We start from the raw sequence: 113,034 nt of genomic DNA on the forward strand, positions 1-113,034 counted from the left end.
GCCTGGGCATGGATGACGAGCTCGACGGCACGAGCCTTGAGTTCGTCGGTGTATTTCACTGGCAAGAGAGAATCTCCTTCTTCCAATCTCCCTGCCTCTATTATCCCCGGGGCGATTCACCCGCCGCAACGACCGCCGCCTACGGGCCGGCAAGGACTGGGTGCGTAACGGTGACACCTGGACCATCACCGGCGTCCGCGACGACGGCTCGGTCACCATCCGCAAGACCGGCCGCCGGTTCGGCGGCTCCATCGTCCTCCCCGCCTCCTATGTGGCCGATCACGTCGATCTGGGCTACGCGGTCACCGCACATAGGGCGCAGGGCCTCACTGTCGATACCGCCCACGTCCTGGTGGAACCGACCACCACGCGGGAGAACCTCTACGTCGCGATGACCCGCGGCAAGCACGCCAACCGGGCCTACGTGATCCTCGACCGGGCCGACGAGCACGCCCACCCGCATCCAGGTGACAACCCCGACGCCACCGGTAGGTCCGTGCTGCTCGGTGTTCTCCAGCACGTCGGGGCCGAGCTATCCGCGCACGAGACCATCACCGCCGAACAAGAACACTGGGGCTCAATCGCTCAGCTCGCCGCCGAGTACGAGACCATCGCCGCGGCAGCACAACACGACCGCTGGGCCACCCTCGTACGGTCCTCCGGACTCACCTCTGAGCAAGCCGACGCCGCGATCGAGTCCGAGGCGTTCGGCGCGCTCACCGCCGAACTCCGCCGCTCGGAGGCGAACCACCATGACGTGGATCGCCTGTTCCCGCGGCTGGTCGCCGCGCGCGGGTTCACCGATGCCGACGACATCGCCTCCGTCCTGCACTACCGGGTCGCGCGTGCCACCGCGCGCCCGGCCGGCTCGGGTCGCACCCGTAAGGCGCCACGGCTGATCGCCGGACTCATTCCAGCCGCCGACGGTCCAATGGCCGACGACATGCGCCACGCGCTCGATGAGCGACAGGGACTGATCGAGACCCGCGCTGACGCCGTGCTCGACACCGCCCGCGATGCCGGCGAGACCTGGACCAAACCACTTGGCCAGCGACCCAGCGACCCGCGCAAGGCAGCGGCATGGCGACGGCACGCCCGCACCGTCGCCGCCTACCGCGACCGGTACGGCATCACCGAGGACACGCCCATCGGCACCACACCAGAGACGACGGCGCAGCAGGTCGACGCCTCTCGTGCTCGCACTGCACTGGAACACGCACGCGCTCTCGTTGTGCGCGCCGAAGATGTCCCGAGCCCCGCACGACAATCCGATTCGATCGTCCGGCATCTCTAGGATGGGTCCTCACGCGTCAGTCGCGTGACGCCCCCCGCCACGGGTTATGAGGCTGGCCGCCCGTGTCGGACGCGGATGCTGACCTCCTGAGCCGCGGCAGCGTCACATGAGATCCTTGGTATGAGGTTGTTCACGGAGGAGTGAGGCTATGGCCAGTGGGTTCAAGATCAACAAGCAGGGGATTCGCAAGATGACCCGTGAGATCGAACGTGAGTTCGCGAAGAACCCTGTCAAGGTTCCGCTTGAGGCTGACCCCCGGGCGGTCTCGCTACCGGCAGCGACCACCGTGCACAACTACCACGGTCCTGTGGTGACCGTCAGCGGTGACCACGCGCAGATTGCGTGGGGCGACGGGGAGGTGCATCAGACGCAGAATCGGGTCGAGCAAGTTGCGCCGGGGTATGAGGAGTTGGCTCGGCTCGTGACCGATCTGCTGGCCAACCTGCCCACCTTCAGTCTCGACGAAGCCGACGAAGCTGAGATCCGTTCCAACGCGGAGACCGTGCTCAACGAGGTCACCAAGGTCGAGCCAGATCAGGGCGTCATCAAGCGTGGATTGACGATGCTCAAGGGCATCCTTGCTCCGGTAGGCGCTGGCCTAGGTAGGGCAGTGACAGAGGAGTCAGCAGAGGCCGCTCGTGAGGTCATTGAGGGCCTGGGTGACGCCCTGCCGTTTTGAAGCGGCAGACCTGGCTGGAGGTGCTTACGGATGACTGATCTCGCGGAGGCGCAGGGGTCGATCTGGCGGCGGTGGGATCCGCATATCCATACCCCTGGCACTGTTCTGAACAACCAGTTCGGACAAGATGACTGGGGCGCGTACCTGACTCGAATCGAGACGAGCGAGCCGCCTATCGAAGTTCTTGGGGTAACCGACTATTGCAGTCTGGATAGGTACGAGGAGTTGCTCGGCCATGTCGAGGGGGGTCGGCTCCCGGGAGTTCCGTTCATCTTCCCGAACGTCGAGTTGCGTCTACCGGTCGAGACTGCTAGCAAGAAGCCGGTCAATATCCACCTGCTGATCTCGCCTGAGGACGCTGAACACATTGATCGGGCGCGAGGATTTCTGCGGGGTCTCAAGTTTGACTATCAGGGCGAGCAGTACGCATGTGATCGGACTGATCTCATTCGACTTGGTAAGAAGCACAAACCAGAAATCGCCGACGACCATGCGGCCCTCGAAGCTGGCACGAACCAGTTCAAGGTGACGCCAGAAGCGCTGAAGACTGCCCTGAAATCAAGCACTTGGGCGCAAGAGAACATCATCATCGCGGTTGCTGGCGGTAGTAACGACGGGACGTCCGGTCTTCGAAGCGATGATGCGTCGATGGAGGCGACACGGGTCGAGATTGAGCGAATGTCCAGCGTCATCTTCTCTAGTCAACCGAACCAGAGAAAATTCTGGCTGGGAGAAGGAGCCGCAAGCGAAGAACAGCTTGAAAGCAAGTGGGGCGGTAGAAAAGCCTGTTTGCACGGCAGTGATGCCCATGAGCTTTCGAAGGTTGGAGCGCCCGCCGAACTCCGCTACACCTGGATCAAGGGTGACCCGACTTTCGAATCGCTACGCCAAGCGTGCATCGAACCTGGCGAGCGAGTGTTCGTCGGCGAAACGCCACCAGACGGGGCGCTCGATTATCGAACGATCCAGTCGATCACCGTGGCCGACGCGGATTGGCTCGCAACTCCGAGGCTCCCGCTGAACCGCGGCCTTGTAGCCATCATCGGGGCGCGAGGATCAGGAAAGACTGCCCTCGCCGATCTGATCGCTGCTGCCTCTGACGCCTCAACTGCTGAACGAACCAGCAACCAGTCATTTCTGCATCGCGCTGAAAGCCATATTCGGGGCTCCACCGTGACGCTCGGATGGGCGGACGGTGTCGACACGCAAGCGGCTCTTCCGCCTGCGGCTGTGTCCGATGACTTGCCGAAGGTTCAGTACCTCTCGCAACAGTTCGTTGAGCAGCTCTGCTCCTCAGAGGGAATCACCGACGAGCTTCTGGCCGAAGTCGAACGCGTGATCTTCGAGGCCCACCCGCACGAGTCACGTCTTGGCGCCTCCAGTTTCCGTGAACTACTTGACCTCAAGGCCGCGCCAGGTCGACTCAAACGGCAACGCGCTAACGAGGACATGGACAGCATCGCCCGTCGAATCGAAGAAGAGCGGGAGTCGGTGGCGGGTCTAGCCGGCCTCAAGACCAAGCTCGGACAACTTGAGACATCGGTCAAGGCCGACAAAGATGCCCGACAGGGCCTGCTTCGTCGCGGTGGCGAGGAGCGCTCACAGCGTCTCACTGAGATCAACACGGCCCTCGCAACAGCTCAATCCAAGGTCGACGCGCTTAGCCGAAAGCAACAGGCCCTTGACTCCTTGAAGGCCGAGGTCGACAACCTCAAGAATCGTCGTCTTCCCACTATCAAGAGCGAACTACTGGCGAACCACGTCAACGCAGGTATTGATGACAGTGAGTGGGTCGAGTTTGACTTGCAGTTCAAGGGGAACCCGGACAGTGTTCTTGAACGCCACACCACGTCCACGAAAGCCGAAATCGACAAGCTCAACGGTCCTGCGATCGCGAGACCGACAGTACCTGTCCAGGAAGTCCCGGCATTCCTCGACGACAAAGTGACTCTGTCGGAGGCGACACTTCACGCCCTAAGAGCTGAGGCCTGGAGGCTTGGAGAGCTTATAGGCCTGGATGCTGCGCGAGCCCGACAGCTCAATGATCTGAACGGCAAGATCACGCAGGCCGAAGGCCAGATCGAGAGCCTTAAGAAAGCCATCGCCGCCGCAGAGGGGGCATCCGGCCGAATCAAGTTGCTGATGGAACAGCGCAAGAACGCCTACGCATCACTCTTCGACGGGTTCGCCGAAGAACAGGCCAACCTGGCTGAACTGTATGCGCCTCTGAGCAAGATTCTTAGCGAGCAAGAGGGCGCGCTGGGGAAACTGGCGTTCACAGTGCGGCGAGTCGTCGACGCCGACTCCTGGGCTCGCCGTGGAGAGAACCTGCTCGATCTTCGAACAGCCGGCCGGTTCCGCGGACACGGCGAACTCTTGAAAGTTGTCCAAGACAAGCTACTCGAAGCATGGACGACCGGAAGCAGCACGGACGTTGCATCAGCAATGACGGCGTTCCGAGATGCCCATGATGGTGACATCGTCCAACACGCGCGTGCTCCCAGGAGTGATCAGGCTGCGTACCGCTCATGGGGTGCAGAGGTTGCCGCGTGGCTCAACAGCACCGATCACGTCAGTATCCAGTACGGCGTTCAGTACGACAGCGTTGACATCGAGCAACTGTCGCCCGGCACCCGCGGTATCGTCCTGCTCCTGCTCTACCTGTCAGTCGATGCTCTCGATGATCGACCTTTGATCATCGACCAGCCCGAGGAGAACCTCGACCCGAAGTCGATCTTCGATGAACTCGTACACAGATTCCGGTCCGCGAGACTCCGCCGCCAAATCATTATCGTGACCCACAATGCAAACCTCGTCGTAAACACCGACGCCGATCAAGTCATCGTGGCCAACGCTGGCGCCCACCGACCAGGACAACTACCCGAGATTACCTACAAGACTGGCGGCCTAGAGAATCAGCAGATCCGCGAGCAGGTCTGCGAAATTCTTGAAGGTGGTAAGCGCGCCTTCGAGGAGCGCGCCCGACGGCTACGATTCAAGCTCTGATACGGGTCGGGTGTTGTACTCGAGGCAGTGAGGCGCGGCTGTTCCTTGGGAGGATGCCCGGAACTCTTCAGGTGACGGGTCGCTGTACTGGTCGCGAAAGTAGCGGCGTCCGTCAGTGATCGAGGGGTCATGTTCGAGCGCATGTGTCATGAAGGCGAGGCGTCGCTTCTTACCGGGGGGCTGCGCTCGCGTGCGGAGGACGGGAGCATGCTGTCGAGCGCAGCGAGTCACTCCCGGTGTCCTTCCCAAGATCGGGTGTCGGGCGTAGACTTGGCCCTGAGGCGGATTTCTCCTCTGTAGCGCGCCGCTCGCGGCAGACCCTCGGGTCACTCTCCAACGCACTGCCTCACCAGATGCACTGTGCGATGGAGAGGAACAAGTGCCATGATCCGTTTGATCTGGGTCGCCAGCGTCCACACCCGCTGCTTCCTGCGGCGCTACATGCCCACCAATATCCTGCTGGATGTGATCCGCACCCGCCGTGGTTTGAAGTGGGGCATCCCGGCGATGCTACTTGCGATCCCGTACCTGCTGATCGCGAATGTCTGTGTCCAACTCGTCGAGGATGGTGCCCCCGGATGGCTCCACCTCGTAGTGCTGTGGGCGACCTGGAACATGCTCAAGATGCTCTGGATCGGGCCGGTCAGCGCTGTGCTCCTGATCCGCACCCGTGTCCGCGAGTCCGTCACCGCCCGTCGTGAGCGCGCCAGCTCGCCCGCCGAAGAGCGGGCCGTAGTGGACGCGATAGGTATCCGGTGAGGTGTGAGAACTCAGGCACCGACCCGGCGACGACCGCCAGGACGGATCGTCCCGCCGCACGCGATCGCCGCCGAGCGCACGGCCTCATTGCTGACTCCGAGTCGCGCGGCGACCTGAGCGAGCGCCATCCCACCCGCATAGAGCTGCGCGGCGTCCTGTCGGATGGCGTCCGGCAACTCCGGGCGACGCGCTGCCAAGCCCGCCTGCCGAGCTATCTCCCGCACGGTGCCACGATGCACGTTGAACCGCGTCGCCAGCTCCCGCACGGGCACGCCATCGGCGTACTCGGCGATCAGCTCGGCTCGATTGGAGACGCTCAAACGGGTTTGAGACTGACGCGAATTCTCACGCACGGGACCGCGCTCATCGGCGATCTGAGTGCCCCGAGTGCGCGGGCGACGAGCCCGAGAACCCCGTAGAACGCGGGAAATCAGCGATCCGAGCGGCTTCCGGGGGTTTGAGAAGCTGCTACGGAGGTCCACAGGACGAACGCCCTCCTTCGGGAGGGCGTTTTCGCATTCTCCTGCGCTCCAGAGCCGGGTGTACAGTCCTCAGAGTTCCGCGCTACGCGCCTGCGACGTCCGTGCGGATCGTCAGTATGGATGCCGCATCGCTGAGCGCCGTCACCGAGTGTCGCTGGGACGGGATCGCGATGAGATCGCCTTCGCTCAGCTCCCAGGAGTCGTCTGCGGTCGCCAATCGCACCTCTCCCCTGAGCACCTGAAGGGTCGCTTCGGGCGGAGAATCATGATCGGCGAGTTCTGAGCCCGCGGACAGCGTGAGCAGTGCCTGCCGCAGGTAGGCGCCGACGAAGATGCCCTTCGCTGCGCGGCCGCTGTGTGAGGCTCGCGCCTTGTCCAGCAGCTCCGTGCTCAGTGCTGTGAGGTTCAGTACGGTCTGGTCGTCTGTCATCGGTGCCCTCTTTCCTGAGTGTCTGCCTCATCGTTGCCGCAGGTGGGCGCGGCAGGTCGTCGCTGTGGCAAAGGGCACGAGTGAGTCGACGGTGCACGGAGACCGCGCGGCGTCGAGGAATCCGGTCATCAGTCCTCTATGGACGGCACACACCAACCGCCCGTAAGGGGCGAGGAATTCGCGCAGCGGGCAGTTGTGCAGATCGATCGCGGCGCCTTCGCCCGCACTCGGAGCGAAGCCTGACGATTCGAGTACAGCGAGCAGACCGGCAACGGCGTCGGTGCCCGTTCGGCCCGACCGCACGGCCTCGTCACTCCCCCACTGATGGCCCGCCTCCTCGGCCTCGGACTCCGGATCATCGCCCGCGGCGATGCGGGTCAGCAGTATCCGGGCGAGCAGATCTGCGCGGACACCCGTGGAGGTCTGCGTCGACGGCAGCCTGAAGCGCAGTTCTGGTCGACCCGGCGTCTGCGTCACCGACTGTTCGCGGACGACCGCGCCGCTGCGCTCGAGGACACCGAGGTGGAAGCGGATGGTGTTCGGATGGACGCCGAGGAGGTCGGCCAGTTCGACCGCAGATGCGCTGGTGCGTCCGCGCAGCGTTCGCACGATCTCCGAACGGCGCTCATGCCGCGGCGCCGTCCGGCTCCGTCTGGCAGCTGTCTCCGCAGCGTGGCCTCGATGCCAACGTCATCGCTCTCGGACCGGGCGGCGAGATCCGGGAGCATGTCGGCCCGAACCTCGACGTCCTCATCCACGTCCTCGCCGGCGCCGGCGCACTCGAGACGGAGACCGGCTCGATCGAACTGACTCCCGGTCGGATCGTGTGGCTGCCGTGTCGGTCACGCCGCCGCTTCATCGCCGACAGCGAGGAGGGGTTGCGGTATTTCTCCGTCCACCAGCGCAAACAGGGGCTGACGATCACCGCTCGCCCTTGAGCTGAATCGACGAACCCCACAGCACCGGCTCGTATCCGGTGACCTCGCGGAAGATCGCATCGAGGGCGAATCCGTCTTCGCGACGCTTCTCAGGTGTCACCGCTGCCATGAACGCATCGACATCGGCGTCGGTCGGCTGCGTCTTGTTCTCTGCCATGCGTCGAGTATGACACGTCTCACTCCCCCGCGGGGATCCACGCCGAACCGTCCTCGACGCGGTAGATGAGGTTCGTGCGGGTGTGCGCGACAGCCGGGTAGCGCGTGAGGTAGTCGAGAACGAAGGACTGCACGGCCTCGGTGTCGGTGGCGACGATGTGGAGCAGATAGTCGTCGGCCCCGGCCATGTGATACATCCGCACCACTCCGGGAAACTGCGGAGCCGCCGCGGTGAAGGCATCGATCTCCGCACGGTCGTGCTTGGCCAGACGGATCGAGATGAGCGCCTGCAGACCGACCCCCAGCGCTGCGGGGTCGACGTCGAGGTGGAACCCGCGGATAACGCCGAGGGACTTCAGACGCTTGAGTCGCAGCGAGACCGTCGACTCGGATATGCCCACTGCCGCAGCCAACGCCGCACCCGAGGCTCGCGCATCGGCGTTGAACTCACTCAGGAGGCTGAGGTCGGTGGCATCCATTGAGACGTTCTGCGACATGGCTCACAGTCTCCCATAGTCGATCGAAGATTCTCCATCTCGGCGATCGATGACTGCAGATCGTTGACATCTTCTTGCCGCGGTTCGGAGAACTGGATTGAATGTCGGTATGAACTCCCAGCATCCCGAAACCCGCATGGTCCACGGCGGAATGGACGGCCTCACCGAGGCGGGCGTCCACGTTCCCTCCATCGACCTGTCCACCACCAACCCGGTCAACGACATCCTCACGGGCGGCGATTCATATGAGAGCCTCGCCTCGGGACACCCGCTGGCCGACGGTGACTCAGCGGTGTACCAGCGACTCTGGCAGCCCGGTGTCGCCCGATTCGAGACCGCGCTTGCCGGCCTCGAGGGCGCCGAGGAGGCCGTGGCGTTCGCCACCGGTATGGCGGCTCTGACTGCGGCGCTGCTCGCGGCCGTGGATGCCGGCACACCGCACATCGTCGCGGTCCGCCCGCTCTACGGCGGCAGCGATCATCTCCTCGAATCCGGCCTTCTCGGCACCTCGGTGACGTAGGCCGCCGAGGACGACGTCGCCGATGCCGTCCAGCCAGACACAGGAATGGTCATCATCGAGACTCCGGCGAACCCGAGCCTCGATCTCGTCGACATCTCGGCCGTGGTCGCCGCGACCGGGAGCGTTCCGGTCCTCGTCGACAACACCTTCTGCACTCCGATGCTGCAACGTCCCCTCGCCCACGGGGCCGCCCTCGTCCTCCACAGCGCCACCAAGTACCTCGGCGGTCACGGCGATGCCATGGGCGGAATCATCGCGACGAACTCACAATGGGCGGCGCGGCTGCGCCGGGTCCGTGCGATCACGGGCGCGCTGCTCCACCCGATGGGCGCCTACCTGCTTCACCGCGGACTGCGGACACTGTCCGTGCGCATGCGCGCAGCCCAAGACACCGCCGCAGAACTCGCCCGGCGACTCCGCTCGAGGCCGGAGGTCGCGGCCGTGCACTACCCCGGCCTGTCCGGATCCGACACCCGCAGCCTCGTCGGCCGCCAGATGGACGGCGGCGGGGCGATGATCGGGATCGAACTCGCGGGCGGCTTCGCGGCGGCGACCACCTTCGTCGAACACTGCGAACTCATCGTCCACGCCGTCTCCCTCGGTGGGGTCGACACCCTCATCCAGCATCCAGCCTCACTGACCCACCGCCCGGTGGCCGCGACTGCGAAGCCCGGCGACTCTCTGGTCCGTCTCTCGGTCGGACTCGAACACGTCGACGACCTCGCCGGGGACCTGTTCGCCGCTCTCGACGCCATCGGCGCAGCGCCTTGAGAAACCGACCCTTGACCTTGACGCTGCGTCAACCTCTAGTGTTCTCGTCATGGACTGGTCCATTCAGGAAAAAGCACGGCTGACGGGAACGACGAGCCGAACTCTGCGTCACTACGACGCAATCGGCCTGCTGCCGGCGACATACATCGCCGCCAACGGCTATCGCTGCTACGACGAAGCTGCCCTGATGCGCCTGCAGCGCATCATGCTCTTCAAGGAGCTGGGGCTGCCGTTGGCTCGGATCGCCGAGGTGCTCGATCGCAGTGAGGACCCGATCGCAGCGCTCGAGCAGCACGTGCTCTCACTCGGACGCGAACGAGAGCGCATCGATCGGCAGATCGCCGCCGTCACCGCGACCATCACACGTTTGAAAGCAGGTGAGCCGCTCATGGCGGGAGAGATGTTCGATGGGTTCGACCATCGAGAGCACGAACAGGAAGTGACCGAAAGGTGGGGTGCCGAGGCGTATCGGCGCTCCGATGAGTGGTGGTCAGCGCTGAGCAATGAGCAGAAGACGGGCTGGAAGTCCCGCGTCGAGGCTCTGTCCCGCGATTGGATCGCCGCCGCCGAGGCGGGGGCCGGCCCCGAATCGGACCGGTGCCAGGACCTGGCCCGACGCCATATCGAATGGCTCAGCGCCGTGCCGGGCACTCCGGCGCATGACCCGAAAGGCGATCTCGCTGGTTATGTCCGCGGGCTCGGCCGGATGTACGTCGACGACCCCCGGTTCGGGGCGAACTACGGCGGGAGCGCCGGGGCCGAACTGGTCAGGGACTCACTCGACCATTACCTCGAGACCCACGGGCTCTGAGGCGACTCCTCTCGGATCTCCACGGCCTCAGGACAGCTCGGCCAGTGCCTGCCGGATCTTCTCGGCCGGTCCCTCCAGCTGTTCCGGGGTCTGCATCGGGGCGCGATCATTGATGTCGAAGTCATCCATCGAGTTCGTCGGCAGGGCGTGGATGTGCAGGTGAGGGACCTCGTAGCCGACAACGAGGAGTCCGATCCTCTCGCAGTCGAAGGCGTTCTTCTGTGCCTCGCCGATCCTCTTCGCCACGGCCATGAGATGGTCTAGCAGATCCTGATCGGCGTCGATCCAGTGGGAGATCTCCTCGCGCGGGACGACCATGACGTGACCCTCGGTCATCGGGGCGACGTCGAGGAAGGCGACGCACACATCGTCCTGGTGAACGAAGGTGCCGGGGATCTCACCGTCGATGATCTTCGTGAACAGCGTAGCCATGTGGGTCCTCCTGAACTCTCAGCGCAGAACCGTGATCCGAGCCCTGCGCGCTGGGGTCTGATGTCAGAGGCTGGAGAGTGCCGCGTCGAAGTCCGCGGAGAAGTTCCGAGTCTCGGTGCGGGCGACCTGCCTGCCACTGACGATCGTACCTGCCGGAGAGATGACGAAGACCCCGCGTTCGGCCACACCGTGGTGTGGGTCGAAGACGCCGAACGCTCGGGCAGCGGCGCCGTGCGGCCAGAAGTCCGACCCGAGCAGGACATCGGTGCCGGTCTGCTGAGACCACGCCGCAAGTGTGTATTTCGAATCCACGGACACGACGAGGACGCTGACGGCTTCCTCGGCCCGTCGCATCCGTGCCTGCCACTCATCGAGGGCGGCGAGTTCGTCGCCGCAGATCGGCGAGAAGGCGAACGGGACGAATGCGAGCACGAGTGCGGACCTTTCGGTCGCCTCGGCGAGGGTGATCACCGATCCGTGCTGATCGGGAAGTGAGAGATCCGGGGCCCGGTCACCGGGCCGGAGGATCATGAATAGTTCTTCTTGCCCACGAGCCGGAACCCGGCCCAGTCGTCGGCGGCGCTGACGGTCGAAGTCACATGCATGCCGGCAGTGGGCGCCGCCTCGGAGATATCGGCCGGGGTGATATGACCGGGGCGATTGGCCTTCGGGCTGAGCAGCCAGACGACTCCGCCCTCCTTGAGGGTGGCCTGGGCATCGACGAGGCCGTCGATGAGGTCATCGTCGTCCGATCTCCACCACATGAGGATCACGTCGTAGACATCGTCCTCTTCGCCGTCTGCGATCTTATCGCCGATGATGGTCTCGATCGCCTCACAGAGCGCCTGGTCGACATCGTCGTCATAGCCGATCTCTTGCACATAGTCGCCCTTGCTCAGCCCGAGGTTGTGTCCCAGCTCGGCTGCAAGGGTCGAAGTGGAGGATGTCCTTTCAGAAGCGGAGTTGCTCATGCCTGTATTGTTCCGCCAACTGAGGTCAAGGTGCAAATGTCGGCGCGTCTGCCGATCGCAATCACGACCAAACCGCATCGAAGCACGCGATTGCGTCAGGCAGATCACAAGAGATCGGCAGAGCGAACTCTGCCCGCGCGTACTAGGCTGATGGCAGTATCGGGTGGACCCTGGGCTCAGACATCCTGCGAACCACACTCCATCTGATCGACATGATCTCTACACCAACGAAGATCGTGGAGCTGAAGAGAGGACCACATCGTGGACAATCGGAATCAGGGCGGACCCATCCTCAACGGGCTGCCCAGCCAGGTGCCTGACGTCGACCCGGAGGAGACCGAGGAATGGCTGGCCTCCCTCGACGGCCTCATCGACGAGAACGGTCGCTCCCGGGCCCGCTACGTCATGCTGCGCCTGCTCGAGCGCTCGCGCCAGAAGCAGATCGGGGTTCCCAGCCTCACCGCCACCGACTATGTCAACACCATCGGTCCGGAGAACGAACCCTGGTTCCCCGGTGACGAAGAGGTCGAACGTCGCTACCGTCGCTGGAACCGCTGGAACGCCGCCATGCTCGTCCATCGCGCCCAGCGACCGGGCGTCGAGGTCGGGGGCCACATCTCGACCTATGCCTCCTCGGCCACCCTGTACGAAGTCGGCCTCAACCACTTCTTCCGCGGCAAGGATCATCCAGGCGGCGGCGACCACATCTTCTATCAGGGCCATGCCTCCCCCGGCATGTACGCTCGCGCCTTCCTCGAGGGGCGGATGACCGCCGATCAGCTCGACGGCTTCCGCCAGCAGCAGTCGCACTTCATCGACGGCAAGCCCCAGGGCCTGCCCTCCTACCCGCATCCGCATCAGCTGCCGGACTTCTGGGAGCACCCGACCGTATCAATGGGTCTGGGGCCCATGAATGCGATCTCCCAGGCCCAGTTCGACAAGTACCTGCACAACCGCGGTATCAAGGACACCTCTCAGCAGCAGACGTGGGCCTTCCTCGGCGACGGTGAGCTCGATGAACCCGAGAGCCGCGGTATGCTCCACGTCGCCGCGTTCGAGGAGCTCGACAACCTCAACTTCGTCATCAACTGCAACCTGCAGCGTCTCGACGGGCCCGTCCGCGGCAACGGCAAGATCATGCAGGAACTCGAGTCCTACTTCCGCGGCGCCGGGTGGAACGTCATCAAGGTCGTCTGGGGCCGCGAATGGGATGCCCTGCTGGCCAAGGACCGCGACGGCGCTCTGGTCAACCTCATGAACGTCACACCCGACGGCGACTACCAGACCTACAAGGGCGAGTCCGGCGGATTCGTCCGTGACAACTTCTTCGGCCGCGACCCGCGGACGAAGGCGATGGTCGAGAACTACAGCGACGAGCAGATCTGGAACCTCAAGCGCGGCGGACATGACTACCGCAAGGTCTATGCCGCGTACAGGGCCGCCATGGAGCACACCGGACAGCCGACCGTGATCCTCGTCAAGACGGTCAAGGGCTACTCGCTCGGACCGCATTTCGAGGCTCGCAACGCGACCCACCAGATGAAGAAGATGACGGTCGAGGACCTCAAGCTCGCCCGCGACCACTTCCAGATCCCGATCTCGGATAAGGATCTCGAGGAGAACCCGAAGCTTCCCCCGTACTACCACCCGGGAGTCGACGCTCCGGAGATCAAGTACATGCAGGAGCGTCGCGCGGCCCTCGGCGGGTACTCCCCCGAGCGTCGCAGCACTCACATCGATCTCAAGATGCCCTCCGAGAAGGCGTTCGAGGCCGGTCGTCGCGGCTCGGGCAAACAGCAGATCGCGACCACGATGGGCTTCGTGCGCATCCTCAAGGACCTCATGCGGGAGAAGGAGTTCGGTCACCGGATCGTCCCGATCATCCCGGACGAGGCCCGCACCTTCGGCATGGACTCGTTCTTCCCGACGGCGAAGATCTACAACCCGCACGGTCAGAACTACATCTCCGTGGACCGGGACCTGTTCCTCGCCTATAAAGAGGCCACGGACGGTCAGCTGCTGCACGTGGGCATCAACGAGGCCGGTGCGACCGCCGCGCTGACGGCCGTGGGCACGTCCTACGCCACCCACGGCGAGCCGATGATCCCGTTCTACATCTTCTACTCGATGTTCGGCTTCCAGCGCACGGGAGACTTCTTCTGGGCCGCCGGCGATCAGATGGCCCGCGGCTTCGTCCTCGGGGCGACGGCCGGACGCACCACCCTTGTGGCCGAGGGGCTGCAGCACGGTGACGGACACTCGCACCTGCTCGCCTCGACGTACCCGTCGGTCGTCTCCTACGACCCGGCGTACAGCTACGAGATCGCCCATATCGTCAAGGACGGCATCCACCGGATGTACGATCCCGCCGATGAGCGCGACCCGAACGTGCTCTACTACATCACGATGTACAACGAGCCGATGGTGCAGCCGACCGAACCGGAGGACTTCGACGTCGACGGTGTCCTCAAGGGTCTCTACCTGCTCAAGAAGGGACCCGACAACGGCGGACCGAAGGTCCAGCTGATGGCTTCGGGCGTCGGTGTGCCGTGGGTCCTCGAGGCCCAGGAGCTGCTGGATCAGGACTGGGGAGTCTCTGCCGATGTGTGGTCGGTGACCTCGTGGACCGAGCTCCGTCGCGACGGACTGGATGCGGAGAACGACCGGCTGAAGAACCCCGAGGCCGAACCGCGCGTGCCCTATGTCACGGCGAAGATGGCCGAGGCCGAAGGCCCCGTCATCGCGACCTCGGACTACATGCGCGCCGTTCCCGACCAGATCCGCCAGTACGTGCCCAGCCACTTCACCTCTCTGGGCACCGACGGCTATGCGATCTCGGATACCCGTCCGGCCGCCCGCCGCTACTACCTCGTCGATGGGCCGTCGGTGGTCACCCAGGCCCTCCTCTCTTTGGCCGACACCGGTGCGGTGCCGAAGGAGAAGGCCGCCGAGGCGGCGCAGAAGTATCAGCTCGACGACGTCCGCGCGGGCTCCTCGGGGTCGACCGAGGGGGCAGGGGCCTGATCCCCTGACAGTTCTCGAGAGCTGAGCTCGACCAGGGCCGGAGAATATGGCCGGAGCCTCAAAAGCTCCGGCCATATTTGTACCAAAGTAGAAGAGTTTGTATGTCGCTGACAACCAACTTGTGACAGTTCGTCTAAGGTGGTGGCCATGATGTCCGATTCCGAGACCCTGCGCCGTCGCGCCGAAACCGCCCGCCGACTGCGCGCCGGAGTAGGAGTCCTGTCCTCGGTGACCCTGCAGCGCCTCGAGACCCAGCTGCCCTGGTACCGCACGATGTCCTCCTCCGACCGATCGTGGGTGGGAGTCCTCGCCCAGTCGGGAATCTCCTCGTTCATCGACTGGTACCGCAAGCCCGATACGAACCTGCGAGTGGTCTCCGACATCTTCAAGAACGCACCCCGGGACCTCATCCGCGCCATCAGTCTCCAGCAGACGCTGCAGCTGCTCAAGACCGTCGTCGAGGTTGTCGAGGAACGCGTGCCCGACATCGCCCGACCGGCCGAACAGTCCGCTCTGCGCGAGGCCGTGCTCATCTACTCCCGCGAGGTCGCCTTCGCCGCAGCTGACGTCTACGCCCGGGCCGCTGAGGCTCGCGGGAGTTGGGATGCGCGGCTGGAAGCCATGGTCATCGACGCCCTCGTACGCGGAGACTCCGTCGATGAGCTCGCCAGCCGCACCGCAGCCTTCGGCTGGCAGTCCGACGGTCCGGTCTGCGTCATCGTCGGCCGAGCTCCCCAGCGATCGGCGAAGAAAGGCCTCGAAGCCGTCAGACGCAAGTGCCGCCGCTGGGCCGATGACGCCCTCGTCGGAATCCACGACAATCGGCTGCTCATCGTCCTCGGCGGGGTCACCGAACTCGACGCCGCCGTCGAGGACCTCTCCGACTGCTTCGGCCCTTCCGAGGTCATCGTCGGACCGACGGTTCCGGCCCTCGCCGAGGCGGCCACCTCGGCGAAGGCCGCGATCCGGGCGCTCAAGGCCGCAACCGCACGTCCTGACTCCCCACGGCCGGTCAAGGCCGATGATCTGCTGCCCGAACGCGCCCTGTCCGGTGACTCGATGGCGCTGAGCGAGCTCATCGCCCGCTACTACGAGCCGCTCACCTCGGGGACGGGACAGCTGCTCAAGACCGTCAGCGCCTACGTCGAGTTCGGCGCCTCCCTCGAAGCCACGGCGAAGGCCCTGTCCGTACATCCGAACACCGTGCGCTACCGCCTGCGGAAGATCACGGACGCGATCGGGCTCGATCCGACGACGTCGCGCGATGCCTTCGTCATCCACATCGCATTGGTGTACGGACGACTGTCAGAGGACGGCCTATTGTCGAACACCGACAAAACTCCTTGACCCCGCCGCTGTGTCCACTAGATTGATCTGCGAAACCCAACGAAAAGAGAACTGAGTGCTAGCAATCACCTGCCCGGGCCAGGGCGCCCAGAAATCCGGATTCTTAAGCTCCTTCCTCGAACTCGAGACCTTCTCCGCCCAGATCGACGAACTCGAGGCCGCCTCGGGGATCGATCTGCGTCTGCACGGAACGGAATCCGATGACGAGACCATCAAGGACACCGCGCTGGCTCAGCCTCTCCTCGTCGCCTCGGCGATCGCCTGCGCCGCTGAACTCGGTGTGACACCCGCCGTCGTCGCCGGACATTCGGTCGGCGAGATCGCCGCGGCACAGCTCGCCGGAATCTTCACCTCGGCCGACGCCATGTCCTTCGTGTCGGTGCGTGCGAACGGAATGGCCTCGGCCGCCGCTGCCACCCCCACCGGCATGTCCGCCGTCGTCGGCGGAGTGCCCGAGGATGTGCTCGCCGCCATCGAGGCCGCCGGGGCCAGCCCCGCCAACGTCAACGGCGGAGGGCAGACCGTCGCCGCCGGTTCCCGCGAAGCCCTGGATGCGCTGGCGGAGAATGCACCGGAACGAGCACGAGTCATCCCGCTGCCCGTCGCCGGGGCCTTCCACACCGAGTACATGGCTCCGGCCACCGAAGCACTCGCGGCCACCGCCGAAGCGCTCGAAGTCTCCGACCCGCAGGTGCGCATCCTCACCAACTCGGACGGCTCGGCCGTTGCCGCCGGCCGTGACTACGTCGATCTGCTCGTCAAACAGGTCACCAACCCAGTGCGCTGGGACCTGTGCCAGGAGACCCTCCTGGCACAGGGCGTGACCGGAATGATCGAACTCGTTCCCGGGGGCACACTGACCGGAATCGCTCGCCGCGCCATGAAGGGCGTGGAGACATTCGCCATCAAATCAGCCGCCGACCTCGACGGCGCGCGTGAGTTCGCGGCAGCCCACGCCTGAGCATCGAAGGACACCAGTCATGCCAACACTGAAGACAGCCGAGCCCGCACGGTTCTCCCGCATCGCGGGAATCGGTGCCTATCGCGCCGAGAACCTCGTCACGAACGACGACATCGCCGGGCCGATCAACTCCTCCGACGAATGGATCCGCCAGCGCACCGGAATCGTCACGCGTCGCCGTGCGAGCAAAGACGTCGGCGTGCTCGACATGTGCGAGGAGGCGGCTCTCGAGGCCATCGCCTCCTCCGGCCTCAAGCCCGAGGACATCGGCGGGATCATCATCTCCACCGTCACCTTCCCGTACTTCACCCCGTCAGCGGCCGCCGCGCTCACCGACCGCCTCGGCACAGGCCCGGTTCCCGCTTGGGACATCAGCGCCGCCTGCGCGGGATACTGCTACGGAATCTCTCAGGCCGATGCGCTGGTGCGTGCCGGGACGATGGACAACGTGCTCGTCATCGGTGCGGAGAAGCTCTCGGACGTCATCGATCCCGAGGACCGTTCGATCTCGTTCATCCTCGGTGACGGTGCGGGCGCCGTGGTGGTCACCTCATCGGACGAACCGGGCATCTCGAAGACCGTCTGGGGATCGAAGGGTGAGAACTGGTCGACGATCCGCATGACCGACTCCCTGATGGACATCCGCGACAACCGGGAGCTGCCGTTCCCCACTCTGCGTCAGGACGGACCGACCGTCTTCCGCTGGGCCGTCTGGGACGGCGCCGAGGTGGCCAAGGAAGCGCTCGCGGCCTCCGGCGTCGAAGCGAGCGATCTCGCCGCCTTCATCCCCCACCAGGCGAACATGCGCATCATCGACGAACTCGCCAAGCAGCTGAAACTGCCCGAGTCCGTCGTCATCGCACGTGATATCGCCGACAACGGGAACACCTCGGCGGCGTCGATTCCGCTCGCCACCGAGCGGCTCCTGCGCGAGCAGCCCGAACTCAGCGGGGGCTTGGCACTGCAGATGGGCTTCGGAGCGGGACTCGTCTACGGTGCACAGGTCGTGCGCCTGCCCTGAGACACACCATTCACGGAAAACTCTCCGTGAATGTCTTAAGATATTCGGCGGGACACTCGTCGAATAGTTCCTCAAGCGGCCGAAAGACCCTCGGCCGGAATCAGAAAGTAGGAAAGAAATGGCATTCACCGAAGCTGAAGTCCTCGCTGGGCTCGCAGAGATCGTCAACGAAGAGACCGGCCTGGCTGTCGAGGCAGTCGAAGCCAACAAGTCGTTCACCGACGACCTCGACATCGACTCCATCTCGATGATGACCATCGTCGTCAACGCCGAGAAGAAGTTCGGAGTCAAGATCCCCGATGACGACGTCAAGGACCTCGTCACCGTTCAGGACGCTGTTGACTACATCAACAAGGCTCAGGAAGCCTGAACCACGCACCCGAACACGGCCCGTCCACAGACGGGCCGTGTCCACTCTATCGACGAGGTTTGTACCATGACATCTAAAGTTGTCGTCACCGGCATCGGTGCGGTAACCCCCTTGGGCGCGACTGTCGATGCCACTTGGGAAGCCATTCTGGCCGGCACGTCCGGCGTCCACACGATGGACAACGATTGGTCCGAGAAGTACGGCCTCGCCGTCGACTTCGCCGCTCAGGTCGACCCACAGGTCGTCGAAGACAATCTCAAACGCGTTCAGGCCAAGCGACTCGACCCTTCGAGCCAGTTCGCGCTCATCTCCGCCCGTGAGGCCATGGCGGATGCCGGCCTCGAGGAGACCGATCCGGAACGCACCGCAGTCTCCTGGGCGACCGGCATCGGCGGAGTCTGGACCCTGCTCGACGCCTGGGACACCCTGCAGGAGGAGGGCCCGCGCCGGGTCATGCCCCTGACTGTTCCCATGCTCATGCCCAATGGACCGGCAGCGGCCATCGGCATGGAGTTCAAGGCTCGTGCCGGAGTGCAGACGCTCGTCTCGGCGTGCGCCTCGTCGACCGAGAGCCTCGGCCATGCCTACGACGTGCTGGCCTCGGGCCGCGCCGACGTCATCATCGCCGGCGGCTCCGAAGCGGCGATCCACCCGATCACCCTGGCGGCGTTCAACTCGATGCAGGCGCTGTCACGCCGTACGGACTCTCCGGAGACGGCATCGCGCCCCTATGACGTCGACCGTGACGGATTCGTCATGGGTGAGGGCGCCGGTGCGCTGATCCTCGAGACCGAGGATCATGCGAAGGCCCGTGGTGCGAAGATCTACGCCGAGGTGGCCAGCTGGGGCATCTCGAACGACGCTTACCACATCACCGGTGGTGAGCCGGAGGGCAAGCACGCCCTGGCTGCCATGCAGCAGGCCCTCGACGCAGGCGATCTGTCCGCGTCCGAAATCAAGCACGTCAACGCCCACGCCACATCGACTCCCGTCGGGGACATCCCTGAATCGCTGGCGATCAGCGAACTCCTCGGCGACAACGTCGGCGAGACACTCGTCTCGGCCACGAAGTCGATGACCGGCCACCTCCTCGGTGGCACGGGCGCTGTCGAGGCGATCCTCACGGTCAAGGCGCTGCAGACCCGCACCGCTCCCCCGACGATCAACATCGACGAGGTCGATCCGAAGGTCGTCGGCATCAACATCGTGCGGGACACTCCTGCGGAGCTTCCTTCGGGAGACATCGCGGCGATCACGAACTCGTTCGGCTTCGGCGGTCACAACGCCGTCGTCGCGTTCCGCTCCGTCTGAGCCTCTGCGCGGCCTCTTCAGAGTTCAGCACACTCTGGGTACGGCTAGTAGAGTTTCGGCACACTTCAGGGTGGAGAGCCCAGTTTCAAACTTGGGCTCTCCACCCTGAAGTGTGCCGCTTCCATTTGTGCCCCTCTTCGGCACCGCATCGATACATCGACTCGGCAGCAACATCCGTCGATCATAGGATGGGCGCGGCTTGTTTCCCGCGTGGAGACTGCGTGGCTCTCGGCACCAATACCTCCTGTGGATAGGCGAAATGGGCACACCCGAGGTAGGAAGGTGTGCCCATCAGGCATACTGGGCGCCCGAACGGTCGCGCAGTGAAGCCGTTCGGATGCGAACGAGTCTTTCTCAGCCGACCTTGGTCAGCCAGCGGACGGGCGCGCCCTCGCCGGCGTGACGGAAGGCGTCGAGTTCTTCGTCCCAGGCTTCACCGAGTGCGGTGGCCATCTCTGCGGAGAATTTCGCAGGGTCACCTGCCGCACGTTCCATGACGGAACGGATGCGGTCTTCGGGGACGAGGATGTTGCCGGCAGTGTCGGTGACAGCGTGGTAGATGCCGAGATCCGGGGTGTGGCTCCAGCGGCCGCCGTCGACACCTGCTGAGGGTTCCTCGGTGACCTCATAGCGGAGCGAGTCCCAGCCGCGCAGCGCCGACGCGATACGGGCTCCGGAGCCTGCAGGCGCACGCCAGCAGACTTCGGCACGCACGAGTCCGGGTGCCGCCGGCTGGGGTGTCCAGTCGAAGCGTGCTTGTGCACCGATCGCCCCGCCCGCGGCCCATTCGATGTGAGGGCACAGCGCACGAGGTGCTGAGTGGACGAAGAGTACGCCCTGTGTCATATCCATTTCTGCCTCCTACCTCGGATACGTCTTCCCCTACGATCCGAAAGGAGGTGCTGACCACATGATAGTCCATGTTCGGCCAGCGGCCAAGCATCAAAGACGCTGGTGATGTCGGGTGTCTGTGGTGGGCATTCAGTGAGCGTTAGGCTGGTGGCATGTCCGATGAGGCCGCAGTCGACGCCGCACAGTACGAGACCATCCGGATGTTTCCTGATTACGTGCGCACAGTGCTCTGGCTCGACCAGCCGATCCATTACGACAGAACTGGCCTGTCCTCCGAACTCGTCAAGGAGCTCGAAGTATGGGAGCAGTCGTACTACGACTCGCTGACGGATGACATCGCGTGGAAGTCGGCAGGGCACGCCCACGCGTACACGGTCGAGGGTGCGCGTCTCGCTGCTTGTGTCGCCGCCGAGGCGGGACCGCGCTTCGTCGTTGAGTTCGATTCGTACGAAGATGGTGCTGAGACCGTCTACGCGCGAACGAAGTCTCCGGCACTGAATGCCGCCGCTGAGGCGTCGTTCATTCGCCTGCAGGAGGAGTGGATCGCCGAGGATCAGAGGGTGGCCGACCTCCTTGCCGAAAGCAACGGGTCGTGGACGGCCTATGCGCCCCTGTCGGGGCGCACCTTCACACCGGACTTACGATCAGAGCACTCAGAAGAGCACAACTGACAGCGGACGTAAAAGGCCCGACTGAACTCTGTGGTGCCCCCGGCCGGACTTGAACCGGCGACCAAAGAATTATGAGTTCCCTGCTCTGACCAGCTGAGCTACGGGGGCCGACCGAGACAAGATTAGCACCAACGATGCACCCGGTCCCATTCGGACGACACAGTCTCTGCTGTCGGCCCGGCAGCCGCCTCGGCGAGGCTCAGGCGCGCTGTGCCGCCGCACCGTTGAGCGGTGCGACTCGCGTGAGGACGCTGCGGGCGGCGTCGACGCAGGTGTACCGGTCGGTGGTGATGTAGACGTCGTACTCCGTCTGGCCATCGCTGCCGGGATCGTTCCGCTTCGACGCGGCGACCATGCCCGACCAGTCGGGTCCGACTACGACGACACCATGCTCATTGCGCATCGGATCGGAGGCGTCGACGAGTCCGGTGCGCACTCCCGGGATCGGCGGTCCGTCGAACCCTCCGGAGAACATAGCGGTGAGGCCGACGGTGTCGCGGATCTTCTCATAACGGATACGGGTCGGCTCGGAGAACGCCTCGTCCTCGCCGAAGACACCCAATGCGATCGTCGCCGTACCCGACGCCAGCGCCCGTTCTTCGAGCGCAGCGATCTGAGCGATGAGCATCTCACGATTCATCACCAGCGGTTCACGACGCAGGCCCTGAGAGATCGAGTACGGAGTTCCCAACGCCGGCAGGTTGCGCGAGTAGTGCGAGACGAGAGCATCCTCTTTCGGCTCCTCGAACGGGTGCGGTTCCTGTGTCGCCTCGCCGAAGTAGGGGCCGGACATGAAGCGGGCCCCAAGCGCGCGAACCCGGTCGAGATCGTCCTCGCTCTCGACCCCCTCGGCGAGGATGACCGCTCCGGTGCGTTCGATGTGGGCGTGGAGCAGACGGTTGAGTTCGGCCAGATGCGAATCCGAATCGATGCGCAGCACGTCCGGATGAAGACCGACGACCGACGGGTTGACGAGGGGAACGAAGGAGGCGCTGCGCAGATCGGCCCCGACCGCCGACATGCCCACTCCCCAACCGAGGGTTCGGGCGGAGCGGACGGACCGCAGCACCGAAGCGGGAGAGTTCGCGACACGGTTGGCGTCGAGTTGGAGGATGACCGATCGGTCCGGTTCGCCCGTGCGGTCCTCGAGGGTGGCGAACGACTCCGCCTCGGCGTGAAGGAACAGCCGGTTCGACTTCGGCAGTCCGGCGCCTTCGGCGGTCCGCAGTGCGGTGTCGCGCAGGGAGGCGTCGATGTCACCGATCATCGACGAGGTGTGCATCGCCGATCGAAGATTCTCGGACTCCGCGCGGCCCAGCTCCGGATCGCCGATGGGAGCCTGCAGTATCTGATGTCCGACGCGATGGAAGGTGAAGGCGTCGACGACCGGAGCGAAATAGGTTTCGATCCCGCCCGAGCGCACGAGATCCTCGAGCGCCAGGTCATCTTCGGGTACAGCCTCGACCACTGTGCTTCCTTCCGTGGGCTGATGTGCGTTCACAGTCTTCCACATTCGGACACACCGGATTGTCTAAAATCTGTAACATTATTGCGCTGACAGCTGAGGGATTGTGACGACTCCGTCGGGAGCCTCAGCGCGGGGAATTCACCCGCGGCGGCGGCCGCCTCGGCGAACTTCGATGAGTCCGACTGCACCGGCGAGGGTGACGACCACGGCGATCGCAGCGAAGGCTCCGACCATTCCCATATGCCAGCTGCTCACGGCGGTGATCGAGAAGGCCAGGGCGGTCATGATCGCCAAGCCCATCGATGTGCCGATGCGCTGCCCGGTCTGGAGCACTCCGCCGGAGGAGCCCGCATACTTCAGCGGCACCTCCTGCAGCGTCAGCGTCTGATTGGGACTGATCACCATGCCCTGCGCTGTCCCGATGAACGCGAGCGTGAGCAGCATCCACCATTCGCTGCCGATCCCCTGGGACAGCAGCAGAACGACGGCGATGGTTGCGATGAGGCCGACGAGACAGGTCACGATCCCCCACACGACGAGGCGACGCCCGATCTGGAAGACGAATCGACCGGATACATCGGCGGAGACTGCGGACAGCAGCGCGGCGGGCAGTCCGATCATGCCCGCCGCCAGTGCCGAGTGCCCCAGCCCCTGCTGCATGTACATCGCCACGAGGACCCAGACGCTGGTCACTCCGAGGAAGTAGAGGGTGATGATGATCGAACCGTTGCTGAAGCTGCGGATCCGGAACAGGTCGAGGTCGACCATCGGCGGGCGGCCGAGACGCGCATATCGGCGCTCCCACCTCGTCCACACCCAGATCATTGCCGGAGGGCAAGCCACACGAACCAGCCGACCGACGATTCGACGAAGGACAGTGCATAGCCGGTGAGCACCCACTGCAGTGCCGAGGTCGACGCATGGACGTCCGAGGAGATCGACGGGAGGACGACGTTGATGCTCGAGACCGACAGCAGCGACATGAAGAGGGGAACGAGACCGATGAAGAGGATCCGCTTCTGGGTCTGCGTCATCTTCGTCTCGCTCACGCGTTCTCTCCTGTGTCACCTGGCGAGGGAACTGTCGGCGAGCGAAGCGCTCGCCGCCTGTGTGTCCGCTCGATCTCTGCCATCCTACGTCCGTGTCCGCAGTCGAACTCGTCTGTCCACCCGAGACTGGGCACCGAGTCCGCGGGCGCAGTCGCACTGAAGAGGCGGGACGTCAGGAGCCGGCCCGCTCCGTGTCCGCACTGGCCGGCACCCAGCCGAGTGCGGGTGCGACGTGTTCGGCGAAGGACTCGAGGATGTGGAGGTTGTAGTCGACTCCCAACTGACTCGGGATCGTCAGCATGAGAGTGTCGGCCGCCTCGACGGCAGCATCGGCCTTGAGCTCCTCGATCAGTTGATCGGGTTCACCGGCGTAGGTGCGCCCGAAGGTCGACCGGGTGTCGTCGATGATGCCGATCTGGTCTCCCTGTCCTCCACCCCTGCGACCGAAGTACAGGTCGTCGAGGTCGGTGGTGATCGGGAAGATGCTGCGGCTGACGGATACCCTGGGCGTCCAGTCGTGTCCGGCCTCGCCCCACGCTGTCCGGTAGCGGTCGATCTGCTCTGCCTGCAGGTCCCCGAATGCTGCCCCTGTCGCCTCGGTGAGCAGGGTGGAGCTCATGAGGTTCACGCCCTGCCGTGCCGCCCATTCGGCGGTCGACGCCGACCCTGCTCCCCACCAGATGCGACGGTCGAGGCCCGGTGAGTGCGGTTCGATCCGCAGGCTGACGCCGGGGCCGAACTGCTGCGGATCGGCAGGAGACACATGTTCACCGCGGATGGCGCGGAGGAAGAGGTCGAGCTTCTCCCTGGCCATGGTCGCCGCCTTCGGTTCGCTCGGGTCCTCATATCCGAAGGCCTCCCACCCGCGCAGAGCCGGTTCCGGTGATCCTCGGCTGATGCCCAGGGCCACGCGCTGATCGGAGAGCAGATCGAGGGCGGCAGACTCCTCGGCGAGGTAGAGGGGATTCTCGTACCGCATGTCGATCACACCGGTGCCGACCTCGATGCGCAGGGTGCGTGCGGCGATCGTTGACAGCAGCGGAATCGGCGAGGCGGCCTGCGTGGCGAAGTGGTGAACGCGGAAGTAAGCGCCGTTGACGCCGATGTCGTCGGCACCGACCGAGATCTCCACGGCGTCGCGGAGCATCTGTCCGGCGTCCAGTTCGCCTTCGGCGTCATAGTGTCCGAAGCTCAAGAATCCGAAAGACTTCATGCCGGGTCAACCGGGCGTCGAGACCGTCTATTCCCCCGGGTACGACGAAGGCCCCGTCCGATGTGGACGAGGCCTTGACTGCTCCCCCGGCTGGGCTCGAACCAGCGACCCTTCGATTAACAGTCGAATGCTCTGCCAACTGAGCTACGGAGGAATGCCGCAGTCACCTGCGGACGTGCTGTCCAGCTTAGCAAACACCTGAGCGACCAGACAAAACGGGCTCGAGTGCTTTACCTCACAGACCCGAGACACAGACCTGAGGCAAACCCCACCGGCTGCCGTCGGGTAGCCGTACAGTCAGGACAGACACAGCTGAGCTCCCTCCCCTGTGTGCAGGCAGACGGTAAACTCGAATCGGCCCCACCCCGTCTCAGCGCCCTTCGACCCGGAAGATTCACCGTGACCACAGTGGCAATCGCACTCGCCGTCCTGGCCGCAGTCGCCCTCGCCTATGGTGCCCTGTACCAGCACGACGCCGTCACCGGTCAGGACGATTCACACAACGGGCTGAGTTGGGCGCATTTCGTCGAGCTGCTGAGCAACCGGCGCTGGCTGCTCGGACTCTTCATTCTCGGCCTCGGCACGGCCGGCAACTTCGTCGCCCTCGCGCTCGCCCCGGTCATGGTCGTCCAGCCGATCGGGGCCTTCTCCCTCATCGTCTCCGTGCTCCTGGGTGTCCGTCACCGCGGCCTCCGAGTCAACCGCCGGCTCGTCCAGGCCGTCGTGTGGTGCACGATCGGGGTGACGGTCTTCGTCGCACTCTCGGCGACCATCGCCCGCTCGGAAGTCCACCTCGGCGCGGATGCGCTGCCTCTGTTCTGGATCACCGCCGTCGTCGTCGCTGGCGGCCTGATCATCATGCTCGCGTTCCGGCACGCACCGCAGCTCGTGCTCATCGTCTCGGCCGGGCTGCTCTTCGCATGCGTCGCCACGAACGCCCACCTCGTCAGCGTCCAATTCCTGCAGGCGGGTCTCGACCAGGTCACGTGGCTGAATGCGGGTGCGCTGCTGGCGGCGGTGGCGCTGGGCTCCTGGTTCGTCCAGAACGCCTACGTCGCGGGCCCACCCGAGATGGTCATCGCCGGCCTGACCGTCATCGATCCGATCGGCGCCGTCATTCTCGGCACGGTGGTGCTCGGCGAGGCGGCCGATGCCCCCGTATGGCTGATCCTCATCATCGCGCTCACAGGATTGGTCGCGTGCGCCGGAGTCGTTGTATTGTCGCGGTATCATCCCGATGTCAGAGATCGAGAAGCTCAGCGCAGGGACGCCCGCCGTTCCGACACCATGACCGACACCGAGGAGAGCTGAATCCTGTCTGCGCACCGTCCCACTCCAGCCCGCCGAATCCTCATTCCGGCCGAGACGTACGCCCCGGAAGTCAATGGTGCCGCAAAGTTCGCCGAACGCCTGGCTGCCGGGCTCGCCGCCCGCGGCAACGATGTCCACGTCGCCTGCCCCTCGGCCACTGGGAAGCCTTCGGTCAGCGTCGAGGACGGAGTGACCGTCCACCGACTCACCGCCCACCGGTGGCCGCTGCATCCGACGTGGATGATCTGCATGCCCTGGGAGACGAAGCCCGAACTCTCGAGACTGCTCGACAGCCTGCAACCGGATGTCGTGCACACGCAGGCGCACTTCGTCATCGGCCGCTACGCGTTCTCCGAATCGATCCGTCGCAGCATCCCCGTCGTGGCCACCAACCATTTCATGCCCGACAATGTGCGCCCCTATCTCAAGGCGCCGAAGGCCGTCCTCGACGGCGGCACGGCCATCGCCTGGTGGGATCTGCGCCGGAAGTTCCAATCGGCCGACTTCATCACGGTGCCCACCCAGCTCGCCGCTGACCTGCTCACGCAGAACGGGTTCTCCTCCCCCATCCGCGCGGTCTCCTGTGGGATCGATCTCGAACGCTTCGCCCATCTGCGTGAGACCGAGGCCCCCGCGCCGAGGTCGGGTCCGCCGCGGGTGCTCTTCGTCGGGCGTCTCTCCTCGGAGAAGCACGCCTCCGACATCGTCGAAGCGGTCGCGAAGACCGACCCTGCACTCGGTCTCGAAGCCGATATCGTCGGCGGTGGTGACCAGGAGACACCGCTCAAGGAGCTCGCCGCGGAGCTGGGCATCGCCGACCGCGTCCACGTCCTCGGCAAGATCAGCGATCGAGAACTCATGGACGCCTACCAGCGCTGCACATTCTTCTGCATGCCCTCGACGGCCGAACTGCAGTCGATCGCCACGCTCGAGGCGCTGGCCTCCCGCAAACCCGTCGTGCTCGCCGATGCAGTGGCCCTGCCGCACCTCGTCCGCGACGGCGTCAACGGGTATCTCTTCCCGCCTCGCGACGTCGATGCCCTCGCCGACCGGTTCGCCCGCCTGTGCACGGCCTCGGATGCCGCATACGAAGCGATGTCGAGCGCCTCGCTGGATGTCGTGGCCAAACACGATATCGAATACACGCTCGATACCTTCGAGTCGATCTATGACGAGGTCATCACCGAAGCACTGGGGTCCTCGGCGGCCTGAACTCCGTCGAAGTGCACTGACACACAATGCTCTGGGCTCAGTCCCCCGCCGGTGGAACGAAGACGGTCGGCTCCGCGTTGAGACGGTCGAAGTCGAGCTGATTGACCATGTCGTCGATGCCTGCCCAGCGCGGACCGGCGTCGTCGACACCCAGTGAACCCTGCATCCAGGCGAACACATCGGCGACGGTCCAGCCGAGGCCGCGCAGCTGCTGATAGGTCACCGCACCATCGCGTTTGGCCAATCGTCTGCCGTCGCTGTTGAGCACCAACGGCACGTGGAGCCAACCCATCGAAGCGGCCCCGAGCAGACCGGCCAGATAGGCCTGTCGCGGCGCCGAGGAGGCGAGATCGTCACCGCGGAGCACTTCGTCCACGCCGCTGGCGGAATCATCGACGACGACGGTGAGGTTGTAGGCGAAGACGCCGTCACCGCGTCGCAGCACGAGATCGTCGACGGTGGCCGTGACCTCTCCGAGCAGCTCGTCATGGATCGAATGAGCGGCGTTGTCGGTGCGCAGCCGCAGCGCCGGCTGCCTCCCCTTCTCCGCCAGTTCGCCTCGACGGGCCGCGCGTTCGGCATCGCCGAGGTTGCGGCAGGTTCCCGGATAGGCTCCGGGCGGTGTGTGCGGGGCACTCGGGGCCTGGGCGATGTCTTTGCGGGAGCAGTAGCATTCGTAGACCAGCCCGGCCGCATCGAGCCGGTCGATCGCCGCCGCATAGTGGTCCCGACGTGTCGACTGGACAAGCGGCTCTTCGTCCGGAGTGACGCCGAGCTCGGTGAACACGGCCAGTTGGGACTCGGCTGCACCTGTCTTCACGCGGTCGAGGTCTTCGATGCGCCAGAGGAAGCGCCTGCCTGTCTGTCGCGCGCGGACATAGGCCATGAGTCCGGAACGGATGTTTCCGATGTGCAGGTCGCCGCTCGGACTCGGTGCGAAGCGTCCTGCACCGAGCCTGGCATCAATGCCCGCACCGCGGCCGGCACCGGCACCGTCAGCGGCCGCCTCTGCGGTCACCGATCAGCCACGAGATCGCGGTACTGCGGGAAGCGCTCGAGGTAGTCCACGACGTAGGAGCAGGTAGCGACGATGGCTCCGCCGTCGGCACGGATGATGTCGAGGGCTTTCGTCACCAAAGTGCGCGCGAAGCCGCGTCGGGAGTAGCCCTCCGAGATGATCGTGTGCTGGAGTTCGAGTGTCCGGGGATCGATGACTCGATAACCGAGGAATCCGATGAACTCCCCTGGAGTGTCATCGGTGAACAGCTCGAATCGTTCCCGGTCGACGTTCTTGACGACTTTGACCGGTGTGGAGCTGAGTTCGGGCTGCGGCATCTGCGACTCCTTGTCACGGGCGTCGGTGACGGAGGACACCGACGGCTCTGTCTCATGAGGATCGGCCGCGCTCGACGGATATCGACCGGTGTGCACCGACCCTCTCAGTGAACGATACAGGGTGACGGCGTGCCGGGTCAGCCACTGCCCGGCTCGCCGCCACCATGGGCGCTCAGTCGACGATATTCGCGGACAGTCCCTCCGCCTCGGTGTTGGCTGTCGTCTTGCGCTGAAGCCTGGATTCGAGCCACCGGGCGAAGGCTGCGACGATCATGTTGATGATGATGAACAGGACCGCACCGACGATGAACGTCGGCAGCAGGTTGTTGTACTCGCGGCCGATGAGGTTCACCTGGTAGAGCAGATCCTGGTAGGTGACGATGAAGCCCAGTGCGGAGTCCTTGAGGAGGACGACGATCTGGGCGATGATCGTCGGCATCATCGCACGCAGAGCCTGCGGCATGAGCACGAGGCTCATCACCTGGCCGGGCCGCAGTCCGATGGCCATCGCCGCTTCCCGCTGACCGGTCGGGACGGCGAGGATGCCTGCCCTGATGATCTCCGCCAGCACCATGCCGTTGTAGAGGGTGAGACCGAAGACGACCGACCAGAACGGGCCGATGTCGTTGCCGAACATCAGGAACATCGCGAAGATGAGCAGCAGGACGGGTACGCCGCGGAAGAACTCGAGGACGATCGTGCCGGGGACGGAGATGACCTTCTTACTGGACAGGCGCAGCAGTGCGAACACGATGCCGACGACCATCGCGAGCACCGAGGCCACGACGGCGACCTTGAGGGTCGCGAGCATGCCCTGGAGCAGCACCATCTGGATCTGCGCGAACGTGAACGGGTACCACTTATCGGGTTCCAGCTGACCGGCATCGGCGAACTTCCAGATGACGAATGCCACGATCGCCAGCAGCACGAGGGCCGAGACGATGGAGAGTATGACGTTGTTCCGACGGGACTTCGGGCCGGGTTCGTCGAACAGCACTTGAGTGGGTGCGCTCATCGCATGATCACCAGCTTCTTCTCCAGGTAGTCGAAGACGCGCCCGAGCACCAGGGCCAGAATGAGATAGGCCAGAGCGGTCCCGAACAGCAGCGGGATGACGAGGTCACCGCGGACTTCGATGGCATTGCGCATCGCCGAGATCAGCTCCCGGTTGTTGAACGCCGAGGCGATCGAGGTGTTCTTGAGCATCGCGATGATCACGCTGCCCAGCGGCGGGATGACGGTGCGGAAGGCCTGCGGCAGGATCACCTGGCCCAAGGTCTGACCGAAGCTCAGTCCCACGGCACGTGCGGCTTCGGCCTGGCCGACCGGGATCGTGGCGATGCCGGACTTGAGGGTCTCCGCGACGAAGCACGCGGTGTAGGCGGTCAGCGCGATCGTCGCGTAGACGAAGGAGTTGAACGAGCTCGTCGATCCGAAGCGGATGTCGAGGAACGGCAGGCCGAAGGCGCAGAAGAACATCACCAGCGTCAGTGGAGTGTTCCGCACGATGTTGATGTAGGTCGAGGCGGCCGCCCGCAGCACCGGGGTCGGTGATACGCGCATGGCGGCGAGGATCGTTCCCAACACCATCGACCCGACGAGGGCGACGGTGAAGAGCTTGATCGTTCCCCACGCGCCGGAGAGGAACATCTGGAGAAGCTCCAGGAAATCCATGGCAGATTCCTTAATCGATGCGAGGGCGCCGGGTTCGGCGCCCTCGCATCATGTCAATCTGTGGACGAGGTCAGTAGCGGTCGACTTTGGGCATATCGACACCGTCGGTGGATCCGAGGGTGTATTCGAAGGCCTTCTTCCAGTCTCCGTTGTCCATGCCCTCCTCGAGGGCGTCGTTGACGGCGTCGCGCAGCGCGTCGTCACCCTTGGGCAGTCCGACGCCGTAGGGCTCTTCGGTGAAGGGTTTGCCGACGACTTTGAACTCACCTTCGTACTGCTTGGCATAGCCGCGCAGAATCGCATCGTCCGTGGTCACTGCGTCCACGGATCCCGACTGGAGGTCGGTCACACACTTCGAGTACGCGTCGTAGGTGACGAGTTCGGCCTTCGTGTACTTGTCTTCGATGTTCTGAGCCGGGGTCGATCCGTCGACGGAGCAGACCTTCTTGCCGTCGAGGTCGTCGGGTCCGGCGATGTCGGAGTCCTCGGCCACGAGCAGATCCTGACCGGCGACGTAGTACGGTCCGGCGAAGTCGACGACCTTCTTGCGCTCATCGTTGATCGTGTAGGTGGCCACGACCATGTCGACGTTGCCCTGCTGGAGGAAGGGCTCGCGGTTGGCCGAGACGGTCTCGGTGTACTTGATCTGATCGGGTTCGAAGCCGAGGTGCGCGGCGACCATCTTCGCGATCTCGATGTCGAAGCCCTCCGGCTCCTTGGAACCGGCCGAGACGTTGCCGAGTCCCGGCTGGTCCTTCTTCACGCCGATGGTGATCTCCCCGGCGTCCTTGGCCTTCTGCCAGGTCTTCGAATCCTTGAGGTCGACCCCGGTGGCCACGGAGTACTCCGGTGCCTCGGCCTTGTCCCCGTCTCCGGAGGATTCCGGGGTTCCGCCCTGGCCGCAGCCGCTGAGGGCCAGCATTCCGATTGCCACCGAGGCGACTGTCAGTCTGAGCTTCTTCATTGTCTCTCCTTGTGAGTGAGGTGATGCGGTAGGAAAAGGGTGGTGTCAGTTCGTCAGGATCTTCGACAGGAAGTCCTTGGCTCGACCGCTCTGGGGGTTGGTGAAGAATTCCTCGGGCTCGGCGACTTCGACGATCTCACCGTCGGCCATGAACACCACCCGGTGTGCCGCCTTGCGGGCGAAGCCCATCTCGTGAGTGACGACGACCATCGTCATGCCCTCTTCCGCGAGTCCGACCATGACGTCGAGGACTTCGTTGATCATCTCCGGGTCCAGCGCAGAGGTGGGCTCGTCGAAGAGCATCACCTTCGGCTTCATCGCCAGCGCCCGGGCGATGGCGACACGCTGCTGCTGTCCGCCGGAGAGCTGCGCGGGATACTTGTCGGCCTGATGAGCGACCCCGACGCGTTCGAGCAGCGCCATGGCCTGCTTGTCCGCCTCGGACTTCGAGAGCTTGCGGACTTTGATCGGTCCCAGAGTGACGTTCTCGAGGATCGTCTTGTGGGCGAAGAGATTGAACGCCTGGAAGACCATGCCGACGTCCGAACGCAGCTGCGCCAGTGCGGCGCCCTCGGCCGGCAGCTCCTTGCCGTCGATGGTGATGCTGCCCGAGGTGATGGTCTCCAGACGGTTGATCGTCCGGCACAGTGTCGACTTGCCCGATCCCGAAGGGCCGATGACGACGACGACCTCGCGCTCGGCGATGTCGAGGTTGACGTTCTTCAGGGCGTGGAATTCGCCGTAGTGCTTCTCGACGTTCGTCACCGACACCAGCGGTCGTGATTCATCTCTCATGTGAAGTGATCCTAGTGAACCAGAGCACACAAGAAAAACTCAGGCCCCTACCAGAAAGAACTGCAACCGACTTGTGACCTCGAACTCGATCCGGCCGCGTCCGCGGCCGGATCGTGCCCACAGCCCGTCGATATCGTGCTCTCCGGCCTTACGCGGAGGCGCCGTGGGCGATCTTCTCGCCTTCCTCACGCAGCTCGATCTTGCGGATCTTGCCCGAGACCGTCATCGGGAAGGACTCGCGCACCTCGACGTAACGGGGAATCTTGAAGTGGGCGAGCTTGCCCGTACAGAACTCACGCACCTCCTCGGCGCTGAGTGAGTCGAATCCGTCCTTGAGGATCACCCAGGCCATGAGCTCTTCGCCGTACTTCTCGTCGGAGACGCCGATGACCTGGACGTCGCGGATGGCCGGGTGGTGGTAGAGGAACTCCTCGACCTCGCGCGGGTAGACGTTCTCGCCGCCGCGGATGACCATGTCCTTGATGCGCCCGGAGATGTCGACGTAGCCGTCATCGTCCATGATCGCCAGGTCCCCGGTGTGGATCCAGCGGGCGGCATCGATCGTCTCGGCGGTCTTGTCCGGCTGCTGCCAGTATCCGAGCATGACCGCGTATCCCCGCGTGCAGAACTCTCCCTTCTGTCCGCGCGGAACCGTCTGCCCGGTGACCGGGTCGGCGATCTTGATCTCGAGGTGGGGCATCACCCGGCCGACCGTCTGCGTCCGCTTCTCGAGCGAATCGTCGACCCGGGTCATCATCGACACCGGAGCAGTCTCGGTCATGCCGTAGCAGATCGCGACCTCGGACATATTCATGTCCTCGATGACACGACGCATTGTGTTGACCGGGCACGGCGAGCCGGCCATGACACCGGTGCGCAGAGTGGAGAAGTCGAATTCGGAGAACTGAGGATGTTCGAGTTCAGCGATGAACATCGTCGGCACCCCATACAGCGAGGTCGCCTTCTCCTCGGTCACGGCGGCCATGGTCTTCACCGGATCGAACCCCGGAGAGGGCAGGACGATGGCCGCGCCATGGCTGAGTGCGGCGAGGTTTCCGATGACCATCCCGAAGCAGTGATAGTAGGGAACGGGGACGACGACGGCATCGACGGGGGTGTAGGCGAGCATCTCACCGATGAAGAATCCGTTGTTGAGGATGTTGTGGTGGCTGAGCGTCACGCCTTTGGGGAACCCAGTGGTGCCCGAGGTGTACTGGATGTTGATGGGCTCGTCGGCCGAGAGGTCGTCGATGACCTGCTGCAGCCGCACCGCGTACTTCGCGCCCTCGTCGTCGAGCAGCCTCCTGCCCTGTCCGATGAGGTGGCCGAAGGATTCGTGCTCGCCGATCGCCGCTCCCCCGGTGAGATCCTCGGGCACCGTGTCGAGGAAGACGAGGTCGAGGGACGGGACCTTCGCAGCCACCTCGGTGGCGATCGCGCGAAAATCCGAATGCGGGGGCGCCACGATCTGCGAGATCATCAGCGTCATGCCCGACTGTCCGACCACGTATTCGAGTTCGTGGCTGCGGTAGGCCGGGTTGACGTTGACGAGGATCGCCCCCATCTTCGCTGTCGCGTACTGGACGAGCGCCCATTCGGCCACGTTCTGCGCCCAGATCCCCACTCGGTCGCCCTTCTTCACTCCGCGTTCGAGGAGGCCGATGGCCAGGGCGTCGGTGTCCCGATCGAACTCGGCGTAGGTCCAGCGCCGCCCCGAGTGCCGGTCGACCAGCGCCAGGGCCTCGGGGTGCGCCGTCGCGGTGCGTTTGAAGTGTTCGGCGATCGTGATCCCCAGCAGGGGTTCAGTCGATGTTCCCGAGGAATAGGAGAGTTCTGCCATGTCGTGTTGCTCCCTTGCTTCGATACGCAGGACTACTGTGATCTACTGCACAGTATTCCTTCTCTGTCCTCAGCGCAAAAGCTTGCCAGGAAGTCACCGCCGGCGACCTGTGTCGTCGTGTCGACGGCCCCCACACGGGACACGTAAGTGGCGCGTCCGGAGTCGATGAGCACGAGCGAGGAGGCCAACTCGATGACGTCTTCGACGTCGTGGGTGACGAGCAGCGCGGTGCGTCCTTCGAGCACGCGGCGCATCACCCGTCTGGTCTCGATCCGCACGTCGACATCGAGTGCGGCGAGCGGCTCGTCGAGCAGCAGCAGGGTGGGATCGATGACGAGGGCACGGGCCAGCGCGATCCGTGCCGCCTGTCCCCCGGACACTGCGGTCGGCCGGCGTTCGGAGGTGCTGCCGACACCGAGGCGATCGAGCATCTCCTGGCCGCGTCGGCGCGCCTCCTGTTTCCCGACGCCGCGACAGCGGAGACCGAAGGCGACGTTGTCGATGACGTTGAGGTGCGGGAACAGCAGCGGGTTCTGGGCGAGGTGGACGATGCCGCGCGCGTGGATGGGCGGCCAGACCCCTGCGTCGACGTCGAAGATCACGTCGCCGCCGATCAGCAGGCTGCCGGTGTCGGCGGCCAGGGCACCGGTGAGGATCTGGAAGAGCGTGGACTTCCCGGCCCCATTGCGACCGATGATCGCCGTCGTCGCTCCGCTCGGCACGGTGATGTCGAGTTCGGAGCCGCGTTCGGCCAGGGAGGCCTGCAGGCTGAGGTCGGGGTGGGACTCCGGGAACACCCGCCGAGGCGGCCGCGGGGTCATTGCCGGCTGTGCGGTGGAGCCAGCGGGGATGGTGGAGCCGGCGGGAGCGGAGTCGGATCGGCGGTCGTCTTCGAGGTTCGCCGGTGACAGCGGAGTGGGACGGCGCACACGCGGCGCGTGCGGCGAACGGTAGGCCAGGACGATGATGACGAGCGCTGCGAGGACGAGCAGGAGCGAGAGCGCGATGGCCGACTGCGGATCGGATTCGCGCACGAGGTAGATCTGCAGCGGCATCGTCCGCGTGACACCCTCGAGCGATCCGGCGAAGGTGAGCGTGGCGCCGAACTCGCCGAGCGAACGGGCGAAGCAGAGCACGGCGCCGGTGATGATGCCGGGGCGCAGCAGCGGCAGACTGACGGTGAAGAACACTCTGGCCGGGGTGGCGCCGAGTTCGGCAGCGGCGAGTTCGAAGCGCGATCCCTGCGCCGCCACCGCGGTCTCGACCGACATCACCATGAACGGCATGGATACGAAGATCTGGGCGACGACGACGGCAGCCGTCGTGTAGGCCAGCCCCAGCCCTGCCTCGGTGAGGGCGGAGCCGAGCGGAGCCGAACGGCCCCAGGTGTAGAGCAGGGCGAGACCGCTGACGACCGGCGGCAGGACGAGCGGCAGCAGGATGAGGGTGCGCACGACGCGCTGTCCGTCGAATCGCTTCGTCGCCAGCAGGTACCCGAGCGGGAACCCGATGGCGACGGAGACGATCGCAGAGACGGCCGAGGTCAGCAGCGACAGACCCATCGCGATTCGCGACTCGGGTGCCTGCACGACTGCGGAGAGGGTGTCCGGTTCAATCCTCGAGATCATCCCGATGTTCGGCAGCAGCAGGAAGGCGATGCCGAATGCCGCCGGAATCCACAGCCAAGCCGGTGCTGCGGAGTGACTGCGGGTGCGTCTGCTCATCAGGGTGTGGCGAACCCGGCGTCCTCGAGCATCTTCACCGCGGTGTCGGACTGCAGGTAGTCGACGAAGGCGTCGGCTTCCTTCTGGTGTTCGCTGGCCTTGACCGTGGCAGCCGGGTACTGGTTGACGACCTTGTCGGCGCCTTCGAGGTCGACCATCTCGACCTCACCGTCGCCGCGCGGAATGTCGGTGACGTAGACGATTCCGGCGTCGGCCTGACCGGAGCTGACCTTGCCGAGCACATCGGTGACCGAGTTCTCTTCGCTCTTGGGATCGAGTTCGACGTCGTTCTGGTCGGCCCACTTCTCCGTGGCCGAGCCGCAGGGCACCTGCGGAGCGCAGATGACGAGGTCCTTGCCCGCGAAGTCCTTGGGCGTCTTGATGTTCTCCGGGTTGCCCTTGCCGACGGCCAGGGCGAGAGTGTTCGAGGCGAAGATCTGCGGGTCGCCGGCGAGCAGATCGTCGCCTTCCAGCGTGTCCATGTTCTTCTCGTCTGCGGTGGCGATGACGTCGGCGGGAGCGCCCTCGGAGACCTGGGAGACGAGATCGGAGGATCCGGCGAAGGAGAACTTCACGTCCGAGACCTCGGGGTTCTCTGTCTTGAACTCGTCGGCGATGTCGGCGAAGACGTCGGTTAGCGAGGCGGCGGCGAAGACGGTGATCTCGGTCTTCTCTGCCGAATCACCACCCGAATCGTTCGAGGAGCCGGATGAGCAGGCGGTCAGTGTCAGGGCTGCGACGGCGCAGAGCCCGATAAGGGTCTTCTTCATACTCCCATTGAACCCGCAGATGCGCCCCATTGTCGATTTCAGTCCCCGATTTGAGACTCCAACTGTGGTCGAGTTCCGAATTCACGGCACAGAGATCAGTCCGCGGGCACCGTATCGACCGTGACCATCGTCGCCTTCACCGAGGCGGTGGCAAGGCTGCCCGGCCGCAGATCGAGTTCGCGGCAGGCTTCGGCAGACATCAGCGAGACCACTCGGAAGGGCCCGCACTGCATGCTCACCTGGGCCATGACACCGTCCACGGCGACATCGGTGACGAGGCCGGCGAAGCGGTTGCGCGAGGAGCTCTTGACGCCACTCGGATCGGCGAGTGAGGCCGCTGATGCTTGGGCGAGTTCTGCGAGTTCCCTGCCTTCGACGACCGCACGGTTCGACGAGTCCTTGAGGGCGGTGAGGCGGCCGTCGCTGATCCAGCGCCGGACGGTGTCGTCGCTGACGCCGAGGAATCGCGCGGCGTCACTGATGCGCAACTGGGTCATTCGAGAGCTCCCACCCATTCGTCGGTGCCGTCGGTGAAATGCTGGTGCTTCCAGATCGCCACACGCGCCTTGACCTCGTCGATGAGTTCGGCGCAGGCGAGGAAGGAGTCTGTCCGATGGGCGGAAGCCACGACGGCGGCTAGGGCGACATCACCGATCTCGAGGTCTCCGACACGATGGACGACTGAGAGCCGGACTTCGGAATGGCGAGAAGCGATGTCGGCGGCCACCTCGGCGATCTGCTGGGCGGCCAGCGGATGGGACTCGTAGTGCAGGCCCCGGACTCCCCGGCCGTCGTCGTGATCGCGGATGACCCCGGAGAAGCTGACGACGGCACCGCAGACATCGGTGAGGACATCGGGTTCGAGTGCGGTGGTCGAGATCTCGGTCTCGACGACTCCGGTGGTGATGACGGTGCCGCCAGTCTCACCGGCGATCGCCGTGGTCAAACCTGGCGTGTCCAATCTCGGCTCCTCCCTCCGGATTTCTCGGTGACCTTGATATCGCCGATCACGGCCTGATTGTCGACGGCTTTGATCATGTCGAAGATCGTCAGCGCGGCCGTGGTCACGGCGGTCAGTGCCTCCATCTCGACTCCGGTCTTCGACACGGTCTTCACCGCGGCGGTGATGGTCACCGCATCGGTGGTCAGTTCGAAGTCGACGTCGATGCCGGTCAACGGCAGCGGATGGCACAGCGGGATGAGGTCGCTGGTGCGTTTGGCGCCCATCACCGCGGCGATGCGGGCCACGGGCAGGGCATCGCCCTTGGGCAGTCCGGCTTGCGCGATCATGTCGATGACCTCGGCGCGCGTGGTGATGGTCCCGGAGGCCACTGCGCGTCGTTTCGTCACGTCCTTGTCGCCGACGTCGACCATCTGGGCGGTTCCGGTCTCATCGACGTGGCTGAGTTTCATGCGATCTTCCACGTCATCAGCCTATCGCCCGCGGCTGAGAACGGATCGTCCGGTCCCGGCGTCTCAGGTGAGACGAACACGAGGTGGGTGGCCTCGGCATAGCTGTGGAGCAGGTGCGAGCGGGAGCCGCCGATGAACTGTAGGCCCTGGTCGGTGAGTCTGGCCCGGCGGATCTGGAGTTTGCCGGTCGGCGGGGTTTCGTCGAAGCCGTGGGCCAGACGGTGGTATCCGACTTCGCGTGCGGGTTCATCGCCGGGGATTCCCAGCAGCGCGGGCCGGATGAACATCTCGAAGCTGATGAGCGTGCTCACCGGGTTGCCGGGAAGCGCGACCCAGGGATGGTCGGCGAGCCGACCGCAGCCCTGAGGTCCTCCTGGCTGCATGGCGATCGGTTCGAAGACCATTGCCGCGCTCGGGTCGGCTTCGGCGGCGAGTTTGACGACCTCGTGCGCGCCCTTGGAGATGCCGCCGGTGGAGATGACGAGGTCGGCGGTGCTGCCTCGCACAGTGTCGAGCAGCGCCTGGGGGTCGTCGGGGACGAACGCCACCTCGGTCTCCGCGCCGAGGCGGCGCAGCCCGGCCGAGAGTGTCACGGAGTTCGCGTCGTTGATCCCGGCGGCCGCCTCGGCGGTGATCTCGTCTCCGGTGCTGATGATGAGGATCCGCGGCAGGGATCGCACGGGGAGTTCGGTGATGCCGCAGGCCGCAGCCACGCCGAGGTGGGCAGGTCGCAGCTGTGTGCCCGCGCTCAGCACAGTCTGACCGGCTCTGACATCGCTGCCGAGAGGACGGACGAAGTTCCCGACCTGGGGATTCTTGGTACCGGTGGGAAGGTCGAGGGTGATCGACTCCGCCCCGAAGGCACCGGGCGCGGTGTCCTCGATGCGGATGATCGTGTCGGTTCCCGGCGGCAGCGGGGCTCCGGTCATGATCTCGACCGCGGTGCCGGGGGCGACGGTGTCGCCTCGGGCCCCGGCGGCGACCTGTCCGCGCACTGGGATCGGAGCGGGTTCCCCGGCACCTGAGCGGGCCTCCAGTGTGGCTGCGGCCAGGGCGTAGCCGTCCATGCTGGAGTTGTCGAACCCGGGAACGTCGATCGGTGAGACCACGTCGGCATCAAGTCTGCGGGGGCAGTCGAGCAGGCCCGTGAGTGGGAGGCTGCGTGTCCCGGTCAGTGGATCGATCGTCTCGTATATCCGTGCTCGATGCATCTTCGCCGTAGTCATGGGACGATGATACGAGAGGTTCTGTAAGGAGGATGCCGCCATGTCGACGATCGGACTGCCGATGCCGGTGCTGAGGACTCCGACGCTCGACCCGGGCGACGGGTTCACCGCGCACGATGAGAACTCCCTCCTCGATCAATACGACCGCCGAGCACGGGATCTGCGGATCTCGCTGACGGACTTCTGCAATCTGCGCTGCACGTACTGCATGCCCGCCGAAGGCGTCGAGTTCATGTCCCGGGATGCCGCGATGACTCGTGAGGAGATCGTGCGCTTCGTGCGCATCGCGGTCGAGAAGTTCGGAGTCGATCAGGTGCGGTTCACCGGTGGTGAGCCCCTGACCCGCAAGGACATCAACGAGATCATCTCCGGTGTCGCTGCGCTCGAACCCCGACCGAACATCGCCCTGACGACGAACGCGATCGGCTTGGACAAGCGTGCGGCGAAGCTCAAGGCGGCCGGGCTCGACCGGATCAACGTGTCTCTGGACACCGTCGACCCGGAGACCTTCGAGACCATGGCCAGACGGCCGTTCCTCCACCGTGTGCTCGAGGGCATCGACGGGGCGCAGGAGGCCGGACTCGATCCGGTGAAGATCAACGCGGTCCTGCTGCCCGGCGTCAACGACCACCAGGCCCCGGATCTGCTGCAGTGGTGCCTCGACCGGGGTCTGAGCCTGCGCTTCATCGAACAGATGCCCCTCGACGCCGGTCACTCATGGGATCGCGGTGAGATGATCACCGCCGCCGACATCTTCGCCCTGCTCGAACCCCGCTTCGTGCTCACCCCCGATTCGGCGCCGCGCAACGGCGCCCCGGCGGAGAAGTTCCTCGTCGCCGATCGCCGTGATCCCGGAACCGTCCTCGGGACGGTCGGCATCATCGCCTCGGTGACCAGACCGTTCTGCGCCGACTGCACCCGCACGCGTCTGACCGCCGAGGGTCGCGTGCGCACCTGCCTGTTCTCTCACACAGAAGTCGACCTGCTCACGGCGATGCGGCGGGGCGCCGATGATGAGGCGATCGCCGATCTGTGGAAGGGCGCGCACTGGAAGAAGCTCGCCGGGCACGGGATGGACACCGACGACTTCGTGCAGCCACAACGTCCCATGAGTGCCATCGGAGGATAAGTGCCCACCATCACCGTCCGCTTCTTCGCCGCCGCCCGTGAGGCCTTCGGCGCCCGGGAGACCCGACTCAGCGCAGGATCCGTCGACGACCTCGTCGACACTCTCGCCGAGGCGGCCGATGAGCAGGCTGCGACCGTGCTGTCCCGGTCGAGCTTCCTCGTCAATTCCGTGGCCGCGACCGATCGCAGTGCCGCTCTTGCCGAGGGGGACACCGTCGACGTCCTGCCGCCGTTCGCCGGCGGCTGAAGAGGGCCCGCCTCTCAGCGCGCCTGAACGCGCCTCGATGCGCCGGAGCTGCGCGAAGACAGTCGGGCGGGTCCGCACGGTCGCATCAGAATGACCCCTCCGTTCAGGAGAGTTCAGTCGTTCGGTCTCAGCTGTTCTGGTGCACCGGTTGGGAGAGGTAGGCGAGGTATCCCCCGCTGACCGAACTCACGGCGATCCCATGGGAACGGAGTGCCGCCGCGGCACGAGCCGAACGCACCCCGGAACGACAGTAGAGGGCGACAGCGCGTCCGCCGGTGCCGTCCTCCTGATCGCGCTCGTCGGCCTTGTCGAGCAGCTGCTGCGGGTCATCGAGCAGTTCGTCCATCGGAATATGGATCGCGCCGGGCACCATCCCGGCGGCCACCTCATCGTCCTCACGGATGTCGACGAGCAGCCGGTCCGCGTCCAGATCGAGCCAGCGCTGCTCGGCCGGACCGAGGCCATGCGTGGCCTCACCGTCGTCAGGCGGCGCCCCGACGGTGCCGGCCGACGCCTCGTTACCGCCGGCCGTTCGCTCTGCACTGAATGATGCTGTTTCCGTGCTGCCGGTCGGTGCATTCGCATTGTCAGGTGTCGACTGCTGCCCATAGTCGCCGAGGTGGCCCCGCAAGTCTGTCACGCGTGTGCGGTCGGGCCGCCTGGACACCGGAACTCTCTCCCAGCTCGCGTCGAGGCTGTTATGGATCGCGACCGCGTTCGTCAGGGGCTGTCCGATGCCGGTGAGCATTTTGACCGCTTCCATCGCCATGGCCGAGCCGATGCTTCCGCACAGGGGGCCGAGCACTCCGGCGGTCGCGCAGTCGGGGACGGAGCCGGGTGCCGGAACGTCCGGGTAGAGGTCGCGCAGCGTGGCGCCGGCGCGTGCGTCGAAGACCGCGACCTGGCCGTCGAAGCCGAGGATGGTGCCCCAGACGAGGGGGATGCCGAGGATCTCACAGGCATCGTTGGCCAGGTACCGGGTGGCGAAGTTGTCACTGCCGTCGATGACGATGTCGACACCGTCGAGCACCTCGAACACGTTCTCGGGGGTGAGCAGGACCGGCAGGGTGCGGATCTCGATGTCCGAGTTGATTCCGCTCATCCGCTCCCTGGCTGAATCGATCTTGCGGGACCCGACGGCCGCCTCGGTGTGGATGACCTGTCGGTGGAGGTTGCTCAGCTCGACGATGTCGGGGTCGATGACCGTGATCGTCCCGATTCCCACGGCGGCAAGGTAGCTGAGCACCGGGGCGCCGAGGCCGCCGGCGCCGATGACGAAGGCGTGCGCTTCCAGCAGCGCCTGCTGCGCGGTCTCACCGAATCCGGGCAGACGGATCTGGCGGGCGTAGCGGGCCCGCTCGGCGGAATCGAGACGAGGTTCTGTCATGACTCCATCCTAGTTCGGAGTGTACGAGCCCGTTTCGGACAGTAGGCGATCAATTCGGGCAGGCCGGGATCAGATGTCCAGACACTCGATGATCGATCCGGCGGCGATTGTCCCCGTGCCGCGGGGAATGCGGACGATGACGTCGGCGATCGCGAAGTTCGTCAGACGAGAGCGCCCGAGATCGCGGACCTCTCCCCCGCCGGTGAAGGCACCGGGACCGAAGGTCACGGCTCGAGGGTGCTCGGCGAGGTCGGGGCCCTGGTAGACTCGCTTCGTCCATCGTTCGCGCAGCGAGTGCCCCGTCAGCAGGGACTGAGCGAACAGGTGGAAGGACAGGAACGCGCCCTGCGGGGTGCCGGGGAAATGGAGCAGCGGAAGCGAACCGAACCGTCCGAACCCCTGCGGGGCGCCCGGTCGCATGCCGAGGCGGACGAACCGGGATCGTCGGCCCTCAAGAGTCTGGCGCACGACTTCGAAGGCTCCCGCGCTGATGCCTCCCGTGGTGAGTACGAGGTCGACCATGTCTTCCATTCCGCGCAGCAGCGTCAGGAACTCGCTGGTGTCGTCCCCACATGTCGCTTCCACCGGTTGACAGCCGAGTGCGGAGATCGCAGAAGAGAGCATCGGCAGATTCGAATTGCGAATGGTCGGACCGGCCGCCTCTGTCTCGGGTGGCGGCACGTCGGTCGGTTCTGTGTCGGTCGCCTCCGCACCGGGCGCTGGCGTCGCCGACCCGAGGGTGCGCAGTTCGTCTCCGGTGACGATGACTCCCACACGCGGTCGCCTGAGGACCTCGACCTCGTCGAGCCCGAGCATGGCGAGAGTGCCGACTCCGGCCGCCGTCAGTCGTGATCCGCTCGGCACGACGAGGGCGCCGGTCGCGATGTCCTCGCCAACCGAACGAATGTTCCACCCTCGGCCGGCCGTGGGCGGCAGGGAGGCGACACGGATCGACTCCGGAGCCGGGCCCGTCGGCCGGGCATCGGTGAATTCGACGGGAACGACCGCCTCGGCGCCGGTGGGGACCGGGGAACCAGTCATCACCCGCACGGCCGAGCATCGACGCAGCGGGACGGAATCGTGACCGGCGGGAACGTCGCCGATGACGGGAACTCCGTCTCCCTCCCGAACCGCTGTCCACGCCTCCCGGCCGAGGGCGAATCCGTCCATCGCCGAGGTGGGGAACGCGGGAACGGCGTGCGCGGCCGCGACATCTCCCGCGGTGGTGCGGCCGATCGCCTCGTGTGCCGACACGATCTCGGTGCCGAGTGGGGGCGCGAGATCGGCGAGGAGATCGCTGTAGTCCTCTGGATCCACTGAAGTCCTTTCGATACCCCGATCCTACGTGTCGGATCGAGTCGGTTCGCCGTCGGGCGGTCTCCGCTCGTCTACAGTGTGGACCGTGGAGAACAATCACGCGCCCGATCTCGTCTCGCCTCGACTCGGGCTGCTCAGCTGGGAGGCCTGCGCCACTGCGCTCATCGCGATCTCAGCGATCGGCCTTTTCGGGGTCGGGACCACGTTTCCGCAGGTGAGGGTATTCGGCTACGCGCCGATGCTGGCGGGACTTGTTGTGGCCTGGAGTGCGAACCGAGGTTTCGCCCGCGACCTCAGCGTCATCACCGCGTGCCTGGCACTCATCTCAGCGATCTCGGTCGAAGCCGACATCTCCTGGACGAACATCGCCCGCATGGCAGTGGTGCTCTCGGCCGTCGTCGTCGGCCCGTGGCTGGTCACCCGATACCTGTTCAACGACCGGACGATCGTGTTCCCGCTCAGGCGGGGTCAGCCGTGGTCGCGGCTGGAGTGGGGATGGCTGGCCTTCGTCGTCGTGGTCGCGTGGGCGGTGCTGCCGCAGTACTTCCTGCGCACCGGGGTCTACCTCAACTGGCCGCCGCTGACGAACTGGTCGGAGATCATCCGCCTCTTCTTCGGGGTGAACGCGGTGGGGATCTGGGACGAACTGTTCTTCATCTGCACGGTCTTCGCCCTGCTGCGCAAACACTTCTCGTTCTGGACGGCGAACGTGTTCACCTCGATCATCTTCGTCTCGTTCCTGTGGGAACTCGGCTACCGCTCGATCGGGCCGCTGCTGACGATTCCCTTCGCCCTCGTCCAGGCGTTCATCTTCACCCGCACGAAATCGCTGCCGTATACCGTCACGGTGCATCTGCTCTTCGATGCCCTCGTGTTCCTCACGATCGTCCACGCCCATCACCCGCAGGCCCTGCCGATCTTCATCGGCGTCTGAGCCTCTACGCCGAAGGCCCCTCGCACCTCATAGGTCGAAGGGGCCTTCGCGTAGTCGTTCGACCGGCAGACTGTGGTCAGCGGACGCTGGCCGTCAGGTGCCGGTCATCAGCTGCAGACGGGGTCAGCGGATGCCGCGGAGCAGCTTGAGCATCGGCTTCGTCAGGGTCAGCGCCAACAGGCCGATCACAATCGAAGCTCCGCCGATCGACGTCCAGTACGGCGCCTGGTTGGCAGTGTCGAAGTATCCGCCGAGCACGCCGGACAGTGCGGTGCCCACGCCCGAGGCGAGGAAGAAGACGGCGATCATCTGCGACTGGAACACCTTCGGTGCCACCTTCGTCGAGAACGACAGGCCCACCGGCGAAATGAGCAGCTCGCCGAAGACGAACACCGCAAGTGTGAGCACGACCCACAGCAGCGGGGTGGCGTTGGTACCGGCACCCGAGAACGGCAGGAACATGAGGAAGCCAACTCCGATCAGGATCAGCGACAGTCCGGCCTTGACCGGTGTGGAGATCTGCTTCGGTCCGAGCTTCATCCACATGGTCGCGAACAGTGGCGCGAAGACGATGACGAAGAACGCGGGGATCAGCTGGATCCAGTTGATCGGCATCTCCCAGCCGAAGATCGACCGGTTGAGCTGGGTATCGGAGTAGATGGTGAGCACTCCGAAGATCTGCTGGTACATCGACCAGAACACGACGACCGTCAGGAAGAACGGGATGTAGGCGAGAACGCGGGAACGCTCCTCGGAGTTCGTCTTCGGCGAGGTGCCCATGACGATGAAGTAGCATGCTGCGGCGCCGGCGGAGATGCCCGCGATCCACCAATCGAGATTCTCGGGGTTGACGATCTTCGTCATCCACAGCAGGGTGGCGGCCAGCACGACGACGAGGACTTCGACGATGAAGAGGTAGAGCTTGTTCTTCGGCAGCGGGTTGACCACGATCCGGGACTCCGGAGGCAGGTTCTTCCGGCCGGTGAGGTAGATGACGAGGCCCAGTGCCATGCCGACGGCGGCGGCACCGAAGCCGTAGTGGAATCCGATGTTCTGCTGCAGGAGGCCGGTGAGCAGCGGTCCGATGAGGGCGCCGATGTTCACACCCATATAGAAGATCGTGAAGCCGGCGTCACGGCGCGGGTCCTTCTCCTCATAGAGTTCGCCGACGAGCGCCGAGGCGTTCGCTTTCAGCCCGCCCGAGCCCAGTGCGACGAGGATGAGTCCGACCGCCACTCCCCCGAAGCCGGGGATGAGTGCCAAGCAGATGTGGCCGATCATGATGATGATCGCCGAGTAGAAGAGGACCTTCTCCGCTCCCGCCAGCCGGTCGGCGACCCAGGCACCGAGGATCGTGGCGAGGAAGACCGCACCGCCGTACGCTCCGACGATGCCCACGGCCGTGCCCTGCTCCATCCCCATGCCGCCGTCGGTGACGCTGAAATAGAGATAGAGGGCGAGGATGCCGTTCATCCCGTAGTAGGAGAAGCGCTCCCACAGTTCCAGGCTGAACAGCTGCATGAGCGGCAGGGGGTGTCCGAAGAACCGGGTATCGGCGCGGACGGCCTCGGTCGTCGAGGTGCTTGATGACATGATGTGCTTTCCGTAGTGGTGTGAGAACACACGTTTCGTGGCGTGTTTCACGATGGACCAGCGGACATCCTACTCTCCGGTCGGACCGCGGTCACACCGCGCGAACACTGGGACACAGCGTCCCAGAAAGCGGTCGATCAGAGTGATTCAGATCTCGTTCTTATCGTCTCGAGCGCGGGCGTCATCACCGGAACCGATGCCACCGCGTCCGGCAACGGTGCGACGGCCGGTGGGGCCGCCTCGGCGCCGGGAGATGGAGGAGAACAGATTGAGCACACCTGCCAGGAGGACGATCGCCGAGGCGGCCACCGGCACGGCCATCGCCGTGGCCGTTCCCCGGTCCTCGGCGAGGATCCCGTTGATCGCTGAGGCCACGGACTGACCGACGATGATCGCCGACCCGGCCATCGACATGACCGTCGCCGAGCGTCCCCGCGGGGACCGTTCGGCCGCGAGGCTGAAGAGCGTGACGAGGCTAGGGCCGATGGCCGTACCCATGAGCAGCAGGGCGATGACGATGACCGGCATCGATTCGGTCGCGGCGAGCACGACGGCTCCGGTCAGCAGGACGGGGGCGAAGCACAGCAGCCGTGCCCAGAGCGCGAACCCGGCGGGGAAGAGCGCAACGGAGATCGCGAGGATCGCGGATCCGATGCCCATGACGCCATAGACGAGCCCGGCCTCTTCGGGGCGGCCGATGTCGTTGGTCAGTGCGGTCAGGGCCGTCAGGGTCGAGCCGAAGACCATGCCGATTCCGAACACCCCGAGGATGACGACGAAGACACCGGGGGTGAACATGTCCTTCGCCGGGGCACGCTCGGCCACAGCAGCGATGCTGCCGGCGGAGCGGGTCCGTCCTGTAGGGTGCAGCGCAAAGGCGTAGACGAAGACGAGGGTCATGACGATGGCGCCAATGATCGGCGCGACCGGATCGAACAGGGTCGCGAGCAGGCCGACGATGAACGGACCGAAGACGAAGATGACCTCGTCGGCGGCGGATTCGTAGGCCATCGCGCCGTTGAGCACCTTCGGCCGACGCGCCTGGGGCAGCACGGTCAGCACGATGTCGACGATTCTCGAACGGGACATCGGTGCGACCTGCGGTGAGGTGGCGCCGATCGCGAACGCCGCGATGAAGACCACGACGTCGGGCAGCGGGCTGAAGACGACCCAGGCCATGAATGTCAGTGCCGCACAGTTGAGAACGCCGACGATGAGCAGCACATAGCGCTGGCCCCAGCGGTCCGCGGCGGCACCGATGAATGAGCCGAAGACCGCCGTGCCCAGGCCGACCATCGCGGAGTTGATCCCGCCGAGGCTGAGCGATCCGCGGCCGGCGACGACGAGGGTGAGCACACCGACGACGATCATGGCGAAGGGCATCCGAGCGACGAACGCGATCGGGAAGTAGCTGCGGCCGACGGCTGAGAACAGGGTCGGTTCGCTTGCCGAGGCGACCGTTCCCTGTGGTCGAGATTCTGCTTCTGTGGGGAGGTTGCTGTCAGTCATACCAATCCAGTTTCTGCGCCCGCCTGTGCGGGGTCTGTGCCGCCGTGGTGACCTGGATCAAATCACTCGGTAGATGCACGCCGTCGTCGGGACCGTCCGGTCCGTCTTTCAGGCTACTGGTTCTGCGCGCCGGATTGAAGCGCGAGACGGCGACTTCGGATTGAGTTTGGTCACCATCCCGGCGACGGTCGGCACGGTCCTCTCGTGCCGGTCGGCACGGACCTCTCGCGACGGTCGGCACGGACCTCTCGCGACGGTCGGCACGGACCTCATTCCCATCCTCGACTCAGAAAGAACGCAGATCGGTCTGCGAGGATGGCGAGCATGAACTTCTTCGCTCGAGTCGTCGTCAACGCATGTGCGATCTGGGTGGCCGCCTGGATCCTGCCGGGCGTGACGATCACGGGTAATCATGTCGTCGAGGAGCAGGCCGGACCGATCCCGGCGATGATCATCTCCTACCTCGTCATCGGGCTCATCTTCGGATTGGCCAATGCCTTCATCAAACCGATCCTCAGCTTCGTCTCCGCACCGATCACGTGCCTGACCCTCGGGCTGTTCTCGATCGTGATCAATGCGCTGATGCTCGCACTCACGAGCTGGCTCAGCGGCTTCACTCCGTTCGTGTTCACCATCGACTCGTTCTTCTTCTCCGCCATCCTCGCCGCGATCATCGTCTCGATCGTCTCCGCCCTGCTCGGATGGCTCGTTCCGGAGCGAAGCGCCGAACGCGACCGAAGATGAGCAAAGTTCTCTACGCGATGTAGACTGGCCGGTGAGTGTCAACGTGACCACTAGAAACATCTGCCGGAGGAACCATGTCCAATACTGTCGCCGCGAAGCGGACCCGCAACTCGGCATCCTTTGCCGACGTCATCGTCTTCATCATTGCGTTCGCTCTCTTCGTGTTCGGCCTCTACCTCTTCGGCGCGGCCTTCTCCTCGCCCGAGGGAACCGAATTCTGGGTGTTCTGGGGCGGCCTGCTCGCCGCGTGCTTCGCCTTCCTCCTGCCCATCCTCTACCGCTGGGCTCGCGACTCCCGTCGCTGAATGACTCAGCCTGTGAATAGGCGAGGGGCCGTTGCGCATCAGCGCAACGGCCCCCCGCCTATTCACGCTCCGATCAGTCGCGTTCTGCGGCGAAATCCATGATCGCCGAGGCGGCCTCCTCGGACCGCTCGTAGTGCACCAGGTGCCCGACCCCGGCCAATTCGACGACGCGGACAGCAGGAAGCGCAGAGACGAACTCCCGGGTCGGTCCGATGGGGGCGATCGCGTCACGATCCCCCGCGATGACGAGGGTGGGCATGGTCAAGGAGGGTGCCACCTCGGTGACGGTGTGAGCGACGGATGTCGCGTACGCCTCCGCCAGCGAGTCCCGATCGGCAAATGACGAGAAGTAGCGTGCATGCTGATCGTGGATGTAGCGTCGCAGCCCCCGATCGCGGGTCGTCGCCATCATCTCACTCATGGCCCGCAGGATGATCCGGCTGTCCAGCAGTGCACGGCCGGCACGCTCGGGCAGGCGCGCGCCGAGATCGTAGTAGGCGCGGGTGAGGGCGGTGAGGAATCGTGCCGAGCCCTCGAGCGCCGGAGACGTGATCGGGTTGATGAGGACGAGCTCGGGGACCGAATCGGGGTGCGCGGCGGCGAGGTGGCTGACGAGGATCGATCCGAAGGAGTGCCCGACGAGGATCGGTTCGGTCTCCCACCGGCGAGCCACCTCGGCGCGCAGAGAGGACAGATACTCGATGTACGAGTCCAGGCCGGACCCAGCCTCCAATGGCCGAGTGTCACCGAATCCGGGCAGATCGGGCACGATGACCTCACGGTCGTCGATGCTGCCGGCGATGAGGTCCATCCCATGATGATCGCCGCGGAATCCGTGCACCATGAGCAGGGGCCGTCTCGCGGAGCTGCCCGGGTGGACCCATGCCGCAGTGGCGTGAGCACCCAGTCGAAGTTCGATCCGGTGCGAGTCTCGTGTCCTCACGAAGTTGCGGACCCTCAGTTCGCGTCGGACGGTCGGTCCGGACTCACCGCTCGCCGGGGGACGACGACGACCGGAACGGGCAGCACCCGCAGCAGTCGCCTGGCCCGGGCGCCGATGGCCACCTTGCCGCCGCGTCCCAGGCGACTCGAGCCGATGAATGCGAGATCGCCCGGCTGCCAGTCGATCCTTTCGGCGGCCTCTTCGATGTCGGCGCCGACATGGGAGGTGACAGCGGCATGTCCTGATTCGAGCATCTCCGACGCGCGTTCGGCCAGGACCGCTCCGCCGTACTGTTCGGCGAACTCGGTGACCTCCGCGACGTCGTCGTCATAGAGACCTTCGTACTCGATCAGCGAGAGCAGACGCAGATCGACACCGAGGCCCGCTGCCGAGGCCACGGCAGCACCGATGAGGGTATTCGCTCCGGGACGCGCCCCGAAGAGAGCGGTGACACGAGAGATCGGACCGATGTCGGATCTGCCGGGAGGGGCGAGGACGACCGGCACCTCCGAGGAGTGCAGCAGCGCCGAGGCCACCGTCCCGATCCGCAGCTGACGCATCAGGCTCGCCGCGCGTGCGCCGATGACGATACCCAGGGCACCTTCGGTCTCGGCGACCTCCATGAGCCCCTTCGATTCGTTCGCCGCGATGTGGATGACTCCCTTCGCGGGGATGTCGTCGGGGATGAGGGCCAGTGCCTCGTCGAGCCAGTCGTCGATCTGCTGAGCTACGATTCCCGAACCGTCCTGGGGCACGGCGCTGCCGGCGATGACGGTCGACGACTCCGGCCGGACGATGGTCACGACGAGTTCGATGTCGATGGAGCGGGCGATCGATATGGCGAGTGCGATCGCATCGCGACCACGATCGGTGGCGATGTATCCGACGACAAGACGTCGGGCTGCGGCGGTCTCTGACATTCTGGGCTCCCCTGTAGATGCACGTCTGTATCGATTCTACGTCGTGGTCCGGACATGGGTCGCGGTCCGGACATGGTCGGTCCCATGCGCACAGAATCAGGCACACAGAACGTGGCTCACCTCGTCCGCCGGGGCGACGAAATCCGATGGCCCGGCGAATTGTCGAATCGATTTGAGAAAATAATGAACAAAACTTCCGCACACAATCAATACTGTGCTAAATTCGACAGTGCAATTACGGATTCGCAGATAAAACCTCCAATTGCATCCTGACCATTGTGGACGCTGACGCCGTTCACGCGAGATCCACGACCATGAGAGGAGCGCAGCTTCGATGATGAATATTCCTTTTTCAGGGCCCGACCTTCGAACGCCCGAGCATGGACTTGCTGCCTGCCTGCATGGCGGACTGGGACTCGTCGGCTGATCACCAGCCGTCATTCGCGTCTTTCTCCGCCGGTAGGCTTCCGGCCGAATTTCGGCTCAATGCCGATCATCGCCCGGATTCCGGCTGTCTTCCACCGGCCACTTGACCCTCGGTCCGGCCACACCCTATTCGGATAAAGCGTCCCAGGCAGCGAGTCTGCCGATGTGAACTGTCGAATCGTCACCTCTTCGCCACCTGCGGCTTCGATCCGTTGGCGCTTGCAGTGCTGTGAAGAGGAGTCCCATTTTCGACAGAGACATTCCTTTTCGCATCACCCGATTCGGGTTCATCACAACATTCTGATTCAGCGCACCTTGATTTGTGATGCGCATTGTCGGAATTGTTTCGCTCATTGCCATTCCGGGATATCTCCTGCCCAATTGCAGATATCCCCTGCCTTGAACCATGAAGGAATCATTGTGTCGACCACATTCCCATTCACCTACCCACGCCGGTGGGCCCTGAGCACCGGGATCAAGCTGATCCGGTGGGCCCGCCGCCCGGCCACGACCTCCGACGACCGCCGCCGGAAGTCGGAGCGCAGACGCGAGGCACAGCTGCGCGCTTATGAGCGGGACCAGCGCCTCCGTGAGCTGCGGGAGCGCGACATCGTCCGCTACCTCAGTCAGGTCAGGCCGTACGTCTAGCCACAGGCGGCCCGAGTCAGCCGACTTCGGGCCGCCTGCGCACCCCTGTGGCGAGCGTCACCTTCGCCCGATTTGGCCTGACACCCACACCTGGGTAATATTGATCAGGCACAAGGGGGTATGGCGCAGTTGGTAGCGCGTCTCCATGGCATGGAGAAGGTCAGGGGTTCGAATCCCCTTACCTCCACCGCAGAAGGGCCGAGATCCGAAAAGGATCTCGGCCCTTCCTCGTTATCCATCCCCATTTACTACCTGACGGCGGCCCAGCAACCTTGCGCGAGGTTGCTGGGCCGCCGTCAGGTAGTAAGAGGGGTCACTTGGGGTGGGATTCTAAGGTGAGCAGGCGGCGCTTCTTGTCCTCTCCCCAGGCGTAGCCGGTCAGTGAGCCGTTGGCTCCGATGACCCTGTGGCAGGGCACGATGATGCTGATCGGGTTCTTGCCGTTTGCGGCACCCACGGCCCGGGCCGCCGTGGGCCGACCCACGGCTTCGGCCAGTTCGCCGTAGTTCGCCGTGTGCCCGTAGGGAATCTCGAGCAGACCCTGCCAGACGCTGCGCTGAAACTCGGTGCCCTGTGGTGCCAACGGCAGGTCGAATCCGCGTCGGTGACCGGCGAAGTACTCCCCCAGCTGCGCCGCGGTGTCGGCGAAGATCGTCAGATCATCGTTGGTCTCCGGTTCTGCACCGAAGACGGTCGTGACCCTCGCCAGAACCGCATCCGAGACCTCGAGATACAGCCCGGTCAGGTGTGTGCCGTCGGAGGTCAGCATGATCGGACCCAATGGTGAGTCGATCACTGTCCGGTGCTGGCGGGCGGTCATATCCGGGACCGCGAACTCGGTCGGTCGGGTCGGCACGTGATGTGTCGGAGGGGTCGGTGACGATGTGGGCAGTGTCGTCGGTCCGCTCTGTGTCGGCAACTTCTGTGTCGGGGTTGTCGTCCTCATGAGTCTGTCCTCTCGGCAATGTGTGTTCGGGCGTGTTCGGCCCACAGCAGGTGAGTGAGATAGGACCCCCACGGGCTCGACCGTTTCGCGAGCGTCTCGACCTCGTCGACGAGATCGAGACTCGCCAGGGCCTTCTTCACTCCCAGATCGGTGTGGAGGAAGACGTCGGGATCCCCGAGGGCACGCATCCGAATGTATCCGAGGCTCCACGGCCCGATGCCCGGCAGAGCGAGGAGCAGACGGCCGGCCTCCTCACGGTCACAGCCGGCACCGAGGTCGATGCCCCCGACCGCGAGTGCGCGAGCCAGCGCGCGGATGGTCGCGATCCTTCGTTTCGGCAGGGACCATTGATCACCTGGGATCTCCGCGATCACCTCGGCGGTGGGGAAGAGCGAATCGACCCCGTCCACGTGCAGCTCCGACGGAAGCGTCTCCCCCGCCCCGGCGACGAGGCGGCCCAGATGGGTTCCGGCGGCGGCCAGCGAGATCTGCTGCCCGAGGACAGTCCGAATAGCCAGCTCCACCGCATCGGAATGCCCGGGCGAGCGGATGCCGGGATGCCGGTCGACGAGATCACGGAAGCCTGCCGTGCGCAATGTGGCGGCGACCGCTGTGGGATCGGCATCGAGGTCGAGGATCCGACGGGACCGCGCGACGGCGCTTCCCAGATCGCGAGTGTCGGCCAGGCGGAGTCGGCAGTCGACGTAGTCACCTGCACCCTGCCTCAGGGTGACGACCGCCGGACCGTGGGCCAGTCGCATCGACCGCGTGTAGGCTCCGTGTGCGACGGATTCGATTCCGGGCACCGCGCGCACGCTGAGGTAGTCGAGGAGGTGGTCGAGATCGAACGGCGGGCGATAAGCCAGCCGAAGCATGAGCTCCGACGTTCCGGCACCGGACGCTCCTGCGCCCCGCAGCTGCCGGGGGCTGGCCGAGTACACCTCCCGGACGGTGTCGTTGAACTGGCGGATGCTGGAGAAGCCCGCGGCGAAGGCGATCTCGCTCATCGGCATCGCCGTGGATTCGATAAGGGTCCGCGCCGTGCGCACACGTTCGGTCCGCGCCAACGCCAACGGTCCGGCTCCGAGCTCGTCGCGCATAAGCCGGCCGAGCTGGCGGGCACTGTATCCGAGTTCAGCGGCGAGGCCGTCGACTCCGACCCGGTCAATGCAGCCGTCACGGATCAGTCGCACCGCGCGGGCGACGACATCGCCGCGCGTGTCCCATTCGGGCGAGTTCGGGCTGGCGTCGGGCAGGCAGCGCCGGCAGGCGCGGAAGCCCGCTTCGGCGGCGGCCGCTGCGCTTCTGAAGAAGTCGACGTTCTCCCGCCGTGGGGTCCTGGCGGGACAGGACGGGCGGCAGAAGATGCCGGTCGTGCGCACCGCCGTGAAGAACATTCCGTCGAAGCGCCTGTCACGGGAAGTGACCGCCTGATAGCACTGATCGGTGGTGAGCATGTTTCCATTCTGGTCGCCGCCGACTGCGAATACTAGCGGTTTTCGGACACCGCAGTATTCGGGAGGATCTTCGGCAGGAACCGGGTGAGGACGAGGAGGAAGAGGACCTCGACCAGCGTCTGAGTGACCACCGTGGCCGGGCCGATGCCGGCGCCGGTCACCGCCCGCACGATCGGCAGTACGACGAGAGAATTCCTCGTCACCGCCGACAGCACCACGGCCCGTGATGAACCGGGTTCGAGACCGAACCAACGGGTCACCGTCCATCCGAGGCCGACCATGACCACGGCGAAGACCGCGAAGAGGACGGCAACGCCGCCGAGGTGGCGGATCGAACCGCCGATCAGTGGAGCCACCGAGGCGGCGATGATCAGCAGGGTCAGTGTCATCACGGGGTCCATCAGGGATGCTGCTGCCTGCGCGCCACGCTGCAGACGTCCCGACCGTCGTGCTGCCACACGCACGATGACCGCGGCGAGGAGCGGGACGATGATGAAGAGCACGAGCGCTGAGATCAGCGGGCGCGGCGGCAGTGTTGCGCTCAGTCTGCCTCCGGTGATCGCCCAGATGCTCACCGGCAGGAGGAGGAGCTGGGCGATCATGAGGATTGGGGTGAGGCCCAGAAGCTTCTCGGCGCTGCCGTCGACGGCACGAATGAAGACGATGACGTAGTCGATGCAGGGGCACAGCAGCACGACGAGCACGGCCAGCAGCATCGGTTCGGCGAGATCGACGAACTCGGTGAGATCGACGACGGCGACGAGGCCCGCCACTATGAGAGGGACGATGAGGAAGTTCATGCCCGCCACCGCCGCCAGGAAACGCAGATCCCCGAACGCTCTCACTGCCCCTTCGAACGGGAGGTCGAGGAAGGTGAGGAAGAGCAGCACGATGAGGCAGGGCGTCAGTGCCCATTCGGCTGCCTGCCCGATCCCGGGAATGACCGACCCTGCCAGCAGACCGAGGGCGAGGCCGACGACCCACCAGATGACCTTTGACGATGTGGCCACCGCGCGGCGGGCCCTCAGCCGTTCTCCGGCCAATAGTGCGAATCGGGCAGGGAGCGTCTGCCGAAGATCGCCTGTCCGACCCGCACGCAGTTCGCGCCCTCTTCGATGGCGACCTCGAAGTCCCCGGACATGCCCATCGACAGTCGAGCGGGTCCGAGGAGTGAGGGGTCGGTCTCTCGGGTCCTGTCGCGCAGTTCCCGCAGCTGCTGAAAACACGGTCGCACACGCTCGATGTCCGAGGAGAAGACGGCCAGGGTCATCAGGCCCTGAATGTTGAGCCTGTCGAATTCGCGCACCTGCCTGAGGAAGCCGGTGAGCTCCTCGGGCGGCATTCCGAACTTCGAGTCCTCGGCAGAGGTGTTGACCTGCACGTAGACGTCGAGGCTGCGCCCCTCGGCTTCGAGGCGGCGATCGAGCGCACGGGCGACCTTGATCCGGTCAAGCGCCTGGAATTCGCTGGCGAACTTCGCGACGTCCTTGGCCTTGTTCGACTGCAGATGACCGATCACGGCCCAATCGATGTCGAGGTCGGCCATCTCCTCGGACTTGCGATGGGCTTCCTGGACCTTGTTCTCCCCCAGCTTGTGGCACCCGGCTGCGACCGCTGCACGGATGCGTTCCTGGGGCACGGTCTTGCTCACGGGCAGCAGTTCGATCTCCTGCCGGTCGCGACCGGCCCGCTCCGCCGCAGCCGAAATGCGTCGTTCCACCTCGGCGAGGTTGTCGCGGAAGTCCTCGACGGTCACGGCCGTCGAGAACTGCTCATCGTGATTGAGTGCGTTGTTCTCTGCCATGTCCTCATCGTACGCAGACTCGTCACGTTCACCTTCAGCGACCGGCCCGCGGACGGCAGCTGCAGACCGAGTCGGACCGCCCCCGCAGACCGCGCGAACCCCGCGAACCAATTCCGGAAACCGGGCGGGCCTCAGGCGACGATGCGGGCGCGCTCCTGCCGCTGCGGTGCACGGCGGTCGAGAGCATCCTGCCAGGCGGCGGCCAGTCGCGGCGCCACCTGGTCGAGTTCGGCCTGGGCGACCGTATAGGGCAGCCGGATCCACCCATCGAGCCCTCCGGCCGGAGCGAAGTTCGGCCCCGAGACCAGCGCGAGCCCGTGCCGAGCGGCCGCCGCTGTGAGCGCGCCCGACCGCTCTTCTGGCAGACGCACCCACAGTGCCATACCGCCGGATGGGACGACGACCTGCCAGTCCGGGCAGTGGGCGCGCACGGCCGCTGCGAGCCCGTCGCGCGCTTCCCGCAGACGCCGTCGGAAGTCGCCGATGATCGCATCGTGATCGCGCAGCAGTTCGATGGCGGCAAGCTGTTCGAGGACGGGAGCACCCAGGTCGAGCGCAAGCCGCGCCGAGGCCACCGCGTCGAAACGGTGCCGCGGAATCCGCATCCACCCGATCCGCAACCCGCCCCAGAAGATCTTGCTCGTGCTGCCGACGGTGATCGAGTCGGGCACGAGCGCCGCCATCGGCGTCGGCGCCGGGTGGTCGTCGAGGCCGAGTTCGACGAGTGACTCGTCGAACACCGGGACAACGGCGCTGCGCTCGAGCTCCTCGGCCAGGGCGGGCCGCTGTGCCTCGGGCAGGAGTGCTCCGGTGGGATTGTGGAAGTCGGGGATGAGATAGGCCGAACGCACACGATTGCTCCGCATCACCTCCCCCATCGCCGAGGTGTCCCAGAAGTGCCGTCCGGCACTGTCGATCTCGAGCGGATAGGACACACCACGGCCGCCGGCGGCCTCGATCGTCGCGATCGCATTCGGGTAGCTCGGGCTCTCGATGAGCACGCGGGCGGGCGGGGTCAGCAGCGCCCGCAGTCCCACGGCTGCGCCGCCGAGGGCACCGGCGGTGATGAGGATCTCGTCGGGGTGCGTCGGTGCACCCCGCGCGGTGAAACGGTCGGCGACGAGCTCCCGCAGCGCGGGGATGCCCGAGGGGTAGTATCCGGTTCCCGGCAGATAGGCTGGCAGTGCGTCCAGGGCCGCGGCGAAGGCCTCACGCACCCGGGCAGGGGCGGTCGTCGCCGTGCACGTGAGATCGATGAGACCCTCGCCGGGACCCACCGGTGAGAGCAGGTGGTCGATCCGGCCGCCGGGCACCGCGGGGATCTCCACGACGCTGCCGGAACCGCGGCGGGTGCGGATGAAGCCGTGCTCACGCAACCGCGCGTACACGCGAGCGGTCGTCGTCCTCGACACGCCGATGCCGGCGGCGAGCTCGCGTTCGCTGGGCAGCCGGATGCCTACAGGCACCCGGCCGTCGCTGATGGCGCGGACGACCGCCTCGGCGACGGATTCATTGGCGGGAGACGCCCACGGTCCGGTCCCGATGATTCCTGCCAGCCGCCGTGCGCTCATCGTCGTCATGGGACCACTTTGTGACAATTGGCTATTCTTTGCAAGGCCAATCGAGGTGAGAATGGGATCGACAGACTTTTGCCGACGAAAGAGAACCATGCCACGGTCCCACTCTCCGCGCCGGGAACTCGCCAATGTCGGGCCGATCAGCCAGCTCAGGGGCGGACGGCTCGCACGGCGACTCCCCCAGCTGATCATCGGCCTCTACCTCTACGGCGCGTCGATGGCGATGGTCGTCCTCGCCGGTCTCGGCATGATTCCGTGGGATGTCCTTCACTCCGGGATCCTTGCACATGTGCCGCTGAGCTTCGGCACGATCGTCACGATCACTTCGGTGCTCGTCCTGCTCGCGTGGATTCCGCTCAAGCAGATGCCGGGGCTGGGCACCGTCCTCAACGCGCTGAGCATCGGACCCGCGCTCGACCTCACGCTCCTCGTCCTCCCGCATCCGGAGGGTCTCGGCTGGCAGATCGCGTACATGGTCGCAGGCGTCGGCCTCAACGGCGTCGCCTCGGCGATGTACATCGGCTCCCAGTTCGGACCGGGACCGCGTGACGGCCTGATGACCGGACTCTCCCGGGTCACCGGACGGTCGATCCGACTCGTGCGCACCGTCATCGAGGTCAGCGTCGTCGCCGTCGGGTGGGCCCTCGGCGGCGTCATCGGCGTCGGCACGGCGCTCTACGCGCTGAGCATCGGACCGGTCACGCAGGCGCTCCTGCCGTTCTTCACCGTCGCCCTGTGCTCGCGGTCGGACGAGACATCGGGCCAGGGCAGCTGAGCCGGGCGCTCACTCCATGGTGTCGAGGATGTCGACGAGGTCGTCGAACGTCGTCAGCGGGTTGACGATGGCGAACCGTGCGTTCGGCCGTCCCGCATGCGAGCTCGGCACGACGAACGCCCGCTGATCATTCAGCAGTCGGTCCGACCAGGCCTCATAGTCCGCACGCGTCCATCCGTCGCGTTCGAAGACGACGACGGAGAGCTCGGGTTCGCGCACGAGGCGCAGGTGCTCGCGCCTGCGGATCTCCGTGGCGATCTGCATCGCCAGATCGATCGAGTGTCCGATCGCCTCACGGTACGTCTCGGCACCATAGCTGGCCAGCGAATACCACAGGGGCAGTCCGCGCGGACGACGGGTGAGCTGGATGGCGAAATCCGAGGGGCTCCATTCCTGGGCCTCGGTGAGCGTATCGAGATACTCGGCCTTCTGCGTGTGCGCTCGCCGTCCCGTATTCGGGTCACGGTAGATGAGCGCACACGCGTCGAAGGGGGCGAAGAGCCATTTGTGGGGATCGACGATGAGCGAATCGGCCGCCTCGACGCCGGTGAATTTGTGCCGGGCCTGGGGAGCCAGCATCGCGGCCAGTCCGTAGGCGCCGTCGATGTGCAGCCAGAAGTCGAACTCGTCCTTGAGCGCCGCGATCCCGGCGATGTCGTCGATCGTGCCGAAATTCGTCGTCCCCGAGGTGGCCACCACTGCGATCACCGCGTCGCCGTGCTCCTGCAGTGCCTCGCGCACCCCGTCGGGGCGCAGGATCCCGTCCTCTCCTGTGGGAACGGGCGCGACGTCGACGTCCATGACCTCCGCCGCCGAGGCGACCGATGAGTGGGCCTCGGCACTGCACACGATCACCCACCGCCCCGGTCGGGCCTCGCCGAGCTTCTCCTTCTGCGCGTTGCGCGCGGCCACGAGCGCGGAGAGGTTGCCGATCGTTCCGCCTTGGACGAAGACGCCGCCGGCGGTCTCGGGCAGCCCGAACTCACCTGCCAGCCAGCGCAGCACCTCGTTCTCCGCATGGACGACTCCGGCACCTTCGAGCCACGACCCGCCGTAGAGGGCGCTGGCGGAGACGACGAGGTCGAAGGCGACGGCGGCCTTCGTCGGCGCGCTGGGGATGAACGACAGGTACTTCGGGTGATCGGTCGAGATGCACGCGGGGGCGAAGATGTGTTCGAAGATCGCCAGCGCCCGCGCGGACCCTAGTCCCTCCTCGGTGACGGTCGGGCCGGCCAGTCTGCGCAGCTCGGCTTCCGAGGTCGGATGATCGAGTGGAGTGTCCTCGGCCAGGGTGCGCCGTCGGGAGTATTCGAGGACCAGATTGACCAGGTTGCGGGTCTCGTCGGAGACGACGTGCATGCGGGAATGAAGACTGTCGGTCATGGGAGCTCCTCGAAGGCGGTCGATGGCGATGGGGTCGCCCACCGACTACGAGACTAACCGCATCCGAGGAAATTGTGAGGATCACCCCAGCCAATCGCAAGTTCTGATTTTCAGTCACAAGTACTTGCGATCCGCCGTTGCGCTCGGGTACATTCGCCCTATGAGCGCCGACCACCCACCCGGGTCGACACCGAGCCGGGCCAAGGAAGCCATCACCGGAGCGGGACTCTCCCAGCGCCGCGTCGCCGAGGCGATCGGCATCGATGAGACGAAGCTGTCGAAGGCGCTGTCGGGGCGGCGCCGGTTCACCGCCGAGGAGCTGCTGGGCCTGGCCACCGCGACCGGAGTGACCGTGCGGTGGCTCCTCGGCGATGAATCCCGGGTCTCGGCCCCGCCGCCGCGACGCGCCGCCGACGAATCCGATCACGAGGCCGCACCGAAACGCGACATCGCGCAGGCCGCCTGGACGCTGTTCGGCCGCCACGGCTTCGATGCCGTGCGCATCTCCGACATCGCCGAGGCCTCGGGAGTCTCGGCGCCGAGCATCCACTACCACTTCGCCACGAAGTCCGATCTCTTCGAGGCGGCCCTCGACCATTCGGTCAAACTCGCCTTCGACCGGCAGATCGCGTGGCTCGACGGCATCGACGATCCCGCGCACCGCCTGGCCCGTCTGCTCGAGCTGCAGTCGCCGCTCGGTCGGGAATCCCGCGGCGAATGGTCGATCTGGCTGCAGACCTGGGCCCGCCTGTCCCTGGAGGACACCGCCCTATCGGACTATCCCCGCAGCTACGAGCGGTGGTCGCAGACCGTGCAGACCACCCTCGAGGAGGGCCAGCGACTCGGGTGCTTCCGTTCCGGCGACGCCCGCGCCATGGCCGATGAGCTGACCTCATTGCTCGACGGGCTCGGCATCAAGGTCCTCACCGGCGTCATGGACACCGCGACCTTCACCACCCGGCTGCAGTCCTACCTCGACCGCGCCGTCATCAGCACCTCACGACCAGATACACAGACAACAGAGCCACAGACACCACCAGAGCCACAACCAGAGGAGCCATCATGAACCGCACAGTCATTCTCACCTGCGCCGTCACGGGCGCCGGCGACACGACCGGCAAGAGCGAACACGTTCCGGTCACCCCTGAGCAGATCGCCGATGATGCGATCGCCGCAGCCCGGGCCGGTGCCTCGGTCGTCCACATCCACGTCCGCGACATCGAGACCAAGCAGGGCTCGCGCGAGGTCGCGTACTACCGGGAGGTCGTCCGGCGCATCCGCGCCTCCGATGTCGACCCGGTCATCAACCTCACCGCCGGGATGGGCGGCGACCTCGTCGTCGACCCGCAGGATCCGCTGACGACGATGCCGGGCACCGACCTCATCAACGCCCTCGACCGGCTCCCCCACGTCGAGGAGCTGCTGCCCGAGATCTGCACGATCGACTGCGGCTCCCTCAACTTCGGTGAGGGCTCGAACATCTATGTCTCCACCCCCGACATGCTCCGCGAAGGATCAAAACGGATCCAGACCCTCGGGGTGCGTCCGGAGCTCGAGATCTTCGACACCGGCAACCTGTGGTTCGCCAACGTCCTCGTCGAGGAGGGACTCATCGACGCTCCGCCGCTCTACCAGCTGTGCATGGGCATCCCCTACGGCGCCCCCGCTGACCCCGGTCTGCTCGCAGCCATGGTCGATATGCTTCCGAGGGGCGCCCAGTTCACCTCCTTCGCCATCGGTGCCAACCAACTGCCGTGGGTCGCCAGGTCGGTGCTTGCCGGCGGGCACGCCCGCGTCGGACTCGAGGACAACCTCTACCTGTCCAAAGGGCTCAAGGCCACGAACGCCGACCTCACGGCCCGGGCCGTCGAGATCATCACGAGCCTCGGCGCATCCGTGGCCACACCTGATGAAGCGCGCGAAATCCTCGATCTGCGCGTGCAGACCCCCACGTTCACGGGAGCCGATCTGTGACCGAATCCACCCCAACCGACGTGCCCACCGCACCCCACGTGCCCGTTACCACCGGCTCCGCAGCCTTTCCGGACTTCGCCGCGGTCGCCACCGTCACCTGCGTCGGGGCCGGCACGATCGGCGGCGGATGGGCCGCGTACTTCCTCGCCCAGGGCTACCGGGTGAAGATCTGGGATCCGGCCCCCGACGCTGCAGAGAAGTTCTCCCGACTGCTTGACGCTGCCTGGCCGGCGCTGGCCGAACTCGACATGGTCGCTGGTGCCGACCCCACCGCCTGGTCGATCCACACCGACCTCGCCGAGGCGGTCGCGGGGACCGGCTTCGTCCAGGAGTCCGCACCGGAGGACCTGGCGCTCAAGCGCGGGCTGCTGGCCCAGATCGACGCCGCGTGCGATCCGAATGTCGTCATCGGCTCGTCCACCTCGGGCTACAGCATGACCGAGATGGCCACCGAGGCGGTCCACCCGGAGCGTCTCGTCGTTGGTCACCCGTTCAACCCGCCCTACCTCATTCCCCTCGTCGAGGTCGTCGGCGGAGGGCAGAGTTCGACGACGGCCGTCGATTGGGCCGCCGGGTTCTATTCGCACATCGGCAAGTCAGTCATCCGCATGGACCGGGAGGTTCCGGGCTTCATCGCCAACCGCCTCCAGGAGGCGCAGTGGCGCGAAGCGCTGCACATGGTCGAACAGGGAGAGGCCACCGTCGAACAGATCGACCGCTCGATCACCGACGGTCCTGGCCTGCGCTGGCCCTTCCAGGGACCGATGCTCACCTTCCATCTTGCCGGAGGCGAAGGCGGGATGGCGCATATGCTCGACCATTTCGGCCCCTCGTTGAAGTCACCGTGGACACGGCTGACGGCGCCGGAGCTCAGTCAGCGGCTGCGCGACGACGTCGTGGCCGGATGCGATGTGGCAGCCGGTGCGCGGACCATTCCCGAACTCGTGGCGCAGCGCGACACCGGGATCATCGCACTGCGCCGGCTCACCGCCCAACTCGCTGAGACCGGGAACACGGAGGACACTGAGGCCAGGGACACAAGAGCGGCCGACACGAGCGAGTCGGCGGACGCTCCACCGTCGTCGGCGTCGGATATGGGGAGGTCCGACAGCCTCGGTGACTACACCACCGAGGTGGTGCCCGAGTGGATCGACTATAACGGGCACATGTCCGAGGCCTTCTACGTCCTCGTCTTCGGATTCGCCACCGATCAGGTGATGGACCAGTTCGGCCTCGACACTGCGTACAGGGCGGCGACGCAGGCTTCCCTCTACACCGTCGAATCGCATATCCGCTATCTCGACGAGGTGGCACTCGGCTCCCGCCTCACCGTCACCCCACACCTCGTTGCCGCGGGTGAGAAGAAGCTGCACCTGGCGTATGAGATGTCGGTGGGTGATCGGCTCGTCGCCACAGAGGAGATCATGGCTCTCCACGTCGACCAGGGTGCTGATCGGGTGGTTCCGTTCCCGACCGCCGTCGCCGAGAGCATCGAGGCGATCACACCATCCCGCCCCGACTGGGTGGGCCGCTCCATCGGCTGACGTCTGAGTGCACCGGCGGCTACCTCCCCCTGCCAGACAGGAAAACTGTCGGTCAGAAGTCCGGTCGGTCAGGAATCGAGAAGTCGGTCGGAGCTCGTACCGCTATTCTGAATACGTTGCTCCGACCGACAGACCTGCGGGCGACCGCGGATCACCGCTCTCTTCCGAAGGATCACTCATGTCTCCCACTGCTGCTCCGGCAAAGACGATCAGCTTCTCGGCGACCACCGAGGTACTCGGCGATCGCCCGATTCTGCGCCTGCCGCAGGAGGCCAGCGATCAGCTGCCCTCTCGCGGACAGGTCGCCGTCAGCGGCCAGGTCGCGGGGGCCGACTTCACCACGGTCCTCGAACCCGACGGACGGAAGGGCCACTGGATCAGCCTCGACGATACCCTGTGGTCCCACCTCGGCGAGGCCGAGGGCACAGCCGGCGACGTCACCGTCACCCCGAGCAAGGAATGGCCGGAGGTCACGGTCCCCGACGACCTCGCCTCCGCGCTCGAAGCGGCCGGCGACCTCGACGAGGTGTGGCAGAGCCTGACCCCCATGGCCCGCTGGGAATGGGTGCGGTGGATCACGGCGACGAGAAGCGCAGACACGCGCGCCCGTCGCGTGGACGTCGCGATCTCGAAGTTGGAGAACGGCAAGCGCCGTCCGTGCTGCTTCGATCTGTCCTCGTGCACGGACCCGGAGCTGTCGAAGAGCGGGAAACTCATCGGGCTCACCTGAGCCGACAGACATCCCCAGCCAGTCACTGCCCCGCAGGCGCTGCGATGCTCGCTCGTCGTGGATGTACCGTCAATGTGAGCCCGGCGCCGAGGATCGACACGAGAGTTGCTGCGAGGAACAGCAGCCAGAACCCTCCGACCAAGGCGACGAGACCTGCCCCCAGCAACGGTCCGATCAGCTGTCCGAGGTTGGCGGCGCTGTTGACGAGGCTGAGATCGCGGGCGTGGTCGTCCGGATCGAGCAGCAGATCCGTGGCCAGGGCCAGACTGACAGCCATATAGGCCCCGTACCCGGCACCCATCACGCCGGCCGCGACCGCCGTCGCGGTGAAGTTCGGGCTGATGAGGATGATCACCCCCGAGGCGGCCTGCACGAGAGCCGAGACCACCGTCCACATTCGCCTGTCGCCCGATCGGTCGGTGATCATGCCGACGACGATCGAGGCGAGGACGACGAAGACCGTGTAGATGACGATGAGGACGAGCAGACGATCCTCAGCCTCGGCGGCGGGGATCATGATCCCGTAGAGCAGGAAGAACAGCAGCAGAGACGTGCCGAAGGCGTTGCCGACATTGACGATGAACCTGCTGACCAGCAGCCGCGTGAAGCTGGGGTCGACGAGTGAGGAGATGCGGGCGCGGGTGAGCTCTCGCCGCTCCCGCAGGGCGATGACCGCCTGGTGCGGCGGACGCGGGTCCGGCAGCAGCACGGCCGTGGCAGTGCCGACGACGAGGATGAAGCCCGCCAGCACCGCATACGATGCGCCTGTGCTCAGCCCGAGCAGGACGATCGCTCCGACCCCGACGACTATGCCGACCGCCTGCGCCGAACTCGCAGCCGCCGAGGCTGCTCCGCGTTGGTCATCGAGCTGATCGGCGATGAGGGCGGTCAGCGCCGCCGAGGCCACTGACACACCCACCGAGGTGACCACCCAGGCCGCTCCGACGAGCACGGGTCCGTCCGCGGTGCCGGTGAGCAGTAGGCCGATCGCGGCGAGGACCGATCCGCCGATCGCCCAGGGTCGGCGCCTGCCGAACCGTGAGCGCGTCCGGTCAGAGAATCGGCCGGCCAGCGGGGCGACGACGATCCCGGCCAGCCCGCCGACCGAGAGCACCAGCCCCGACCACACGACCCCGTCGATCCAATGCCCGCTCTGGGTGTCGAGCTGCAGCGGCAGCAGCAGCTGCACCGGGGTGAGCTGCACCGTCCAGATTGCCAGCCACGCGAGGGTGAACCACACCATCCACATCCGGGGCACGCGCACCCGCGCTGCGGAGCCGCCTCGGCGGAGATGGTCGCTCATGCGTTCGCCGCGGCGATGAGATCCCGATACCAGCGGTAGGAGGCCTTCGGGGTGCGGGTCCCGGTGTTCATATCGACGTGGACGAGGCCGAACCGCTGGGGCCATCCCTCAGCCCATTCGAAGTTGTCCAGCAGTGACCACACCGTGTATCCGTCGATGCGCACTCCGGCGGCCTTCGCCTCGAGGACGGCGGAGAGATGGGAGGACAGGTAGTCGATGCGTTCGGTGTCAACGATCTCGGTCGTGGTGGTCTCAGGTTCGGGGAACGCTGCCCCGTTCTCGCTGATGATGATCGGCGGCAGCTGGGCACCGTAACGCTCGTGGAGATCGATGAGGAAGTCGCGCATCGTATCGGGTCGGATCGGCCACATCGGACCGAAACCGGTGGTCGCGGCTCCTGGGGTGGGCACCATCTCGAAGGGCAGTTCTCCGTCTGCCGAGCGCACTGTGATCGGGTTGTAGTAGTTGAATCCGTAGACCTCGTTCGGGGCGGCAATGAGTTCCATATCGCCGTCAGCGAAGGGCATCTGGACGCCGAAGGCACTGAGGTCGGGATACTCGCCGACGAGCAGCGGGTCGGTGAAGAGCCGGTTCATGATCGCGTCGAGCAGACCGGCCGCGGCGAGGTCGGTTTCCGTCTCAGTTGCGGGGAGGATGAGACTGTGGTTGAGCGTCGGTGCAGCCTGCAGTGCACCGTGTTCGCGCAGCATCGGAGCGGCGAGCCCGTGTGCGAGGAGCTGATGGTGGACTGTGGGCAGGGCGTCGAAGAGGAGCGCCCGGCCCGGGGCCAGCTCCCCCAGTGCGTAGCCCTGCAGAGAGGTCGAGGCCGGTTCGTTGATCGTGTACCAGTGACGAACACGATCGCCGAGGCGGCCGGCCACGACCGAGGCATAGTCGGCGAAGTGGTGGGCTGTGTCCCGGTTCAGCCAGCCGCCGACAGCTTCGAGAGCGACCGGCAGGTCCCAGTGATAGAGGGTCGGCTCGGGCGTGATGTCGGCGGCCAGGAGGACGTCGACGAGGCGGTCATAGTAGTCGAGGCCAGTCTCGTTGATCGATTGACTCGCGCCGATGTCGGGGATGACGCGGGTCCAGGAGATCGAGAAGCGGTAGCGATCGACCCCGAGGCCCGACAGCAGTGCGATATCCTCATCGACGCGGTGATAGCTGTCGGGCCCCGGCTCGGCGGTGCTGCCGTCGCTGACATTCCCCGGGGTGTCGACGAAGTCATCCCAGATGGTGCGACCGCGGCCGTCTGCTGTGCGGGCACCCTCGACCTGAAAGGCGGCAGTTGCCGCTGAGAAGCGGAGTCCCGACAGTGCCCGGCCGTCGTGCGGAGAAGTCCCGTCCATGAAACGAATATGTCACGGAAGACCCACCCCTGCAAGAGAATGACGGCAGCCGACCCAGAACCGACCGGAGAGCGTCCGATCCGGAGGTCAGTCCTCCGAGGCCGCACTCACCGACATCCACACCAGCGGAATCTGCAGCGGCAGCCGAGCGATGGCGATGGCCCGGGCCCGGGGTTCGTGCCAGTGCTTGACCACGGTGTAGACATTGGCAGGGAACACCCCGACCATCAGCGCGGCTGAAGCCTTGCCTCCGAACCTTCGGGTGGCAGGCACCGCCAGCAGCGCAGCGCAGCCGACTTCGGCGACTCCACTGGCGTAGGTCCAGAACCGGGGGTTGCCCAGTCGCGGTGGGACGATCGAGTCGAAGTGCTTGGGCCGAACCAAATGGGTGATCCCGGCAGCTCCGAGGAGTCCGGCCATGACACCGGTCTGAATCTTCATCGCTGGTCCACCTCCGCAGCTGACGCGGCCACCTCTGTCGATGACGTGAATTCGTGCCGCATCCACGGAGGCACCCCGCCGGTCAGACCGGCGACGCCCGTTGCGGCTGGGACATCTGTGGAGCTTAGGGGAATCGAACCCCTGACCTTTTCATTGCGAACGAAACGCTCTACCAACTGAGCTAAAGCCCCTTGCGGAACATAAGCTTACGCCTTCACCCGGGCGCTGACCAAAACGCCGCGCGCGCCCATCGACGCACACTCCCACCTGGGGCCGAACCCGTTCGGACTCCCTGGTCACTGTTCGTTTCCCCGAGTACAGTCGGGACTGACTCCCCTCAACGAAAGGACGTGTTATGGCAGAGGAATTCGGAACCGTCATCATCGGTGCGGGCATCGGCGGCGGAACCGCCGTCGAATCGCTGCGGGACGCAGGCTACGCCGGTTCGATCGCACTGGTCGGTGCCGATCCCGCCGCGCCGTATTACCGGCCCGATCTGTCGAAGAAGGTCATGCTCGAGAATTCGAACCCCGCCGACTCGGCGCTGCGTGGCGAGGACTGGTACTCGGCCCACGATGTGACCACGTTCTTCGGCACCGCGGTCACCGCGATCGATCCTGCCGCACAGACGGTGACGCTCGATGACGATCGACAGCTCACCTACGGACAGGCGATCCTCGCCACCGGTTCCACTCCCCGCTCGCTCGACGTGCCCGGCGCGCAGCTGGGCAACATCCACACTCTCCGCGATGCCCGCGACGCCGTGGCCATCCGCTCGCAGTTCGGCGACGGCAAGAAGGTCGCCGTCATCGGAGGCGGCTGGATCGGACTCGAAGTGGCCGCGGCGGCGAAGACCCAGGGCTGTGACGTCACAGTCATCCTGCGCACCGACGCTCCCCCGCTGGCTTCCGTGCTCGGTGATGAACTCGGCGAGTACTTCGAGCAGCTGCATTCGTCGAACGGCGTGAACTTCCTCAAGCAGGCGGATACGACCTCCTTCACCGGGACCGACGCCGTCGAATCCGTCGAGACCAGTGCCGGGAGTGTCCCTGCCGATCTCGTCGTCGTCGGCATCGGAGCGGACCCTGCCGTCGATCTCGCCGCCTCGGCGGGGCTGACCGTCGACAACGGGCTGATCGTCGACGAGCAGATGCGCACCTCGGACGGCAGCATCCTGGCCATCGGCGACATCGCGAACGCACATTACGTCCTCCGCGACGAACGGCTTCGAGTCGAGCACTGGGACAACGCCGTGCGCCAGGCCGAGGTCGCCGCCTCGACGATCAGCGGAGGTGCGAAGGTCGAGGACTGGCAGCCGTACTTCTACACCGACCAGTTCGACCTCGGCATGGAGTACGTCGGCCGCGGCAGCGCCGACGACGAGGTCGTCATCCGCGGCGACAAGTCCAGTGGCGAGTTCATCGTGTTCTGGCAGCACGGAGGCCGGGTGTCTGCGGCGATGAACGTCAACGTCTGGGACTACGGCGATGAGCTGCGCGCCCTCATCGGCAAGGAGGTCGCCGCCGAGCGCCTGGCCGATGAGCAGGTGGCCGTCGGCGACCTCTGATGTGATTATCAGGTGAGACCGAGTCGGGGTCGGTGACCACTGGTCACCGGCCCCGAGTGCTCTGTTGTGCGACGTACGGTCTGAGTCAAGGACGAGCAGCGCGTCAGGGCCGGCTTGCCTGTGGGAGAGCCGCGTTGAGGAATTCGCGCAGATGCGCGGGGATGGCTGCGGTGCCTATCGTGTCCCATACCGGGAACGAAGCGGAGTTCGGCCCCGCAGATTCCTTCGGCCAGCTGCCTGGCCGCAGCCGTATTGGCAGTATCGCGGGTTCTGCACCACACAGCACACGGGATGGAGATCTCGCCGAGGCGGCTCTGCGCGAGCAGCTGCGACGGTCGCGACCATCGCCCCCAGGGACAGCCCGCACAGGACGGTCGTGGCAGTGGGATCGACATCCCGGAGGACGACCTGCGCCGCGGTGTCGATCTCGAAGCGACCGGTTTCCCCGAATCCGATGTCGGCGAGTTCGACTGCGTCTGCGGTCATCGCGTCTCCTTCGCTCTGCCCACCATCTTCGAACCCGCTCTGGCATCCTGGTAGACATGGATTTGCTCTTCGCCGATGAGGCATTCGACCGCCGCCCGCAGATCGTCGCTCCGGGAGCAGTCTGGATCCCCGGGTTCCTCTCCCCCGAGGCACAGACCTGGATCGTCGGCCGCTATGCCGAATGGCAGTCGGGCCCGGTCCCGCCGCATGCGACGACGATCGCCGGGCACCCGATGAGCGTGAGAACGATCGGACTCGGATGGCATTGGCGACCCGGCCGCTACGACCGGCGAGCCGCCGACGTCAACGATCGCTTAGTGCTGCCGTTCCCCGATTGGATGACCCGATTGGGACGACAGGTCCTTGGGGCCGCGAGCACGGTCGTCGACGATGATGCCGAGTTCCCACAGGGTACGGCCGCCGGCTGGGGATTCGAACCCGGCGCCTACCACCCTGACGTCGCGCTGGTGAACTACTACGACGAACGCGCGAAGATGGGCATGCATCAGGACAAGGACGAATTCGATCCCGCACCGGTCGTCTCACTCTCCCTCGGTGATACGTGCCTGTTCAGGTTCGGCAACACCGACAACCGCAACCGCCCCTTCGACGACCTGAGGCTCGCGTCCGGGGACGCCTTCGTCTTCGGCGGTCCCGCCCGCTTCGCCTATCACGGGGTGAGATCGATCCTGCCGGGAACAGCACCTGAGCACGGACGGCTCGACCACCTCGGCGGGGGCAGGATCAACATCACCATGCGCACCACCGGCCGGGACTGAGCCGGCGCGATCAGCCTTCGTCGACGTCCGGGTCGACATCGACGTCCGGGTCGACATCGACGACGCCGGCCGGCGGGTGAGCCAACCGGTTCGGGTTCGTCTTGCGGTAGACGGGCTGGCCGGAGAGCACGGTCGAGCGGGCGAGCGTGTTGCTGGCCACCGAGGACACGATGATCAGGCACAGCACGGCGACGACGGCCATGAGCAGCGACGACCACGAGAAGCCCGCCGAGTGCAGGTCGAAGACATAGGCGGCCGCCACGATGAGCGGCATACCCAGGCCGGTGGCGGGAGAGAACACGTTGATCCGTGACAGGGCATCACGGACCCGGAACATCGCCAGTGCGGAGGCGAGCAGCAACAGCGAACCGGTGATCCCGAAGATCCCGACGAGGACGGTGGCCAGTGTCTCGTTCATCAGCGGTGCCCCCTCGTGAGGATGCGCGCGAGAGCGATCGTGGCCAGGATGCCCACCATCGAGGCGAGGAACACGACGTCGATGACGATCGAGGAGGACACTGCGATGCCGAGCATCGTCACGATCGCGATCGACGAGAAGTAGATGAGATCTGAGACCACGGCCCGTGAGCCTTGGTCACGAGCCGTGAGGACCCGGATGAGGCCGATGACGATGGCGGCGGCGAGGATGATCGCACAGATGCTGACGACGATGGTCACGAGCGGTCTCCTTCGTTCTCGGGCTGCGCTCCCGGGGCCCGTCCCCGGGTCATAGCGAGCAGACGCGACTCCATGTCGATGAGTCCGGCGAGGGCGGATTCCTCGGAGTCCTCGAACAGAGCGTGGACGAAGATCACCGGCGGGCTCGCCGAGTTGCCCGCGGCGATCGCCGCGACGAGGGTGCCGGGCGTGATGGTGATCGACGAGGCGAAGAGAGTGACCTCAAGGTCGGTGGCGCACCGCATCGGCAGCTCGACGATCATCGGCTCGGCATAGTCGGTGCGGAAGAGTCTGGTGACGATGGTGAACGAGCCGGTGAGGATCGCCCAGAGGATGTACGCCACGTAGCCGATTCCGTGGATGATGCGCATCATGGTGTCATCACCGCCTCGATGTAGTCACTGTGGTCGAGCAGCCCGTCGGCGGCCCGGTGGGTGATGTCGAGCAGCGGCTCGGGGAAGCAGAACAGTGCCACGGAGATCGCGATCATGATCGTGGCGGGCACGAGCAGGCGGGCCGGAATGCGCACGCTGCGCATGATGGGTTCGGCAGGTGCGCGGCCCGTCTCGGCCGAATCGGGGCGGTAGGTCTGCATCGGCGGACCCCAGAACGTATTGCGCCAGGTCCGCTGCAGAGCCAGCAGGCTGATGAGCGCGCCGAGGACGATGGCCGCCACGAGGCTCCAGCCGAGACCGCCGCCGTTGGCCGTGGCGGCGGTGATGAGTCCGACCTTGCCCCACAGCCCCGAGGTGGGCGGAAGTCCGATGAGGGAGAAGAGTCCGAGGATCATCAGAACGCTCGCCCACCGTTCGCGTGAGGCCAGCCCGGAGAGCTTTCCGAACGAACCCGAGCCGTAGGTCTGCTCGACCGCGCCCATGATGAGCAGGAGTCCTGACATCGTGATCATGTGGTGGATCATGTAGAACGCGCCGGCGCCCAGTGCCGCCGAGGTGAGCAGAGTGACACCGAGGAGGATGTGCCCGACGCCGGCGGTCATCTGGAAACCGAGGACGTTGCGCACGCGGTTCTGCCCGAAGCCGGAGGTCGCGCCGATGAGGATGCTGGCCACGGCGACGAGGAGCAGAACGCTCACCCACGGCGCCGGTTCGCCGTAGATCGTGGTGCAGATGCGGTAGATCGCGTACAGGCCGACCTTCGAGTGCAGCCCGGAGAACAGCGACATCATGCCCGCCGAGGTGTTCGGGTAGCTGCGGACGAGCCAACCGTGGAAGGGTGCGCCTCCCGCCTTGATGAACAGAGAGAGCAGTACGACGCCCAACGCCAGTCCCGCCTGTCCGGACGGCGTGCCGAGACCGGCGAGCACGGCGAGGTTGACGGTGCCGGTGGCGCCGTAGACGAAGCCGACTCCGATGAGCAGCATCGTCGAGGTGAGCAGGTTGACCATGACGTAGATGCGGCCGATGCCGAGTCTGCGCCACGTGCCGGTGACGGCGATGAGCGCGTAGGCGGGCAGCATCATGACTTCGACGAAGACGAACAGGTTGAACAGATCGCCGGTCAGCAGGGCGCCGTAGACCCCGGTGAGCATCATCAGGATGAGCGCGGGGACGAAACGGTACTGGTCCTCACCGGTGGTGATGAGGAACAGGCAGCTGATGAGGGCGACGAGCGAGGTGAGCACGAGCATGAGGGCGGTGAATGTGTCCGACACGAACACGATCGCCAGTCCTGGCACGTAGTCGCCGACCGAATGGGCGATGACCGGGGTGTGGCGGTGGAGACCGAGGAGCCCGATTCCGCTGGCGCCGACGAAGAGGGGAACGCCGAGCAGCAGCGCGCGGTCAAAGGTGCGTGAGGTGATGAGCACACTCAGCGCCGAGGACAGCAGCGGTACGCCGATGAGCAGGAGGAGCAGCGCCGGGTTCATGAGTCTCGCTCCTCTCCGGTTTCGGGATTGCGCTTCTGGTCGTCGTCATGGCCGAGGACGGCCAGGGCCAGCATGAAGATCGTCACCGCAAGGGTGATGACGATGGCGGTGAGCACGAAGGCCTGCGGCAGCGGGTCGGCGGCATCGTCGAGGCCGCCGCGCCCGGCCAGGGGTTCGCCCCTCCAGGCTCCGACGCCGGCCGAGAGGAGGATGAAGTTCGCTGCGTGTGAGATGAGGGTGAGCCCGAAGACTCCCCTGACCATCGACCGCTGCATCATCAGGTACACGCCGCCAGTCGTGAGGACGCCGATTGTGAGCGCGAGGATCATGGTGTCTCCTCCCCGTCGGCGGGCGGGTCCCCGCGGAGGATGTGCCGTGAGGTCGCGCGCACCTTGTGCTCGGTCGAGGCTTCTGCTTTCCGTCGGCTGCGGTCGGGGCGTTCCCCGCGGATCGCGTCCATCGGACCGGCGAGCTCACCGTAGAGCAGTTCATCGGCGCGTTCGCGGGTGCGTTCGACGTCGCGGCGGATGATGCCGTTGGTGAGCACGTCATCACCGGCCGGCGTCGCGGCGGAATCCGAGACGCCGAGGATGTTGAACGACAGCAGCATGAGTCCGAGCACCGCAAGATAGACGCCGACATCGAAGAGCATCGAGGTCGTCCAGTGCTGGCCCGCGAACTCGGCGTGCAGCGGCTGGAGGAACGACCCGGCGAAGACGAGACCGATGATTCCGGTGACCACAGCAGTGGCCACGCCGGAGCCGATGAGGTAGAGGGGTGCGCGCGGAGGACCGATCGCGCGGTCCTTGGCCGTCGACAGGTAGGCCAGGCCGATGACGGCCGAACCGACGAGTGCGGCGATGAATCCGCCGCCGGGTGAATTGTGTCCGCGCCAGAAGATGACCAGGGAGGTCACGGCCAGCAGCGGACCGAGGATCTTGATGGTCAGCTGCACTGGGATGACGTTCGGCCAGGCCTCATGCACAGCGCGATAGGCCGTTGTGCCCTTCGGGCGGATCGACACCCAGGGCGGTCGCGGAGGTTCGGGGATGTTCTCCGCCGGAGGGTCGATGAACTTGTCCTTGACCGTCGACATCACCGCGACGATGGCGATTCCGGCCATGCCGAGCACGGTGAGTTCGCCGAGGGTGTCGAGAGCACGGAATTCGACCAGGATGGTGTTGACGATGTTGTGACCGCCGCTGATCTCCGGTGCCCGATCGAGATAGTACCGGCCCAGGTCCGAGCGTTCCCGCCGACCGTTGAGCACGAGCGTCAGTCCGGTGACCGAGGCTCCGACGAGGATCGCGAAGATGAGCCGGGGGCTCTGCTGCCTCTTCGGGTAGCGCCAGAACGAACGCGGCAGCTTCTGCAGCACGAGCATGATGACGATGATCGTCATCGCCTCCACGAGCAGCTGGGTCAGTGTGACATCTGGGGCACCGAGGGCGAGGATCTGGACTGTGGCGAGGATTCCGACCGCAGACAGCGCCACGACCGTGGTCAGGCGCGAATGCGAAGTGCACAGGACGAGCACGGCGACCGTGATGAGGATGAGGAGGATGACGTCCACCGGACGGCTCAGTCCCTCCTGGAGCTGCGGCAGACCCGCGTACACAGCCGGGATCGCTCCGAGGGCGAGCACGCTCAGCCCGGCCAGTGATGTTGCGAGATACGGTCCGGAGTTCGCCGGCCGCACGAACGCCGAGAGTCCGTGTCCGAGGCGGCGCAGTCCGGCGTTGATCCCGTCGATGACGTCGGCGCCGTCGAAGGGCGGGGTGGCACGGTGGAAGAACGCGAACACCCGGGACCGGCGGACGATGATGACCACACCGATCGCGATGATGAGCACAGAGGCGAGCAGTTCGATGTTCACACCGTGCCACAGAGCCAGGTGCACAGTGGAATCCGCGGTCGGAATCGCCGCGGTGACCACCTGATCCAGAGGGTTGTCGAAGACGAAGAGCACGAAGCTCAGTGGGATCGACGCCAGGATCGGGACGGCTGCCGCACCGAGCATGACGGGCGATCCGCTGTGGATCTGCCGCGGTTCCGGCTCACGCCCGTCGATGAAGCTGCCCCACACCGTCTTCGCGCAGTACGCGAAGGTCAGCACCGAGGCGCCGACGGCGACGAGGAGCGCGATCCATCCGCTCCAGGCACCTCCGGGGGCGTCGCGCAGCGCCGTGAACAGGGACTCCTTCGAGACGAAACCGAGCAGCGGCGGGATGCCGGCCATCGACGCGCAGCCGATGATCATCACCGTGAGCGACACGGGAGCCTTGCGCATGAGTTGCGGAATCCGCGCGAGGTCGCGGGTGCCCGCGAGGTGGTCGACGACGCCGACCATCATGAACAGTCCTGATTTGAACAGGGCGTGGGCGATGACGTGGAGGGTCGCTGCGGCGATGGCCGCCTCGGTGCCGACTCCGATGACGGCGGTGATCAGCCCGAGCTGTGAGACCGTCGAATAGGCCATCAGCTTCTTCACATCGTGCTGGTTGAGCGCGAACCATCCGCCCAGGCACGCAGTGATGAGGCCGGCGACGATGAGCAGTCCGTTCCAAGCAGGTGTGGCGTGGAACGTCGGAGAGAACCGCAGCATAAGGAAGATTCCGGCCTTGACCACAGCGGCGGCGTGCAGATATGCCGAGACCGGCGTGGCCGCGGCCATCGCATCGGGCAGCCATGGGTGGAACGGGAACTGGGCAGACTTCGTCATCGCGGCGATCCCCACGAGCAGGGCGACGAGCGTCGTCACGGCCGGCTGTCCGGCCCACACGGGAGAGCCGATGGCGTCGCTGAGATCGGTCGTGCCGGTGACGGCGATGACGACCCCGGTCGCCACCAGCAGACTCAGTCCCCCGATGAAGGTGAAGAGCATGGTCCGCAGTGAGGGGGCCTGCCCGGGTGAGCCGGAACGTGCGATGAGGAAGAACGAGGCGAGCGAGGTCAGCTCCCAGCACACGAAGAGCATGAGGATGTCATCGCTGAGCACGAGTGCGACCATCGAGAAGGTGAAGATCACCATCAGCCAGTAGAAGCTCGTATTCCGCCCGTGCGGCAGGTAGCTCGTCGAATAGACGAAGACGACGGCCCCGATGATCAGAGCGATATAGGTGAAGACCACGCCGATGCCGTCGGCGCGCAGCGCCAGATCCACACCGAAGCTCGGAATCCACGGATAGGAGACTTCCGGCGTGTTCCCGGCCATCACCTCGGCGGCGGTGGGAGTGAACAGCGCGGCCACCGCAAGGTAGGCGGCGGCCAACGGCCATCCGCTGGCACGCCCCGCAACGCGGGTGAGGAAGGGAGTGAGGACGACGAGCGCCGCGAGTGCGATAATGGTGAGGATCATGACCGGGCCTCAGCGGCCGCGGGCACAGGTGATGATTCCTTCACTCACTGATCCTTCTTCGCGATGTGCGCAGACAGACTTTCGAAGACTCAGACTATCGACTCGGAGTTCCATGAGCAAAAGCACAATGAGCCCGCCATCGGCGCGACGGCTGTCGGTCTTCTTCGATGCCCGCTTCACGCGCACGACTCACCACGACGGGATCTCCCGTTACGGATCGTGTCTGCTGGCGGCTCTCCTCGAGGCCGTCGAGGGCACGGAGATCGATGTCACCGCCATCATCTGCGATGAGGCGCAGCTGGCGCTCCTGCCCGACTGCCGATGGGTCAGGCTGGGCGATCCCACCTCCCCCGCCGAGGTGGCGATCGCCGGCCGTCTCAATGCCCTGGGTGCCGACGTCGTATTCTCCACCATGCAGACGATGGGCTCGGCCGGACGCCGGTACGGTCTCATCCTCACCATCCACGACCTCATCTACTATTCCCATCCGCAGCCGCCGGGCGACCTGCCGCTGCCGATCCGGCTGCTGTGGCGGGCCTACCATCTCAGCTATGCCCCGCAGCGCCTGCTGCTCGATCGTGCCGATGCCGTCGCCGCCGTGTCCGAGACGACGAAGGACCTCATCGAGACCCACCGACTGACGAAGCGCCCCGTGCAGGTGGTGTCGAATGCCGCCGAGGTGACGGCCGCGCAGCCGCGGACCGTGTCCCGTCATGATGCGAAGACGCTCATCTACATGGGGGCGTTCCTGCCGTATAAGAACGTCGAGTCCCTCATCCGCGCGCTCGAGCACCTGCCGGGGTGGACCCTGCACATCGCCAGCCGGATCGAGGGCAGGCGGGAAGCGCAGCTGCGGGCGCTGATCCCCGATCGGGCGCGGGTGGTCTTCCACCGCGGGATCAGCGATGACGACTATGCGTCGCTGCTCGCTGAGGCGACGGCGCTGGTGACGGCGTCGAAGGAGGAGGGCTTCGGTCTCCCGGTGATCGAGGCGATGTCCCGCGGAGTGCCCGTCGCGGTCTCGGACATTCCGATCTTCCGCGAGATCGCTGCCGATGCGGCCGTGTACTTCGAGCCCGACGATCCGAGTTCCATCGCCGAGGCGGTGCGTGCCCTCACGGACGAACAGGTGTGGGCACGGCATTCTGCGGACGGGCGTGAACGTTCACAGGCGTTCGACTGGGCGTCCTCCGCTCACTCCCTCATCAACCTCATCCGCTCGGTCGCGCGGCAGCGAGAGCTGCGGGACTGACCGCATGCGGTGGCGATAGTCGTTGCCGTGGTGGGGCCCACCGAAGCTCGGCCCTGGGGCTCAGCGCAGTGTGGTGCCCCAGCTGCGCAGCACCCAGCCGCGCTCCGAGCAGCCGAACTCGCCGTGCCCGCAGTTGCCGAGCACTCCGAGGCGGCCCGTGCCGGTGAGCCCGAGAAGGATCTCGGCGGCTCCTCGCAGCACCGCCCCGTGGGCGACGATGACGATCGTGTCGACGGTTGCTGTGTCGACGATGTCGGTGATGGCGGCCGCGACCCGTTGCCCGGATTCAGACCGCGATTCGCCGCCGGGCGGTGCGACATCAGCTCCGGACACCCATTCGGCCAGCTCATCGGGCCAGGTTTCGGCCACCTCGGCGCGGATCGATCCTTCCCACTCACCGAACGCTGCTTCGCGCAGTCGTGCGTCGTGGACCGTCTCGACACCGACGATGCGGGCCAGCTTCTCGGCGGTCTCCGCGGCGCGGGAGAGATCGGAGGCGACGATGAGTTCGGGACTGAGGCCGGAGAGGAGGCGCGCGGCCTCCTCGGCCTGTCTGCGACCGGTGTCATTGAGCGGGACATCGGTCTGTCCCTGGAATCGTCCCTCAACGTTGAAGTCGGTCTGACCGTGGCGCCAGAACAGGACCGTCTTCGCGGTCATCGTGGTGCGTCGGAGCCAGGCTCGTCGGAATCGTGTTCGCCGGGATCCGGCAGCTGCAGATCGATGACGGGCACGTCCTTCCACAGCCGCTCGAGGGCATAGTATTCGCGCTGCTCGGCGGAGAAGACGTGGACGACGATCTCACCGAAGTCGAGGAGCACCCAGTCGCCGCCGCGGCCTTCGCGCCGCAGCGGCGTGCGGTCGTGTCCGCGCTGGACGGCCTCTTCGACGGCGTCGATGATCGCGCCGATTTGGCGTTCGTTGTCGGCGGAGACGATGAGGAACGCATCGGTGATGTAGAGCGTCGAGCTCACATCGAGTCCGATGATGTCGGTGCCGAGCTTGTCGTCCGCGGCTTTCGCTGCGGTTCTCAGCAGTTGTGTGGAATCGGCGATCTCGCTCACAAGATCCTTTCGCATGGATGCGGCAGTGGAGGTGATGTCAGAGGAACATGACGAGGGCGATGACGATGAGTGCCAGGGCGAAGAAGGCAGCGACGCCGAGGACGATGTACGGCATCTTCGAGGGCTCTTCACCCATCAGGATCTGCCCGTCTTGGCCGGTCACGGAGCTCGCCCTGATGCGGGCCCCGGGAGGGTTCTCGGCCTCTTCGTCCTCATAGTCGGAGTTCGGCAGCGCCCAGGCTTCGGGCACGGCGTCCATGGGACGGGTCTCGGGATTCGCTGCGAGGGCGCGGGCGGCATCGTCGGAGCCGGTCTCGTTCGCAGACCGGTCTTTCGCCTCTCCGGCCCCGGTGGTCGGGGCCGACGGAGCCGAGTCCGCGTTCCGGCTCGATGCCGAGTCCGACGCGGCGCTGCGATTCTCGTCGACCTCGGGAATCTGCGCAGACGCGGCGGTGACGACTCGCACGCCGGACGTCGAAGGGGGTTGGACGATCGGCATCCGTCGTGACCGGGAGGTCGGTTCGGCGTCGTCGGCGCTCGGCGTCTGAGTGGGAGCGGGTGAAGGCTGCTGTGCCGACGGTGTTGAAGCGTCGACGGGACCACCGCTGATATCGGCCGAATCTGAACCGCTGGTTCCGGCAGTCTCAGAACCGTCGGAGTCGGCAGGTGCTGAACCGCTCTCGTCGGCAGCGGCCTGCGCCGACGCATCGGCTTCCGCAGCAGTCGAATCCGCCGCTGGATCCTGCGGATCGGTGCCGTCCAGGGCCGAGTACGGCATCGACAGCGCATCATAGGGTTCGTCGTCGAGAGTCGTCGGGCGGGGCGCCGAGGCGGCAGTCACCGGTGCTTCGAAGTCGCGCGCGGCGACCTCCTCGGAGGCACCGCCGAAGCCGGCGGCATCATAGGATTCGTGTTCGGCCTGCGGGGAGTCGCCCGTCGGTGCGGCGGGATCCGCCTTCGTCCCGGACAACGGCTCATCCGAGGACGCCGTGGCCGTCTTGCTCTCGGACGCCTTCTTCGACGGCTTCTCACTCGCCGACGACTTCGCCGCAGTCGTTTCGGCAGCGGAGGTCTGGTGCGCAGCGGCGGCGGACGAATCGACAGGCGCATCGTCTTCGCCGGTGGCTTCGGCGACTTCGGGCACGGGCCCGGTGAGTCGTCCTTCCGCGGCGGCCTGGCGCTCTGCGAGCTCCTGTTCGTCAGCGACGACGGGCATCGCTCCGGTGGACAGATCACCGTTGAGTGAGAGTCCGTGCTCTTTGAGGTAGCGCTTCTTCTCCGCCCGCGACTGGAAGTGCGGCAGGGGTGTGCGCTGCGGGTCGAGACGATCCTCTGCATGAACAGGCGGACGCGTTTCAACGGGGTGGTCGGAGGCCAGCGCTCCGCGTTCGTGATTCGTAGGCGGTGCGGGGCTGGGATCGATGCGCGAACTCCGATCGTCCCCGGATGTTTCCGACTCGTCCCCGAAAGCCTCCGAACGGGGCGCCGCATCCGGTTTCTTCGGAGGCAGCGGAGAGAGGAGGTCGGCTCGGGAGTTCGGCGCCTCGGTCGGCTGCTCAGGAACCTCTCGTGCCTCGAACGCCTGTTCCGCCGCCAACCGTTCGGCTTCTCGCCGCGCTCGACGTGACGTGAACTGCTCCTCAGCCATTCTCACTCCTGTACAACTCGTATTTCGCGATGTACTGCACGACTCCGTCCGGTACGAGGTACCAGACGGGCGCACCATCCATCACCCGTTGTCTGCAATCCGTGGACGATATCGCCAGTGCCGGAATCTGCACGAGACTCAGCCGATCAACCGGAAGCCCCTCTCCGCGGAGTTCGTGCCCCGGACGACTGACCCCGACGAAGTGCGCCAAGGAAAACAGCTCATCCACATTCTTCCACGTCAGGATCTGAGCCAAAGCGTCCGCGCCGGTGATGAAGAACAACTCCGTGTCCGGACCGTAGCTGCGGGCGAGGTCGCGCAGCGTATCGATCGTGTAGGTCGGACCGGGCCGATCGACATCGGCCCGGGAGACCGTGAACCTCGGGTTCGACGCGGTTGCGATCACCGTCATCAGATACCGGTGTTCGGCACTCGTGACCTCCTCGACGTCCTTCTGGTAGGGCCGTCCGGTGGGAACGAACACCACCTCGTCGAGGTCGAAGGTCGCTTGGACCTCACTGGCCGCAACGAGGTGGCCGTGGTGGATGGGGTCGAAGGTGCCGCCCATGACACCGACTCTGCGTTTGTGCTCAGCCATATCAGTGGCGGTGCGAAATGCCCTTCCACGACCGAGTCACAATGCCCATCGTGAGGAAGATCGCCAGGGCGGTGAGTCCGAACCAGATCGGATCCATCGGCAACTCGTGATGAGCGGCATGCTCCGCACCTTCGGCCGCGGCGGCCATAATGGCTGCGTTCACGTCATAACTCCTTCTGCTTGCTTCCGACGCCGCCCGCGCGACGTCGATCTCATTGCCTTCTCAGTTTCTCATGAACGACCCGCGAATCCGGCATCGACATGAATTCGTCGGTCACCGTGGAGCGAGAACCGGACCCGATCGGCCCGGGCTGCCCGTGTCGGCGCCGGAGGAGGCTCACGAACGGATCTGTCCGTTGCCCATCATCACCCACTTCGTGGTCGTGAGCTGCTCGAGCCCCATGGGACCGCGGGCGTGGAGTTTCTGAGTCGAGATGCCGACCTCGGCACCGAAGCCGAGCTCACCACCGTCGGTGAAGCGGGTCGAGACATTCACGCCCACCGCCGCGGCGTCGATGGCGGCGACGAAGGTGTCGGCGTTGTCGAGGTCCTTCGTCACGATCACCTCGGTGTGTCCGGAGCTGTACGCGCGGATGTGGTCGATGGCCTCCTCGATGCCCGAGACCAGTTTGACCGCGATCTCGAGCCCGAGGTATTCCTTGGCCCAGTCCCGCCGGGACACGCGCTTGATCTTCATCGTCGTCGGGGCATGGGCTGCGACGTCGGAATCCGCGTGGACGACGACCCCTTCGCCATCGAGTCGGTCGAGGATCTTCGGGAGCACACGCTTCGCCGCCTTCTCGTGGACGAGCAGGGTCTCGAGCGAATTGCACACGCTGGGTCGCTGGGTCTTCGAATTGAGCACGAGGTCGACGGCGGTCTTCACCGTCGCCGTCGAGTCGATGAACATGTGCACATTGCCCACCCCGGTCTCGATGACCGGAACGATCGACTCCTGGACGACCATGTTGATCAGTTCGGTTCCGCCGCGGGGAATGAGGAGGTCGACGAAGTCGCGGGCGTGCATGAGCACATTGGCCCCGTCTCGCCCGAACTGGTCGATGCCGTTGATCGCATCGGCCGGCAGTCCCGCCGAGGCGACCGCGTTGCGCAGGACGGTGATGATCTCCGCGTTCGAGTTCTGCGCTGCCGATCCTCCGCGCAGCACCGAGGCATTGCCGGACTTCAGGGCGAGGACGGCGATGTCCACGGTGACATTCGGACGAGCTTCGTAGATCGCTCCGATGACGCCCATGGGCACGCGGGTCTGGGTCAGGCGGATGCCGTTGGGCAGGGTGCGGCCGAGCACGACGTCTCCGACGGGATCGGCAAGGTCGACGACGGCATCGACGGAGTCGGCGATCGCTGCGATGCGATCGGCGTCGAGGCGCAGCCGGTCGAGCAGCGCCTCGCTCATGCCGTCGTCGATGCCGGCGGCGATGTCGGCTTCGTTGGCGGCGACGATTCGGTCGGTGTTCGCCCGCAGGGCATCGGCGACAGCGGTCAGTGCTGTGTTCTTCTCCGCCGTCGAGGTCGTTGCCAGCTGGCTCGCGGCGGCCTTCGCATTGCGGGCGATCCGGGTCACGCCGCGCACGGTCTTCGGGTGGATCTCGGATGCTGCTGTCATGGGCTATCTCCCCCCGCTCACATGTGTGAGAACGAGATCGTTTCGATGGATGACCTCTTTACGGTAGTCACTTCCCAGACGGGTGCCAAGTTCCTCTGTCGTGGCTCCGAACATGCTCGGCAGCTCGTCCGAGGAGAAGTTGGTCATTCCGCGCGCGATGACATCGCCGTCGAGATTGTGGATCTCGACCGGATCTCCCGCTTCGAAGTCGCCGTCGGCTCCGGTCACTCCCGCTGCCAGCAGCGAGGTTCCCCGGGAGCACACAGCCTGTTCGGCACCCCTGTCGATGGTCACAGACCCGAACGTCCGTGCCAGGTGGCGCAGCCACAGCAGCCGCGTGCCGCGGCGACGGTGGGTGACCGCGAAGTAGGTCCCGACCTCGTCCCCTGCCAGCGCCGAGGCGGCGTGCGGTGCCGAGGTCAGCACGGCGGGGATCCCTGAGTCGGCGACCATGATCGCCGCATCGACCTTCGTGGCCATCCCGCCGGTTCCCGTCCCCGCGGTGCCGACTCCGCCGATCGCGATGTCGGTGAGATCGTCGAGACCGTGCACCCGGCCGATGAGTCGTGAGTCGGGACGGTCGGGTGGTCCCGAATAGAGGGCGTCGACGTCGGAGAGGAGGATCAGGGCGTCGGCGTGGGACAGGTGGGCGACGAGAGCCGCGAGACGATCGTTGTCGCCGAACCGGATCTCCTCGGTGGCCACGGCGTCGTTCTCGTTGACGATGGGAAGCGTGCCCAGGGCCAGAAGCTTGTCGATGGCGCGCTGGGCGTTCTTGTACTGGGTGCGCCGGATCAGGTCGTCGGCGCTCAGCAGCACCTGGCCGGGGACGAGGTCGTAGCGGCCGAGTGCCCGGGTGTAGGCGGCCATGAGCAGTCCCTGCCCGACGCCGGCCGCCGCCTGCTGCGTGGCGAGGTCTCGGGGGCGTCGGCTGAGGCCCATGGGCTCGAGACCTGCCGCGATCGCGCCCGAGGAGACGAGGATGACCTCATGGCCGGCCGCGCGGTGGGCGCCGATGACGTCGGTGAGCGCGATGAGCTTGGCTTCGTCCAGCCCGCCGTCGATGGTCGTCAGCGAGGACGAGCCGACCTTGACGACGATACGGCGGGCCGCGGCGACATCCGCACGGGCACGCTGCGCGGAGCCGTGTCCGCCGTCTGCGGCGCTCACGCCTCGTCGGTCCGGGCCGCAGCCTCGGATTCGGTCTCGGACGCCGATCGGCTTTCGCGCTGTCCGCGTTCGGCCAGCCGTTCCTTCTCGAACTCGGCACGCACCGCGGCCTTCGCGTCCATCCGCTCGTGGTAGGCAGCCTTGCGCTCCTTGCGGGTGGCGCGGGCCTCTTCTTCGAGCCGGGTGTCGGACCCGCGGGATCCCAGCAGCTCGGCACCCCCGACGGTCGTCGGGTCCCAGTCGAAGACCACTCCGTCGTCACCGCCGATGACGATCGTGTCGCCCGGTTTCGCGCCGGCCTTGAACAGCGCCTCTTCGACTCCGAGGTGGTCGAGTCGGTCGGCGAGGTACCCGACGGCTTCGTCGTTGCCGAAGTCGGTCTGACGCACCCAGCGGGCCGGCTTGTCGCCGAGCACGCGGAACACCGGGCCCTCGGCGTCACGTTCGGCACGGACCTCGAAGCCGCGGTCGTCGACGGCCTTCGGGCGGAGGACCACACGCTGCGGTGTCGCTTCGACTGCTTCCCGTCGAGCACGTTCGGCGAGCACGAGTTCGGCCATGGCGAAGGAGAGTTCGCGCAGGCCGGAGTGACTGACCGCGGAGATCTCGAAGACGCGGTAGCCTGCCGCTTCGAGGTCGGGGCGGACGATGTCGGCGAGGTCGCGTCCGTCAGGGATGTCGACCTTGTTCAGCGCCACCAGCTTCGGCCGCTCCGAGAGCGGCAGCAATCCGCTGCCATCGTCGAGGTCGACGGCATAGGCGGCGAGTTCGGATTCGATGATCGCGAGATCGGACACGGGATCTCGACCGGGTTCCCACGTGGCCATGTCGATGACGTGGACGAGTCCCGCGCATCGTTCGACGTGACGGAGGAATTCCAGGCCCAGCCCCTTGCCTTCCGACGCCCCTGGGATGAGCCCGGGCACGTCGGCGACGGTGTAGCGGGTATCCCCTGCCTGCACGACGCCGAGGTTGGGCACAAGAGTGGTGAAGGGGTAGTCGGCGATCTTCGGCTTCGCGGCCGAGAGCGCGGCGATGAGACTCGACTTTCCTGCCGACGGGTAGCCGACGAGTGCGATGTCGGCGATCGTCTTGAGCTCGAGGACGAGGCTGAGGCTCTCCCCGGGCTCGCCGAGCAGGGCGAAGCCGGGAGCCTTGCGCTTCGTCGAGGCCAGCGCGGCATTGCCGAGACCACCGCGGCCTCCGGCGGCTGCAGTGAGTTCGGTGCCGTCTTCGACGAGATCGGCGACGACCGAACCGTCGAGTGTCTTGACGACGGTCCCTTCGGGCACGGGGACGACGAGGTTCTGCCCGTCGGCCCCGTGGCGCAGGTCGCCCTTGCCGATTCCGCCGCCGTCGGCACGCAGATGCGGGCGGTGGTGCAGGGGCAGCAGGGTGGTGGTCTGCCGATCGACGCGGAAGATTATGTTTCCGCCGTTGCCGCCGTCTGCACCGTCGGGTCCGCCGAGCGGTTTGAACTTCTCGCGTCTGATCGAGGCACAGCCGTTCCCACCGTCGCCGGCGGCGAGGTGAACGGTGACGCGGTCTACGAACTCGGTGGCCATAGTGTCCTTATATCAGATGAAGGGTGAGTCTCGTGACTCACCCTTCATGGTCCCCGTGAGGGGAGAAATCATAATGCGATCGGTCAGATCCCGCTGAGGATCAGGCTCCGACGATGTTGACGATCTTGCGACCGTTGCGCTTGCCGAACTCCACGGCGCCAGCGGTCAGAGCGAAGAGGGTATCGTCTCCGCCGCGACCGACATTGGCTCCCGGGTGAAACTTGGTTCCGCGCTGGCGGACGATGATCTCGCCGGCCTTGACGACCTGACCGCCGAAGCGCTTCACGCCGAGGTACTGTGGGTTCGAGTCGCGACCGTTGCGGGTCGAGCTGACTCCCTTTTTGCTTGACATGTGAGAAATCTCCTCTTACTTGATGTTCGTGATCTTCAGGCGGGTGAGGTCCTGGCGGTGGCCCTGACGCTTCTTGTACCCGGTCTTGTTCTTGTACTTCTGGATCACAATCTTGGGACCGCGGAGCTCACCGGCGACCTCAGCGGTGACCGAGACCTTCGACAGAGCGTCGGCGTCGGTCGTGACCGTCTCACCGTCGACGAGAAGCACGGCATCGAGTTCGACGCTGTCTCCAGCCTTCGCCTTCATGCGGTTGACTGTGATGATGTCGCCGACGCTCACCTTTTCCTGGTGGCCTCCGGCACGGACGATGGCATAGACCATGGTCGAACTCTCTTCCTGTTGAAACTCAGACGAACAGCGGTTATCCCTTGGCCGCAGCGAGGTCACCCTCGCCAGCGTCCCATTGAGAGGAATCACCAGCCGTGATGCGACATGCGCACCGACGCTCAATATTAGTCGAAGCCGCAGGCGAACGGCAAACCCGCAGGCACTCCGCCAGGCCCGGAACCGAAGGCTGTGAGGCAACTCTCATGCTGCGCCCGCCCTCGGCAGAGCAGGGGACCAGGATGGAGATCAGCGTTCCCGTGATTCAGCGATGCGTTCATGGCGGCGAATGACCTCGGCGACGGTGAAGGCGAGGAATTTCTCCGCGAATTCGGGGTCGAGGTGTGATTCCTCGGCCAGCACCCGCAGGCGAGCGACCTGACGGGCTTCTCGTGATTCGTCGGCAGGCGGCAGACCATGGTCGGCCTTGAGCTCGCCGACCTTCTCGGTGAGCTTGAACCTCTCAGCGAGGAGGTGGATGAGGCTGGCATCGATGTTGTCGATGCTGTCGCGAAGCTCCAGCAGGCGCTGCTGGGCACGTGTCTTGTCGTCAGTTTTGGAGTCCACGGTCTCATTCTAACGATGACGGACACGGCGGTGCGCCGCAGTCTCATCGGGACTACGGCGCACCATTGAGAACCGTCGGGATCGGCCGACGACCGGACTCAGGCCGGTTCTTCGACGGGCACCGCATCCTTCGTCTCGGGGTCGTTGAGGATACCGGCCTTGCGGTCGGCCAGGTATTTCTTCATCTCCTTCTTGACGACCGGCATGAGCAAGTAGAGGCCGAGGATGTTGATGAAGGCGCACATGAACAGTGCAGCATCGGCGAACTCGACGACCTTCGAGAAAGTGGCCACACAGCCGACGACGACGAACAGGCAGACGAGGGTGCGGAAGACCGTCACGCTCGCCTTGGCCCCGCCGAACAGGTAGCTCCACGCCTGCTCCCCGTAGTAGGCCCAGGTGATCAGGGTGGAGAAGGCGAAGAGCGCAACAGCGATCGCCAGCAGGATGGGGTACCAGGAAGCCACGGTGGAGAAGGCGTCGGACGCCAGCGCCACTCCCCCGATCTCTCCGGCGCCCAAGTCCTCCCGGTACGAGGCCTGGTTCGCGACGATGATGGTCAACGCGGTCATGGTACAGACGATGACGGTGTCGATGAAGGGCTCGAGGAGGGCGACGAAGCCCTCGGAGATCGGGCGGCGCGTCTTGACCGCGGAGTGCGCGATCGGTGCGGAGCCGATGCCCGCTTCGTTGGAGAACGCCGAGCGCTGGAACCCGATGATCATCACGCCGACGATGCCGCCGGCGATGCCCTGCGGATTGAAGGCGCCGACGAAGATCTCGGAGATCGCATTCGGGATGTTCGAGAAGTTGAGGCCGAGGACGAGCAGGCAGGAGACGACGTAGAAGATGGCCATGCCCGGAACCAGCTTGTCGGTGACCTTCGCAATCGAACGGATGCCTCCGAGGATGACCAAGGCGACGAGGGCTGCGAAGATGATGCCGAAGACGAGCGAGGCGAAGGGTCCGGCGAGGAATCCGTCATCGCCGCCGGTTGCGGTGCGCACCTGTGCGAAGGTCTGGTTGGCCTGGAACATACCGCCGCCGACGACGCCGAAGACGAGGATGGCGACCGCGAAGAGGCCGGTGAGGACGGTGGCCACGGGCTTCGAGAAGCGGCGGAAAGCGACCGGCAGGTACTTGAACGGACCGCCGTGGACGACTCCGTTCTCGTCGATCTCGCGGTACTTCACCCCGAGGGTGCATTCGACGAACTTCGTGCACATACCGAGCAGGCCGGCCACGATCATCCAGAATGTCGCGCCGGGTCCACCGAGTGCGATGGCCACACCGACACCGGCGATATTGCCCAGGCCGACCGTTCCCGACAGGGCGGAAGCGAGAGCCTGGAAGTGGGTGACCTCACCCGGATCGGACTTCGAGGAGAACCTGCCGCGGATGATCTCCAGCGACAGCTTCGCTCCGCGGGCCTGGATGAACCCGAAGTAGACCGTGAAGACCGCGGCCGCGAAGATCAGCCACAGAACGACGAAGGGAAATGAAATGCTCCCGAGGGTGATCGGGAAGAAGATGATGTTGCCGAACCACGTCGCGATCGGGTCGAACCAGGAGTTGATGGCATCGTCGACCGGCGAGACCGGCTCTGCTGTGAATTCTAAGGTGTTCATGGTCAGTTAAACTCCCTGAGATCTATGTCACATTCAAGCGATCTGTGAAAACACGTCGGTTCAGTTATGGAACCGTTATCCAAGCCTGCCGATCCGCCGGCTTTGAGACCCGCGTCTCATTCCGTGGCCTAGACTGAGACCATGACTCAGAACCCGCAGCAACACGGTCCACCGCCGAATCAGCCCCAGAATCCCAGCCCTGCTTCAGCCGTGAACCAGACCCCGCACTCACAGGACGGCCATGCCCAGCCCGCCGCGTATCCGGGCGCCGAACCTGTGTCGAATCCCAACGGTCACTTCGGGTCGCAGGGCTCTCACGCCGGTTCCTCGACATCCGCGAACTCGCCTCATGCGTACGGACCCCCTGGCGGCGGTCAGACGCATCCCGGGGGATCTCAGGGCACGGTCGGACAGCCGGGTGCCGATCCGCAGCGCCCGAACAGCAGCGGCCCCCGTCGATCGGCCCAGCCCGGCCCCACCTCGGCGCCGGGACCGCACGGATCTGCTCCTCCGCGCATCGTCTCTGCCGACGGTGAACGCGTGCGGGAGAAGCCGGCAGGCGGCGTCTCCGGCTACTTTGCGATCATCGGCGCCATCGCGCTGCTTCTTCTGGCTGTGCTCCTCGGCGTCGTCGGCTTCGTGCTGACATTTGCGCAGGCCGCGCTCGGAGTCATCCTCATTGTGCTCGGGGTCTTCAGCTTCGTCGCGTCGATGTTCCTGTTCAAGGGATGCACCTCGGTGGCACCCGGTCATGCTGTCGTGCTCCAGCTCTACGGCAAGTATGTCGGCACGGTCAGACAGTCGGGCCTGCGCTTCGTCAACCCCTTCTATACGAAGGACCAGGTCTCGACCCGCATCCGCAACCACGAGACGTCGACACTCAAGGTCAACGACCTCGACGGCAATCCGATCGAGATCGGCGCCGTCGTCGTCTGGCAGGTCAAGGACACCGCACAGGCGATGTTCGAGGTCGACGACTTCGAGGAGTTCGTCGCCATCCAGGCAGAGACAGCAGTCCGGCACATTGCGAACTCCTACGCCTACGACTCTTCGGACCCCCGTCGGATGTCCCTGCGCGACAACGCCGATGAGATCACGTCCCGACTCTCCGATGAAGTGGCCGCGCGCGTGATGGCCGCGGGGGTCACGATCATCGAATCTCGCATCACACAGTTGGCCTATGCGCCCGAGATCGCCCGGGCAATGCTCCAGCGGCAGCAGGCCACGGCGGTGGTCGCGGCTCGGCAGCTCATCGTCGAAGGGGCTGTGGGAATGGTCGAGACCGCCATCGAAGAGATCGAGGGCCGACAGATCGTCAGGCTCGGTCAGGCCGAGCGCAGCGATCTCGTGTCGAACCTCATGATCGTCCTCTGCGGAGATCAGGCGGCACAGCCGACGATCAGCACCACACGCAATCAGCAGTCGGCCGGCTGAGCAGCAGAGCAGCGCCCCGCGACGGAAGTTCCGTCGCGGGGCGCTGCTCTGTCATCGGCCAGGCGCCGGGTTTCAGCTCTCTGGCTCAGTCCCGGGCCCGGGTGGGATCGGACTCAGTCTTCGCCGATGATGACGAACGAGGTGGGCAGCTGCTCCTGTTGGGGTTCGGCTGTCTGCTTCGGCGCATCACTCGGCTTCCTGGCCGGAGCCCGCTTCACCGGAGCGGCGGCAACCCTCGTCGCGGTGTCCGCGCCGATCATCAGCGGCAGGTCCTTCGGCTCCTCAGGGGCCTGCTTCGCTGCGGTCTCGGGCTCGCTGTCGCTGCTTCCGGACCTGTGGTCGGTTCGGACCTTCGCTTCGGCGCGAGCCTGGTCGACCGTCGCGGCCTTATCGCCGTCGACGGCCTTCGCCTCGGTGCCGGCATTCGTTTCGGAGGCACTGCTGGTCTCGGTTTCCGATGCGGTCTCCGAGTTCCGGGAGTTCGAACGACGACGACCGCTGCGCGAACGCGAACGACTCTTGCCGTTGGCTTCGGCGCCCGGCTTCTCTTCACCGTTTCCGCTGTCGGCTTCGTCCTTCTTCAGGGTGGCCTTCGCGATCGCTGCGACAGCTGATCGTGACGCGTCCGAGGACACGGAGTCCTCATGCGATTCGGCTTCGTTCTGCTTCGACTTCGATCCGGAGTCGCCGCGGCGCTTCCGATCCCGACGGCTGTCGTTGTTCGACGAACGGTTTCCGCGGTGAGACTTCGAGCCGTCCTCTTCGGAGCCGGGCAGCAGCAGTCCGCGACCGCTGAGGTCGGCGCCCGCACTGACCATCGACTCGGCCAGGCCGGTACCGATGCGCTTGCGCGTCATCTGCACGAGTCCCAGCGAGGTCACCTCTGCGACCTGATGCTTCGTCCGGTCACGGCCCAGGCATTCGACGAGGCGGCGCACCACGAGGTCACGGTTCGACTCGAGCACCATATCGATGAAGTCGACGACGATGATGCCGCCGATGTCGCGCAGACGAACCTGACGGATGACCTCTTCGGCCGCTTCGAGATTGTTGCGGGTCACGGTCTCTTCGAGGTTGCCCCCGGAACCGGTGAACTTACCGGTGTTGACGTCGACGACGGTCATCGCTTCGGTTCGGTCGATGACGAGCGAACCGCCCGAGGGCAGGTTGACCGTGCGCTGCAGGGCCTTCTGGATCTGCTCTTCGATGCGGTAGTGATCGAAGACGTCCTCGTCCTCGTTGTAGCTGTGGACTCGGTCGAGCAGGTCCGGTGCCACGGATTCGACGTATTCGTGGATGGTGTTCCAGGCTCCGTCGCCGTCGATGACGAGCGAGTTGAAGTCCTCGTTGAAGACGTCGCGGATGATGCGCACGATCATGTCCGGCTCGCTGTAGAGCAGCTGAGGGGCGAGCACCTTCGTCGACTTCGACTTCTTCTCGATCGTCTCCCAGCGCTTGGCGAGGCGTTCGACGTCGCGAGAGAGGTCAGTGTCCGCTGCGCCTTCGGCGGCGGTGCGAACGATGACGCCGTTCGAATCGCCGACGAGTTCCTTGAGCAGCTTCTTCAGCCGTGCCCGTTCGTTGTCAGGAAGCTTGCGGGAGATTCCGGTCATGGAGTTGCCGGGAACATAGACGAGGAACCGTCCCGGCAGTGAGATCTGGCTGGTCAGGCGCGCACCCTTGTGCCCGATCGGATCCTTCGTCACCTGGACGAGAACCGAGTCGCCGGGGCTCAGAGCGGTTTCGATGCGGCGGGCCTTGCCGTCCATCCCGAGGGCGTCCCAGTTGACCTCACCGGCGTAGAGCACGGCGTTGCGCCCCTTGCCGATGTCGATGAAGGCCGCCTCCATGCTCGGCAGCACGTTCTGGACCTTGCCCAGGTACACGTTGCCGATGAGGGAGGACTGCTGGCGGTTCTCCTTGAGGTAGTGCTCGACGGCGATGCCGTCTTCGACGACGACGAGCTGGGTCTGGTCGCCGCTTTCGCGCACGAGCATCGTGCGTTCGACGGATTCCCGGCGAGCGAGGAATTCCGCCTCGGTGATGATGGGGCGACGGCGACCGGCCTCACGGCCTTCCTTGCGACGCTGGCGCTTGGCCTCCAGACGCGTCGAGCCCTTCAGCGAGGTGACCTCGTCACGATCGGTTCCACGAGTGCGGGACCGACGACGGCGGCGACGACGCGATCCGCCGTCGGAGTCATCGTCATCATCACCGTCATCGGACTGCGGTTCGTCATTCTTGGACTGATCGGACTTCTCGTTCTCCGCTTTGGAATGAGTATCCTGCGAGTCGGAATCAGAGTCCGACTTATGCTTCGAGCCGCGCGAATTCGAGCGTGAACCCCGTCGGGAGGAACGCGATCCCTCCTTCTGAGAGTCGTCATCGTCCTGGGATTCCTCCGAAGAGTCCTCGGACTGACCGTCCGCACCGTCGTTAGAGTCATCACGGCTGCGCGATCGGCGTCCGCGCCCTCCACGGCGGCGACGCGGACCGTTCGAGCTCTCGTCGTCGTCCTGATCGTCCCGCCGATCGGTCGCGGTGTCGTCGGTGTCCTCGGAGTCATCCCAGTCGTCGTCGGACTCGTCATCGATCTGCACGACCTCGGCGTGTTCGGCTTTCGGAACCTGGAAGATCAGGCCGCCGGCCGGGGGCACCGACGGGGTCGCCCGCGGTTCCGTCGGCGCGGCTGCGGCGGGTGCGGCTGGGGGCGCCGCGAAGGGATTGCGCGGATCGAAGCTCACCGAGGTCGGTCCTGCCGCCGAGTCGTCGGCTTCGTCACCGCTCTCGTCGTCCTCGTCCGCATCGGCCTCATCGTTCTCCGATTCTCCGCGGACGAAGGATTCGAAGACGAGTCCGCGGTTGGCGACGGCGTCGCGTGCGGGTTTCGGGCCCCTGCTGCGCGGGGTCGGCTCATCCGGTTCGTCATCGTCATCGTCGTCATCGCCGGTACGCAGCGATTCGGCCGCCTCGGCGATGTCATCGAGGCGCGCACGCACATTGTCGTTGACGTCCTCATGGGCGCTGCCCTTGTCACTGACCGACTGCTGCAGATTCGCCAGATCGGCGAGGATGCCTTCGGTCGGATCTGTCGACTCTGTGCCGTCGTTCGACGTATCATTCATCGTTACTCCCAGTCCGAAGACTCCGTCCACACCGTACGGATCTTCGGATCCTTGCATGGTCCTCGGGCGGACCGAAACTTGTGGATGGCACGTCCGGCTCGCGCTCTGCGCGTAGGCCTTCGGTGCTGCCTCATCTTGTTGTCGACCTACGAGGTCATACCCTCGACTCGGTGGAGGCACTTCTCCCGTTCGGTGTGGGAACAGGTATCCGTCATGCCATTATGTCACACATGTCCGCTTCCGCTGAGGTTTCGTCGGCACAGGGTTTGCCGCTCAGGTCGTGGGCAGGCATTCTTGAGGGGTGAACAGTGAACAGACTCTCTGCGCCGACGTCGACACCGAACCGGCCGCCTCGGCGTGGGTGCTCAGACGCGCTCCCTTCGGGATCTTCCTCATCATCGCCTCTGTGATCGGCTTCCTCGCGTCGTTCTCGCTCTCGGCGGAGAAGTACGACAAACTCGCTCATCCCGACGTCGTCCTCTCCTGCGACCTCAACCCGTTCTTCTCGTGCGGTTCGGTCATGGAGCATCCGGAGTCGGAGCTGTTCGGCTTCCCGAATCAGCTGCTCGGCATCGCCGCCTTCGTCTTCCCGCTCCTGCTCGGGGTCCTCATCCTCGCCGGGACGAAGCTTCCTGGATGGGTGATGATCGGGCTGAATATCGGACTGGCCCTCGGCGTGGTCCTCGTGATGTTCCTCTTCTACACCTCGATCTACAAGATCGGCGTCGGCTGCCCCTGGTGCATCATCGTGTGGACGATGACGATCCCGATGTTCGTCGCGGTCACCGGGCACAACGTGCTCGCCGGGCGGTTCGGCCAGAGGCTCGCACAGAGTCCGATCGTGCGCGTGCTGGCCAAGGAGAACGTCGCGCTGTCGGTGTTGTGGATGCTCATCATCTTCGCGTGCATCGTCGTCCAGTTCTGGGCGTTCTTCACCACCCTGTTCTGAGGTCTGGGCCGGTCCGCAGCTGGAGATCCAGGCCGGACCGGCATCACGACGTGCAGATCTGCAGACGTGCAGAAGGGCGCCCCACTGCGTGGTGGGGCGCCCTTCTGCATTCCGGCCTGTCTGAGGCGAAAGCGCTCCGACTGCGTCTGAGCCGCATGCCTCTGCTCGTCTCAGGCGGGGTACCAGATCCCGATCTCCCGTTCGGCGGACTCTACGGAGTCGGAACCGTGGACGAGATTCTTCTGCGCCTTCTCTCCCCAATCGCGGCCGAGGTCGCCGCGGATCGTGCCGGGTGCCGCGGACGTCGGGTCGGTGGCACCGGCAAGCGAGCGGAACCCGGGGATGACTCCCTGTCCCGAGGCGATGATGGAGACGATCGGGCCTTCCGACATGAAGTCGACCAACGGCTGGTAGAACGGCTTGCCTTCGTGTTCGGCGTAGTGGGCGGCCAGCTCCTCGACCGTGGCCATGCGCAGATTCAGCGCGTCGATCCGGTAACCCTTGGCCTCGATGCGGGCGACGATCTGCCCGACGAGTCCGCGGGCGACCCCGTCGGGCTTGATGAGAATGAGAGTGCGTTCCATTCCGGTCCTTCCAAGTTCGAGTGGACGTCGGTCCACAGTTTACCCGGGCGCCGAGGCGGCTCAGACCGGGTGTGGGCATGCGTCATTCGCGTGCGGCGACCTCGCGGTCGATCCGCGCCGACCAGTACACCGCCACCGCCCACAGGGCGATGAAGAGGGCGGCGACGAAGAACATCGATGTGACGACGAAGCCCGAGGCCAGCAACAGTACCTGCACGATCCAGCCGATGACCACGCCCGGCCGTCGCTGACCGATGCGACGAGGCAGCATGGCCACGCCGACGATCGCGAGCACCGCGATGACCGAGGCCCCGATGAGCAGCTGGCCGAGGGTGAGAGTCTGCGCTGATTTCACCTGCAGCCCGAAGGCCGTGAGCACCGCGAAATAGACCACGAAGAGTTCGCAGATGAGGATCGATCCGCACAGGACGGGATACTTCGACTTCACTGGTCCTCTTCCTTGCCCAGGAGCAGGCGGGCTTCGGCGACGGTGTAGAGCGACCCGGTCACGACGATTCCCGGGCTCTTCGCATCGACGGAGTTCGCGAGGTCGATGGCCTTCATGAGGGCGGCGTTGAGGTCGGGGGTGACGATGACGGAATCCTCATCGACCCACTCCCGGGCCGCCTCGGCGAGGTCCTCCGCAGGCAGCGCACGAGCGCTGAGCGTCTCGCTGACGACGAACACGTCGGCGCTGCGGTGGAGCTCTTCGAGCACCCCGTCGACGTCCTTATCGCCCAGCATCGCCATGACCATGACGACGTAGTCGAAGTCGAACGCCTCGTCGAGGGTGTCGGCCAGCACGTGCGCAGCATCGGGGTTGTGTGCGCCGTCGACGACGACGCTCGGTCCGGTGCGCACGAGCTCGGCCCGACCCGGGGACGTCACACGCGTCAGGCCCTCGGCCACGGTTTCGGCGTCGAGGGGTTTGTCCTCGGTGCCGAGGAATGCTTCGGCGGCGACGATCGCGACCGTGGCATTGTGCGCCTGGTGGATGCCGTGCAGCGGCACGAACAGGTCGGAGTAGACGTCCCGACGCCCCTGCACCGTGATGAGCTGGCCGTCGACGGCCCGCTGCCGGTCGAGGAGTCGGAAGTCCCGGTCCTCGCTCAGCAGCGGCACCTCTCGTCGGGCCGCCTCGGCGTCGAGCACGGTCTGTGCCGCTTCGTCCTGCACAGCGCTCACCGCGACCGGGGCCGGTGCCGGGGAGGGATCGACGCTGCGGTCGAGGATGCCGGCCTTGGTGGCGGCGATCTCCTCGATCGTGTCGCCGAGGAACGCCTGGTGGTCGAGCCCGATCTTCGTGAACACGCACACCTGAGCGTCGGCGACGTTCGTCGAGTCCCACGCTCCGCCCATCCCCACCTCGGTGACGACGACGTCGACGGGGGCGTCGGCGAAGACCGCGAAGGCGAGGACGGTGAGGGCCTCGAAGTATGTGAGCTTCGCTCGTCCTTCGGATTCCAGCTGCTCATCGACGATGCCGAGGTAGGGCGCGATCTCGTCATAGATCCGCACGAACGTCGCTTCCGACACCGGTGCGCCGTCGACGGAGATCCGCTCGGTCACCGAATGCAGGTGGGGGCTGGTGAACCGGCCGACCCGCAGGTCGTGGGCTGTGATGAGCGAGTCGAGCATCCGTGCCGTCGACGTCTTCCCGTTCGTTCCCGTGACAGTGATGGTCGGGGTCGCCGTGTGGATGTCGCCGAGGACCTCGCACGCGCGACGGGTGGCGTCGAGGCGCAGTTCGACCTGAGTCTCTCCTGCCCGGGCCAACAGCAGGGCGTAGACCCGGGCGAGTTCGGCGCGGGTGGCCTCGTCCTCGCTCATGCCCGAGCCACCGCCAGACGGGTTCCCGCGGGCAGCTCTTCGGGGACGAAGAGATCCCCGGCGCCCTCGGCCGAACCGAACGTCAGTGACGTGGTCAGGGTCTCCCCCGCGATGAGGTCGGCATGGGTTTCGAGGGCCGTAGCCACCTCGGGGGTGGCTTCGATGGTCACGGAGATCCGGTCGGAGATGTGCAGGTCGAGCTGCTTGCGGATGCCCTGGATGGCACGCACCGCATCCCGGGCCATGCCTTCGGCCTCGAGTTCCGCGGTGACCCTGGTGTCGAGCGCGAGGAATCCCGAGTCGAGCGCGGCGAGTTCCATTCCGTCGGTGCCGGATTCGGCGACGGCCTCCAGGGTGTACTCCCCGTCGAGGAGTTCGATTCCGCCGCTGGACACGGTGCCGTCGGTGACGGTCCAGTCTCCCGTCTTCGAGGCCTTGATGACCTGCTGGACCTGTTTGCCAAGGCGGGGTCCGGCGGCGCGGGCGTTGACGACGAGATTCTGCGACAGTGAGAATCCCGCGGCTTCGGCCTCGGCGACGTCGAGGACATCGACAGTGCGGACGTTGAGCTCATCGGCGATGATCGTCGTGAAGTCCTCTCCGAGGTCGGTGTCCGTGGCCACGGTCAGGCTGTTAAGCGGCAGGCGCACGCGCAGCTGGTTGGCCTTGCGCACCGAGGACGCCGTCGAGCAGATGTCGCGGGTGAGGTCCATGGCCGCGACGAGGTCGGCGTCGGCGGGGAAGGCCTCGGCGTCGGGGTAGTCGGCGAGGTGGACGGAACGCTGCCCGGTCAGCCCGCGGTAGATCTCTTCGATCGTGAACGGCAGCAGCGGGGCAGCGACGCGGCAGAACGCCTCGAGGCAGGTGTAGAAGACGTCGAAGGATTCGTGCGTGTCCTCTGTCCCGTCCCAGAACCGGCGACGCGAGCGGCGCACATACCAGTTCGTGAGCATGTCGAGGTAGCTGCGGACGAGTTCGCAGGCGGCCCAGATGTCCAGGCCCTCCATCGCTTCGGCGAATTCGGCGATGAGGTCGTGGGTCTTCGCCAGCAGGTACCGGTCGAGGACCTGTGTGGAGTCGTACCGGGTCTGTGCCTGGTAGCCGGACTGCTCCCCGTCGGGGCCGTCGGCGGCGTTCGAGTAGGTCGCGAAGAACTGCCACGTGTTCCACAGGGGCAGCACGACCTGCCTGACTCCGTCGCGGATGCCCTGTTCGGTGACGACGAGGTTGCCGCCGCGCAGGATCGACGAGGCCATGAGGAACCACCGCATCGCGTCCGAGCCGTCGCGGTTGAACACCTCGTTGACGTCGGGGTAGTTGCGCAGCGACTTCGACATCTTCTGCCCGTCGGAACCGAGGACGATGCCGTGGGAGATGCAGTTCGTGAACGCCGGGCGGTCGAAGATCGCCGTGGCGAGCACGTGGAGCAGGTAGAACCAGCCGCGGGTCTGGCCCACGTATTCGACGATGAAGTCGGCCGGGAAGTGGTTGTCGAACCATTCGGAGTTCTCGAACGGATAGTGCACCTGGGCGTAGCTCATCGACCCCGAGTCGAACCAGACGTCGAAGATCTCCGGGATGCGGCGCATCACGGACTTGCCCGTCGGGTCGTCCGGGTTCGGTCGGGTGAGATCGTCGACCCACGGGCGGTGCAGGTCGACCTCGCCCGAGTCATTGAGCGGAAGGCGACCGAAGTCGGCTTCGATCTCGGCCAGGGAGCCGTAGACGTCGGTGCGGGGGTATGACGGGTCGTCGGAGGTCCACACCGGAATGGGCGAGCCCCAGAAGCGGTTGCGGGAGATCGACCAGTCGCGGGCGTTCTCGAGCCATTTGCCGAACTGGCCGTGCTTGACGTTGTCGGGCACCCAGTTGATCTGCTCGTTGAGTTCGACCATCCGGTCCTTGAACTCCGTGACGCGGACGAACCAGGACGACACCGCACGGTAGATCAGCGGGTTCCGGCAGCGCCAGCAGTGCGGGTAGGAGTGCTCGTAGGATTCGTGGCGGACGAGCAGAGCGCTGCGGCCGGTCATCGGTCCTGTGTGGTTGCGCAGGTCCTTGATGATCGCCTTGTTCGCGTCGAAGACCTGCTCACCGGCGTAGTCGGGAACGGTCGAGTCGAAGCGTCCTGCGTCGTCGACGGGTCGCGCGGCGGTGATCCCGTAGGAGTCGGTGAGCTCCTTGTCCTCCTCACCGAAGGCTGGTGACTGGTGGACGATGCCGGTGCCGTCCTCGACGGTGACGAAGTCCGCGGCGAGGATCGTGTGCATCCGCTCACCGAACTCATCCTGACGGCCTTCGAGGTATCCGAACGGAGGTTCGTAGGAGCGGCCGACGAGTTCGCTGCCGGGGAAGGTGCGCAGGACCTGCGGGTTCTCGCCGACTTCGCGAGCGTAGGCGCCGAGGCGGGCCTGCGCGAGGATGAGGGTACTGCCCTGCAGCTCCTCGGCACCGTCCTCGCCGGGGACGACCGCGACGAGCGGGATGTCCGGGTTGACGGCCACGGCCTGGTTGGAGGGCACGGTCCACGGAGTCGTCGTCCAGATGAGGACCCATTCATCGGCGTCGGTGAGCTTGTAGCCGATCGTCACGGCCGGGTCCTGACGCATCTTGTAGACATCGTCGTCCATGCGCAGCTCGTGGTTCGACAGCGGCGTCTCGTCCTTCCAGCAGTAGGGCAGGACGCGGTATCCCTCGTACACCAGCCCCTTGTCCCAGAGCTGTTTGAAGGCCCAGATGACGCTTTCCATGTATTCGACATTGAGCGTCTTGTAGTCGTTGTCGAAGTCGACCCAACGGCCCTGACGGGTGACGTATTTCTCCCATTCCTTCGTGTAGCGAAGAACGGAGGAGCGGCAGGCGTCGTTGAAGGCGGCCAGACCCATACGGCCGATCTCGGACTTGTCGGTGATGCCCAGTTGACGTTCGGCTTCGAGTTCGGCGGGCAGTCCGTGGGTGTCCCAGCCGAAGCGGCGGTCGACCTTCTTCCCGCGCATCGTCTGGAAGCGGGGAACGACGTCCTTGACATATCCGGTGAGCAGGTGACCGTAGTGGGGCAGGCCGTTGGCGAAGGGAGGGCCGTCGTAGAAGACGAACTCGTTCTCACCGTTCTCACCGGGATCGCGCTGGTCGATCGAGGCTGTGAACGTGTCGTCCTCCTGCCAGTAGCGCAGCACGGCGTCTTCGATGGCTGGGAAGTTCGGAGAACTGGAGAGGCCGAAGGCCGAGGTCGAAACCTTGGGATAGAGAGGCTGGGGCATGAGCGTCCTTCTGGGTCACTGCGGTCACTGTCACGAGGACGACAGTTGCCGCGGTACCACCTCGCTTATCCGCAGCCCGCCCCGATGGGGCCGAGCCGTGGATCGCTCATTCTCAGGACGCTGACGGGTCCACCCGTCCGGTTCTACTGAGGTCACCACGCATTCGTCCGCCGAGGCGGTGCTGTGCTGTCGTGGACCCGTTCTTCCGGATGCTCCCCGGTGATGGCCGGATCGATGCACTCTAATCGTATACCGTCGACTCCGCCCGAGACCACTCCGCGGCGGGACGGGCTCACAGTCCCTTGTTGCGCGCCACCTTGTGCTGAGCTGCCTGCGCGATGGGTCGGATGACCATGAGGTCGACGTTGAAGTGGTGCGGCCGAGTCAGGGTGTAGACGACCGCATCGGCGACGTCCTCGGCGGTCAGCGGCTTCTCGACGCCCTCGTAGACCTTCGCCGCCTTCGAAGCGTCACCGCCGAGGCGCTTGACGCTGAATTCGTCGGTGGCGACCATTCCGGGGGCGATCTCGATGACACGCACGGGTTCTCCGGCGAGTTCGAGGCGGAGTGTCGCGGCCATCGAGTGCGAGCCGTGCTTGGCCGCAACGTAGCCGCCGCCTCCTTCGTAGGCCTGATGTCCGGCGGTCGAGGACATCACGACGATGTCCCCGCGACCGGATTCGATGAGGGCGGGCAGAAGGGCCTTGACCGTGCGCAGGACGCCGAGCACATTGATCTCGAACATGTCCCGCCAGCCATCCACGGAGGCGTCGGCCACGGTGTCGGTGCCGAATGCGGCACCGGCATTGGCCACGAGCGAGTGCACTGCTCCCCCGGCGAGGACCTCCTCGGCCATGGCCGTCACAGCGGCGTCATCGGTGAGGTCGGCGACGATGTAGTCGGCTCCGGTCTCCTCGGCGAGGGCCTTGAGCCTGTCCTCACGTCGGGCCACGGCCACGACGTCCCATCCCTGTTCACGCAGCTGACGAACCGTGGCCGCACCGATGCCTGAGCTGGCGCCCGTGACGACTGCCCGCAATGTCTCCATCCTCATCCTCCTGGTTCTCGGCCCCGCGGTCGCGGGTGCCTCATCCGCACATCAGTCTACGGATTCTCAGGCCCCTTGGGGATCCGGATCCTGGGTCCGGCGGTGCACCTCCCCGGCTGCGGGAGCCGAGACGCGTGGGGGCGTCGGAGGTTTGTCGAGCCTCCGGCGAGGGTTGCGCGGTCCGCCTTCGCCGAAGACCGTCCGTACGCCGGGGATCTTCACGGCCACCCAGGTCACGGCCGTGCAGACGATCGTGTAGGCGATCGGCATGATCACGGCGTGCAGGAGGACCCCGGGAACGGTGTCGGGCAGGCCCATCTCGTTGCGCACCGGATAGAGCACGAGCGGGTGGAGGAGGAATACTCCGAAGGAATACGGATAGAACCGGTGCAGCAGGCCGAAGCCGCGGCGCAGGTGGAAGTGCAGCAGCAGATAGGCCGCCAGCGACGAGACGACGACGCCGGGGGCGAGGTATTCGTAGGGGAACATCCATGGCTTGTCACCAGGGCCGAGTCCCGCCCACACGGCGGTGCCCGCGATCGCGGTGAGCAGCGCGACCCAGGCGAGCATCGCCCCGCGCACCGACAGAACGATGTCGCGCAGCACCCAACCGAGGATGTAGAAGCCGGCCATGGGCAGGAACCGTGTAGCGATATTGGCCTCACCGACGTCGTAGATCATCGACACCCACTGGTCGAGCATTCCGATGCCGAGGAAGATCAGCCCCGTGCCCCACTGCAGTCGACGGGAACCGTGCACGCTCAGCAGCCGGAAGAACGGAGTGAGCAGGGTCAGGCCGGCGAGCACGTAGAGGAAGTAGAGCTGGACGAACGGCGAACCGGTGAGGATCGCAATCCCGGGATTCCAGTCGCTGTCCGGCTCGAGGTAGAAGCGGCGGAAGAGCACGTAGACGATAGTCCAGAAGACGAGGGGGATGCCGATGCGCCAGACGCGTTTGGACAGAAATCTCCGCGGCTTGCTGCCGCGCTCGGGGTCGAGGGCCAGGGCACCGGAGACCATGATGAACACCGGCACCGACCATCGGCAGGCCGAGTCGATGGCGTTCGCCAGCCACCAGTCCGGTCCCATATCGGCGAAGTTCGTCTCAACGACGGTGCCGAGGGAATGGATGGCGACGACGGCCACGATCGCGATCACTCGGGCAGGGTTCATCCATGCCGTCGAGGTCGCCGGTGGATTCTCTGTCGGAATTCGGTCCAGGGGCGCCATATGCCAATAATCTCATTGTCCGCATCGCTTGCGTCTCACGTCCTCTTCAGGATGTGAGACCGCCCACCCGACCGAGGGCAGCGGACCGGTTTGGCCGAATCCGCACCGGGTGAGAAAATCAGCAGTTATGAACACACCTGCCTTTTCGGACTCGACGCACGAGTCAGTGAATCTGCCTGACAAGCCGGCCCTCGAGGGCCTGCGGGACAAATGGGATGCTCAGTGGAGCGAGTCGGGCGTCTACGCATTCGACGCCGAGACCGATCGCGCGCAGGTCTACTCCATCGACACTCCCCCGCCGACAGCTTCGGGTTCGCTGCACGTCGGACACGTATTCTCCTATACGCAGACCGACATCATCGCCCGTTACCAGCGGATGCAGGGCAAGAACGTGTTCTACCCCCTGGGCTGGGACGACAACGGCCTGCCCACCGAACGCCGGGTGCAGAACTACTACGGCGTGACGTGCGATCCCGGCCAGGCCTACGATCCGGACTTCCAGCCCCCGGAGAAGGCTCCGAAGAACTCCCGGGACTTCGTGAAGATCTCCCGCCGGAACTTCATCGAACTCTGTGAACGGCTCTCGGCAGAGGACGAGCAGGTCTTCGAAGATCTCTTCCGCTCCACCGGCCTGTCCGTGGATTGGAAGTACACCTACCGTACGATCGACGACGATTCGCGGGCCGTGAGCCAGCGGGCGTTCCTCACCGATCTCGCCGGTGGCCACGCTTATTCTCAGGATGCACCGACGATGTGGGATGTCACCTTCGGCACCGCTGTGGCACAGGCCGAACTCGAAGACCGCGAGAAGGAAGGCGCCTACCACAAGGTGAAGTTCTTCCCCGAGGGAGCCGACGGACTGGCCGACACCTCGGCGGAGCCCATCATCATCCTCACCTCGCGCCCCGAGCTCATTCCCGCCGTGGTGGCCCTCGTCGCCCACCCCGATGACGAACGCTACGCACCGCTGTTCGGAACGAACGTCGTCTCCCCGCTGTTCGGCGTCAGCGTCGAGGTTCGCGCTCATGAGCTCGCGAAGTCCGACAAGGGCACCGGCATCGCCATGGTCTGCACCTTCGGAGACCTCACCGACGTCACCTGGTGGCGTGAACTCGACCTGCCGACCCGCGCGGTGATCAACCGCGGCGGTCGCCTGGGGCTCGAGGTGCCCGAGTGGATCGCCGCTTCCCCGAAGCCCGAGGCGACTGCCAACTATGAGGCCCTGGCCGGCAAGACGACGTTCACCGCACGTAAGGACATCGCGCAGATGCTCGCCGACTCCGGTGACCTCATCGGCGAGATCGAGCCCATCACCCATCCGGTGCCGTTCTACGAGAAGGGCGACAAGCCGCTCGAGGTCGTCACCAGCCGTCAGTGGTACATCCGCAACGGCGGCCGTTCGGCGGAGCTGCGGGATGCACTCATCGCTCGCGGCCGCGAGATCGAATGGCACCCGTCGTTCATGCGCTCGCGCTACGAGAACTGGGTGGAGAATCTCAACGGCGACTGGCTCGTCTCCCGGCAGCGCTACTTCGGCGTGCCGATCCCCCTGTGGTACCGCCTCGACTCCGATGGAGCCCCGGACTACGAGAACCCGATCGTGCCCGAAAACCTGCCGGTCGATCCGATCGCCGAGGCGCCTGCCGGTTTCACAGAGGATCAGCGTGACGTGCCCGGGGGGTTCACCGCCGACCCGGACGTCCTCGACACCTGGGCGACGTCGTCGCTGACGCCGCAGCTGCTTGGGGGCTGGTCGCGTGACCAGGAGTTCTTCGACAAGGTCTTCCCCTTCGATCTGCGTCCGCAGGGACACGACATCATCCGCACCTGGCTGTTCTCGACCGTGGTCCGGGCGAATTCGCTCAACGACGCGGCCCCGTGGAAGCATGCGGCGCTGTCCGGATGGATCCTCGATCCTGACCGGAAGAAGATGTCGAAGTCGAAGGGCAACGTCGTCGTCCCCTCTGACATCCTCGCCGAAGCCAAGCCCGGTTACGGCCCGGATGCCGTGCGCTACTGGGCTGCCAGTGCCAAATTGGGCGCAGACACCGCCTATGACGTCACTCAGATGCAGATCGGTCGACGCCTGGCGATGAAGCTGCTCAATGCGTCGAAGTTCGCCCTCGCGCAGGGAGTCCACGCTGGACTCATCGGACAGCTCGGAGCTGTGACTCACGACCTCGACCGAGCACTGTTGGCGAAGCTCGCCGAGGTCGTCGATCAGGCCGGAACCCACATGGCTGCGTACGACTATGCTCATGCCCTGCGTGTGGCCGAGAGCTTCTTCTGGGAGTTCACCGACGACTACGTCGAACTCGTCAAGGACCGTTCGTACGGCGCCTCCGGCAGCGATGACCAAGTCTCGGCGCATGTCACTCTTGCGACAGCGCTCGACGTGCTGCTGCGCCTGTTCGCACCGTTCATGCCCTTCGTCACCGAGGAGGTCTGGTCATGGTGGCGCACCGGTTCGGTCCATCGTGCGACCTGGCCGGCCGATGAGTCGCTCAGCGTTCCGGGGGCCTCTGTGGATCCGGAGCTGCTCGCTTCTGTCGCGGCTGCTCTCACCGAGATCCGACGGACGAAGACTGAGGCCAAGGTCTCCCAGAAGACCGGTGTCGCAACGATCACGGTCCAGGCGCCGGCCGCGATCGTGTCGGCGATCCGGTCGGCAGAAGGCGATCTTCGGGCCGCGGGCCGCATCGAGAACCTCGTCGCAGAGGAGTCCGGAGACACGATCACGATCGGCGACGTCAGGTTCGTCGAACAGGCCTGATTGCCGGACTGATCACCAGCCCGAGCACCGACCGACCGCCGCCCTGATCAAGGACCCGATGACTGGCCGAGCCCAGAGACCCTGCGGCGCACCTCTCCCCTGGGTGGGAAGCGGACCGCCGCAGGGTCTCTGCATGTCATCGTCCACGGGACTCCGAATGCCATCGGCATCGGGAGACATGCCATCGGTCAGGTGAGGCATGGCATCAGCCACGGGAAACCGCACCGCCCCGGGCGTGTTCCGGGATCGGCACACGAAATCCGCTCTCTCCGCTCGGGCGTCCACGTAGGATGGATCCGACAACCGAAGAAGTACGGAATTCCGTCCTGACCGAAAGGCCTGTGGATCATGAGAAGCGAACTCTTTTCCCAGCGCAATGCCGAGATCCAGAACCAGGATCGCTGGACCCTCCAGTCGAAGAAGATGCTGCGCACGGTGATCACCCCGAACGCTCCGATGATCGCCACCAAGGGCGCCATGGTCGCCTATCAGGGCGATGTCCGCTTCACCCACCAGGGGTCGAAGTCGGTCGGGCAGTTCATGAAGAAGGCCGCGACCGGTGAGGGCGGCAACGTCATGCGCGTTGAGGGTCACGGTGAGATCTTCTTCGCCCGTGAGGCCTCGAACATCTTCATGATGGCCCTCGAAGGACCCCAGGATGCGCTGACGGTCAACACGTCGAACCTGCTCGCCTTCGACGACGCACTGAGCTGGGAGATCAAGCGGATCAAGGGCGGAGTCGGCGCCATGGTCAGCGGCTCGGGTCTGTTCAATCTCGAACTCGCAGGGCAGGGCACCGCCGCCATCTGCTGCAAGGGCGAGCCGATGGTGCTCGACTGCTCTCAGCAGCCGACGTTCGTCGACCCGCAGGCCGCCGTCTGCTGGTCGTCTGCACTGGCCCCGCAGATCAAGACCGATGTCAGTGTCGGCACGTTCTTCGGCCGCGGCTCCGGCGAGTCGGTCCAGCTGGCCTTCCACGGTCCAGGCTTCGTCGTGGTTCAGCCCGCCGAGAACGCGGTCTACTCGGCTGCCCAGGGCTGATCCCGGACTCTCCGAGACTACGCCGGAGCGCCGAGGCCACTGTGCACACGCCGTGGTCTCGGCGCTCCGGCGTGGTCTCGCAGTCTGCGAGCAGGTCTCAGTCGGTGACCACGGTCTGTTCGCGACCGCCACGCTCGACTCGGTACCTCACGAACGCAGGGAAGATCATTGCACACGTGAGGACGAGCACGATGACGGCGAGTCCGCCGCCCACCGAGGCGATCGTGGTATCCGAGGCGGCAGCGACCGAACCGTGCAACACGTCGGCGATCCTCGGCCCGCCGGCGACGACGACGATGAAGACACCCTGCATACGGCCGCGCATGTCATCGGTGGCCGCCTCCTGGAGCATCGTCGATCGGAAGGCCGAGGAGATGATATCCGCTCCCCCACCGACCGCCAGGCCGCAGAGCGCAACGATGAGTGCGGCCAGCCAGAATCCGGAGGCGAGTTCGAGGGACAGACCGAAGACTGTCATCGCCGAGCCCCAGACGATGATCGCGACGATCACTGCCAGCCCCTGCCGTTCGACCTTCGAGACCCAGCCGGAGAAGATTCCGGCCAGGGCGCTGCCGCCGGCCAGGGCGGCGAAGAGCAGGGAGAAGACGATGCCGCCTTCGGGCGGTCCGCCGAAGTTCTCGGCAGCGATCTGGGGAAACAGCGCCCTCGGCATGCCGAAGACCATGGCGATGATGTCGACGAGGAGGGAGACCATGACGACCGTGTTCGTCCCCAGATACCGGAACCCGTCGACGATGCCTTTGAACCCTGATCGCGTATCCGGCTGCTTCTTCGGCAAGAGTGACGGCAGCCGAATGACTGCGTAGAGCGTCGCGAAGAGGAAGACCGCGTCGAGGACGTAGAGCAGCTGGTATCCGAAGAGCGGGATGAGCGCCCCGCCGATGACCGGGCCGACGACGGCGCCGAGGGTCATCACCGTCATATTCAGCGAGTTCGCCGCCGGCAGCAGATCAAGCGGGATGATCGTCGGAATCAACGCCCCCTTCGCCGGCTGGTTGAGGCCGAAGAAGGCCTGCTGCATTGAGAACACCGACAGCAGCAGCCAGACGTTGTCGACGTTCGCCACTGCAAGCACGGCGAGGAGCGCACTGGTGACGATGAGACCGATGGTCGAGATCACCAGCAGCCGACGACGGTCGATGACATCGGCCAAGGATCCGCCCCACAGGCCGAACACGACAAGCGGGACGAGTCCGAACGCACCGGCGAGTCCGACGTATCCGGAGGACCCGGTGATGTGGTAGATCTGCGCGGGAATCGCGACGACCGTCATCTGGGCACCAATGACGGTGACGATATTGGCCAGCCACAGACGCCGGAATGCGGCGTATCTCAGTGGTCGTGTATCAGCGAAGAGCCTCATGGACTAAGAGGCTCAGGCGGACTTCTTGTTCGTCCTGTTCCGCGTCTTCGGCACCAGGGTCGGTGCGACGTTGGACTCGACGACATCCTTGGTCACGACGACCTCGGCGATGTCCTCGCGCGACGGGACGTCGAACATGACCGGCTGCAGGACCTCTTCCATGATCGACCGCAGGCCACGAGCACCGGTGCCGCGGAGCAGCGCGAGATCGGCGATGGCTTCGAGAGCCTCGGTCTCGAAGGTCAGTGAGACGTTGTCGAACTCGAACATGCGCTGGTACTGCTTGACCAAGGCGTTCTTCGGTTCGGTGAGGATGGACATGAGGGCCGCACGGTCGAGGTTCGACACGGTGGCCAGCACCGGGAGGCGTCCGATGAACTCGGGAATGAGACCGAACTTGAGCAGATCCTCGGGAAGGATGTCGGCGTAGAGGTCCTCTTCGTCGTTCTTCGACTGGAGCAGGGCACCGAAGCCGATGCCGTGCTTGCCCTTGCGGCCGGCGACGATCTCCTCCATGCCGGCGAACGCGCCGGCGACGATGAAGAGGACGTTCGTCGTGTCGATCTGCAGGAAGTCCTGGTGCGGATGCTTGCGTCCTCCCTGCGGCGGCACGGAGGCCTGAGTGCCCTCGAGGATCTTCAGCAGCGCCTGCTGCACGCCCTCGCCGGAGACATCGCGGGTGATCGACGGGTTCTCGGACTTGCGGGCGATCTTGTCGATTTCGTCGATGTAGATGATGCCGTGCTCGGCGCGCTGGATATCGAAGTCTGCGGCCTGGATGAGCTTGAGGAGGATGTTCTCGACGTCTTCGCCGACGTAGCCGGCCTCCGTCAGAGCGGTGGCATCGGCGACGGCGAACGGCACGTTGAGGCGCTTGGCCAATGATTGGGCCAGGTAGGTCTTCCCCGAGCCTGTGGGGCCGACGAGCAGGATGTTCGACTTCGCGATCTCGACCTCGGCGTCGCTGCCGCCGAGGGTCTTCGTGTCCTCGCCCGACTGCAGAGAGCGGATGCGCTTGTAGTGGTTGTACACGGCGACGGACAGCGCCTTCTTCGCGGGCTCCTGGCCGACGACGTACTCCTCCAGGAAGTCGAAGATCTCCCGCGGCTTCGGCAGCTCGAGCTCAGCCTGATCGGTGCTGGAATCGCTGAGTTCCTCTTCGATGATCTCGTTGCAGAGACCGATGCATTCATCGCAGATGTAAACACCAGGTCCGGCGATGAGTTTCCGAACCTGCTTCTGGGACTTCCCACAGAAGTTGCATTTGAGCAGATCTGCTCCGTCCGCACTGCGAGCCACTGTCACAACCTTTCGCCAGGGCACTTGGCCCCAACTCTACCGCTCGTGTTTCCTGTACCTCAATAGCTTCCCATACGACGCTGACACGAGTCCCCAGCGGCGTTATTCGGTGTGTCGCACGGCCGAGTCGTCACCGCGACCGACCGCACGCGCGAACGGGTCCGCACGAGCGGTGTCGTGCGGACCCGTTTCCGCTGGCTCTCAAGGCCAGGCGACGGTGATCAGTCCGCGTTCTTGCGCGAGGACAGCACCTGGTCGACGAGACCGTAGTCCTTGGCCTGTTCGGCCGTGAGGAAGAGGTCGCGTTCGATGTCGTTCGACACCTGCGTCGCTTCCTTGTTCGAGTGCTTGGCCAGAGTTCCCTCGAGCCACTCACGCATCCGCAGCACCTCGGCGGCCTGGATCTCGAGGTCGGACGCCTGGCCCTGCCCCTGTCCCTGCATCGCAGGCTGGTGGATGAGCACTCGCGCGTTCGGCAGCGCCAGTCGCTTGCCGGGTGTTCCGGCGGCGAGCAGCACGGCCGCGGCCGACGCGGCCTGGCCCAGGCACACGGTCTGGATCTCCGGTTTGATGTACTGCATCGTGTCGTAGATCGCCGTCATCGCCGTGAACGATCCGCCGGGCGAATTGATGTAAAGGGTGATGTCGCGGTCCGGATCCTGGGATTCGAGCACCAACAGCTGGGCCATGACATCGTCGGCGGAGGTGTCATCGACCTGCGCCCCGAGGAAGACCACGCGGTCATCGAAGAGCTTGGTGTACGGATCCTGGCGCTTGAATCCGTAGGGGGTGCGCTCCTCGAACTGGGGCATGACATAACGCGACTGCGGCATGTTCGACGCCGTCGAACCCGGCATAAAGTTCATTGAATTCATTCTTCCCTCACTCCTGCTCAGTTGTTCTCGACATCGGACGCGCGGGTGACCATCTTGTCGATGAAGCCGTATTCCAGGGCCTCTTCGGCGGTGAACCAGTGGTCGCGATCGTTGTCCTTGAGGATCTGCTCGAGAGACTTGCCGGTCTGCTCAGCAGTCAGTTCCGCCATCTGCTTCTTCATGTGCAGGATCAGTTCGGCCTGGATCTTGATGTCCGTGGCCGTGCCGCCGATGCCGCCCAGCGGCTGGTGCATGAGGATGCGGGCGTGCGGGGTGGCATAGCGCTTTCCCGGGGTGCCCGAGGACAGCAGGAACTGCCCCATCGAGGCGGCCATGCCCATCGCCACGGTCGAGACGTCGGGCTTGATGTACTGCATGGTGTCGTAGATGGCCATACCCGCGGTGACCGATCCGCCCGGGGAGTTGATGTAGAGCGAGATGTCCGCTTCCGGATCCTCAGCGGCCAGCAGCATCATCTGCGCACAGATCGCGTTGGCGTTGTCGTCACGCACCTCTGAGCCGAGCCAGATGATGCGTTCCTTAAGGAGACGGTTGAAGATATGGTCGTCCAGTCCCATTCCCCCACCGGCGTCGAGGCCGACGGGCGCTGTCATGTCGTGTGCGCTCACGTTTCACTCCTGTGTTCTGTGGATGGCTTGATATGGACTCTAACCGCTGACCATCGGGTTTTAGTCCGAGGCGGTGCCTGTGTTCGCCCTCAGCGTGAAAGGCAGCAGCGGAGATGCGAAGACGGCGGGTGCGGAACCGAATCCGCACCCGCCGTCTGATCAGGAATCCACCGCCGAGGCGGCTCTTCCTCAGTTCTCTTCCGCGGCCTCCGGGGTCTCTTCGTCCGCGTCGTCGGCCTCAGCGTCAACAGCCTCGGCGTCGTCATCGTCTCCTGCGGAGGTGAAGGCTTCCATGTCGACCACGTTTCCGGCGGTGTCCTTGACGGTGGCACCGGCGAGGACGGCGGCCAGGGCCTTGCGGCGCGAGACCTCTCCGACCAGGGCGTTGACCTGTCCGGAGCTGTCGAGCATCTGGGCGAACTCGTTCGGGTTCATGCCGTACTGCTGCGAAGCGGAGATCAGGTACTCGATGAGTTCGGGCTGGCTGACCTCGACGTTCTCGGCCTCGGAGACGGCATCGAGGATGAACTGGGTGCGCAGGTTGCGCTCGGTCTCCTCCGTGACCTCCTTGCGGTGCTCGTCGTCATCGACCCGGTTCTCGGACTCGAGGTGACGCTCCACCTCGTCGGTGACGATCTTGGCCGGAACGGGGACCTCGAGGGTCTCGATGAGGTGCTCGAGGACCTTGTCGCGGGCCTGCACGCCCTGGTCGGTCTCCTTCTGCTTGGCGGCCTGCTCACGCAGATCGTCACGCAGTTCGGCGATGGTGTCGAACTCGCTGGCCAGCTGGGCGAAGTCATCGTCGGCCTCGGGCAGTTCGCGTTCCTTCACAGCGCTCAGGGTGATCTTCACGGTGCCCTGCTCACCGGCGTGCTCGCCACCGGCGAAGGTGGTCTCGAAGGTCGTGGTCTCACCGGCGGAGAGGCCGTCGAGGGCCTCGTCCATGCCCTCGAGCATGGTTCCGGCGCCGACCTGGTACGAGATGTCAGAGGCGGTGTCGATCTCCTCGTCACCGATGGTGGCCACGAGGTCGAGAGTGACGAAGTCGTCCTTCGCAGCGGGACGCTCGACCGAGGTCAGGGTACCGAAGCGGGTGCGCAGCTGCTCGAGCTCGGCATCCACGTCTTCGTCGGTGACCTCGATGGGGTCCACCTCGACGGTGATCGAGTCGTAGGCGGGCAGTTCGATCTCGGGGCGAACGTCGACCTCGACGGTGAAGCCCAGGTCGCCGTCTTCGGTGCCGTCGAGTCCGGGAACCTCGGAGATCTCGACCTCGGGCTGACCCATCGGCTTGAGCTCGTTCTCATCGACCGCGGTGCGGTAGAAGTCATCGAGGCCGTTGTTGATGGCCTCCTGGATCACTGCCGGCCGACCGATCCGCTGATCGATGATGCGAGTCGGGACCTTGCCCTTGCGGAAGCCGGGGACGGTGACCTGCGCACCGATGGTCTTGTATGCCTCGTCGACGCTCGGTTTGAGTTCGGCGTATGGGACTTCCACGCTGATCTTGACCCGCGTGGGGTCGAGTTGCTCGACGGAGCTCTTCACAGTGCGACCTTTCAATTTCGACAGTCATGCATTTGCGGCCATCTTCCGACCCGACCGGCCCAGTTCGTGACCACAAACGGTCAGCTCACAGCCTGATCGGCCATCTCCTGGCCTTAAGGGGGAGCGAAAGTCCACGAATACTTCGCGCACGTCCGCAAGACGCAATCACCCATATTACGCGAAACCCCAACCGATACGCGAAACCGGGCGCATTTCACCCGTCGTCGCGGCGCGAGGGTCCGTAGAGCTCATCGAGGGTGATGATGACATTCGCCGCTGTCCAGGACAGCGGCGCCACTGAGACGGGCTCACCGTCGGCGCTGACCTTCTCGGGAAAGGAACCGACGACGGTGCGGTTCGCGCTCAGCCAATCGAGGACCGCCTCGGCGCGTTCGACGTCCCCGAGGCGGGCGAAGCCGAGCCCCATGAGCGAGGTCGACGGGGTCCAGCTCGACCGGTCGATGAGCCAGCCGTGTCCGGGCTTGATCCCGCCGGCCGGCTGTTCCAGCCGCTCCCAGGCGCCCGCGAGCATCGGTGCCTCGAGCACGGGCGGTTTCGCGTGCTTGCCCTGTCCTGCCGCCGAAGCTGCCGATTCATCGCGCGCGCCTACACCCGATAGCGAGAGGTAGGCGATGGCCGAGTCGGATCCGCCCGATGTCGGGTAGCGCTGCAGACCGTTGGCACCGAAGGTCCGGGCGAACGTCTCGGCGAAGGCCTGCGCAGTCCCGAACACTGCGTCCACTCCTCCGCCGAGGTGGTCCCACAGTTCCGGTTCTGCCGCGCAGAGTCCGGTCAGTGCGTCGAGGCCGACGAGCGTCGGCGCGGCCAGGCCGAGCGTGACCCTGGATTCGACGACCTCCCAGTAGTCCGGGCCCGCCGGCGGGAGGCTGTGGCCGTGTCCTGTGTGGTCGAAGAGCCGTTCGGATGTCCGGTGCAGGAGGCTCCGCAGTTCGGCCAGAGCGAACGATTCGCCGTTCGCCGACGGCGCGGAGTGGACCTCGGAGACCGCCCACAGGACCAGTCCCAGCGCGTCGAACTGAGATTGACGGTCATCGGGGGCCAGGCCCGTCTCGGGTATCACCCGAGCGGCGAACGAACCGTCGGACGCCTGCAGTGATTGGAGATAGAGGAGCTGCTTCCAGCCGTATTCGGCGAAGCCGATGCGCACGAACGCGACCGCGGCGAATGCGGCATCGCGGGCCCAGACGTAGCGCCAGGGGCCGACTCCTCCGGCCAACGTCGCTGGCAGTTCGTCGCTGAGCACCCAGAGATCGAGCAGGGCGGAGACCGCCGCTTCTCGTCGCTGCGCGGGCAGGGTGGCAAGCCAAGGGGCGCATCCGTCGAGGAAGTCCTGCTGACGTCGCGCGGGGCCCGAATCGTCGACATCGGGCATCACCCGAGAGGATGCGGGCAGGTCCCGTGCTTCGTCGGCTCCGAGGCCTCTGCGCTGACCGGAGGCGGTGTAGGCGACCGTGACTGATCGGACCGGATCGGGGTCCCCTGCCTCGGCGATGGCGGCGGCCATGCCTCCGCCGAGTCCGAGCAGGCCCAGCCCGGCGGCGCCGCCGGTGAGGACCTGGCGGCGGGAGAGTCGCGCGGTCGACACCCGCCCCAGTCCTCGTCCGTGCATGGCCGTATCCTACCGGGAGGGGCGTATGGTCAGAAAAAACCGGCCTGACCCGAAGGTCAGACCGGCTGTGGAGGGGATGACGGGAATCGAACCCGCACCATCAGTTTGGAAGACTGAGGCTCTACCATTGAGCTACATCCCCGTGGTGCGAGATTGACTATAGTCGAGACTTCCCACCGGCACCAAATCGGTCTTTCATGAACTAGGTCACATCGCCGTCGAACCCCGAGTCCGAGGTGCGATTGCGGACCCGGCTGTGGTTAGATAGTAGCCGTCGCGGGATGTGGCGCAGCTTGGTAGCGCATCTGTTTTGGGAACAGAGGGTCGCAGGTTCAAATCCTGTCATCCCGACACATGGAAGCCGCCCGGACCGACTGGTCCGGGCGGCTTCTTCATGCGCTCGCGGCCTTCAGGCGTCGAAGTCGATGATCTGACGCACGACCCGACCGTCTGACAGCGCATCGAAGGCCGCATTGAGGTCGTTCAGACCGATGGTGTCGGAGATCAGCTCCTCGACCGGCAGCTTGCCCGCCCGCCACAGGTCGGCGTAGACGGGGATGTCCCGGCTCGGCACCGCTGAACCGAGATAGGAGCCGATGACTGTGCGCGCCTCAGCTGTCAGCGTCACCGGTGTGATGCGCGACTGAGCATCCGGGGCAGGCAGACCCACCGTCACCGTCGTCCCACCCACGGCCGTCGCTGCGAACGCGGTCTCGAATGCGCGGGCATGGCCGACGCATTCGATGACGATCGGAGCCTTCCGGTCTCCAAGCTGTTCCGGGGTGTAGACCTCGACGGCCCCGAGTTCCGTCGCACGCACGAGTTTGTCCGGGTTCGCGTCGACCCCGATGACTCCCGCGGTGTCGATCGACAGCGCCGTGATGAGCGCGGCCATTCCCACACCGCCGAGGCCGACGATCATCACCTCGTCATCGGGACCGGGGCGACCGGCGTTGAGCACCGCTCCCCCGCCGGTGAGCACCGCGCAGCCGAGCACCGCGGCGATCGGCGCTGGAACGTCATCGTCGATCGGCACGACCGAGGCACGGTTGAGCACCGCATGGGTGGCGAACACGGACGCGCCGAGGTGGTGGAGCACCTCGATGCCGATGTGATCGTGCAGACGCACCTTGTGCCCGTCGAAGGGCAGGGTCCCCGCG

106 protein-coding genes, 6 tRNA genes and 2 pseudogenes (1 of these 114 only partly in view) are annotated in these 113,034 nt (G+C 65.5%); 37 read left to right on the forward strand and 77 right to left on the reverse strand.

What is annotated here, in order from left to right:
- Positions 1 to 118: 118 nt before the first annotated feature.
- The 4 genes and pseudogenes from HK401_RS13545 to HK401_RS13560 form a co-directional block, all read left to right on the forward strand.
- Positions 119 to 1,294, forward strand: a pseudogene (locus HK401_RS13545) (MobF family relaxase); the annotation flags it as partial.
- Between the two features lie 148 nt (positions 1,295 to 1,442).
- Entirely contained in the window at positions 1,443 to 1,973 is a 531-nt protein-coding gene (locus HK401_RS13550; protein ID WP_181275213.1) for a hypothetical protein, read from the forward strand.
- Between the two features lie 30 nt (positions 1,974 to 2,003).
- Complete coding sequence (locus HK401_RS13555) at positions 2,004 to 4,979, forward strand: TrlF family AAA-like ATPase (RefSeq protein ID WP_181275214.1); 2,976 nt, start codon at positions 2,004 to 2,006, stop codon at positions 4,977 to 4,979.
- 384 nt (positions 4,980 to 5,363) lie between these two features.
- Positions 5,364 to 5,738 carry a hypothetical protein gene (locus HK401_RS13560; protein WP_181275215.1) on the forward strand — a complete coding sequence of 125 codons (375 nt, stop codon included), beginning with the start codon at positions 5,364 to 5,366 and terminating at the stop codon, positions 5,736 to 5,738.
- A gap of 11 nt (positions 5,739 to 5,749) precedes the next feature.
- Here HK401_RS13560 and HK401_RS13565 read toward each other — a convergent pair whose 3' ends face one another.
- The 3 genes from HK401_RS13565 to HK401_RS13575 form a co-directional block, all read right to left on the reverse strand.
- The gene (locus HK401_RS13565; RefSeq protein ID WP_181275216.1) at positions 5,750 to 6,058 is read right to left on the reverse strand and encodes a helix-turn-helix domain-containing protein; all 309 of its coding nucleotides are present in this window, start codon (positions 6,056 to 6,058) and stop codon (positions 5,750 to 5,752) included.
- Positions 6,059 to 6,302: 244 nt separating this feature from the next.
- A complete protein-coding gene (locus HK401_RS13570) occupies positions 6,303 to 6,650 on the reverse strand; it encodes a cupin domain-containing protein (protein ID WP_181275217.1) in 348 nt (115 codons plus the stop codon).
- 27 nt (positions 6,651 to 6,677) lie between these two features.
- Positions 6,678 to 7,259: a helix-turn-helix transcriptional regulator gene (locus HK401_RS13575; protein ID WP_181275218.1), complete on the reverse strand. Its 582-nt coding sequence runs from the start codon at positions 7,257 to 7,259 to the stop codon at positions 6,678 to 6,680.
- Here HK401_RS13575 and HK401_RS13580 point away from each other — a divergent pair.
- A complete protein-coding gene (locus tag HK401_RS13580; protein WP_181275219.1) occupies positions 7,229 to 7,588 on the forward strand; it encodes a cupin domain-containing protein in 360 nt (119 codons plus the stop codon). The genes HK401_RS13575 and HK401_RS13580 overlap by 31 nt on opposite strands.
- On the opposite strand, the gene HK401_RS13585 is transcribed toward HK401_RS13580, so the two are convergent.
- Positions 7,572 to 7,745, reverse strand: a complete 174-nt coding sequence (locus HK401_RS13585; RefSeq protein WP_181275220.1) for a hypothetical protein — start codon at positions 7,743 to 7,745, stop codon at positions 7,572 to 7,574. The two genes, HK401_RS13580 and HK401_RS13585, sit on opposite strands and share 17 nt — an antisense overlap.
- A gap of 19 nt (positions 7,746 to 7,764) precedes the next feature.
- Positions 7,765 to 8,241 (reverse strand): Lrp/AsnC family transcriptional regulator, encoded by a 477-nt coding sequence (locus HK401_RS13590; RefSeq protein WP_181275221.1) that lies wholly within the window; start codon positions 8,239 to 8,241, stop codon positions 7,765 to 7,767.
- A gap of 109 nt (positions 8,242 to 8,350) precedes the next feature.
- Between HK401_RS13590 and HK401_RS13595 the strand changes: the two are divergent.
- Together HK401_RS13595 and HK401_RS13600 are read left to right on the forward strand one after the other, a co-directional pair.
- A pseudogene (locus tag HK401_RS13595) lies at positions 8,351 to 9,532 on the forward strand (L-methionine gamma-lyase).
- 49 nt (positions 9,533 to 9,581) lie between these two features.
- The gene (locus HK401_RS13600) at positions 9,582 to 10,343 is read left to right on the forward strand and encodes a MerR family transcriptional regulator (RefSeq protein ID WP_181275222.1); all 762 of its coding nucleotides are present in this window, start codon (positions 9,582 to 9,584) and stop codon (positions 10,341 to 10,343) included.
- 27 nt (positions 10,344 to 10,370) lie between these two features.
- Here HK401_RS13600 and HK401_RS13605 read toward each other — a convergent pair whose 3' ends face one another.
- From HK401_RS13605 to HK401_RS13615, 3 genes are all read right to left on the reverse strand, one after another.
- A complete protein-coding gene (locus HK401_RS13605; RefSeq protein WP_181275223.1) occupies positions 10,371 to 10,775 on the reverse strand; it encodes an HIT family protein in 405 nt (134 codons plus the stop codon).
- Positions 10,776 to 10,838: 63 nt separating this feature from the next.
- Positions 10,839 to 11,306, reverse strand: a complete 468-nt coding sequence (locus HK401_RS13610; RefSeq protein WP_181275224.1) for a redoxin domain-containing protein — start codon at positions 11,304 to 11,306, stop codon at positions 10,839 to 10,841.
- Entirely contained in the window at positions 11,303 to 11,746 is a 444-nt protein-coding gene (locus HK401_RS13615; protein ID WP_181275225.1) for a DUF3052 domain-containing protein, read from the reverse strand. Before HK401_RS13615 ends, HK401_RS13610 begins: the two co-directional genes overlap by 4 nt.
- Positions 11,747 to 12,007: 261 nt before the next feature.
- On the opposite strand from HK401_RS13615, the gene aceE reads away from it, so the two are divergent.
- The 6 genes from aceE (at position 12,008) to HK401_RS13645 (ending at position 19,780) form a co-directional block, all read left to right on the forward strand.
- On the forward strand, positions 12,008 to 14,770 hold the full coding sequence (gene aceE, locus HK401_RS13620) for a pyruvate dehydrogenase (acetyl-transferring), homodimeric type (protein WP_181275226.1): 2,763 nt from the start codon (positions 12,008 to 12,010) through the stop codon (positions 14,768 to 14,770).
- 147 nt (positions 14,771 to 14,917) lie between these two features.
- The gene (locus tag HK401_RS13625) at positions 14,918 to 16,117 is read left to right on the forward strand and encodes a PucR family transcriptional regulator (RefSeq protein WP_181275227.1); all 1,200 of its coding nucleotides are present in this window, start codon (positions 14,918 to 14,920) and stop codon (positions 16,115 to 16,117) included.
- A gap of 55 nt (positions 16,118 to 16,172) precedes the next feature.
- On the forward strand, positions 16,173 to 17,078 hold the full coding sequence (locus HK401_RS13630) for an ACP S-malonyltransferase (protein ID WP_181275228.1): 906 nt from the start codon (positions 16,173 to 16,175) through the stop codon (positions 17,076 to 17,078).
- Between the two features lie 19 nt (positions 17,079 to 17,097).
- Positions 17,098 to 18,099: a beta-ketoacyl-ACP synthase III gene (locus tag HK401_RS13635; protein ID WP_181275229.1), complete on the forward strand. Its 1,002-nt coding sequence runs from the start codon at positions 17,098 to 17,100 to the stop codon at positions 18,097 to 18,099.
- Positions 18,100 to 18,217: 118 nt separating this feature from the next.
- Complete coding sequence (locus tag HK401_RS13640) at positions 18,218 to 18,469, forward strand: acyl carrier protein (RefSeq protein WP_009882400.1); 252 nt, start codon at positions 18,218 to 18,220, stop codon at positions 18,467 to 18,469.
- Between the two features lie 66 nt (positions 18,470 to 18,535).
- Complete coding sequence (locus tag HK401_RS13645) at positions 18,536 to 19,780, forward strand: beta-ketoacyl-[acyl-carrier-protein] synthase family protein (RefSeq protein ID WP_181275230.1); 1,245 nt, start codon at positions 18,536 to 18,538, stop codon at positions 19,778 to 19,780.
- Positions 19,781 to 20,134: 354 nt separating this feature from the next.
- Here HK401_RS13645 and HK401_RS13650 read toward each other — a convergent pair whose 3' ends face one another.
- Positions 20,135 to 20,626, reverse strand: a complete 492-nt coding sequence (locus HK401_RS13650) for a DUF3145 domain-containing protein (protein ID WP_166975882.1) — start codon at positions 20,624 to 20,626, stop codon at positions 20,135 to 20,137.
- Positions 20,627 to 20,784: 158 nt separating this feature from the next.
- Between HK401_RS13650 and HK401_RS13655 the strand changes: the two genes are divergently transcribed.
- Positions 20,785 to 21,303, forward strand: coding sequence for an immunity protein CdiI family protein (locus tag HK401_RS13655; protein ID WP_181275231.1), 519 nt, complete (start codon positions 20,785 to 20,787; stop codon positions 21,301 to 21,303).
- 31 nt (positions 21,304 to 21,334) lie between these two features.
- Here HK401_RS13655 and HK401_RS13660 read toward each other — a convergent pair.
- From HK401_RS13660 to HK401_RS13680, 6 genes are all read right to left on the reverse strand, one after another.
- Positions 21,335 to 21,411 (reverse strand) — tRNA-Ile (locus HK401_RS13660).
- Positions 21,412 to 21,502: 91 nt separating this feature from the next.
- Complete coding sequence (locus tag HK401_RS13665; protein ID WP_246490710.1) at positions 21,503 to 22,771, reverse strand: EAL domain-containing protein; 1,269 nt, start codon at positions 22,769 to 22,771, stop codon at positions 21,503 to 21,505.
- Between the two features lie 138 nt (positions 22,772 to 22,909).
- Positions 22,910 to 23,596 (reverse strand): MFS transporter, encoded by a 687-nt coding sequence (locus HK401_RS13670; RefSeq protein ID WP_258234209.1) that lies wholly within the window; start codon positions 23,594 to 23,596, stop codon positions 22,910 to 22,912.
- Positions 23,593 to 23,820 (reverse strand): hypothetical protein, encoded by a 228-nt coding sequence (locus tag HK401_RS20775; RefSeq protein WP_258234210.1) that lies wholly within the window; start codon positions 23,818 to 23,820, stop codon positions 23,593 to 23,595. Before HK401_RS20775 ends, HK401_RS13670 begins: the two co-directional genes overlap by 4 nt.
- A 172-nt stretch (positions 23,821 to 23,992) precedes the next feature.
- A complete protein-coding gene (locus tag HK401_RS13675; protein WP_181275233.1) occupies positions 23,993 to 25,033 on the reverse strand; it encodes an LLM class flavin-dependent oxidoreductase in 1,041 nt (346 codons plus the stop codon).
- An 81-nt stretch (positions 25,034 to 25,114) separates the two neighbouring features.
- Positions 25,115 to 25,187 (reverse strand) — tRNA-Asn (locus tag HK401_RS13680).
- A gap of 245 nt (positions 25,188 to 25,432) precedes the next feature.
- Here HK401_RS13680 and HK401_RS13685 point away from each other — a divergent pair.
- Together HK401_RS13685 and HK401_RS13690 are read left to right on the forward strand one after the other, a co-directional pair.
- Complete coding sequence (locus tag HK401_RS13685) at positions 25,433 to 26,344, forward strand: DMT family transporter (RefSeq protein WP_309135995.1); 912 nt, start codon at positions 25,433 to 25,435, stop codon at positions 26,342 to 26,344.
- Between the two features lie 42 nt (positions 26,345 to 26,386).
- On the forward strand, positions 26,387 to 27,556 hold the full coding sequence (locus tag HK401_RS13690) for a glycosyltransferase (protein WP_309136010.1): 1,170 nt from the start codon (positions 26,387 to 26,389) through the stop codon (positions 27,554 to 27,556).
- 37 nt (positions 27,557 to 27,593) lie between these two features.
- Here the strand turns inward: HK401_RS13690 and gluQRS are convergent, their stop codons facing one another.
- The 13 genes from gluQRS to HK401_RS13755 all read right to left on the reverse strand — a co-directional run bounded on the left by gluQRS (position 27,594) and on the right by HK401_RS13755 (position 39,297).
- Complete coding sequence (gene gluQRS / locus HK401_RS13695; protein WP_309135996.1) at positions 27,594 to 28,574, reverse strand: tRNA glutamyl-Q(34) synthetase GluQRS; 981 nt, start codon at positions 28,572 to 28,574, stop codon at positions 27,594 to 27,596.
- Complete coding sequence (locus tag HK401_RS13700) at positions 28,571 to 28,930, reverse strand: GNAT family N-acetyltransferase (protein ID WP_309135997.1); 360 nt, start codon at positions 28,928 to 28,930, stop codon at positions 28,571 to 28,573. Before HK401_RS13700 ends, gluQRS begins: the two co-directional genes overlap by 4 nt.
- 133 nt (positions 28,931 to 29,063) lie before the next feature.
- Positions 29,064 to 29,906 carry an amino acid ABC transporter permease gene (locus HK401_RS13705; protein WP_181275234.1) on the reverse strand — a complete coding sequence of 281 codons (843 nt, stop codon included), beginning with the start codon at positions 29,904 to 29,906 and terminating at the stop codon, positions 29,064 to 29,066.
- Positions 29,903 to 30,565, reverse strand: coding sequence for an amino acid ABC transporter permease (locus HK401_RS13710; RefSeq protein ID WP_181275235.1), 663 nt, complete (start codon positions 30,563 to 30,565; stop codon positions 29,903 to 29,905). Before HK401_RS13710 ends, HK401_RS13705 begins: the two co-directional genes overlap by 4 nt.
- Positions 30,566 to 30,635: 70 nt before the next feature.
- Positions 30,636 to 31,529, reverse strand: a complete 894-nt coding sequence (locus HK401_RS13715; RefSeq protein WP_181275236.1) for a glutamate ABC transporter substrate-binding protein — start codon at positions 31,527 to 31,529, stop codon at positions 30,636 to 30,638.
- A gap of 45 nt (positions 31,530 to 31,574) precedes the next feature.
- The gene (locus tag HK401_RS13720; RefSeq protein ID WP_373563656.1) at positions 31,575 to 32,324 is read right to left on the reverse strand and encodes an amino acid ABC transporter ATP-binding protein; all 750 of its coding nucleotides are present in this window, start codon (positions 32,322 to 32,324) and stop codon (positions 31,575 to 31,577) included.
- Positions 32,325 to 32,472: 148 nt separating this feature from the next.
- Positions 32,473 to 34,164 (reverse strand): AMP-binding protein, encoded by a 1,692-nt coding sequence (locus HK401_RS13725; protein ID WP_181275237.1) that lies wholly within the window; start codon positions 34,162 to 34,164, stop codon positions 32,473 to 32,475.
- Positions 34,165 to 34,196: 32 nt separating this feature from the next.
- Positions 34,197 to 35,888 (reverse strand): ABC transporter permease, encoded by a 1,692-nt coding sequence (locus HK401_RS13730; protein WP_181275238.1) that lies wholly within the window; start codon positions 35,886 to 35,888, stop codon positions 34,197 to 34,199.
- Positions 35,888 to 36,658, reverse strand: coding sequence for a molybdate ABC transporter substrate-binding protein (gene modA / locus HK401_RS13735; protein ID WP_181275239.1), 771 nt, complete (start codon positions 36,656 to 36,658; stop codon positions 35,888 to 35,890). Before modA ends, HK401_RS13730 begins: the two co-directional genes overlap by 1 nt.
- Positions 36,659 to 36,753: 95 nt before the next feature.
- Positions 36,754 to 37,155: a TOBE domain-containing protein gene (locus HK401_RS13740; protein ID WP_181275240.1), complete on the reverse strand. Its 402-nt coding sequence runs from the start codon at positions 37,153 to 37,155 to the stop codon at positions 36,754 to 36,756.
- Complete coding sequence (locus HK401_RS13745) at positions 37,152 to 37,619, reverse strand: molybdenum cofactor biosynthesis protein MoaE (RefSeq protein WP_258234212.1); 468 nt, start codon at positions 37,617 to 37,619, stop codon at positions 37,152 to 37,154. The genes HK401_RS13740 and HK401_RS13745 overlap by 4 nt, the downstream gene beginning before the upstream one ends.
- Complete coding sequence (gene moaC, locus HK401_RS13750) at positions 37,601 to 38,071, reverse strand: cyclic pyranopterin monophosphate synthase MoaC (protein ID WP_181275445.1); 471 nt, start codon at positions 38,069 to 38,071, stop codon at positions 37,601 to 37,603. The genes HK401_RS13745 and moaC overlap by 19 nt, the downstream gene beginning before the upstream one ends.
- Positions 38,068 to 39,297, reverse strand: coding sequence for a molybdopterin molybdotransferase MoeA (locus HK401_RS13755; RefSeq protein WP_181275241.1), 1,230 nt, complete (start codon positions 39,295 to 39,297; stop codon positions 38,068 to 38,070). The genes moaC and HK401_RS13755 overlap by 4 nt, the downstream gene beginning before the upstream one ends.
- A 40-nt stretch (positions 39,298 to 39,337) precedes the next feature.
- Here HK401_RS13755 and moaA point away from each other — a divergent pair, with 40 nt between their 5' ends.
- Together moaA and HK401_RS13765 are read left to right on the forward strand one after the other, a co-directional pair.
- Positions 39,338 to 40,426: a GTP 3',8-cyclase MoaA gene (gene moaA / locus HK401_RS13760; RefSeq protein ID WP_181275242.1), complete on the forward strand. Its 1,089-nt coding sequence runs from the start codon at positions 39,338 to 39,340 to the stop codon at positions 40,424 to 40,426.
- A complete protein-coding gene (locus HK401_RS13765; protein ID WP_181275243.1) occupies positions 40,427 to 40,672 on the forward strand; it encodes a MoaD/ThiS family protein in 246 nt (81 codons plus the stop codon).
- A gap of 127 nt (positions 40,673 to 40,799) precedes the next feature.
- Here the strand turns inward: HK401_RS13765 and HK401_RS13770 are convergent, their stop codons facing one another.
- Entirely contained in the window at positions 40,800 to 42,059 is a 1,260-nt protein-coding gene (locus HK401_RS13770) for a ThiF family adenylyltransferase (protein ID WP_181275244.1), read from the reverse strand.
- 69 nt (positions 42,060 to 42,128) lie between these two features.
- Positions 42,129 to 43,376 (reverse strand): molybdopterin molybdotransferase MoeA, encoded by a 1,248-nt coding sequence (locus HK401_RS21075; RefSeq protein ID WP_181275245.1) that lies wholly within the window; start codon positions 43,374 to 43,376, stop codon positions 42,129 to 42,131.
- A gap of 85 nt (positions 43,377 to 43,461) precedes the next feature.
- Between HK401_RS21075 and HK401_RS13780 the strand changes: the two genes are divergently transcribed.
- Complete coding sequence (locus HK401_RS13780; RefSeq protein WP_309135998.1) at positions 43,462 to 44,310, forward strand: CPBP family intramembrane glutamic endopeptidase; 849 nt, start codon at positions 43,462 to 43,464, stop codon at positions 44,308 to 44,310.
- Between the two features lie 123 nt (positions 44,311 to 44,433).
- Here the strand turns inward: HK401_RS13780 and HK401_RS13785 are convergent, their stop codons facing one another.
- The gene (locus HK401_RS13785; protein ID WP_181275247.1) at positions 44,434 to 45,903 is read right to left on the reverse strand and encodes a peptide MFS transporter; all 1,470 of its coding nucleotides are present in this window, start codon (positions 45,901 to 45,903) and stop codon (positions 44,434 to 44,436) included.
- A 147-nt stretch (positions 45,904 to 46,050) separates the two neighbouring features.
- A complete protein-coding gene (locus tag HK401_RS13790) occupies positions 46,051 to 47,412 on the reverse strand; it encodes an MFS transporter (RefSeq protein ID WP_181275248.1) in 1,362 nt (453 codons plus the stop codon).
- Positions 47,413 to 47,736: 324 nt separating this feature from the next.
- Between HK401_RS13790 and HK401_RS13795 the strand changes: the two genes are divergently transcribed.
- Together HK401_RS13795 and HK401_RS13800 are read left to right on the forward strand one after the other, a co-directional pair.
- Entirely contained in the window at positions 47,737 to 48,156 is a 420-nt protein-coding gene (locus tag HK401_RS13795; RefSeq protein WP_181275249.1) for a phage holin family protein, read from the forward strand.
- A gap of 74 nt (positions 48,157 to 48,230) precedes the next feature.
- Positions 48,231 to 48,461 (forward strand): hypothetical protein, encoded by a 231-nt coding sequence (locus HK401_RS13800; RefSeq protein ID WP_181275250.1) that lies wholly within the window; start codon positions 48,231 to 48,233, stop codon positions 48,459 to 48,461.
- 73 nt (positions 48,462 to 48,534) lie between these two features.
- Here the strand turns inward: HK401_RS13800 and HK401_RS13805 are convergent, their stop codons facing one another.
- Complete coding sequence (locus HK401_RS13805) at positions 48,535 to 49,404, reverse strand: alpha/beta fold hydrolase (protein WP_309135999.1); 870 nt, start codon at positions 49,402 to 49,404, stop codon at positions 48,535 to 48,537.
- 14 nt (positions 49,405 to 49,418) lie between these two features.
- On the reverse strand, positions 49,419 to 50,324 hold the full coding sequence (locus HK401_RS13810; protein WP_181275252.1) for a universal stress protein: 906 nt from the start codon (positions 50,322 to 50,324) through the stop codon (positions 49,419 to 49,421).
- A gap of 846 nt (positions 50,325 to 51,170) precedes the next feature.
- On the opposite strand from HK401_RS13810, the gene HK401_RS13815 reads away from it, so the two are divergent.
- Together HK401_RS13815 and HK401_RS13820 are read left to right on the forward strand one after the other, a co-directional pair.
- Positions 51,171 to 51,398 (forward strand): hypothetical protein, encoded by a 228-nt coding sequence (locus HK401_RS13815; RefSeq protein ID WP_181275253.1) that lies wholly within the window; start codon positions 51,171 to 51,173, stop codon positions 51,396 to 51,398.
- A 114-nt stretch (positions 51,399 to 51,512) separates the two neighbouring features.
- A tRNA-Ala gene (locus tag HK401_RS13820) sits at positions 51,513 to 51,585 on the forward strand.
- Between the two features lie 126 nt (positions 51,586 to 51,711).
- On the opposite strand, the gene HK401_RS13825 is transcribed toward HK401_RS13820, so the two are convergent.
- The 5 genes from HK401_RS13825 to yczR form a co-directional block, all read right to left on the reverse strand.
- Entirely contained in the window at positions 51,712 to 52,254 is a 543-nt protein-coding gene (locus tag HK401_RS13825; protein ID WP_309136000.1) for a methylated-DNA--[protein]-cysteine S-methyltransferase, read from the reverse strand.
- Positions 52,255 to 52,340: 86 nt separating this feature from the next.
- Positions 52,341 to 53,801: an AlkA N-terminal domain-containing protein gene (locus tag HK401_RS13830; protein WP_181275255.1), complete on the reverse strand. Its 1,461-nt coding sequence runs from the start codon at positions 53,799 to 53,801 to the stop codon at positions 52,341 to 52,343.
- 32 nt (positions 53,802 to 53,833) lie between these two features.
- Complete coding sequence (locus tag HK401_RS13835; protein ID WP_181275256.1) at positions 53,834 to 54,811, reverse strand: arsenic resistance protein; 978 nt, start codon at positions 54,809 to 54,811, stop codon at positions 53,834 to 53,836.
- A gap of 14 nt (positions 54,812 to 54,825) precedes the next feature.
- Positions 54,826 to 55,605: a YggS family pyridoxal phosphate-dependent enzyme gene (locus HK401_RS13840; RefSeq protein WP_181275257.1), complete on the reverse strand. Its 780-nt coding sequence runs from the start codon at positions 55,603 to 55,605 to the stop codon at positions 54,826 to 54,828.
- A 131-nt stretch (positions 55,606 to 55,736) separates the two neighbouring features.
- Positions 55,737 to 57,185: a MocR-like transcription factor YczR gene (gene yczR / locus HK401_RS13845; protein WP_258234214.1), complete on the reverse strand. Its 1,449-nt coding sequence runs from the start codon at positions 57,183 to 57,185 to the stop codon at positions 55,737 to 55,739.
- An 88-nt stretch (positions 57,186 to 57,273) separates the two neighbouring features.
- On the opposite strand from yczR, the gene yczE reads away from it, so the two are divergent.
- Positions 57,274 to 57,957, forward strand: coding sequence for a membrane protein YczE (gene yczE, locus HK401_RS13850; protein WP_181275258.1), 684 nt, complete (start codon positions 57,274 to 57,276; stop codon positions 57,955 to 57,957).
- Between the two features lie 9 nt (positions 57,958 to 57,966).
- Here the strand turns inward: yczE and HK401_RS13855 are convergent, their stop codons facing one another.
- Positions 57,967 to 59,340, reverse strand: a complete 1,374-nt coding sequence (locus HK401_RS13855) for a pyridoxal phosphate-dependent decarboxylase family protein (protein WP_181275259.1) — start codon at positions 59,338 to 59,340, stop codon at positions 57,967 to 57,969.
- A 160-nt stretch (positions 59,341 to 59,500) separates the two neighbouring features.
- On the opposite strand from HK401_RS13855, the gene HK401_RS13860 reads away from it, so the two are divergent.
- From HK401_RS13860 to HK401_RS13875, 4 genes are all read left to right on the forward strand, one after another.
- Complete coding sequence (locus tag HK401_RS13860) at positions 59,501 to 60,406, forward strand: TetR family transcriptional regulator (protein ID WP_181275260.1); 906 nt, start codon at positions 59,501 to 59,503, stop codon at positions 60,404 to 60,406.
- The gene (locus HK401_RS13865; protein ID WP_181275261.1) at positions 60,403 to 61,314 is read left to right on the forward strand and encodes a beta-keto acid cleavage family enzyme; all 912 of its coding nucleotides are present in this window, start codon (positions 60,403 to 60,405) and stop codon (positions 61,312 to 61,314) included. Before HK401_RS13860 ends, HK401_RS13865 begins: the two co-directional genes overlap by 4 nt.
- Positions 61,311 to 62,858, forward strand: a complete 1,548-nt coding sequence (locus tag HK401_RS21080) for a 3-hydroxyacyl-CoA dehydrogenase NAD-binding domain-containing protein (RefSeq protein ID WP_181275262.1) — start codon at positions 61,311 to 61,313, stop codon at positions 62,856 to 62,858. The genes HK401_RS13865 and HK401_RS21080 overlap by 4 nt, the downstream gene beginning before the upstream one ends.
- 178 nt (positions 62,859 to 63,036) lie before the next feature.
- Entirely contained in the window at positions 63,037 to 63,588 is a 552-nt protein-coding gene (locus HK401_RS13875; protein WP_181275263.1) for a YdeI/OmpD-associated family protein, read from the forward strand.
- A 22-nt stretch (positions 63,589 to 63,610) separates the two neighbouring features.
- On the opposite strand, the gene HK401_RS13880 is transcribed toward HK401_RS13875, so the two are convergent.
- From HK401_RS13880 to HK401_RS13895, 4 genes are all read right to left on the reverse strand, one after another.
- Positions 63,611 to 64,891 carry an MFS transporter gene (locus HK401_RS13880; protein WP_258234215.1) on the reverse strand — a complete coding sequence of 427 codons (1,281 nt, stop codon included), beginning with the start codon at positions 64,889 to 64,891 and terminating at the stop codon, positions 63,611 to 63,613.
- A complete protein-coding gene (locus tag HK401_RS13885) occupies positions 64,888 to 66,240 on the reverse strand; it encodes a GH1 family beta-glucosidase (protein WP_181275264.1) in 1,353 nt (450 codons plus the stop codon). Before HK401_RS13885 ends, HK401_RS13880 begins: the two co-directional genes overlap by 4 nt.
- 87 nt (positions 66,241 to 66,327) lie before the next feature.
- On the reverse strand, positions 66,328 to 66,681 hold the full coding sequence (locus HK401_RS13890; RefSeq protein WP_258234216.1) for a DoxX family protein: 354 nt from the start codon (positions 66,679 to 66,681) through the stop codon (positions 66,328 to 66,330).
- A 118-nt stretch (positions 66,682 to 66,799) separates the two neighbouring features.
- Positions 66,800 to 66,872 (reverse strand) — tRNA-Ala (locus HK401_RS13895).
- Positions 66,873 to 67,036: 164 nt separating this feature from the next.
- Between HK401_RS13895 and HK401_RS13900 the strand changes: the two genes are divergently transcribed.
- The 3 genes from HK401_RS13900 (at position 67,037) to HK401_RS13910 (ending at position 69,513) form a co-directional block, all read left to right on the forward strand.
- Positions 67,037 to 68,248: an NAD(P)/FAD-dependent oxidoreductase gene (locus HK401_RS13900; protein WP_181275265.1), complete on the forward strand. Its 1,212-nt coding sequence runs from the start codon at positions 67,037 to 67,039 to the stop codon at positions 68,246 to 68,248.
- 291 nt (positions 68,249 to 68,539) lie between these two features.
- Positions 68,540 to 68,788 carry a hypothetical protein gene (locus HK401_RS13905; RefSeq protein ID WP_181275266.1) on the forward strand — a complete coding sequence of 83 codons (249 nt, stop codon included), beginning with the start codon at positions 68,540 to 68,542 and terminating at the stop codon, positions 68,786 to 68,788.
- A 2-nt stretch (positions 68,789 to 68,790) separates the two neighbouring features.
- Entirely contained in the window at positions 68,791 to 69,513 is a 723-nt protein-coding gene (locus HK401_RS13910) for an alpha-ketoglutarate-dependent dioxygenase AlkB family protein (RefSeq protein ID WP_181275267.1), read from the forward strand.
- A gap of 10 nt (positions 69,514 to 69,523) precedes the next feature.
- Here the strand turns inward: HK401_RS13910 and HK401_RS13915 are convergent, their stop codons facing one another.
- From HK401_RS13915 to HK401_RS13940, 6 genes are read right to left on the reverse strand one after another with little or no spacing between them, the layout of a single operon-like run.
- Entirely contained in the window at positions 69,524 to 69,931 is a 408-nt protein-coding gene (locus HK401_RS13915; RefSeq protein ID WP_181275268.1) for a cation:proton antiporter, read from the reverse strand.
- Positions 69,931 to 70,191 carry a monovalent cation/H+ antiporter complex subunit F gene (locus HK401_RS13920; RefSeq protein ID WP_181275269.1) on the reverse strand — a complete coding sequence of 87 codons (261 nt, stop codon included), beginning with the start codon at positions 70,189 to 70,191 and terminating at the stop codon, positions 69,931 to 69,933. Before HK401_RS13920 ends, HK401_RS13915 begins: the two co-directional genes overlap by 1 nt.
- A complete protein-coding gene (locus HK401_RS13925) occupies positions 70,188 to 70,565 on the reverse strand; it encodes a Na+/H+ antiporter subunit E (RefSeq protein ID WP_309136001.1) in 378 nt (125 codons plus the stop codon). Before HK401_RS13925 ends, HK401_RS13920 begins: the two co-directional genes overlap by 4 nt.
- Entirely contained in the window at positions 70,562 to 72,079 is a 1,518-nt protein-coding gene (locus HK401_RS13930; protein WP_181275270.1) for a monovalent cation/H+ antiporter subunit D family protein, read from the reverse strand. Before HK401_RS13930 ends, HK401_RS13925 begins: the two co-directional genes overlap by 4 nt.
- A complete protein-coding gene (locus HK401_RS13935; protein ID WP_181275271.1) occupies positions 72,076 to 72,408 on the reverse strand; it encodes a sodium:proton antiporter in 333 nt (110 codons plus the stop codon). The genes HK401_RS13930 and HK401_RS13935 overlap by 4 nt, the downstream gene beginning before the upstream one ends.
- Entirely contained in the window at positions 72,405 to 75,437 is a 3,033-nt protein-coding gene (locus HK401_RS13940) for a DUF4040 family protein (RefSeq protein WP_181275272.1), read from the reverse strand. Before HK401_RS13940 ends, HK401_RS13935 begins: the two co-directional genes overlap by 4 nt.
- A 112-nt stretch (positions 75,438 to 75,549) precedes the next feature.
- Here HK401_RS13940 and HK401_RS13945 point away from each other — a divergent pair, with 112 nt between their 5' ends.
- Positions 75,550 to 76,689: a glycosyltransferase family 4 protein gene (locus HK401_RS13945; protein WP_181275273.1), complete on the forward strand. Its 1,140-nt coding sequence runs from the start codon at positions 75,550 to 75,552 to the stop codon at positions 76,687 to 76,689.
- Positions 76,690 to 76,749: 60 nt separating this feature from the next.
- Here the strand turns inward: HK401_RS13945 and HK401_RS13950 are convergent, their stop codons facing one another.
- The 12 genes from HK401_RS13950 to HK401_RS14005 form a co-directional block, all read right to left on the reverse strand.
- Entirely contained in the window at positions 76,750 to 77,349 is a 600-nt protein-coding gene (locus HK401_RS13950; protein WP_181275274.1) for a histidine phosphatase family protein, read from the reverse strand.
- Positions 77,346 to 77,753 carry a ribosome silencing factor gene (gene rsfS / locus HK401_RS13955; protein ID WP_309136002.1) on the reverse strand — a complete coding sequence of 136 codons (408 nt, stop codon included), beginning with the start codon at positions 77,751 to 77,753 and terminating at the stop codon, positions 77,346 to 77,348. The genes HK401_RS13950 and rsfS overlap by 4 nt, the downstream gene beginning before the upstream one ends.
- 37 nt (positions 77,754 to 77,790) lie before the next feature.
- Positions 77,791 to 79,401 (reverse strand): hypothetical protein, encoded by a 1,611-nt coding sequence (locus HK401_RS13960; protein ID WP_181275276.1) that lies wholly within the window; start codon positions 79,399 to 79,401, stop codon positions 77,791 to 77,793.
- Positions 79,394 to 79,999 (reverse strand): nicotinate-nucleotide adenylyltransferase, encoded by a 606-nt coding sequence (nadD, locus tag HK401_RS13965; RefSeq protein ID WP_181275277.1) that lies wholly within the window; start codon positions 79,997 to 79,999, stop codon positions 79,394 to 79,396. The genes HK401_RS13960 and nadD overlap by 8 nt, the downstream gene beginning before the upstream one ends.
- 1 nt (position 80,000) lies before the next feature.
- Entirely contained in the window at positions 80,001 to 80,162 is a 162-nt protein-coding gene (locus HK401_RS13970) for a hypothetical protein (RefSeq protein ID WP_166968546.1), read from the reverse strand.
- A 174-nt stretch (positions 80,163 to 80,336) separates the two neighbouring features.
- Positions 80,337 to 81,626 carry a glutamate-5-semialdehyde dehydrogenase gene (locus HK401_RS13975; protein WP_181275278.1) on the reverse strand — a complete coding sequence of 430 codons (1,290 nt, stop codon included), beginning with the start codon at positions 81,624 to 81,626 and terminating at the stop codon, positions 80,337 to 80,339.
- Positions 81,627 to 81,629: 3 nt separating this feature from the next.
- Positions 81,630 to 82,796: a glutamate 5-kinase gene (gene proB, locus HK401_RS13980; protein ID WP_181275279.1), complete on the reverse strand. Its 1,167-nt coding sequence runs from the start codon at positions 82,794 to 82,796 to the stop codon at positions 81,630 to 81,632.
- Positions 82,793 to 84,361, reverse strand: a complete 1,569-nt coding sequence (gene obgE / locus HK401_RS13985; protein WP_181275280.1) for a GTPase ObgE — start codon at positions 84,359 to 84,361, stop codon at positions 82,793 to 82,795. The genes proB and obgE overlap by 4 nt, the downstream gene beginning before the upstream one ends.
- Before the next feature lie 100 nt (positions 84,362 to 84,461).
- Positions 84,462 to 84,713 carry a 50S ribosomal protein L27 gene (gene rpmA, locus HK401_RS13990; RefSeq protein WP_166971488.1) on the reverse strand — a complete coding sequence of 84 codons (252 nt, stop codon included), beginning with the start codon at positions 84,711 to 84,713 and terminating at the stop codon, positions 84,462 to 84,464.
- A gap of 15 nt (positions 84,714 to 84,728) precedes the next feature.
- Positions 84,729 to 85,037: a 50S ribosomal protein L21 gene (gene rplU / locus HK401_RS13995; RefSeq protein ID WP_166971486.1), complete on the reverse strand. Its 309-nt coding sequence runs from the start codon at positions 85,035 to 85,037 to the stop codon at positions 84,729 to 84,731.
- Between the two features lie 252 nt (positions 85,038 to 85,289).
- On the reverse strand, positions 85,290 to 85,607 hold the full coding sequence (locus HK401_RS14000; protein WP_181275281.1) for a chorismate mutase: 318 nt from the start codon (positions 85,605 to 85,607) through the stop codon (positions 85,290 to 85,292).
- A gap of 98 nt (positions 85,608 to 85,705) precedes the next feature.
- Entirely contained in the window at positions 85,706 to 87,235 is a 1,530-nt protein-coding gene (locus HK401_RS14005; protein WP_181275282.1) for an alanine/glycine:cation symporter family protein, read from the reverse strand.
- A 141-nt stretch (positions 87,236 to 87,376) separates the two neighbouring features.
- On the opposite strand from HK401_RS14005, the gene HK401_RS20800 reads away from it, so the two are divergent.
- Entirely contained in the window at positions 87,377 to 88,669 is a 1,293-nt protein-coding gene (locus tag HK401_RS20800; protein WP_258234217.1) for an SPFH domain-containing protein, read from the forward strand.
- Positions 88,670 to 88,782: 113 nt separating this feature from the next.
- Here the strand turns inward: HK401_RS20800 and HK401_RS14015 are convergent, their stop codons facing one another.
- Positions 88,783 to 91,794 (reverse strand): Rne/Rng family ribonuclease, encoded by a 3,012-nt coding sequence (locus HK401_RS14015; RefSeq protein ID WP_258234218.1) that lies wholly within the window; start codon positions 91,792 to 91,794, stop codon positions 88,783 to 88,785.
- Between the two features lie 301 nt (positions 91,795 to 92,095).
- Between HK401_RS14015 and HK401_RS14020 the strand changes: the two genes are divergently transcribed.
- Positions 92,096 to 92,743 (forward strand): vitamin K epoxide reductase family protein, encoded by a 648-nt coding sequence (locus tag HK401_RS14020; RefSeq protein WP_181275284.1) that lies wholly within the window; start codon positions 92,096 to 92,098, stop codon positions 92,741 to 92,743.
- A 170-nt stretch (positions 92,744 to 92,913) separates the two neighbouring features.
- Here the strand turns inward: HK401_RS14020 and ndk are convergent, their stop codons facing one another.
- The 6 genes from ndk to HK401_RS14050 all read right to left on the reverse strand — a co-directional run bounded on the left by ndk (position 92,914) and on the right by HK401_RS14050 (position 100,638).
- Positions 92,914 to 93,327, reverse strand: a complete 414-nt coding sequence (gene ndk / locus HK401_RS14025; RefSeq protein ID WP_181275285.1) for a nucleoside-diphosphate kinase — start codon at positions 93,325 to 93,327, stop codon at positions 92,914 to 92,916.
- Positions 93,328 to 93,409: 82 nt separating this feature from the next.
- Positions 93,410 to 93,775, reverse strand: coding sequence for a DUF4233 domain-containing protein (locus HK401_RS14030; protein WP_181275286.1), 366 nt, complete (start codon positions 93,773 to 93,775; stop codon positions 93,410 to 93,412).
- Entirely contained in the window at positions 93,772 to 95,157 is a 1,386-nt protein-coding gene (locus HK401_RS14035; protein WP_181275287.1) for a bifunctional folylpolyglutamate synthase/dihydrofolate synthase, read from the reverse strand. The genes HK401_RS14030 and HK401_RS14035 overlap by 4 nt, the downstream gene beginning before the upstream one ends.
- Complete coding sequence (gene ileS, locus HK401_RS14040; protein ID WP_181275288.1) at positions 95,154 to 98,417, reverse strand: isoleucine--tRNA ligase; 3,264 nt, start codon at positions 98,415 to 98,417, stop codon at positions 95,154 to 95,156. The genes HK401_RS14035 and ileS overlap by 4 nt, the downstream gene beginning before the upstream one ends.
- 292 nt (positions 98,418 to 98,709) lie before the next feature.
- Positions 98,710 to 99,465 carry an SDR family oxidoreductase gene (locus tag HK401_RS14045; protein WP_181275289.1) on the reverse strand — a complete coding sequence of 252 codons (756 nt, stop codon included), beginning with the start codon at positions 99,463 to 99,465 and terminating at the stop codon, positions 98,710 to 98,712.
- Positions 99,466 to 99,531: 66 nt separating this feature from the next.
- Complete coding sequence (locus HK401_RS14050) at positions 99,532 to 100,638, reverse strand: acyltransferase (RefSeq protein ID WP_258234219.1); 1,107 nt, start codon at positions 100,636 to 100,638, stop codon at positions 99,532 to 99,534.
- A gap of 184 nt (positions 100,639 to 100,822) precedes the next feature.
- On the opposite strand from HK401_RS14050, the gene valS reads away from it, so the two are divergent.
- Positions 100,823 to 103,468, forward strand: coding sequence for a valine--tRNA ligase (gene valS, locus HK401_RS14055; protein WP_181275291.1), 2,646 nt, complete (start codon positions 100,823 to 100,825; stop codon positions 103,466 to 103,468).
- Positions 103,469 to 103,816: 348 nt separating this feature from the next.
- Positions 103,817 to 104,509, forward strand: coding sequence for an AIM24 family protein (locus HK401_RS14060; RefSeq protein ID WP_181275292.1), 693 nt, complete (start codon positions 103,817 to 103,819; stop codon positions 104,507 to 104,509).
- A gap of 97 nt (positions 104,510 to 104,606) precedes the next feature.
- Here HK401_RS14060 and HK401_RS14065 read toward each other — a convergent pair whose 3' ends face one another.
- From HK401_RS14065 to HK401_RS14095, 7 genes are all read right to left on the reverse strand, one after another.
- Positions 104,607 to 105,893, reverse strand: coding sequence for an MFS transporter (locus HK401_RS14065; protein WP_181275293.1), 1,287 nt, complete (start codon positions 105,891 to 105,893; stop codon positions 104,607 to 104,609).
- Positions 105,894 to 105,905: 12 nt separating this feature from the next.
- The gene (clpX, locus tag HK401_RS14070) at positions 105,906 to 107,192 is read right to left on the reverse strand and encodes an ATP-dependent Clp protease ATP-binding subunit ClpX (RefSeq protein ID WP_181275294.1); all 1,287 of its coding nucleotides are present in this window, start codon (positions 107,190 to 107,192) and stop codon (positions 105,906 to 105,908) included.
- Positions 107,193 to 107,413: 221 nt separating this feature from the next.
- Positions 107,414 to 108,058 carry an ATP-dependent Clp protease proteolytic subunit gene (locus tag HK401_RS14075; protein WP_166971456.1) on the reverse strand — a complete coding sequence of 215 codons (645 nt, stop codon included), beginning with the start codon at positions 108,056 to 108,058 and terminating at the stop codon, positions 107,414 to 107,416.
- Between the two features lie 26 nt (positions 108,059 to 108,084).
- Positions 108,085 to 108,681: an ATP-dependent Clp protease proteolytic subunit gene (locus tag HK401_RS14080; RefSeq protein WP_166975828.1), complete on the reverse strand. Its 597-nt coding sequence runs from the start codon at positions 108,679 to 108,681 to the stop codon at positions 108,085 to 108,087.
- A gap of 204 nt (positions 108,682 to 108,885) precedes the next feature.
- A complete protein-coding gene (gene tig / locus HK401_RS14085; protein WP_181275295.1) occupies positions 108,886 to 110,244 on the reverse strand; it encodes a trigger factor in 1,359 nt (452 codons plus the stop codon).
- 214 nt (positions 110,245 to 110,458) lie between these two features.
- Complete coding sequence (locus tag HK401_RS14090; RefSeq protein WP_181275296.1) at positions 110,459 to 111,874, reverse strand: hypothetical protein; 1,416 nt, start codon at positions 111,872 to 111,874, stop codon at positions 110,459 to 110,461.
- Positions 111,875 to 111,942: 68 nt separating this feature from the next.
- Positions 111,943 to 112,016, reverse strand: a tRNA-Gly gene (locus tag HK401_RS14095).
- A 135-nt stretch (positions 112,017 to 112,151) separates the two neighbouring features.
- Here HK401_RS14095 and HK401_RS14100 point away from each other — a divergent pair.
- Positions 112,152 to 112,225, forward strand: a tRNA-Pro gene (locus tag HK401_RS14100).
- A gap of 58 nt (positions 112,226 to 112,283) precedes the next feature.
- Here HK401_RS14100 and HK401_RS14105 read toward each other — a convergent pair.
- Positions 112,284 to 113,034, reverse strand: partial view of an alcohol dehydrogenase catalytic domain-containing protein gene (locus HK401_RS14105; protein WP_181275297.1) — the 3' portion only. Its footprint extends 362 nt past the window's final position; the window shows 751 of its 1,113 coding nt (coding positions 363-1,113); the start codon falls outside the window, past its right edge; its stop codon occupies positions 112,284 to 112,286.

The organism is Brevibacterium oceani (assembly GCF_013623835.1).
Taxonomy (GTDB): Bacteria; Actinomycetota; Actinomycetes; order Actinomycetales; family Brevibacteriaceae; genus Brevibacterium; species Brevibacterium oceani.

What these genes read in the sequence shown, in the direction of transcription:
- HK401_RS13550 (WP_181275213.1), top strand. Translation starts at nt 1,443, where the DNA reads ATGGCCAGTGGGTTCAAGATCAACAAGCAGGGGATTCGCAAGATGACC.
- HK401_RS13555 (WP_181275214.1), top strand. Translation starts at nt 2,004, where the DNA reads ATGACTGATCTCGCGGAGGCGCAGGGGTCGATCTGGCGGCGGTGGGAT.
- HK401_RS13560 (WP_181275215.1), top strand. Translation starts at nt 5,364, where the DNA reads ATGATCCGTTTGATCTGGGTCGCCAGCGTCCACACCCGCTGCTTCCTG.
- HK401_RS13570 (WP_181275217.1), bottom strand. Translation starts at nt 6,650, where the DNA reads ATGACAGACGACCAGACCGTACTGAACCTCACAGCACTGAGCACGGAG.
- HK401_RS13580 (WP_181275219.1), top strand. Translation starts at nt 7,229, where the DNA reads ATGCGCTGGTGCGTCCGCGCAGCGTTCGCACGATCTCCGAACGGCGCT.
- HK401_RS13585 (WP_181275220.1), bottom strand. Translation starts at nt 7,745, where the DNA reads ATGGCAGAGAACAAGACGCAGCCGACCGACGCCGATGTCGATGCGTTC.
- HK401_RS13590 (WP_181275221.1), bottom strand. Translation starts at nt 8,241, where the DNA reads ATGTCGCAGAACGTCTCAATGGATGCCACCGACCTCAGCCTCCTGAGT.
- HK401_RS13600 (WP_181275222.1), top strand. Translation starts at nt 9,582, where the DNA reads ATGGACTGGTCCATTCAGGAAAAAGCACGGCTGACGGGAACGACGAGC.
- HK401_RS13605 (WP_181275223.1), bottom strand. Translation starts at nt 10,775, where the DNA reads ATGGCTACGCTGTTCACGAAGATCATCGACGGTGAGATCCCCGGCACC.
- HK401_RS13610 (WP_181275224.1), bottom strand. Translation starts at nt 11,306, where the DNA reads ATGATCCTCCGGCCCGGTGACCGGGCCCCGGATCTCTCACTTCCCGAT.
- HK401_RS13615 (WP_181275225.1), bottom strand. Translation starts at nt 11,746, where the DNA reads ATGAGCAACTCCGCTTCTGAAAGGACATCCTCCACTTCGACCCTTGCA.
- HK401_RS13625 (WP_181275227.1), top strand. Translation starts at nt 14,918, where the DNA reads ATGATGTCCGATTCCGAGACCCTGCGCCGTCGCGCCGAAACCGCCCGC.
- HK401_RS13635 (WP_181275229.1), top strand. Translation starts at nt 17,098, where the DNA reads ATGCCAACACTGAAGACAGCCGAGCCCGCACGGTTCTCCCGCATCGCG.
- HK401_RS13640 (WP_009882400.1), top strand. Translation starts at nt 18,218, where the DNA reads ATGGCATTCACCGAAGCTGAAGTCCTCGCTGGGCTCGCAGAGATCGTC.
- HK401_RS13645 (WP_181275230.1), top strand. Translation starts at nt 18,536, where the DNA reads ATGACATCTAAAGTTGTCGTCACCGGCATCGGTGCGGTAACCCCCTTG.
- HK401_RS13650 (WP_166975882.1), bottom strand. Translation starts at nt 20,626, where the DNA reads ATGACACAGGGCGTACTCTTCGTCCACTCAGCACCTCGTGCGCTGTGC.
- HK401_RS13655 (WP_181275231.1), top strand. Translation starts at nt 20,785, where the DNA reads ATGTCCGATGAGGCCGCAGTCGACGCCGCACAGTACGAGACCATCCGG.
- HK401_RS13670 (WP_258234209.1), bottom strand. Translation starts at nt 23,596, where the DNA reads ATGATCTGGGTGTGGACGAGGTGGGAGCGCCGATATGCGCGTCTCGGC.
- HK401_RS13675 (WP_181275233.1), bottom strand. Translation starts at nt 25,033, where the DNA reads ATGAAGTCTTTCGGATTCTTGAGCTTCGGACACTATGACGCCGAAGGC.
- HK401_RS13705 (WP_181275234.1), bottom strand. Translation starts at nt 29,906, where the DNA reads ATGAGCGCACCCACTCAAGTGCTGTTCGACGAACCCGGCCCGAAGTCC.
- HK401_RS13710 (WP_181275235.1), bottom strand. Translation starts at nt 30,565, where the DNA reads ATGGATTTCCTGGAGCTTCTCCAGATGTTCCTCTCCGGCGCGTGGGGA.
- HK401_RS13715 (WP_181275236.1), bottom strand. Translation starts at nt 31,529, where the DNA reads ATGAAGAAGCTCAGACTGACAGTCGCCTCGGTGGCAATCGGAATGCTG.
- HK401_RS13720 (WP_373563656.1), bottom strand. Translation starts at nt 32,324, where the DNA reads ATGAGAGATGAATCACGACCGCTGGTGTCGGTGACGAACGTCGAGAAG.
- HK401_RS13725 (WP_181275237.1), bottom strand. Translation starts at nt 34,164, where the DNA reads ATGGCAGAACTCTCCTATTCCTCGGGAACATCGACTGAACCCCTGCTG.
- HK401_RS13730 (WP_181275238.1), bottom strand. Translation starts at nt 35,888, where the DNA reads ATGAGCAGACGCACCCGCAGTCACTCCGCAGCACCGGCTTGGCTGTGG.
- modA (WP_181275239.1), bottom strand. Translation starts at nt 36,658, where the DNA reads ATGAAGAAGACCCTTATCGGGCTCTGCGCCGTCGCAGCCCTGACACTG.
- HK401_RS13740 (WP_181275240.1), bottom strand. Translation starts at nt 37,155, where the DNA reads ATGACCCAGTTGCGCATCAGTGACGCCGCGCGATTCCTCGGCGTCAGC.
- moaC (WP_181275445.1), bottom strand. Translation starts at nt 38,071, where the DNA reads ATGAAACTCAGCCACGTCGATGAGACCGGAACCGCCCAGATGGTCGAC.
- HK401_RS13755 (WP_181275241.1), bottom strand. Translation starts at nt 39,297, where the DNA reads ATGACTACGGCGAAGATGCATCGAGCACGGATATACGAGACGATCGAT.
- moaA (WP_181275242.1), top strand. Translation starts at nt 39,338, where the DNA reads ATGTCGACGATCGGACTGCCGATGCCGGTGCTGAGGACTCCGACGCTC.
- HK401_RS13770 (WP_181275244.1), bottom strand. Translation starts at nt 42,059, where the DNA reads ATGACAGAACCTCGTCTCGATTCCGCCGAGCGGGCCCGCTACGCCCGC.
- HK401_RS13785 (WP_181275247.1), bottom strand. Translation starts at nt 45,903, where the DNA reads ATGTCATCAAGCACCTCGACGACCGAGGCCGTCCGCGCCGATACCCGG.
- HK401_RS13790 (WP_181275248.1), bottom strand. Translation starts at nt 47,412, where the DNA reads ATGACTGACAGCAACCTCCCCACAGAAGCAGAATCTCGACCACAGGGA.
- HK401_RS13795 (WP_181275249.1), top strand. Translation starts at nt 47,737, where the DNA reads ATGAACTTCTTCGCTCGAGTCGTCGTCAACGCATGTGCGATCTGGGTG.
- HK401_RS13800 (WP_181275250.1), top strand. Translation starts at nt 48,231, where the DNA reads ATGTCCAATACTGTCGCCGCGAAGCGGACCCGCAACTCGGCATCCTTT.
- HK401_RS13810 (WP_181275252.1), bottom strand. Translation starts at nt 50,324, where the DNA reads ATGTCAGAGACCGCCGCAGCCCGACGTCTTGTCGTCGGATACATCGCC.
- HK401_RS13830 (WP_181275255.1), bottom strand. Translation starts at nt 53,801, where the DNA reads ATGCTCACCACCGATCAGTGCTATCAGGCGGTCACTTCCCGTGACAGG.
- HK401_RS13840 (WP_181275257.1), bottom strand. Translation starts at nt 55,605, where the DNA reads ATGGCAGAGAACAACGCACTCAATCACGATGAGCAGTTCTCGACGGCC.
- yczR (WP_258234214.1), bottom strand. Translation starts at nt 57,185, where the DNA reads ATGACGACGATGAGCGCACGGCGGCTGGCAGGAATCATCGGGACCGGA.
- yczE (WP_181275258.1), top strand. Translation starts at nt 57,274, where the DNA reads ATGCCACGGTCCCACTCTCCGCGCCGGGAACTCGCCAATGTCGGGCCG.
- HK401_RS13855 (WP_181275259.1), bottom strand. Translation starts at nt 59,340, where the DNA reads ATGACCGACAGTCTTCATTCCCGCATGCACGTCGTCTCCGACGAGACC.
- HK401_RS13860 (WP_181275260.1), top strand. Translation starts at nt 59,501, where the DNA reads ATGAGCGCCGACCACCCACCCGGGTCGACACCGAGCCGGGCCAAGGAA.
- HK401_RS13865 (WP_181275261.1), top strand. Translation starts at nt 60,403, where the DNA reads ATGAACCGCACAGTCATTCTCACCTGCGCCGTCACGGGCGCCGGCGAC.
- HK401_RS13875 (WP_181275263.1), top strand. Translation starts at nt 63,037, where the DNA reads ATGTCTCCCACTGCTGCTCCGGCAAAGACGATCAGCTTCTCGGCGACC.
- HK401_RS13880 (WP_258234215.1), bottom strand. Translation starts at nt 64,891, where the DNA reads ATGAGCGACCATCTCCGCCGAGGCGGCTCCGCAGCGCGGGTGCGCGTG.
- HK401_RS13885 (WP_181275264.1), bottom strand. Translation starts at nt 66,240, where the DNA reads ATGGACGGGACTTCTCCGCACGACGGCCGGGCACTGTCGGGACTCCGC.
- HK401_RS13890 (WP_258234216.1), bottom strand. Translation starts at nt 66,681, where the DNA reads ATGAAGATTCAGACCGGTGTCATGGCCGGACTCCTCGGAGCTGCCGGG.
- HK401_RS13900 (WP_181275265.1), top strand. Translation starts at nt 67,037, where the DNA reads ATGGCAGAGGAATTCGGAACCGTCATCATCGGTGCGGGCATCGGCGGC.
- HK401_RS13905 (WP_181275266.1), top strand. Translation starts at nt 68,540, where the DNA reads ATGGAGATCTCGCCGAGGCGGCTCTGCGCGAGCAGCTGCGACGGTCGC.
- HK401_RS13910 (WP_181275267.1), top strand. Translation starts at nt 68,791, where the DNA reads ATGGATTTGCTCTTCGCCGATGAGGCATTCGACCGCCGCCCGCAGATC.
- HK401_RS13915 (WP_181275268.1), bottom strand. Translation starts at nt 69,931, where the DNA reads ATGAACGAGACACTGGCCACCGTCCTCGTCGGGATCTTCGGGATCACC.
- HK401_RS13925 (WP_309136001.1), bottom strand. Translation starts at nt 70,565, where the DNA reads ATGATGCGCATCATCCACGGAATCGGCTACGTGGCGTACATCCTCTGG.
- HK401_RS13930 (WP_181275270.1), bottom strand. Translation starts at nt 72,079, where the DNA reads ATGAACCCGGCGCTGCTCCTCCTGCTCATCGGCGTACCGCTGCTGTCC.
- HK401_RS13935 (WP_181275271.1), bottom strand. Translation starts at nt 72,408, where the DNA reads ATGATCCTCGCGCTCACAATCGGCGTCCTCACGACTGGCGGCGTGTAC.
- HK401_RS13940 (WP_181275272.1), bottom strand. Translation starts at nt 75,437, where the DNA reads ATGATCCTCACCATTATCGCACTCGCGGCGCTCGTCGTCCTCACTCCC.
- HK401_RS13945 (WP_181275273.1), top strand. Translation starts at nt 75,550, where the DNA reads ATGAGCAAAAGCACAATGAGCCCGCCATCGGCGCGACGGCTGTCGGTC.
- HK401_RS13950 (WP_181275274.1), bottom strand. Translation starts at nt 77,349, where the DNA reads ATGACCGCGAAGACGGTCCTGTTCTGGCGCCACGGTCAGACCGACTTC.
- HK401_RS13960 (WP_181275276.1), bottom strand. Translation starts at nt 79,401, where the DNA reads ATGGCTGAGGAGCAGTTCACGTCACGTCGAGCGCGGCGAGAAGCCGAA.
- nadD (WP_181275277.1), bottom strand. Translation starts at nt 79,999, where the DNA reads ATGGCTGAGCACAAACGCAGAGTCGGTGTCATGGGCGGCACCTTCGAC.
- HK401_RS13975 (WP_181275278.1), bottom strand. Translation starts at nt 81,626, where the DNA reads ATGACAGCAGCATCCGAGATCCACCCGAAGACCGTGCGCGGCGTGACC.
- obgE (WP_181275280.1), bottom strand. Translation starts at nt 84,361, where the DNA reads ATGGCCACCGAGTTCGTAGACCGCGTCACCGTTCACCTCGCCGCCGGC.
- rpmA (WP_166971488.1), bottom strand. Translation starts at nt 84,713, where the DNA reads ATGTCAAGCAAAAAGGGAGTCAGCTCGACCCGCAACGGTCGCGACTCG.
- rplU (WP_166971486.1), bottom strand. Translation starts at nt 85,037, where the DNA reads ATGGTCTATGCCATCGTCCGTGCCGGAGGCCACCAGGAAAAGGTGAGC.
- HK401_RS14005 (WP_181275282.1), bottom strand. Translation starts at nt 87,235, where the DNA reads ATGAACACCTTAGAATTCACAGCAGAGCCGGTCTCGCCGGTCGACGAT.
- HK401_RS20800 (WP_258234217.1), top strand. Translation starts at nt 87,377, where the DNA reads ATGACTCAGAACCCGCAGCAACACGGTCCACCGCCGAATCAGCCCCAG.
- HK401_RS14015 (WP_258234218.1), bottom strand. Translation starts at nt 91,794, where the DNA reads ATGAATGATACGTCGAACGACGGCACAGAGTCGACAGATCCGACCGAA.
- ndk (WP_181275285.1), bottom strand. Translation starts at nt 93,327, where the DNA reads ATGGAACGCACTCTCATTCTCATCAAGCCCGACGGGGTCGCCCGCGGA.
- HK401_RS14035 (WP_181275287.1), bottom strand. Translation starts at nt 95,157, where the DNA reads ATGAGCGAGGACGAGGCCACCCGCGCCGAACTCGCCCGGGTCTACGCC.
- ileS (WP_181275288.1), bottom strand. Translation starts at nt 98,417, where the DNA reads ATGCCCCAGCCTCTCTATCCCAAGGTTTCGACCTCGGCCTTCGGCCTC.
- HK401_RS14045 (WP_181275289.1), bottom strand. Translation starts at nt 99,465, where the DNA reads ATGGAGACATTGCGGGCAGTCGTCACGGGCGCCAGCTCAGGCATCGGT.
- HK401_RS14050 (WP_258234219.1), bottom strand. Translation starts at nt 100,638, where the DNA reads ATGAACCCTGCCCGAGTGATCGCGATCGTGGCCGTCGTCGCCATCCAT.
- valS (WP_181275291.1), top strand. Translation starts at nt 100,823, where the DNA reads ATGAACACACCTGCCTTTTCGGACTCGACGCACGAGTCAGTGAATCTG.
- HK401_RS14060 (WP_181275292.1), top strand. Translation starts at nt 103,817, where the DNA reads ATGAGAAGCGAACTCTTTTCCCAGCGCAATGCCGAGATCCAGAACCAG.
- HK401_RS14065 (WP_181275293.1), bottom strand. Translation starts at nt 105,893, where the DNA reads ATGAGGCTCTTCGCTGATACACGACCACTGAGATACGCCGCATTCCGG.
- HK401_RS14075 (WP_166971456.1), bottom strand. Translation starts at nt 108,058, where the DNA reads ATGAACTTTATGCCGGGTTCGACGGCGTCGAACATGCCGCAGTCGCGT.
- HK401_RS14080 (WP_166975828.1), bottom strand. Translation starts at nt 108,681, where the DNA reads ATGACAGCGCCCGTCGGCCTCGACGCCGGTGGGGGAATGGGACTGGAC.
- HK401_RS14090 (WP_181275296.1), bottom strand. Translation starts at nt 111,874, where the DNA reads ATGCACGGACGAGGACTGGGGCGGGTGTCGACCGCGCGACTCTCCCGC.